The organism is Halobaculum magnesiiphilum, from assembly GCF_019823105.1.
In the GTDB taxonomy this organism is placed as follows: Archaea; Halobacteriota; Halobacteria; order Halobacteriales; family Haloferacaceae; genus Halobaculum; species Halobaculum magnesiiphilum.
On the sequence record NZ_CP081959.1, the window covers coordinates 54,929 to 168,087 of the forward strand.

General features: G+C 56.9%; 113 protein-coding genes, 6 pseudogenes and 1 CRISPR repeat array (2 of these 120 running past the window's edge). Of the genes and pseudogenes, 44 read left to right on the forward strand and 75 right to left on the reverse strand.

Translation table 11 applies throughout. The features are described from left to right. Nucleotides 1-517, forward strand: the 3' portion of a protein-coding gene (locus K6T50_RS15530; RefSeq protein WP_225935444.1) for a low temperature requirement protein A. It extends 611 nt beyond the left edge of the window; the window shows 517 of its 1,128 coding nt (coding positions 612-1,128); the start codon falls outside the window, past its left edge; the stop codon is at nt 515-517. Between the two features lie 319 nt (nt 518-836). Here K6T50_RS15530 and K6T50_RS15535 read toward each other — a convergent pair whose 3' ends face one another. Beyond that, nucleotides 837-1,469 (reverse strand): hydrolase, encoded by a 633-nt coding sequence (locus K6T50_RS15535; RefSeq protein ID WP_222609080.1) that lies wholly within the window; start codon nt 1,467-1,469, stop codon nt 837-839. 190 nt (nt 1,470-1,659) lie between these two features. Between K6T50_RS15535 and K6T50_RS15540 the strand changes: the two genes are divergently transcribed. Together K6T50_RS15540 and K6T50_RS15545 are read left to right on the forward strand one after the other, a co-directional pair. After that, a complete protein-coding gene (locus K6T50_RS15540; RefSeq protein ID WP_222609081.1) occupies nt 1,660-2,082 on the forward strand; it encodes a DoxX family protein in 423 nt (140 codons plus the stop codon). A 119-nt stretch (nt 2,083-2,201) separates the two neighbouring features. Continuing rightward, nucleotides 2,202-2,810: an alpha/beta hydrolase gene (locus tag K6T50_RS15545; RefSeq protein ID WP_222609082.1), complete on the forward strand. Its 609-nt coding sequence runs from the start codon at nt 2,202-2,204 to the stop codon at nt 2,808-2,810. 76 nt (nt 2,811-2,886) lie between these two features. On the opposite strand, the gene K6T50_RS15550 is transcribed toward K6T50_RS15545, so the two are convergent. Next, on the reverse strand, nt 2,887-3,936 hold the full coding sequence (locus K6T50_RS15550) for an enolase-like domain-containing protein (RefSeq protein ID WP_222609083.1): 1,050 nt from the start codon (nt 3,934-3,936) through the stop codon (nt 2,887-2,889). Nucleotides 3,937-4,178: 242 nt separating this feature from the next. Between K6T50_RS15550 and K6T50_RS15555 the strand changes: the two genes are divergently transcribed. After that, nucleotides 4,179-4,664 carry a dihydrofolate reductase gene (locus tag K6T50_RS15555; RefSeq protein ID WP_222609084.1) on the forward strand — a complete coding sequence of 162 codons (486 nt, stop codon included), beginning with the start codon at nt 4,179-4,181 and terminating at the stop codon, nt 4,662-4,664. A gap of 58 nt (nt 4,665-4,722) precedes the next feature. Here the strand turns inward: K6T50_RS15555 and K6T50_RS15560 are convergent, their stop codons facing one another. After that, the gene (locus K6T50_RS15560; RefSeq protein WP_222609085.1) at nt 4,723-5,064 is read right to left on the reverse strand and encodes a DsrE family protein; all 342 of its coding nucleotides are present in this window, start codon (nt 5,062-5,064) and stop codon (nt 4,723-4,725) included. A 49-nt stretch (nt 5,065-5,113) separates the two neighbouring features. Further along, nucleotides 5,114-5,782, reverse strand: a complete 669-nt coding sequence (locus K6T50_RS15565; protein ID WP_222609086.1) for a CDGSH iron-sulfur domain-containing protein — start codon at nt 5,780-5,782, stop codon at nt 5,114-5,116. A 276-nt stretch (nt 5,783-6,058) separates the two neighbouring features. Between K6T50_RS15565 and K6T50_RS15570 the strand changes: the two genes are divergently transcribed. Together K6T50_RS15570 and metG are read left to right on the forward strand one after the other, a co-directional pair. Next, complete coding sequence (locus K6T50_RS15570) at nt 6,059-7,006, forward strand: ring-cleaving dioxygenase (RefSeq protein ID WP_222609087.1); 948 nt, start codon at nt 6,059-6,061, stop codon at nt 7,004-7,006. A 153-nt stretch (nt 7,007-7,159) separates the two neighbouring features. After that, a pseudogene (gene metG, locus K6T50_RS15575) lies at nt 7,160-8,824 on the forward strand (methionine--tRNA ligase); the annotation flags it as partial. 111 nt (nt 8,825-8,935) lie between these two features. Here metG and K6T50_RS15580 read toward each other — a convergent pair. Then, the gene (locus K6T50_RS15580) at nt 8,936-10,051 is read right to left on the reverse strand and encodes a low temperature requirement protein A (RefSeq protein WP_222609089.1); all 1,116 of its coding nucleotides are present in this window, start codon (nt 10,049-10,051) and stop codon (nt 8,936-8,938) included. 156 nt (nt 10,052-10,207) lie between these two features. Further along, entirely contained in the window at nt 10,208-10,552 is a 345-nt protein-coding gene (locus K6T50_RS15585) for a winged helix-turn-helix transcriptional regulator (protein ID WP_222609154.1), read from the reverse strand. A gap of 75 nt (nt 10,553-10,627) precedes the next feature. On the opposite strand from K6T50_RS15585, the gene K6T50_RS15590 reads away from it, so the two are divergent. From K6T50_RS15590 to K6T50_RS15600, 3 genes are read left to right on the forward strand one after another with little or no spacing between them, the layout of a single operon-like run. Continuing rightward, nucleotides 10,628-11,263, forward strand: a complete 636-nt coding sequence (locus tag K6T50_RS15590) for a VOC family protein (RefSeq protein WP_222609090.1) — start codon at nt 10,628-10,630, stop codon at nt 11,261-11,263. Between the two features lie 58 nt (nt 11,264-11,321). Continuing rightward, complete coding sequence (locus tag K6T50_RS15595; protein ID WP_222609091.1) at nt 11,322-12,269, forward strand: ring-cleaving dioxygenase; 948 nt, start codon at nt 11,322-11,324, stop codon at nt 12,267-12,269. Further along, nucleotides 12,262-12,921 (forward strand): alpha/beta hydrolase, encoded by a 660-nt coding sequence (locus K6T50_RS15600; protein WP_222609092.1) that lies wholly within the window; start codon nt 12,262-12,264, stop codon nt 12,919-12,921. Before K6T50_RS15595 ends, K6T50_RS15600 begins: the two co-directional genes overlap by 8 nt. A 19-nt stretch (nt 12,922-12,940) precedes the next feature. Here K6T50_RS15600 and K6T50_RS15605 read toward each other — a convergent pair whose 3' ends face one another. After that, nucleotides 12,941-13,654: an SDR family oxidoreductase gene (locus tag K6T50_RS15605; protein WP_222609093.1), complete on the reverse strand. Its 714-nt coding sequence runs from the start codon at nt 13,652-13,654 to the stop codon at nt 12,941-12,943. Between the two features lie 83 nt (nt 13,655-13,737). Here K6T50_RS15605 and K6T50_RS15610 point away from each other — a divergent pair, with 83 nt between their 5' ends. Then, entirely contained in the window at nt 13,738-14,160 is a 423-nt protein-coding gene (locus K6T50_RS15610) for a CoA-binding protein (RefSeq protein WP_222609094.1), read from the forward strand. Between the two features lie 471 nt (nt 14,161-14,631). Next, a pseudogene (locus K6T50_RS15615) lies at nt 14,632-15,753 on the forward strand (transposase); the annotation flags it as partial. Between the two features lie 184 nt (nt 15,754-15,937). On the opposite strand, the gene K6T50_RS15620 reads toward K6T50_RS15615, so the two are convergent. After that, entirely contained in the window at nt 15,938-16,570 is a 633-nt protein-coding gene (locus tag K6T50_RS15620; RefSeq protein ID WP_222609096.1) for a zinc ribbon domain-containing protein, read from the reverse strand. A 272-nt stretch (nt 16,571-16,842) separates the two neighbouring features. Here K6T50_RS15620 and K6T50_RS15625 point away from each other — a divergent pair, with 272 nt between their 5' ends. Then, on the forward strand, nt 16,843-17,352 hold the full coding sequence (locus K6T50_RS15625; RefSeq protein ID WP_222609097.1) for a metal-dependent hydrolase: 510 nt from the start codon (nt 16,843-16,845) through the stop codon (nt 17,350-17,352). A gap of 97 nt (nt 17,353-17,449) precedes the next feature. On the opposite strand, the gene K6T50_RS15630 is transcribed toward K6T50_RS15625, so the two are convergent. The 4 genes from K6T50_RS15630 to K6T50_RS15645 form a co-directional block, all read right to left on the reverse strand. Beyond that, a complete protein-coding gene (locus K6T50_RS15630; protein WP_222609098.1) occupies nt 17,450-18,301 on the reverse strand; it encodes a hypothetical protein in 852 nt (283 codons plus the stop codon). Nucleotides 18,302-18,391: 90 nt separating this feature from the next. Beyond that, nucleotides 18,392-19,339 (reverse strand): ImmA/IrrE family metallo-endopeptidase, encoded by a 948-nt coding sequence (locus K6T50_RS15635; protein ID WP_222609099.1) that lies wholly within the window; start codon nt 19,337-19,339, stop codon nt 18,392-18,394. Between the two features lie 87 nt (nt 19,340-19,426). After that, nucleotides 19,427-19,774: a DUF8013 domain-containing protein gene (locus K6T50_RS15640; RefSeq protein WP_222609100.1), complete on the reverse strand. Its 348-nt coding sequence runs from the start codon at nt 19,772-19,774 to the stop codon at nt 19,427-19,429. Nucleotides 19,775-19,958: 184 nt separating this feature from the next. Then, nucleotides 19,959-21,278 (reverse strand): DNA/RNA nuclease SfsA, encoded by a 1,320-nt coding sequence (locus K6T50_RS15645; protein WP_222609101.1) that lies wholly within the window; start codon nt 21,276-21,278, stop codon nt 19,959-19,961. Between the two features lie 34 nt (nt 21,279-21,312). Between K6T50_RS15645 and K6T50_RS15650 the strand changes: the two genes are divergently transcribed. Further along, the gene (locus K6T50_RS15650) at nt 21,313-22,269 is read left to right on the forward strand and encodes a hypothetical protein (RefSeq protein WP_222609102.1); all 957 of its coding nucleotides are present in this window, start codon (nt 21,313-21,315) and stop codon (nt 22,267-22,269) included. A 35-nt stretch (nt 22,270-22,304) separates the two neighbouring features. On the opposite strand, the gene K6T50_RS15655 is transcribed toward K6T50_RS15650, so the two are convergent. From K6T50_RS15655 to K6T50_RS15705, 11 genes are all read right to left on the reverse strand, one after another. After that, nucleotides 22,305-22,907, reverse strand: coding sequence for a hypothetical protein (locus K6T50_RS15655; RefSeq protein ID WP_222609103.1), 603 nt, complete (start codon nt 22,905-22,907; stop codon nt 22,305-22,307). 57 nt (nt 22,908-22,964) lie between these two features. Then, nucleotides 22,965-23,957 carry a transposase gene (locus K6T50_RS15660; RefSeq protein ID WP_222606535.1) on the reverse strand — a complete coding sequence of 331 codons (993 nt, stop codon included), beginning with the start codon at nt 23,955-23,957 and terminating at the stop codon, nt 22,965-22,967. Continuing rightward, a complete protein-coding gene (locus tag K6T50_RS15665) occupies nt 23,954-24,535 on the reverse strand; it encodes a hypothetical protein (protein WP_222609104.1) in 582 nt (193 codons plus the stop codon). Before K6T50_RS15665 ends, K6T50_RS15660 begins: the two co-directional genes overlap by 4 nt. A gap of 325 nt (nt 24,536-24,860) precedes the next feature. Beyond that, nucleotides 24,861-25,331: a homing endonuclease associated repeat-containing protein gene (locus K6T50_RS19300; RefSeq protein ID WP_225935453.1), complete on the reverse strand. Its 471-nt coding sequence runs from the start codon at nt 25,329-25,331 to the stop codon at nt 24,861-24,863. Continuing rightward, nucleotides 25,332-26,081 (reverse strand): homing endonuclease associated repeat-containing protein, encoded by a 750-nt coding sequence (locus tag K6T50_RS15675; RefSeq protein ID WP_222609106.1) that lies wholly within the window; start codon nt 26,079-26,081, stop codon nt 25,332-25,334. It lies immediately after the preceding gene. Between the two features lie 187 nt (nt 26,082-26,268). After that, nucleotides 26,269-26,490: a DUF8129 domain-containing protein gene (locus K6T50_RS15680; RefSeq protein ID WP_222609107.1), complete on the reverse strand. Its 222-nt coding sequence runs from the start codon at nt 26,488-26,490 to the stop codon at nt 26,269-26,271. A gap of 66 nt (nt 26,491-26,556) precedes the next feature. Continuing rightward, nucleotides 26,557-27,714, reverse strand: coding sequence for a hypothetical protein (locus tag K6T50_RS15685; protein WP_222609108.1), 1,158 nt, complete (start codon nt 27,712-27,714; stop codon nt 26,557-26,559). A gap of 66 nt (nt 27,715-27,780) precedes the next feature. Next, entirely contained in the window at nt 27,781-28,941 is a 1,161-nt protein-coding gene (locus K6T50_RS15690; RefSeq protein ID WP_222609109.1) for a homing endonuclease associated repeat-containing protein, read from the reverse strand. A gap of 290 nt (nt 28,942-29,231) precedes the next feature. Next, complete coding sequence (locus tag K6T50_RS15695) at nt 29,232-30,287, reverse strand: ABC transporter ATP-binding protein (RefSeq protein WP_222609110.1); 1,056 nt, start codon at nt 30,285-30,287, stop codon at nt 29,232-29,234. Further along, the gene (locus tag K6T50_RS15700; protein WP_425601410.1) at nt 30,284-31,060 is read right to left on the reverse strand and encodes an ABC transporter permease; all 777 of its coding nucleotides are present in this window, start codon (nt 31,058-31,060) and stop codon (nt 30,284-30,286) included. Before K6T50_RS15700 ends, K6T50_RS15695 begins: the two co-directional genes overlap by 4 nt. Nucleotides 31,061-31,099: 39 nt before the next feature. Further along, nucleotides 31,100-32,113: an extracellular solute-binding protein gene (locus K6T50_RS15705; RefSeq protein WP_222609112.1), complete on the reverse strand. Its 1,014-nt coding sequence runs from the start codon at nt 32,111-32,113 to the stop codon at nt 31,100-31,102. Between the two features lie 63 nt (nt 32,114-32,176). On the opposite strand from K6T50_RS15705, the gene K6T50_RS15710 reads away from it, so the two are divergent. Next, entirely contained in the window at nt 32,177-32,602 is a 426-nt protein-coding gene (locus tag K6T50_RS15710) for a Tfx family DNA-binding protein (RefSeq protein ID WP_222609113.1), read from the forward strand. Between the two features lie 272 nt (nt 32,603-32,874). Here K6T50_RS15710 and K6T50_RS15715 read toward each other — a convergent pair whose 3' ends face one another. Further along, nucleotides 32,875-33,543: a DUF6166 domain-containing protein gene (locus tag K6T50_RS15715; protein ID WP_225935454.1), complete on the reverse strand. Its 669-nt coding sequence runs from the start codon at nt 33,541-33,543 to the stop codon at nt 32,875-32,877. 135 nt (nt 33,544-33,678) lie between these two features. Between K6T50_RS15715 and K6T50_RS15720 the strand changes: the two genes are divergently transcribed. Further along, nucleotides 33,679-35,043, forward strand: a complete 1,365-nt coding sequence (locus K6T50_RS15720) for a restriction endonuclease (RefSeq protein WP_222609115.1) — start codon at nt 33,679-33,681, stop codon at nt 35,041-35,043. 13 nt (nt 35,044-35,056) lie between these two features. Here the strand turns inward: K6T50_RS15720 and K6T50_RS15725 are convergent, their stop codons facing one another. After that, entirely contained in the window at nt 35,057-35,629 is a 573-nt protein-coding gene (locus K6T50_RS15725) for a hypothetical protein (RefSeq protein ID WP_222609116.1), read from the reverse strand. Nucleotides 35,630-35,865: 236 nt separating this feature from the next. Between K6T50_RS15725 and K6T50_RS15730 the strand changes: the two genes are divergently transcribed. Continuing rightward, the gene (locus K6T50_RS15730; RefSeq protein WP_225935445.1) at nt 35,866-36,375 is read left to right on the forward strand and encodes a hypothetical protein; all 510 of its coding nucleotides are present in this window, start codon (nt 35,866-35,868) and stop codon (nt 36,373-36,375) included. Nucleotides 36,376-36,382: 7 nt separating this feature from the next. On the opposite strand, the gene K6T50_RS15735 is transcribed toward K6T50_RS15730, so the two are convergent. The 4 genes from K6T50_RS15735 to K6T50_RS15750 form a co-directional block, all read right to left on the reverse strand. After that, entirely contained in the window at nt 36,383-36,778 is a 396-nt protein-coding gene (locus K6T50_RS15735; protein ID WP_222609117.1) for a DUF7567 family protein, read from the reverse strand. A 72-nt stretch (nt 36,779-36,850) separates the two neighbouring features. After that, a complete protein-coding gene (locus K6T50_RS15740) occupies nt 36,851-37,216 on the reverse strand; it encodes a DUF7568 family protein (RefSeq protein WP_222609118.1) in 366 nt (121 codons plus the stop codon). A 3-nt stretch (nt 37,217-37,219) separates the two neighbouring features. Next, nucleotides 37,220-37,711, reverse strand: coding sequence for a DUF7995 family protein (locus K6T50_RS15745; RefSeq protein ID WP_222609155.1), 492 nt, complete (start codon nt 37,709-37,711; stop codon nt 37,220-37,222). 104 nt (nt 37,712-37,815) lie between these two features. After that, entirely contained in the window at nt 37,816-38,232 is a 417-nt protein-coding gene (locus K6T50_RS15750; RefSeq protein ID WP_222609119.1) for a DUF8025 family protein, read from the reverse strand. Between the two features lie 169 nt (nt 38,233-38,401). Between K6T50_RS15750 and K6T50_RS15755 the strand changes: the two genes are divergently transcribed. The 3 genes from K6T50_RS15755 (at nt 38,402) to K6T50_RS15765 (ending at nt 44,259) form a co-directional block, all read left to right on the forward strand. Further along, entirely contained in the window at nt 38,402-39,523 is a 1,122-nt protein-coding gene (locus K6T50_RS15755; protein WP_225935446.1) for a sacsin N-terminal ATP-binding-like domain-containing protein, read from the forward strand. Next, nucleotides 39,436-40,319 (forward strand): IS1595 family transposase gene (locus tag K6T50_RS15760; RefSeq protein WP_136361201.1). Its coding sequence is split into 2 segments (ribosomal slippage): nt 39,436-39,898 and nt 39,898-40,319, totalling 885 coding nucleotides; the frame shifts between segments, so codons are not numbered across the junction. Before K6T50_RS15755 ends, K6T50_RS15760 begins: the two co-directional genes overlap by 88 nt. A 148-nt stretch (nt 40,320-40,467) precedes the next feature. Continuing rightward, the gene (locus K6T50_RS15765) at nt 40,468-44,259 is read left to right on the forward strand and encodes a protein NO VEIN domain-containing protein (protein ID WP_225935447.1); all 3,792 of its coding nucleotides are present in this window, start codon (nt 40,468-40,470) and stop codon (nt 44,257-44,259) included. A 146-nt stretch (nt 44,260-44,405) separates the two neighbouring features. Here K6T50_RS15765 and K6T50_RS15770 read toward each other — a convergent pair whose 3' ends face one another. Further along, nucleotides 44,406-45,068 carry a DUF6735 family protein gene (locus tag K6T50_RS15770; protein ID WP_222609120.1) on the reverse strand — a complete coding sequence of 221 codons (663 nt, stop codon included), beginning with the start codon at nt 45,066-45,068 and terminating at the stop codon, nt 44,406-44,408. 182 nt (nt 45,069-45,250) lie between these two features. Here K6T50_RS15770 and K6T50_RS15775 point away from each other — a divergent pair, with 182 nt between their 5' ends. Beyond that, nucleotides 45,251-45,568: a hypothetical protein gene (locus tag K6T50_RS15775; protein WP_222609121.1), complete on the forward strand. Its 318-nt coding sequence runs from the start codon at nt 45,251-45,253 to the stop codon at nt 45,566-45,568. Between the two features lie 6 nt (nt 45,569-45,574). Here K6T50_RS15775 and K6T50_RS15780 read toward each other — a convergent pair whose 3' ends face one another. Continuing rightward, nucleotides 45,575-46,414, reverse strand: a complete 840-nt coding sequence (locus K6T50_RS15780) for a hypothetical protein (RefSeq protein ID WP_222609122.1) — start codon at nt 46,412-46,414, stop codon at nt 45,575-45,577. A 106-nt stretch (nt 46,415-46,520) separates the two neighbouring features. Between K6T50_RS15780 and K6T50_RS15785 the strand changes: the two genes are divergently transcribed. Then, nucleotides 46,521-47,288 (forward strand): DUF1889 family protein, encoded by a 768-nt coding sequence (locus K6T50_RS15785; RefSeq protein WP_222609123.1) that lies wholly within the window; start codon nt 46,521-46,523, stop codon nt 47,286-47,288. Between the two features lie 138 nt (nt 47,289-47,426). On the opposite strand, the gene K6T50_RS15790 is transcribed toward K6T50_RS15785, so the two are convergent. From K6T50_RS15790 to K6T50_RS15815, 6 genes are all read right to left on the reverse strand, one after another. Beyond that, nucleotides 47,427-47,807: a hypothetical protein gene (locus K6T50_RS15790; RefSeq protein WP_222609124.1), complete on the reverse strand. Its 381-nt coding sequence runs from the start codon at nt 47,805-47,807 to the stop codon at nt 47,427-47,429. 91 nt (nt 47,808-47,898) lie between these two features. Continuing rightward, the gene (locus K6T50_RS15795) at nt 47,899-48,087 is read right to left on the reverse strand and encodes a DUF8012 family protein (protein ID WP_222609125.1); all 189 of its coding nucleotides are present in this window, start codon (nt 48,085-48,087) and stop codon (nt 47,899-47,901) included. A 132-nt stretch (nt 48,088-48,219) separates the two neighbouring features. Beyond that, entirely contained in the window at nt 48,220-49,101 is an 882-nt protein-coding gene (locus K6T50_RS15800; protein ID WP_222609126.1) for a biosurfactant protein 1, read from the reverse strand. Between the two features lie 115 nt (nt 49,102-49,216). Beyond that, nucleotides 49,217-50,077, reverse strand: a complete 861-nt coding sequence (locus tag K6T50_RS15805; protein WP_225935448.1) for a VOC family protein — start codon at nt 50,075-50,077, stop codon at nt 49,217-49,219. A 10-nt stretch (nt 50,078-50,087) separates the two neighbouring features. Then, entirely contained in the window at nt 50,088-50,507 is a 420-nt protein-coding gene (locus K6T50_RS15810; protein ID WP_222609128.1) for a DoxX family protein, read from the reverse strand. Then, nucleotides 50,507-51,187: an SDR family NAD(P)-dependent oxidoreductase gene (locus K6T50_RS15815; protein WP_240009746.1), complete on the reverse strand. Its 681-nt coding sequence runs from the start codon at nt 51,185-51,187 to the stop codon at nt 50,507-50,509. Before K6T50_RS15815 ends, K6T50_RS15810 begins: the two co-directional genes overlap by 1 nt. Nucleotides 51,188-51,270: 83 nt before the next feature. On the opposite strand from K6T50_RS15815, the gene K6T50_RS15820 reads away from it, so the two are divergent. Further along, nucleotides 51,271-51,624 carry a winged helix-turn-helix transcriptional regulator gene (locus K6T50_RS15820; protein ID WP_222609130.1) on the forward strand — a complete coding sequence of 118 codons (354 nt, stop codon included), beginning with the start codon at nt 51,271-51,273 and terminating at the stop codon, nt 51,622-51,624. Nucleotides 51,625-51,725: 101 nt separating this feature from the next. Here the strand turns inward: K6T50_RS15820 and K6T50_RS15825 are convergent, their stop codons facing one another. The 11 genes from K6T50_RS15825 to K6T50_RS15870 all read right to left on the reverse strand — a co-directional run bounded on the left by K6T50_RS15825 (nt 51,726) and on the right by K6T50_RS15870 (nt 61,637). Then, on the reverse strand, nt 51,726-52,334 hold the full coding sequence (locus tag K6T50_RS15825; protein WP_425601415.1) for a trimeric intracellular cation channel family protein: 609 nt from the start codon (nt 52,332-52,334) through the stop codon (nt 51,726-51,728). Nucleotides 52,335-52,550: 216 nt separating this feature from the next. After that, nucleotides 52,551-53,477 carry a transcription initiation factor IIB gene (locus tag K6T50_RS15830; RefSeq protein ID WP_222609132.1) on the reverse strand — a complete coding sequence of 309 codons (927 nt, stop codon included), beginning with the start codon at nt 53,475-53,477 and terminating at the stop codon, nt 52,551-52,553. Between the two features lie 279 nt (nt 53,478-53,756). Beyond that, nucleotides 53,757-55,103 (reverse strand): twin-arginine translocation signal domain-containing protein, encoded by a 1,347-nt coding sequence (locus K6T50_RS15835; protein ID WP_222609133.1) that lies wholly within the window; start codon nt 55,101-55,103, stop codon nt 53,757-53,759. Nucleotides 55,104-55,676: 573 nt separating this feature from the next. Beyond that, nucleotides 55,677-56,810, reverse strand: a complete 1,134-nt coding sequence (locus tag K6T50_RS15840; protein ID WP_222609134.1) for a homing endonuclease associated repeat-containing protein — start codon at nt 56,808-56,810, stop codon at nt 55,677-55,679. A gap of 213 nt (nt 56,811-57,023) precedes the next feature. Continuing rightward, nucleotides 57,024-57,950, reverse strand: a complete 927-nt coding sequence (locus tag K6T50_RS15845; RefSeq protein ID WP_222609135.1) for an SOSS complex subunit B family protein — start codon at nt 57,948-57,950, stop codon at nt 57,024-57,026. 87 nt (nt 57,951-58,037) lie between these two features. Next, on the reverse strand, nt 58,038-58,208 hold the full coding sequence (locus K6T50_RS15850) for a hypothetical protein (RefSeq protein ID WP_222609136.1): 171 nt from the start codon (nt 58,206-58,208) through the stop codon (nt 58,038-58,040). Between the two features lie 33 nt (nt 58,209-58,241). Then, on the reverse strand, nt 58,242-58,640 hold the full coding sequence (locus K6T50_RS15855) for a type II toxin-antitoxin system death-on-curing family toxin (protein WP_222609137.1): 399 nt from the start codon (nt 58,638-58,640) through the stop codon (nt 58,242-58,244). Nucleotides 58,641-58,780: 140 nt separating this feature from the next. Beyond that, complete coding sequence (locus K6T50_RS15860) at nt 58,781-59,077, reverse strand: DUF8158 family protein (protein ID WP_425601411.1); 297 nt, start codon at nt 59,075-59,077, stop codon at nt 58,781-58,783. A 6-nt stretch (nt 59,078-59,083) separates the two neighbouring features. Beyond that, nucleotides 59,084-59,437 carry a DUF8105 family protein gene (locus K6T50_RS15865; protein WP_222609138.1) on the reverse strand — a complete coding sequence of 118 codons (354 nt, stop codon included), beginning with the start codon at nt 59,435-59,437 and terminating at the stop codon, nt 59,084-59,086. 190 nt (nt 59,438-59,627) lie between these two features. After that, the gene (locus K6T50_RS19305) at nt 59,628-59,798 is read right to left on the reverse strand and encodes a DUF7558 family protein (protein ID WP_425601412.1); all 171 of its coding nucleotides are present in this window, start codon (nt 59,796-59,798) and stop codon (nt 59,628-59,630) included. A 912-nt stretch (nt 59,799-60,710) separates the two neighbouring features. Next, the gene (locus K6T50_RS15870) at nt 60,711-61,637 is read right to left on the reverse strand and encodes a hypothetical protein (protein ID WP_222609139.1); all 927 of its coding nucleotides are present in this window, start codon (nt 61,635-61,637) and stop codon (nt 60,711-60,713) included. A 54-nt stretch (nt 61,638-61,691) separates the two neighbouring features. Here K6T50_RS15870 and K6T50_RS15875 point away from each other — a divergent pair, with 54 nt between their 5' ends. Both K6T50_RS15875 and K6T50_RS15880 read left to right on the forward strand, forming a co-directional pair. Then, a complete protein-coding gene (locus K6T50_RS15875; protein WP_222609140.1) occupies nt 61,692-62,651 on the forward strand; it encodes a hypothetical protein in 960 nt (319 codons plus the stop codon). 1,593 nt (nt 62,652-64,244) lie between these two features. Then, nucleotides 64,245-64,523: a MarR family transcriptional regulator gene (locus K6T50_RS15880; RefSeq protein WP_225935455.1), complete on the forward strand. Its 279-nt coding sequence runs from the start codon at nt 64,245-64,247 to the stop codon at nt 64,521-64,523. A 171-nt stretch (nt 64,524-64,694) separates the two neighbouring features. On the opposite strand, the gene K6T50_RS15885 is transcribed toward K6T50_RS15880, so the two are convergent. Continuing rightward, nucleotides 64,695-65,060 (reverse strand): HVO_A0114 family putative DNA-binding protein, encoded by a 366-nt coding sequence (locus tag K6T50_RS15885; protein WP_225935449.1) that lies wholly within the window; start codon nt 65,058-65,060, stop codon nt 64,695-64,697. A gap of 186 nt (nt 65,061-65,246) precedes the next feature. Between K6T50_RS15885 and K6T50_RS15890 the strand changes: the two genes are divergently transcribed. Next, the gene (locus K6T50_RS15890) at nt 65,247-65,597 is read left to right on the forward strand and encodes a DUF7718 family protein (RefSeq protein ID WP_222609141.1); all 351 of its coding nucleotides are present in this window, start codon (nt 65,247-65,249) and stop codon (nt 65,595-65,597) included. A 125-nt stretch (nt 65,598-65,722) separates the two neighbouring features. After that, nucleotides 65,723-67,192: a CRISPR direct-repeat array (repeat unit 30 nt; unit sequence GTTTCAGACGAACCCTTGTGGGGTTGAAGT). 93 nt (nt 67,193-67,285) lie between these two features. Here the strand turns inward: K6T50_RS15890 and K6T50_RS15895 are convergent. From K6T50_RS15895 to K6T50_RS15910, 4 genes are all read right to left on the reverse strand, one after another. After that, nucleotides 67,286-69,493: a type B DNA-directed DNA polymerase gene (locus K6T50_RS15895; RefSeq protein ID WP_222609142.1), complete on the reverse strand. Its 2,208-nt coding sequence runs from the start codon at nt 69,491-69,493 to the stop codon at nt 67,286-67,288. A gap of 2 nt (nt 69,494-69,495) precedes the next feature. Continuing rightward, entirely contained in the window at nt 69,496-69,801 is a 306-nt protein-coding gene (locus K6T50_RS15900) for a DUF8156 family protein (RefSeq protein ID WP_222609157.1), read from the reverse strand. 2 nt (nt 69,802-69,803) lie between these two features. Further along, entirely contained in the window at nt 69,804-70,556 is a 753-nt protein-coding gene (locus K6T50_RS15905; RefSeq protein ID WP_222609143.1) for a P-loop NTPase family protein, read from the reverse strand. A gap of 338 nt (nt 70,557-70,894) precedes the next feature. Next, complete coding sequence (locus tag K6T50_RS15910; protein WP_222609144.1) at nt 70,895-71,311, reverse strand: hypothetical protein; 417 nt, start codon at nt 71,309-71,311, stop codon at nt 70,895-70,897. Nucleotides 71,312-72,396: 1,085 nt separating this feature from the next. On the opposite strand from K6T50_RS15910, the gene K6T50_RS19310 reads away from it, so the two are divergent. The 5 genes from K6T50_RS19310 (at nt 72,397) to K6T50_RS15930 (ending at nt 76,394) form a co-directional block, all read left to right on the forward strand. Then, nucleotides 72,397-72,552: a DUF7563 family protein gene (locus K6T50_RS19310; RefSeq protein WP_425601413.1), complete on the forward strand. Its 156-nt coding sequence runs from the start codon at nt 72,397-72,399 to the stop codon at nt 72,550-72,552. Nucleotides 72,553-72,965: 413 nt separating this feature from the next. Then, a complete protein-coding gene (locus K6T50_RS15915) occupies nt 72,966-73,400 on the forward strand; it encodes a hypothetical protein (protein WP_222609145.1) in 435 nt (144 codons plus the stop codon). Nucleotides 73,401-74,159: 759 nt separating this feature from the next. After that, the gene (locus K6T50_RS15920; protein ID WP_321170126.1) at nt 74,160-75,416 is read left to right on the forward strand and encodes a lamin tail domain-containing protein; all 1,257 of its coding nucleotides are present in this window, start codon (nt 74,160-74,162) and stop codon (nt 75,414-75,416) included. After that, a complete protein-coding gene (locus K6T50_RS15925; protein ID WP_222609147.1) occupies nt 75,416-75,721 on the forward strand; it encodes a DUF3006 domain-containing protein in 306 nt (101 codons plus the stop codon). Before K6T50_RS15920 ends, K6T50_RS15925 begins: the two co-directional genes overlap by 1 nt. A 127-nt stretch (nt 75,722-75,848) precedes the next feature. Further along, on the forward strand, nt 75,849-76,394 hold the full coding sequence (locus K6T50_RS15930) for a transcription initiation factor IIB family protein (protein WP_225935450.1): 546 nt from the start codon (nt 75,849-75,851) through the stop codon (nt 76,392-76,394). Between the two features lie 31 nt (nt 76,395-76,425). On the opposite strand, the gene K6T50_RS15935 is transcribed toward K6T50_RS15930, so the two are convergent. The 3 genes and pseudogenes from K6T50_RS15935 to K6T50_RS15945 all read right to left on the reverse strand — a co-directional run bounded on the left by K6T50_RS15935 (nt 76,426) and on the right by K6T50_RS15945 (nt 77,887). Further along, nucleotides 76,426-76,782 carry a hypothetical protein gene (locus tag K6T50_RS15935; protein WP_222609148.1) on the reverse strand — a complete coding sequence of 119 codons (357 nt, stop codon included), beginning with the start codon at nt 76,780-76,782 and terminating at the stop codon, nt 76,426-76,428. 133 nt (nt 76,783-76,915) lie between these two features. Further along, nucleotides 76,916-77,485 (reverse strand): annotated as a pseudogene (locus K6T50_RS15940) (IS6 family transposase); the annotation flags it as partial. Between the two features lie 30 nt (nt 77,486-77,515). Next, complete coding sequence (locus K6T50_RS15945) at nt 77,516-77,887, reverse strand: MarR family transcriptional regulator (RefSeq protein ID WP_222609159.1); 372 nt, start codon at nt 77,885-77,887, stop codon at nt 77,516-77,518. Nucleotides 77,888-78,090: 203 nt separating this feature from the next. Between K6T50_RS15945 and K6T50_RS15950 the strand changes: the two genes are divergently transcribed. After that, nucleotides 78,091-78,822 carry a nucleotidyltransferase family protein gene (locus tag K6T50_RS15950; RefSeq protein WP_222609149.1) on the forward strand — a complete coding sequence of 244 codons (732 nt, stop codon included), beginning with the start codon at nt 78,091-78,093 and terminating at the stop codon, nt 78,820-78,822. 21 nt (nt 78,823-78,843) lie between these two features. Here the strand turns inward: K6T50_RS15950 and K6T50_RS15955 are convergent, their stop codons facing one another. Both K6T50_RS15955 and rdfA read right to left on the reverse strand, forming a co-directional pair. Next, complete coding sequence (locus K6T50_RS15955) at nt 78,844-80,781, reverse strand: archaea-specific SMC-related protein (RefSeq protein WP_222609150.1); 1,938 nt, start codon at nt 80,779-80,781, stop codon at nt 78,844-78,846. A 52-nt stretch (nt 80,782-80,833) separates the two neighbouring features. Further along, nucleotides 80,834-81,448 carry a rod-determining factor RdfA gene (gene rdfA, locus K6T50_RS15960; protein WP_222608957.1) on the reverse strand — a complete coding sequence of 205 codons (615 nt, stop codon included), beginning with the start codon at nt 81,446-81,448 and terminating at the stop codon, nt 80,834-80,836. An 89-nt stretch (nt 81,449-81,537) separates the two neighbouring features. Here rdfA and K6T50_RS15965 point away from each other — a divergent pair, with 89 nt between their 5' ends. The 9 genes from K6T50_RS15965 (at nt 81,538) to K6T50_RS16005 (ending at nt 92,114) form a co-directional block, all read left to right on the forward strand. Beyond that, on the forward strand, nt 81,538-81,996 hold the full coding sequence (locus tag K6T50_RS15965) for an SRPBCC family protein (RefSeq protein ID WP_222608958.1): 459 nt from the start codon (nt 81,538-81,540) through the stop codon (nt 81,994-81,996). Nucleotides 81,997-82,091: 95 nt separating this feature from the next. Beyond that, on the forward strand, nt 82,092-83,378 hold the full coding sequence (locus tag K6T50_RS15970) for a benzoate/H(+) symporter BenE family transporter (protein ID WP_222608959.1): 1,287 nt from the start codon (nt 82,092-82,094) through the stop codon (nt 83,376-83,378). A 62-nt stretch (nt 83,379-83,440) separates the two neighbouring features. Further along, nucleotides 83,441-84,319, forward strand: coding sequence for a DUF6282 family protein (locus K6T50_RS15975; RefSeq protein ID WP_222608960.1), 879 nt, complete (start codon nt 83,441-83,443; stop codon nt 84,317-84,319). A gap of 87 nt (nt 84,320-84,406) precedes the next feature. Continuing rightward, complete coding sequence (locus K6T50_RS15980; RefSeq protein WP_222608961.1) at nt 84,407-84,796, forward strand: PaaI family thioesterase; 390 nt, start codon at nt 84,407-84,409, stop codon at nt 84,794-84,796. Nucleotides 84,797-84,857: 61 nt separating this feature from the next. Then, the gene (locus tag K6T50_RS15985) at nt 84,858-86,438 is read left to right on the forward strand and encodes a class I adenylate-forming enzyme family protein (protein ID WP_222608962.1); all 1,581 of its coding nucleotides are present in this window, start codon (nt 84,858-84,860) and stop codon (nt 86,436-86,438) included. Between the two features lie 15 nt (nt 86,439-86,453). Then, the gene (locus K6T50_RS15990) at nt 86,454-87,338 is read left to right on the forward strand and encodes an FAD binding domain-containing protein (protein ID WP_222608963.1); all 885 of its coding nucleotides are present in this window, start codon (nt 86,454-86,456) and stop codon (nt 87,336-87,338) included. After that, on the forward strand, nt 87,335-87,952 hold the full coding sequence (locus K6T50_RS15995) for a (2Fe-2S)-binding protein (RefSeq protein WP_222608964.1): 618 nt from the start codon (nt 87,335-87,337) through the stop codon (nt 87,950-87,952). Before K6T50_RS15990 ends, K6T50_RS15995 begins: the two co-directional genes overlap by 4 nt. Next, entirely contained in the window at nt 87,945-90,398 is a 2,454-nt protein-coding gene (locus K6T50_RS16000; RefSeq protein ID WP_222608965.1) for a xanthine dehydrogenase family protein molybdopterin-binding subunit, read from the forward strand. The genes K6T50_RS15995 and K6T50_RS16000 overlap by 8 nt, the downstream gene beginning before the upstream one ends. Nucleotides 90,399-90,527: 129 nt before the next feature. Next, nucleotides 90,528-92,114: an AMP-binding protein gene (locus tag K6T50_RS16005; RefSeq protein WP_222608966.1), complete on the forward strand. Its 1,587-nt coding sequence runs from the start codon at nt 90,528-90,530 to the stop codon at nt 92,112-92,114. A gap of 47 nt (nt 92,115-92,161) precedes the next feature. Here K6T50_RS16005 and K6T50_RS16010 read toward each other — a convergent pair whose 3' ends face one another. Then, the gene (locus tag K6T50_RS16010) at nt 92,162-93,283 is read right to left on the reverse strand and encodes an XdhC family protein (protein WP_222608967.1); all 1,122 of its coding nucleotides are present in this window, start codon (nt 93,281-93,283) and stop codon (nt 92,162-92,164) included. 238 nt (nt 93,284-93,521) lie between these two features. Between K6T50_RS16010 and K6T50_RS19315 the strand changes: the two are divergent. Beyond that, nucleotides 93,522-93,914: pseudogene (locus tag K6T50_RS19315) on the forward strand (CARDB domain-containing protein); the annotation flags it as partial. Nucleotides 93,915-94,019: 105 nt separating this feature from the next. Here K6T50_RS19315 and K6T50_RS16015 read toward each other — a convergent pair. The 3 genes from K6T50_RS16015 to K6T50_RS16025 form a co-directional block, all read right to left on the reverse strand. Further along, entirely contained in the window at nt 94,020-94,580 is a 561-nt protein-coding gene (locus K6T50_RS16015; protein ID WP_222608968.1) for a site-specific integrase, read from the reverse strand. 1,063 nt (nt 94,581-95,643) lie between these two features. Further along, the gene (locus K6T50_RS16020) at nt 95,644-96,051 is read right to left on the reverse strand and encodes a DUF8160 family protein (RefSeq protein WP_222608969.1); all 408 of its coding nucleotides are present in this window, start codon (nt 96,049-96,051) and stop codon (nt 95,644-95,646) included. Continuing rightward, nucleotides 96,048-96,866 carry a ParA family protein gene (locus K6T50_RS16025; RefSeq protein WP_222608970.1) on the reverse strand — a complete coding sequence of 273 codons (819 nt, stop codon included), beginning with the start codon at nt 96,864-96,866 and terminating at the stop codon, nt 96,048-96,050. The genes K6T50_RS16020 and K6T50_RS16025 overlap by 4 nt, the downstream gene beginning before the upstream one ends. Nucleotides 96,867-97,396: 530 nt before the next feature. On the opposite strand from K6T50_RS16025, the gene K6T50_RS16030 reads away from it, so the two are divergent. Then, nucleotides 97,397-98,044: a helix-turn-helix domain-containing protein gene (locus tag K6T50_RS16030; RefSeq protein ID WP_222608971.1), complete on the forward strand. Its 648-nt coding sequence runs from the start codon at nt 97,397-97,399 to the stop codon at nt 98,042-98,044. Nucleotides 98,045-98,107: 63 nt separating this feature from the next. Here K6T50_RS16030 and K6T50_RS16035 read toward each other — a convergent pair whose 3' ends face one another. The 7 genes from K6T50_RS16035 to K6T50_RS16065 all read right to left on the reverse strand — a co-directional run bounded on the left by K6T50_RS16035 (nt 98,108) and on the right by K6T50_RS16065 (nt 104,557). Then, a complete protein-coding gene (locus K6T50_RS16035; RefSeq protein ID WP_222609160.1) occupies nt 98,108-98,797 on the reverse strand; it encodes an SOS response-associated peptidase in 690 nt (229 codons plus the stop codon). 203 nt (nt 98,798-99,000) lie between these two features. Next, complete coding sequence (locus K6T50_RS16040) at nt 99,001-99,441, reverse strand: toxin-antitoxin system TumE family protein (RefSeq protein ID WP_222608972.1); 441 nt, start codon at nt 99,439-99,441, stop codon at nt 99,001-99,003. A 1-nt stretch (nt 99,442) separates the two neighbouring features. Beyond that, complete coding sequence (locus K6T50_RS16045; protein ID WP_222608973.1) at nt 99,443-99,970, reverse strand: DUF7342 family protein; 528 nt, start codon at nt 99,968-99,970, stop codon at nt 99,443-99,445. A 231-nt stretch (nt 99,971-100,201) separates the two neighbouring features. Next, on the reverse strand, nt 100,202-101,440 hold the full coding sequence (locus K6T50_RS16050) for an RNA-guided endonuclease InsQ/TnpB family protein (RefSeq protein ID WP_222608974.1): 1,239 nt from the start codon (nt 101,438-101,440) through the stop codon (nt 100,202-100,204). Then, nucleotides 101,437-101,826: an IS200/IS605 family transposase gene (gene tnpA, locus K6T50_RS16055; protein ID WP_222608975.1), complete on the reverse strand. Its 390-nt coding sequence runs from the start codon at nt 101,824-101,826 to the stop codon at nt 101,437-101,439. Before tnpA ends, K6T50_RS16050 begins: the two co-directional genes overlap by 4 nt. A gap of 382 nt (nt 101,827-102,208) precedes the next feature. After that, nucleotides 102,209-103,603 carry a Cdc6/Cdc18 family protein gene (locus K6T50_RS16060; protein ID WP_222608976.1) on the reverse strand — a complete coding sequence of 465 codons (1,395 nt, stop codon included), beginning with the start codon at nt 103,601-103,603 and terminating at the stop codon, nt 102,209-102,211. 627 nt (nt 103,604-104,230) lie between these two features. Next, a complete protein-coding gene (locus K6T50_RS16065; protein ID WP_222608977.1) occupies nt 104,231-104,557 on the reverse strand; it encodes a DUF6788 family protein in 327 nt (108 codons plus the stop codon). Nucleotides 104,558-104,693: 136 nt separating this feature from the next. Between K6T50_RS16065 and K6T50_RS16070 the strand changes: the two are divergent. Beyond that, a pseudogene (locus K6T50_RS16070) lies at nt 104,694-105,126 on the forward strand (MarR family transcriptional regulator); the annotation flags it as partial. A gap of 139 nt (nt 105,127-105,265) precedes the next feature. Here the strand turns inward: K6T50_RS16070 and gdhB are convergent. The 5 genes and pseudogenes from gdhB to K6T50_RS16090 all read right to left on the reverse strand — a co-directional run bounded on the left by gdhB (nt 105,266) and on the right by K6T50_RS16090 (nt 110,881). Further along, the gene (gdhB, locus tag K6T50_RS16075) at nt 105,266-106,567 is read right to left on the reverse strand and encodes a glutamate dehydrogenase GdhB (RefSeq protein WP_225935451.1); all 1,302 of its coding nucleotides are present in this window, start codon (nt 106,565-106,567) and stop codon (nt 105,266-105,268) included. A 2-nt stretch (nt 106,568-106,569) separates the two neighbouring features. After that, nucleotides 106,570-106,713 carry a rubrerythrin-like domain-containing protein gene (locus K6T50_RS16080; RefSeq protein ID WP_222608979.1) on the reverse strand — a complete coding sequence of 48 codons (144 nt, stop codon included), beginning with the start codon at nt 106,711-106,713 and terminating at the stop codon, nt 106,570-106,572. 113 nt (nt 106,714-106,826) lie between these two features. Continuing rightward, the gene (locus K6T50_RS16085; protein ID WP_222608980.1) at nt 106,827-109,709 is read right to left on the reverse strand and encodes a bacterio-opsin activator domain-containing protein; all 2,883 of its coding nucleotides are present in this window, start codon (nt 109,707-109,709) and stop codon (nt 106,827-106,829) included. A 215-nt stretch (nt 109,710-109,924) separates the two neighbouring features. Beyond that, nucleotides 109,925-110,024, reverse strand: a pseudogene (locus K6T50_RS19320) (IS6 family transposase); the annotation flags it as partial. A gap of 56 nt (nt 110,025-110,080) precedes the next feature. Then, entirely contained in the window at nt 110,081-110,881 is an 801-nt protein-coding gene (locus K6T50_RS16090; RefSeq protein ID WP_222608981.1) for a DUF8170 family protein, read from the reverse strand. Between the two features lie 115 nt (nt 110,882-110,996). Here K6T50_RS16090 and K6T50_RS16095 point away from each other — a divergent pair, with 115 nt between their 5' ends. Then, nucleotides 110,997-111,485: a helix-turn-helix domain-containing protein gene (locus tag K6T50_RS16095; protein WP_222608982.1), complete on the forward strand. Its 489-nt coding sequence runs from the start codon at nt 110,997-110,999 to the stop codon at nt 111,483-111,485. Between the two features lie 44 nt (nt 111,486-111,529). Here the strand turns inward: K6T50_RS16095 and K6T50_RS16100 are convergent, their stop codons facing one another. Further along, on the reverse strand, nt 111,530-113,159 hold the end of the coding sequence (locus tag K6T50_RS16100; protein WP_222608983.1) for a hybrid sensor histidine kinase/response regulator. 2,051 nt of this gene lie beyond the right edge of the window; the window shows 1,630 of its 3,681 coding nt (coding positions 2,052-3,681); the start codon falls outside the window, past its right edge; the stop codon is at nt 111,530-111,532.

Consider the following 113,159-nt stretch of genomic DNA (forward strand, 5'->3'; position numbering starts at 1 on the left):
ACTTGGAGATGACCTCCTTGTACTCCCTCCAGAATCGATTATTGCTGCTTTCCTCGGCATCGTACTTGCCGCAGCGCTCGCGTGGCTGTATTTCGATTACGTCACACTCGGAATGGAAGCAAACCTCGTTGCAGCAGATCAGAGCGAGCGTGCTAAAATGGCACGAGATACCTACAGCTATCTACATTTCCCGATCGTGGTCGGTATCATCTTCGTCGCCTTCGGTCTCAAGAAGGTCGTTGCTGACCCACAGGTATCGCTCGAAGTGATTCCTGCAGTCGCATTGTGTGGCGGTGGTGCTATCTATCTATTAGGAGACGTGGCCTGCCGGTTGCGTGACGTGGGTACTGTCAGTAAACCGCGACTTGTCGTAGCGCTCGTCGCGTGCGCGATTATCCCTGTAATACTACAGGTTCCTTCCATTGTAGCCTTAGCTGGAGTCTTGGTTCTGTTCGTCGCACTCGCTGTCTTTGAGACGATCTACTCTGCGAATCGACGCTCAATACGTGGAATGTAACATTCTCGCACTCGCTAGCGTCAGTGGATAGATGGTTGCTTTCGAACTTCGTGACGATCATGAAGGTGCTTCGACTAACTAACAGCTCGAAGTTGTCCGGACGAATACCCCGGCGCTTGTCGGATAGGTGCTCGATGACGCAGAAATTCGCGTGTAAACAGATGTGATGGTCATCGCTGTTGAGCGTGACAGTGATGTTATTACGGAGATTCCACCGATATTCACCGTTCAATCAGACGACTAACTTATTGTTGTGTCTCTGATAGGGAAATCAGCCGGTTTACGCAGTCCTTTGGCTGATCGGTGAGTTATCGCGATCCTATTCTTCCAAGAAATCACCGTATTGGACAGTCATCCCGAAGTCACCACCGTGGTCGATGAAGATCTGATGAGCATCTCTGGCCCCGTCGGCGGCCCAGTCACGTTGAAGTTCGGAGAGGACTTGCGCCCAGGTGACCGTCGTTGCGCCCGCGTTCTCCATTCGTCGAAGGGCATGTTCATGATCGGCGTCCGTCCGCCCCCCACAGACGTCAGCCACTACGTACACGTCGTAGCCTGCTTCCAATGCTGACAGGGCGGCGAAGCAGACACAGACCTCCGTCCAGAGACCGGCCATGACCAGCCGATCACGATCTGTCGCTTCGACGGCCTCGACGTACGCCTCATTTTCCCACGAATTCGTGTTGGTGCGGTCGACCACCTCTCCGTCTGGGAGGACGTCTCGAATTTCCTCGAACAGTGGCCCATTGTGCTCTCTCCCGATCGTAGTAAGAACAGTCGGGATATCGTAGGCATCTGCCGTCTTTGCAAGACCAGCAGCATTGTTCTTGAGGTTCGTGATATCAATAGAATTCACGCCGAGGACCATCTCAGGCTGGTGGTCGATGAACGTTATCGCACAGTTCTCCCGTGTGAGTAACTGCTCGCTTGGGGTGGCAGCTGCGTCTGGCATGGTTGCCTCTCAGACTATGACACACAGTACCAAAAAATCGTGCTAACACAGATGCCACCTGATTTCATGTCTGTCATCGGGAATATAAGTAGTTCTAAACCAAACCAAGTAACGTAGTGATACCAGCTATGAGCACTCCGACATCTGTATTGGATCACAACCACTCGAGGAAGCACGAGGTGGGTCTCTGATGGCATTTGATGCTGGGATCGGTGCCGTCGTGTTCCTCGTTGCCCGCCTCCTCTTTGGTGGGCTCCTCGCGTTCCAAGGACTCAATCACTTCATGAACGTCGATGAGATGGCTGGATACGCTCAGTCCAAGGGCGTCCCAGCAGCCCGGATGAGCGTCCTGTTCGCCGGTGGAATGCTCTTCTTCGGCGGTCTCGGTATCGCGCTTGGAGTGTTCCCAGCAGTAGCTGCGGGAGCAGTAGCCCTCTTCCTTCTCATCTCAACGCCAATGATGCACAACTTCTGGGCAGTGCCTGAAGACCAGCAACAGGCCGAGATGACGAACTTTATCAAGAACATCGAGCTTCTCGGCGCGACATTGGTCTTTCTCGTCCTCGGTACGGAGCCCTGGGCATACGCCTTGGGCATCGGGCTTCCCGTATAACGCTCGTCGAAGAAAGACGCATCTACAAAGCGAAGCTGGCAGAACCGCTTTCCACGATCGAAACAGACGACGTGATGGAGGCAGACTGACGTGACTGGCCACACCAAGACCAACCCCTCGTGACAGCTGGAGCACCGCTCGACGCCGCTGAAGCTGCGCTTGTGCTCGTTCACGGACGCGGAGCAACCGCACAGAGTATCGTCCAGATGGCCGATGAGTTCCATCAGCACGGAGTCGCCTATCTTGCACCTCAAGCAGCTCGAAACACCTGGTATCCGAACGCGTTCACCGCTCCTGTTGAGTCGAACGAACCAGGTCGAACGTCGGGATTACAGGCCATCAGAGACTCTGTGAGTAAAGCCAACGAGGCAGAGATACCGACCGACCGAGTCATGGTTCTCGGCTTCTCTCAGGGCGCCTGTCTCGCCAGTGAGTTCGTTGCACGAAACCCTACGTTATACGGCGGACTCGCCGTACTGAGTGGTGGTCTCATCGGCAAATCCGTGGATCCGGACGACTACGATGGCGACCTCGAGAACACGCCCGTGTTCTTGGGCTGTAGCGATGTTGACCCGCACATTCCTGAAGAACGCGTCCACAAATCAGCGATGGTTTTCGAGCAGCTCAATGGCGACGTGACCAAGCGGCTCTACGAAGGAATGGGTCACGGTATTAATCAAGATGAAGTCGACTACGTCTCGGAGATGGTGACTGATATCGTGGCGTGATTCGAGCCCCCGGTGGCCACCGAAATCGTATTTCGAATCGGAACTGCCCGCCCCGGTCTCTCCTTCGGTCGCTATTTCAGTTCCACTCGAGTCCCTGTGGAGCCGTCGGTGGCGAAAGCGGACTCGACGGCAGGCCACCACTCGGGTCTGGGTCGTTGTACGCTTTCGGAGCGACGTCGTTCGGCGAGTCCGGGTAGAACAGCGATGCGACCGCGTGAATGTGTTCGCGGCCGATATCGAGTTCGAACTGGCCGCCGCCGAACATCCGAATCTCGTGGTCACGACAGTAGTCGATCGTCTCGAAGAGTGACTGCACCGACCCGAACCGCGAGGGCTTGATGTTGAGCCACTCGGGTTCCCACGGGAGGTCTTCAACTGTCTCCACGCTACGGATGGGGTAGTCCCACGTCACGCGCCCTTCCTGCCCCTCGAACAGCGGCCGTGTCTCATCGTTCAGTTCCGGATCTTCGATGAGCGCGTCCGGGAAGCCCTCAACGACCCGTTCGTAGAGGGCGGGGTCAGCTGGCTGATCGACGGTCGTCCCGTGGTACTGGCCTTTCAGATCGAGCGTCAGAACGGCATCAGTTTCGGCCAAGCGGTCGACGACGTCGTCGGTCCAGTCCGAGGTGGGATCAAGCTTGAACTCCAGGTCGGGATTCCGGTCCAGCCAGTCCAGGATTCGGTCGCCGGTCGGCGGGTCCTCCAGACGCGTACTCACGACGAACCGAACCGGATCGTATTCACGGTCGAGTTGGTCTGCGAGGTCCGTATCGGCTTGTTTCAGTGCGAGATCCAGTGCGGCACTCTCGAACGCCCACTGCCGATAGTTCCGGAAGATCGATTGATTTGGCTCGTTTCCGAGGAAGAAATCGATCTCGGAGAGCTCTTCGGAGAACTCCTCGAGCGTGTATTCTCCCGCGAGAGAGAATTCCTCGGAGGCTCCGTGAAGCGTGTCGTGAGCATCGTTGTCGTACGTAACGTCCTCACCCTGCCCGGTCTCATCGTTGCCGTGCAACGAGACGACAGTCGTCGCTCGGACGAAGCCACTCGACGTATCCCGCTCGTGTTGTTCGAGGTCATATCCCTCGATTTCGAGGTCGAGATCGGCGACGTGATCGTAGAGCATCGTCAGGTCACGCTACAACTCCGACTCATTAAAAGGTGTAACAGACAGTCGGCGAACCTGGTAACACGTCTGTCCACTGGCGTTCTCACCTTCGGTGCAATGTTTCTGAAGCTGTATGTGTTAGCATCACAGATTTCGATGTGGCATGGTGACAGCGACATCGCCATCGTCGAGAATACCCCGGTGTACTACCACGGATAACAGTAGTAAGTCGGATCCGGGGCTACTCCAATGTGAGATCCATGGAATTCGTGTCAGTAGCTGCTCTCGCTGAGAATCGCGTCATCGGGAAAGACGGCGAAGTTCCGTGGCATATCCCTGAAGATCGACGGCAGTACCGGTCTCGCATCGCAGACGATCCCGTTATCCTCGGGCGGGTGACGTACGAATCGATGCTCGAGGACCTCCCAGGGTCGATCCAGATCGTCATGAGTCGCTCCGACCGAGAGTACGATCTCCCGACCGCATTTCACGCTGATGGCGTTACAGCTGCTGGTGAGATTGCAGACTCTCATGACGCGGATCGGGCCTATGTCATCGGCGGCGCTGGCATCTACCACCTCTTCCAACCGCACCTCGACAGGATGATTCTGAGTCGGATCCCCGGCGAATATGACGGAGATGCATTGTATCCAGAATGGGATCCAGACGGGTGGTCTCTTGACTCCGACACCGAGTACGACGAGTTCGTACTAGAGGAATGGGTTCGTCGAGACACGGGGAAGTGATACACCCCTGAAGACACCACTGGCACGTCTGGATAGTGGGGAGACTGACAGACGAAGTTCACGGTACCTTGATGTATCGATACCCTTCATCTTGTAATCTGGTCAGCGCCCCGACCGAGGTTGGGGCCGTGTCGACGACATCGAGGATATCGTCGACGGTCAATCCGGCTGCTTCCATCGATTTCTCACACGCAATGAATCGAACATCACCCTCAGAGAGGGAACGGATCTCCTCGGCATAGGTTGAGTCCGATTGAACGAGCCCGATTCCCGATGCATTCGCGACCACCGCAACAGCGTCGATGTCGACGGAATCATCCTCGAAGATACCGCCCGAATACCGGATCGCTGCGTCCTGAATGTCGTCCGCGCCGTCGCTCACGTGGAAAACGGTCTTCATACTCTATCGATGGGAGACTACTGGGTAAAACCTTCCATCAAGACCGTCTCTACGTAGACTGGTCCTCGCTCGAAAAGCCAATCTCGCTGTGTGTACCATCACAGAACGGTTTGTTCCCCGACCCTCCACACCGACAGAGCGTAGTTGAGGAAGCCCGATCTGTCGCCGTCTTATCTGCCTGCCAGATTTGGAACTGACCTTGAATTCGGATAGGCCCATCGGGCATCGGACGGACAGTTAACACGCCATCAGCGTCTTCCGCTTGGGTTTCCGATTCGGGGGCTGTCTCTGTTCCCGCTGCCTCGAAGTCCACCTCAACGTGACTGTTGTCACAGAGCGGTTTGTTTTCGGACGCCCCGCATCGGCACAGTGCAACGCGCGTGTCCGTGAGCAACGTCGTGTCGTCGTCGGTTACAATTTCGATATCTCCTCGGAGGTACAGCGGCCCGTCGGGAGCGACAATGATCACGTTCTCGTCCGGGATCGGCTCGTCGGGTCCGCCATCTGTCCGCTCGAACTGTAGTGCGCCAGTCGGGCAGTCCACGATGACGTCTGAGAGGTCGTCAACGTCGGCGTTGTCAGGTTCGATCCATGGTCGCTTGTCGGGATCGAACACGCCAGGAAGCCCGCGTACACACTCTCTGGCGTGTATGCAGCGGTTCACGTCGTAGCTCACCTCAATCTCGTCGCCGGAATAGTAGTGGATGTCTTCTTCCATAGTGTGGCCCTTGCTACATCCGCCCTGATGTAGTGTGCCAGAGGATGTCAATGTTGATGTAGAGCATCCCTGGTCATGGTGTCTGAGTCGAGGTTGAGCTGTGGCATAGAGTTCGCCCGGAAGCGTGATGCTCGTCCGGGCTGAGCCGAAATGCATCGTTCGTCACCACTTCTAACAGGCGTATCAATGGTTAAGGCACTCTGCGTGTTACTCCATCACATAGTGCTCCCGTGTCGAGCGGGCTTGCCAAACAATCGCTAAAGCACACCCCATACCATGCCCACGAACAAACCAGGCATTCACCACGTAACTGCAATTGGAGGTGACCCACAGCAGAATATCGATTTCTACACGCAGGTGCTCGGCCTGCGATTAGTTAAGAAGACCGTCAATCACGACGATCCCAGCACCTATCATCTGTACTTTGGAGACGATGCAGGACATCCCGGAACCAACTTCACCTTCTTCCCTTGGCCAAACGGTCGCTCTGGGCAAATTGGCACCGGTCAGGCCCAGACGACAGCCTTCCTGATTCCTCAGGACGCTATCGGCTACTGGACGAATCGTTTCGACGAACACGATGTCGCATTCGACGCTCCGACAACCCGTTTCGATGAGACGGTGATTTCTTTCCGCGATCCAGATGGTCTCGAGCTTGAGCTCGTCGCCCACCCAGAGACACCTGACGGAGACCCGTGGCAGGATGATCCAGTTCCGACCGACAACGCAATTCGCGGCTTTCACGGCGTCACGCTTGCTCTGGAGGGGTACGAACAGACGGCTTCACTACTGGAGGAGGAGATGGGATTCGCGTTTGATCGTGACGACGATGGTCGCCGATTCCGTTACCGATCTGATGGCGACGTTGGCTTCGCCATCGACCTGCTCTGTCAGCCAACGCGAGATCGTGGCCGAACTGGCGTTGGAACCGTACATCACGTCGCATTCCGCGTCGAAAGCGAGGCTCAACAACAGCAGTGGCGAGAAGCCCTGATTGATCGTGGACTCAATGTCACTCCCGTCATTGATCGAGTATATTTTCAGTCAGTCTACTTCCGGGAACCTGGCGGTGTACTCTTCGAGATCGCGACAGAAGGACCTGGCTTCACGGTTGACGAGGAGCATGATGAGCTGGGAACCACCCTGACACTACCTCCGTGGCTCGAAGACGAGCGCCAAGCAATCGAGAGTCGTCTTCCGGAACTCAACGCTTCAGATCAATAGAAACGACTGAGGAGAAGCCAAGGTTACCTTCTCTCGATTGAATGGCTCTCGTGGAACTGGGGAATCTCTCATCACACTACTGCAAGTCTATCGCGGAGAGTCGCTCCCGATGATTAATACGGAAACCCCGCCAAGAACAACTCAATAGAACCAATGGGTCACAAACGCTTCCCTACCGAGACACCTGCGGTCGTGACCTGCGGGCTTCCGTATGCGAACGGGAAGTTACACCTGGGCCATCTTCGCACCTATGTCGGCGGTGACGTCCTGACCCGCGGACTCCGAACGCTTGGCCAGCGGACGGCGTTCGTATCGGGATCCGACATGCACGGCACACCAATCGCCGTGAACGCGCGGCAGGACGGCGTTTCTCCCGAATCATTTGCGCTTAAATGGCACGAGACGTATCAGACTACCTTCCCACGATTTCACATCGAGTTCGATAACTACGGTCATACCCACGACGAAGCGAATACAGCACTCACACAGGAGATCGTGAATACCCTCGATGAGCGTGGGTACATCTACGAGTCGGAACTCGATGTCGCATGGGATGCCGAACTCGATCAGCCGCTGCCTGATCGGTACATCGAAGGCACGTGTCCGTACTGTGGGGCGACCGCACGCGGCGACGAATGCGAAAATTGTGGCCGCCATCTCGAACCCGGCGAGCTCGAACAGCCACACAGTATCCTGACCGACAATCCGGCAACGTACCGAACCCGACGCCACAAGTTCTTCCGACTGTCTGAGTTTGAAGACTACCTCCGCGAATTCATCGATCGACTTGAGGGAACGAGTAACGCCAAAAATCAGCCTCGCGAGTGGATCGAGAACGAACTCAGAGATTGGAACATCACTCGTGATCTGGACTGGGGGATCGACTATCCTGGTGACGGCGGCGACGATCTCGTCCTCTATGTCTGGGTTGACGCCCCCGTCGAGTACATCGCCAGCACCAAGCAGTATTCCGACCGCGTCGGGACAGCCACCTTCGACTGGGAACAAGCGTGGAAGCAGGGCGATGGTGAACTCATCCACGTTATCGGCCGCGACATCATCCAGCACCATACCGTCTTCTGGCCGGCGATGCTACATGGCGTGGACTACACCGAGCCACGAGCAGTGGTGGCAAGTGGCTTCATGACGCTCGATGGGGACGCGTTCTCGACCAGCCGGCAGCACGCAGTCTGGGTCGATGACTATCTCGATGCCGGGCTCGATCCCGATCTGTACCGCTACTATATCACGACAGGCACTGGCTTTCAGCACGACCTCGACTTCTCGTGGGAACACTTCCAGGAACGAGTCAACGATGAGCTGATCGGGACGATCGGCAACTTCTGCTACCGGACGCTTCTATTTGCTGCTCGGAACTACGAAGGGGCACCTGACGGAACGATAGGGGCTGACGTCCGTGACCGAATCGGCGAGGCCTGCACGGCATTTCAGGACGGTATCAACGCGTATTCGACGCGCGAAGCAGCGAACGCAGGTGTCGGGCTCGCCCGGTTCGGCAATCAATATCTCCAACGTCACGAACCGTGGACGCTCACTGACAGCGACCCCGAGCGAGCGATGCAGGTCATCCGTGAGTGCATTCAACTCGTCAAGGCCATCGCAATTCTTCTTGAGCCAGTGATGCCAGGGAAGTCGGCCCAGCTCTGGGAACAGTTAGGTGAGACCAGTTCCGTTCAAACGGCAACGCTCGACACCGTGGTCGAACCACCCGCCGCTGCATTTGGCGAGCCAAGCGAACTGTTCGAGCCAATCAGTAACGAGCAGATCGACGACCTCAACGAACAGCTCCGAAATCAGCGGACGGAGGAGTGAATTGATATCGTCGTGCTATGACGTCAATGCCTGCCGAAACTGACTAGGAGAGCGAGGTTCGCACAGTGATTCGTTCTCTGTATCCCCGATATCGGTTCAGCCAGTGCGAATCCTGTTCCGATGTTCATCCCGCAGCGTCTCGTACGCTGCCAGACCGACGAACAGCACCGTGATGCCTCCGAGGGCGACGATGGCGGGAACCCGTATCGCAACGGGGATCAACACGAGGGCGACGGCCGTTCCAACGAGCCGTTCACGGCTAATGTGCCCGTGGTCACGATATCGGAAGGCGTTGTGTCCGAGTAAATAGAGAGCACCGCCCCCAAAGAGAGCGACAGTCGCAATCGTCCCCAGCGACTCATCGACGTGTGCAATCGTCTGCTCGATACCGAGCGCGATGAAGATGATGCTTCCGACGATCAGCAGATGAATGTAGCTGTACGAATCGCGTGCCATTCGCGTTTGTTCATGGCCGCTGGCCGCAGCGAGGGTCCGCTCTGCGGCGAGGACGACGTAGTCGAAATAGAGCCACCAGAGCGCGATGACGAGGACGATACCAAGCAGAGCCGCGAGGACGACATCGGTACCGAGGGGTATGCCTTCCGCGCCGACGCCGATCGCCACGAGCGACTCACCCAATGCAATAATCAGGACGAGCCAATGCCGTTCGACGAAGTGGCCCACGTTGACGTGAAACCCCTCGACACCACGAACGAACACAATCCCGTAGTCGATCGCGAGTGCTGCAATCCAGAGAACGCCTACAAGAAGACCATCGAAGAAGCCAGCGACAACGAGGAGCGCCGGCCCGCCGAGGAATCCGGGTGCAGCCCGAAGGACTGCATCGCGCGTTTCGGGCGGAGTTGCGACTGCATAGAGGACGACATGGAGAGCGCGAACGACGAAGTAGGCGACACCGAAGAGGACACCATCGTCACCGAATGCACCGGGTACGGCAAGTGCGACGAGCAACATCGCACTCATCGCGGTGAGAATCACGAGCCGAGCGGGGAGTCTCTCTTCAGCAGGAACGGCGCCAGTGAGCCACGAATAGGTGACCCACGCCCACCACAGCGCCGCGAGTAACGCCGCCCCACGAAGCATGCCGGGCCAAGTGAGATGGTCGACGAGAAACCCTGTAACCTGCGTGAATGCGAACACGAACACCAGATCGAAAAACAGCTCCAGCGGGGTGACGTCCTGCTCCTGCATAGCAGCCGCATCGCCCGAATCGCCCGCTATCGATTCCCTTCCACTCATTCATCCACGTCTGCGTTACATGGGGGCTTCAAAACTCGGCATTGAAGTCAGATATCTAGATGAGAGTCACTACTCGCCGGGATGACCACTTGACAGTTCAGGAGAGGTCTATTCGTCTCCCCATTCCCGTGTCCACTCTTCGAGTTCGTCGAATACCGGGCAGAGAGATTCACCCTTTGCTGTGAGGCTATAGTAAGTTGCGACGGGGGCATCTTCTTCGAGGCGTCGACTGACGTAGCCCATCTCTTGAAGATCATCTACGACACGTGAGAGAGTCCGGCTGGACGCTCCGGTCGAGCGCTTGAGTTCGTTAAACCGCTTCTCGCTTTCCTGGAGGTCATAGAGGACGACCAGTCTCCACTGCGATCCGAGCTGACTGATGGAGTCGATGACGTTGCACACCTCTTCGCCGTGCAGTTGCTCGTTTTCTGAATCTGTTTGGGGACCTGGCATCGTTGTCACCTGGTGTTACTCTTGTCCGCGAGCACTTTAGTGGTTCGGGAACGAACCAAGTAACACAGCGTAACCATGAATGACAATCAATCCACAACCACGGAGCCGCCTGTGACCGCTACCCCGCCCGAGAGTGCATTCCATGCGACCGGCATGGACCACGTCTCGATCATCGGAAGCAATATTGAGGACACGGTTGCGTTCTACCGAGACGTGCTCGGCATGTCGCTCGTCCTCAAACAGCCAAATCTCGACGCGCCGAATGTTACTCACCTGTTCTTCGATACGGGTGACGGCCGGATGCTCACGTTCTTCGTCGAAGAAGGTCGAGAGTCGAATACGGGCCAGTTACGCACACCGATTGGTGGTGTCCACCATCTCGCGTTCCGGTACGATCCCGAACGACTCGAAGAGATTCGTGCCGGACTCGAGGAGCACGGCCACCACTACAACGAGTTCGACCGAGGGATCTTCCACTCACTGTATACAACCGACCACAACGGGCTCGTCATCGAACTCGCAACGGACAAGTTCGAAATTCCCGATGACCGACGTGGTGAAACGCTTGCACTCGCCCAGCAGAAGCGCGTCGAGGATGGTGCGGAGTACGCCAAAGCGGAACACCTAGAAGCCGCCCTCGAGGAACTCGGTCTTCCCGTCGAACGGAAGACGCTCCCGGAAGCACAGTCCGGTGCAGGCGGACTCGGCTAACCCCACTAGGACCGAAAGCTGATTCGCGTCGACAAGGTATTTCAGTTACTCACAACACATGCTCTCAGATACGCCCGGAATTCACCACATCACAGGCATCGTTCGCGACGCCCAGCAGAACGTCGACTTCTACACGGGCGTCCTCGGCCTGCGTCTCGTCAAGCAGACAGTTAACTTCAACGAGAAGTTCACCCGCCACCTCTTCTACGGCGACGAAACCGGCTCACCGGGCACGAGTCTGACGTTCTTTCCTTATCCCGCGGAGGATGACGGCCGAATCGGGAAACCACAGATCACCACCGCCGCGCTGGTGATTCCGCCGAATTCGGTGTCCTACTGGCGGGACCAGCTCGCTGCACACGACATCGCTGTTGAGGGTCCGTCCGAACGGTTCGGCGAGACGGTGCTTCGGTTTTCCGACCCGGACGGCACACAACTCGAACTCGTCACCGGCGAGTCGCCCGTAGAGCCGTGGGCAGACGGACCGATTCCACCGCAACACGCGATTCGCGGCATCCATAGCGTGACGCTGCTCTCGACGAACGTCTACGTCACCGCGAGCGTACTCGACACGCTGGGATTCGAGCTCATCGATCAAGAAGGCGACCGCGTCCGGTATCGTGCACCGGGCGACCGGGCGACCATCGTGGACCTGCTCGACCGAGACAGCGACTTCGGCCGGGAGGGTGCAGGGTCGATCCACCACGTCGCCGTGCGCGTCCCCGAGAAGGAACAGCTCTACGAGTGGCACGACCTCTTCCGGGAGCGCGGCTACGACGTGTCGCGCGTGAAAGACCGCCACTTCTTCTACTCGTTGTACGTCCGTGAGCCCGGCGGTATCCTCTTCGAACTCGCGACGGAACAACCAGGACTCACGGTCGACAGTGACCGCGACACATTCGGACAGTCGCTGTTCCTCCCGCCGTGGCTCGAGGAAGACCGCGAGATGATCGAGGGACAGCTCCAACCGCTCGACGTCTCATCCACGCCAGAGTTAGATGAGTGACCCATTCACGGTCGAGTCGAGAAATGATCCACACGGAGGCCAGCCCCTCGAAACGGCGGGAGCGCCGCGGGAAGCGGCGGACGCAGTTGTGGTTCTGCTTCACGGCCGGAGTTCGACGGCGAAGCACATCCTTCGACTCGTCGACGAGTTCCACCATCACGGCGTGATGTATCTCGCTCCGCAGGCCGCCCGGCGGACGTGGTATCCGCGGTCGGGGTACCTACCGTTCGAAGCCAACGAACCGTGGTTCTCGTCAGCGCTTGATCGCGTGGCGGGCACGCTCGACGTGGCCGCCGCCGCGGACGTCCCTCCCGAGCGCACGCTCCTGCTTGGGTTTTCACAGGGCGGGTGTCTCGCGAGCGAGTTGGTCGCACGGAACTCCCGTCGCTACGGCGGACTCGTCGTGCTATCGGGAAGCCTGCTCGGCCCGGAAACGAGCCAGGAGTACGAGGGCTCCATCGATGGCACGTCGGTCTTTCTGGGGTGCAGTACCGACGATCCCTACGTCGCGGCTGATCGTATTCACGAGACAGCACGTGTGTTCGAACAGCTCGATGGTGACGTAACGAGCCGACTCTACGATGGTCTGGGGCACGCCATCAACGACGACGAAATGCAGATGATCAATACCCTCGTCGAACAACTCGTCTGAGTAGCAGGCTCGTGGCTGTTCAAACCTCTCCGTACACGGGGACAGCGGCACCGCTTGTAACGCTCGCAGCGTCACTACAGAGGAATACGATCATCTGAGCGATCTCGGCTGGGGTCGGCCACCCCTCGTGGTCGGCATCTGGCAACATTTCTCGATTTGCTGGTGTATCGATGATGCTTGGCATGATCGCGTTCGCCCGGACGTTACCAAGATTTTCTTCCGCGATCGTTTCGGTCAGGAGTCGGACCCCGGCTTTCGCTGCCCGATACGGGCCATCCCCTTCACCACCTTCTAACGAAGCACGGGCACTGACACTCACGAGATTTCCGTTGGACTCGCGCAGATGGCGAAGACCGTGCTTCGCTGCAAGAAACATCGTCTTGAGATTCACGTTCATGAGGGATTCGAACGCTTCCACCTCGGTCTCGTCGAGTGACGTTCCGCCCTGCCACGCGCCAATCAGTGTACAGAGTGCATCGAGATGTCCATGATCAGCTATTACCGCATCGAACATTTGCTCGACAGCGTCTTCGTCGGTGAAGTCAGCGTCGTAAAAATGAACGTTGTCCGCATCGAGTAGTGCCGCGGCATCGCCGTCTTCCGGCGGATGGCGAGCGCTCATACAAACAGTTGCACCAGCGTTACGGAAGCGTTTGACGGTTGCTGTGCCGAGCGTGCCACTCGCACCGGCTACGAGAACGATCTGGTCACTAAAATCGAAGGAGGTCGACATCAGTTCGGGATACGAGACTGTGCCGAATAAAGTGGAGTGGTCTCCAGCGATACGCTGATTTTCTGGAAGCCTGTGATTCACGTATGCCAATCGAAGATAACGACGAACTCCGACGAATTCTTGACTACGACCGAGTTGCTGTCATCGGTGCATCGACGTCCTACGAAAAAGCCGCACACATCGTGCCAGCCTACCTCCAGCGTCACGGCTACGAAATCATCCCTGTCAATCCGACGGCAGACGAGATATTCGGCGAGCGGGCCTACGATTCTCTGGCCGACGTTCCAGGTCCGATCGACATCGTCGAAATCTTTCGGCCGAGCGAAGAAGTCCCGGACATCGTGGAGCAGGCAGTGGCTCGTGACGACGTGAAGGCACTCTGGATGCAGCTTGGAATTCGAAACGACGAGGCGGTACAAGCTGCAGAAACGGCTGGATTAGATGTCGTTCAAGACCACTGCATGAAGGTCGAACATGGCCAACTCATTCGGCACCCGATGGACTGAATCCGGAGAGGTCTGCACCTTTTGGATGGGGGGAGTGTTTCACAATAGTTGAGACCGGCACTCTCATTACGTAGGTTTTCCACACTCCCGGTTTACAGTAGGTCGAGTTCTTGGTCAAATCTGGATTCTGCATTCTGGCGTTGCTATGGCCCATGTAGTCGTAACTTCCCGGTATTTTCGGAGAGGTGTTGTTCGTCTGACCAAATCCGTCCAGAGAGTGATCGAAAAGACGGCTTGATCAGGTAGGGCAAGAACCGACTCGGTTCCTGAGAACGGACAATACACAAGTCCGGAGAATTCTATTCTGTTCAAGAACGCTCCGCGTCCTGGGGACGCCAAGAAGAGCGTACGCCGTTCGAGTCTATGCGGACAACCGCTCGCTCGGGAACCCACTTCGATTCTCATCTTAGCAGGCGTGGAACGATGCTGGATCTGCTGAATTACAAGGTAGCGCCGCCACGGTCTGGTGTGTTCGACTACGACACAATCCATCGCACCGCCCGACTCGCCAGAAACCACGCCTTCGCTTCCTTCAAATCAGGACGGGCGGAGAATGCGAGCTACGAGGATTGCTGTTTTCTCGAGTTACAGAGTTACATGGGGATGGTGGGGTGTGGATCCACACAGGGAGCGAGACGCTTCCAGACGCGCCGGGGGAGACATTACGGCCCGCACGGCGACACCCACCTTCGCGCCGTCAAACAATTCACTCGAGAGACACTCGTTGACAGCTTCGACGACGCCACCGAACGCATTCTCTCAGCGACTTCCTCACAGACATCGTTTCCGCGGCCGGTGACCGTCGCCATCGACATCACCACCCTCCCGTACTACGGCGCGGTCAACCAAATGCCGATGGTGAGCGGCACCGAAGACCCGACCAAGAACGCCTACAAATTCGCCACTATCGCACTCGTCGGCCGAAATATTCCACTGGTACTCGGTGTCGAGCCTGTCCGGGAGTCCTCGAATTGGGATGAAAACCCACCGAATCGGATGCATCGCATCGTCCGCACTCTGGTGAGACGCGCTCAGCGCCACGTCGAAATCGACACCGTGCTCTGCGACCGCGAGTTCGACTCAAAAGCAGTCTATCAGACCCTCTCGAACCTCGGCGTCAAGTATCTAGTTCCGAAGCATCGCTTCGTCGATGAGTACGACGCCATAGAGCAGATAGAGGAAAGTGGGAGCGAGGTAGCGGTGGAGTCCGCCACGATTCACGCCGACCAGGGGAGTCACGCGATGCGGTTTCTATATGTCCCGTCAACGAAAGGGGAGGGGACATCTGTATTCGCGACGAACCACCGCATCGAGCCCGAAGACGCCGAGTTATTCTGCCGCAGGTATAGTGCCCGTTGGCAGATCGAAAACGCCTACAAATCCATCAAACACGACTTCCTCGCCAAGACCTGCTCAAAAGACTATGTTGTTCGGCTGTTCTACTTCGTCTTCGCGGTATTGCTCTACAATATCTGGAGACTCACCAACTTGCTCCTCCAGGGGAGCGTCGAGGCTGCTGTGGGTCAGAAACCTGTGGTGACCGCGGGTGAGTGCGTCGAACTCGTCTCGTCGGCGTTGATCCCGCCTGACTAACCCACCAAAACGGGCCGGGCAAACTTGGGAAGAGTGGCAACACTACCTGATTGACCCGATTTTCTCGACCTTCAATGGACCCGCCTTTCAGGAGGCTCAGCGATTGGTGGTTCTTGGGAAGAGAACACGCCGTTACCCAAGATTCACCGACCCGACACACTTCGAGCAGAATCCATCATCCGAACTACTGCAGTTGAGGTTCTTCTAAATCTCCCTCTAAGAAGAGAACCCACGATTCGAAGAATGATATGTCGTTGCTCTCTTCTTGCCGTTTTCGAATATCTGTAAGTGTCTCTTCGTCTGGTTCGATCTCGACCGATACCGAGACATCGAGTTTTCCGTCTTCTGGAACGGAAATCCCTGATGAAATCATTCGCTCAATCAACCCAGCGGCTAACTGTGGCGTGAGGCTCTTCACGAGCATCGGGAAGAGATCCAACAAACCAAGCGCGTGTACCTGCTCAACATCAGTCAGGTCGCCATCATTGAGATATCTGATGAGATGGGCTACTGGTTTCCCAAACACATCTCGATCGTCGATAGTATCGAGCTGGGCTAACAGCCGGAAATCGAGAAGTGAGGAACGCGCTCGATCGATGATTTCCTGACGCTCTGGATCATCTGGATGAGGCTGCCGATTCTCATTTAACACCTCGATCAGATATTGATACTCATCGCCCGAGAGGAATCCGTCGCTCAGCGAGTCGTAATGGGAGTCTCGCAGCTCATCCGGACAGTTCGGAAGGGGGTTTCCACAATCTCCACAGAAATGGTGATCCTGGCCGACCTCTGAACCGCAATGTGAACAGTATGCCATGGTGCCGCAAACGAGGGCGACGGTAATAATTGGAAGAGACAGGGCGTATATCGACTATACTGACCAGCTATTTGTCGAGAACGTTACCGAGCTAGTTTGCGGTGGCGAATTCTTCCGAGCGGCTCGTAAGATCTCGTGCGTCAGTTCGTTCCTCCCCGCGTGCTCTGATCTCAAGCCATCTCCAACCTTAATCCTAATATTAATCTTAACCTCTGCGACCAGCATGCGATTGGGAAATATCAAAGTCGACAACCAACAAACCGAGATACTGAATGTATCGAACCGGACACTACGGAGCTGCTCTCTTAGGATATGCACCGATAGGATTTCTCCTCCTTCTCTTTGGACTCCGCGAACTCGCACTTCTCGGTGGCGCCGGTGCTGTCGTCCTCGCGATGGTCCCCGATCTCGATCAGCGGGTACCCGGTGTCACACATCGTGGACCAACGCATACAGTGTGGTTCGGTCTCTTTATTGGGGGAGTGCTTGGAATCGGTGCTGGACTGATGGGGAGTTCACGAGGCGTGATTGCAGCAACTAGCCTCGCAGTGCTTGGCTTTCTCGTCGGTGCTGTCAGTGTCCTCTCCCACATCGCAGCAGACGCGCTTACTCCCGCTGGCGTTCGCCCGTTCACTCCTGTCCGGAACCGCCGGTACTCCTACAACGTCGCGACGGCGAAGAACCCGATCGCCAATTACGCTCTTCTGGGAGCGGGAGTGCTCGTTAGTGGAGCTGCATTGGTTGTCGGCTCCACGCTTCGCGACTACCTGGGCCGACTCTAACGTCCTCAACCCGTCTGTACAGCATACCATTGGAAAAGACGAGTTCGAGAGGACACAACCTCGAATTCAGCTGTGAGTTACAGCTCCGAATCAGCTACTACGAGGAGTTTCTCTGGGTTGGCCGCCGTTTCGATCTCGTAGAAGGGAGCTGTCCATCTGGACGTGGAACACGCCCCTGTTTGATTTCGTGGTCAACTCGGCGCATGTGTTTACACCCGCCGTCTGGTGTCCGCTGATCCCAGTCGGGACAGGTACACGACTCGCCGACCACATCTACTTCGTACCGATTCCCTGACGCCGATCGGACTTCGTATCGGCCGCCTTTTTCCAGCAGCGAGATCGCCATTTCCTCGTCGACGGCGCGTCTGGTTCGTGGCTCAAGGTCGTCACGTTGGGTCGAGTGCTCCGTGACGACCATCCGGTCGCGAACGTCGCCGGTGCGGCCGCCGTCTGGGGTAACTGTAGCTGTGGAACCCTGGAGCCGATTCGCAAGCAGATCTTCGACCAGATGCCCGTTCGGCCACAGATAATGGACTTCGCGACGCTCGCGGTGGTCGTAGGAGCCGCAGGCGGCTGCGCTCCCGGTCCAGATACGCCATGCTCCGATTGCCGATAGCACGTCGACGATGATCCGGGGAACTGCCTCGTACTCGTCGGGGTAGAATACCCGGAAGCGGGTACACTCATCCTGCGGCGGAACCGTCTCCCACCAATCGACGTCGTCGCCCCAGCTCTCGCACATCGCCGTGTCCTCCCCGTATCCGACGGTCACGCCGTCGATCGGCGTCCAGTCTGCTGGGAGGTGATCCGCCTCGCCTTCGAGCACTCGGAGGCCGGCGTATCGGAGGTACTCGTGGGCTTGGTTGTCTGTCGTACGAGCGACCTGGTCGTGCTGCTCGGCAACGTGCTCGGCTTCCTCGAGGACCGTCGTGAGATAGGGTTCAGTCATCGTTCGACGGAGGTCTGAATGCGCCTCCGCCCCTCTGCGGGCGCAGAAAAACTTAACCAACAGAGCGGGAGGAATCCATCACTCTGTTGGTTAATCAGGTAGGGACGAGGATTCGCTCTCAAGAACGTCGATGAGTTCTTCTGCCGTTCGACTAATCCGGCCGAGGCGCTCGCGTACGACCTCGGAATCGTCCGACTCCCACGCAGCGAGGTAGAACGCCGACCCGCTGGTGTCCAACCCACAGTAGCGCCCGACGACGTACGCGACGGCTTCGGCCTCGACTTCGCGTTTCGCCCGCTCGGTGTCGTCGTCGACGTCGAAGTGGAGCAGAGCGTGGGCGTACTCGTGAATTAGCGTCCGCGCGAGGTCCGCCTCGTTCTCCCGATCACGCACCTCGACGAGCGGCTGAACGTCGACGAGGCTCAGCTGCTCGCAGATGCCCTTCGCCTCGCCGTGGGTCCACTCCTCGGCTGGAACGATCCGCACCGTCACGCCGAGGTCGTCAGCGGCGGCAGTCAACTGCTCGACGAGGTCGCCGGCGTCCCCGGTCGCTTCCGTGTCGAGATCAGGAAGCGGCTCGCCCTCGGTCTGGGAGACATCGAACACTGGCGCGGGCTTGAACCCGACGAGACCCTCGGACCATTCCTCGGGCGGCGTCTCGTCGTACTCACAGTCGCTGTCCTCGTGGTAGCTCGGCGAGCTCTCGCACTCCGGGCACTGCTTGGTGATGATCGGCGCCCAGATCCAGATGGCCGATTCGCCCTCTGTGACGTACCGGTCGAACTCCTCCTGCCACGTCCGGTAGCCAGCCACGCGGGTTGCCTCGGGACACTGCCGCTTGATGAGGAGCGTGTTCCGGTAGGAGTAGTCGTGGAATCGACTCTGGACGTCAAGCCACTCCTGGAACTCCGCGCTGGCTTGCGCGTCGTCGACGCCGGCGACGAGCTCGTCGATCCACTGTTCGATGGTACTGTTCATCTCGTCTGATCGCGTGTCGGTCTGGTCGAAGGAGACCGACGAGTCTCTGGTCGTAGCCATTGGGTTCACCGAATCGAGTTCACGGCGACTGCGTCTGTTTAGACCGCGCCGCACCCCTCAGGGGCGTTCAAAAAACCGCTCTGTCGGTCAGCGGAGCTCGTGGCGTTCGTTCGCAAAGCCAACCGAGACGAGGTACTCGAGGAACTCGTCGAACCGCTCGACGTCACTGGGGGTGTCGGTCGCAAGGTGACGTGCCCACTCGATGGCCCATTGGAAGGCGGGATCTGTGCCGCCCTTGCCGTGAATGTACCACCATCGGGCCGCTTTCAACACGACCAGCGGATTCGTCGGCGGCTGCTCACCGGCGAGCCCACGGGTGATGGATTCGATTTCGTCGGGCACGTCGGCGGAATCGACCTCTGCTGATTGCGTGTTGTCGATATCGACCGGGATCTCGTCGATCGAGACGTTGTCGGGACTCTGTTGTTGACTCATTGAAAGCCACCTCTGAGAGCCTTCGAAGGAGCCCTCGCCCTCTCTGGGGGCACGAAAAACAGGTCGCGAAGTCACGCCGGCGGGAGGTAGACGCTCTGTTCGCCGGCGTTAGATTCTGAAATAGCTACATTGAAGTCAAAGACTTAGATATCAGTTGGGTTGTCGTATATAGATGCGCTTCCTCTCAGCTTTCGTCTCGAGTCAAGAAAATAGAGTCAGGATCAGGAACAGCAGGTATTTTCGAATTGCCGTACCCAACGTAATAAGGATATTCTGGCGATGATCCATATCCGTCATTTTCAATAGAGACACTCTTCGCCTCGGAGACTATTTTGACATCCCCTGTGTTATCCACTCCAATTACACCACATCGGGTGTCAACCGGAGCAGGAAAATCATTCAGTAGACTGCGTGCTTGCCCAGTAATGGAGTTTGGAACAGCGAGATAGATATGTGTTAAACATTTGGTCTCTGTATATTTGATTAACTGGCTCTTGAGACGGTCTGTCTCTTTCAGTCCAGAACTTGTCTTCGCCTCGATGCCAATCACCTTTCCGCCCGATCGGAGAACGTCTGTCGCTGTTTCTCCACCTTCGAACGAAATTAGGTCGATATTGATAGAATTGTTCCCTGACTCCGGGTTGGGTAATGCTGCCTCGGGAATACCCCCGAATTCACGCCAAAGAAAATGATGTAGCCACACCTCACTCTTATTTGGTGAGATCGTCTGTTTCCGGGAGTTCAAATCAGCTTCTCGTAGAACAACTGGATTCGGATCTGGCTGAGATGTGTGGAGATTAGAGAGTTCCTCGTTGATTTTGATACGGCCCATCATTCCTGTTTGTTCAATATTCAGTGGGACGAGAATGGTACCCACTTGATTAATATGTGGAAACCATTCAACCGCGTCACTAAGGGCTGAAACCACTCGTTGAATTGTTGTATCAGATGATTCGTACTCCTCATAATAGTGATCGGGCCAACCAAGATCCGGTAATTTAGTTGTCCAGTCCTCAAATTTCCGATCATCTGCGAGATCGATTTCAAGAAGAGATGGATTCTCCTCTTCAATAGCGGAGAGAATTCGATTGAGATCTACATCTCGATTTATCAGTTGACGTGCAGCGAATGCCGCCTCATAACACTTCCCGTGATCTAAGAGGTAGTGGTGATCGGTGTCCTCAACCAAACTGAGAAATTCATCTACCTCATAAGAGGCAAAGAAAACACGGTCAAGACTATCGCTCTCAATATACTTGTGTATCTGCTTGATCGTAGTCGTATTAATTCCTGTACTAGTCGCTCCCTTAACTTCGATCCCCCAGCGTTCACCGTCAGGAGTTTCAGCATATAAATCGATTCGACCATCTTCTAGTTTGACTTCGGGCCAAACCTCACACCCTTGAGTCTCCTCAAGCCACAGCCACAACCGATTTTGGAGTTCAACCTCGACAAAACTCGGCATAGTCTTGATGACAACCCCTCTCCAATGTAATTTTTCCACTACTTCTAAATCATCTCTGATTCGAAAATGAGGTATGACGAACGACCCTATTAGCTCGATTCGGATGACGACAAGGGAACGCAACGCCGGCGATGCTCTCTATATTGATCCTGCTGAATCTGCGATCGAAGAAGGATATTCCGTGTCACATTCTCGGTTCGCTAAATCGGAAAACGACCAGTATATTGCTTCTCTAGTTCGACGCGATAGGAATTCAACGCAAACCGAATTAGTGGTATTATTTAGAGACGAATCGTATGTTGCCGAGCTACCAATACCGATAGGAGACGGGGTGAGAAACGTATCTGTCAGTAACAACGGTCGGGTGTATTTATACGCAGATTATGAAGAAACCTCGACCCACACAACAGATCAGTTACCTACCCCTGATCAAGAGGAGTCTCCCTCAAATCTCCTGATGGCTTGGGAGCCGAATATGGAGTCCCCTGATTATATCGATGCATTTGTTAGTGAATTGCAATGGATAGCGGTGAGTGGCGATGGTGCCTATGTGAGCGCATTAACTGGACTCCCCGACCGTTCTGCCCATCTCTATACTGGGGATGGTCAGTACATCGGGAAAGCCGAAATGCCGGGACCTGCCATTCATTGCCGATTTGAGAAACAAAACGGTCATCACTACATTATCGGCTATGGGCCGAATCTTGAAGAACCGAGACAGTATCCTGTTGATGGTGAAAAATTCACTAATTCTACCCATCAAGTGCATAATCCGGTTGTTGTCCCAAATGAAGAATCGAGTGGTCACATCATTGCTGAAGAGTCAATTCCGGATGATACTCAGAGACTCAGGCTGCCGGGTAATAGTTTAAAAAGCACCTGTGGCGAATCAATAGCCCCAATAGATGCATATCGAATCTACGATGATGTTTCCAGCGCTGTAGATAGCGGGGTGACACTTTGCTCTTCGTGTGAAAGTGGTACAGCAGAGCCCGAAAAACACGAGCAAACATCCTATATGAACCGATAAGAGTGCCAGCCAAATCCACAGGAGAAATTTCTCGGTTAGGTCAGCCTCGTCCTTCCAAGAGAGTGCTGAGACAATAGCTCTGAATATTCTGCGTAATCGTTCAAATGGCGCTCCTTAGTACCATCTGGATAAATTCGGGTTACTTTGACTTCGTATCTCAATCTGTCGTGGTGGTACTCGTCAAAGCTCGGCTCACGATCAAAGTTTCTATAGTGTTCTCCGATTGTGCTTCTCGGCTTCTGCTGTCCTCTCGGGTTGAACAGGACCAAGTCCACCGATTCACACTGATCCCAATTCGTATTGTCGAGGAATTCCTGTCGATGGCGTGAATAATATCTAAAACTCGACGAATAGTTGTCCGGGCCGACTAGTTCTGCCTGATACCCTCTTGACGAGGTGATGTCCGATCTACCAATACGGAACTCCTCTATCGGAACATCGAGATCAAACTCGGACAATATCTCCTCAGTCCTTCTCCTCACCTCCCGATCTGCATGAGGGGCCAGAATAACTCTATTGACTATATCCCTCCAATCTCCATTTATCCATAGTGGATGCTCATAATTAGGTAGGGCTTCTTCAGGTAGCTCGCGGTTGTCAAGCAGTAGTAATGGGTTGCCTCCAAGATTATAGACCATCCTGAATTCTTGCTCATCTTCAAATTGTCTATGCTTGAGGGTGTCATAGAAGAGTTCTCACACCGTGATGATCGTACTTCCTGGATTGTCTCCGCGTTCGTAGTTGGTGATAGCGACGACGAGGCGAAGGCACAGGGCAAGAAACACCTGCGCCCGTGCGTGGACGCGGCCTCGGGCGTGCGTTCGCCCGAGGCCGCAGTCCTTCACTGAGTCGTTGGTTCGTTCGACTCCAGTACGGCGGTTGTACGTCTCATCCAACGTGGACTGCTTCAGCTGAACGTCCTCGCTGTGTTGTTCGATCCGGTCTTCGACCCTGTATTCGATGTCTTTTGGGTCGTCGGTGTTTCGTGCGTTGTACGGAGCGACTGGCACGACCCCTGCGGCCAGCAGGTGGTCGTGCCAGTCGAGCGTGTCGTAGGCGCTGTCACCGACCATCCAGATCGGCTTGGCGACGGCGAGCGCGTCACGTGTGACGCGTATCGCCGTCTCCTCTGGTGCTTGCTTACTCTCTGTGAACTCGGCTGCGATCGGGATCTTTTGCCCGGTCGAGACGATCGTGCAACCGTAGCCGTAGTAGTACTCGTCGTCGGTTGGATCGTAGCACTTCGATGCATCTTGATCGGCGGGCATCGTCCTCACGTCAGTTGAATCGATACAGTAGGTCAAATCGAGCAGGCCGCGGCGGGCGGCCTGCTCGACGAGGTGGTCGAACACCTCCTCACCGACGTGTTCGAGGTCGGTGAGAAAGCGATCGACCGTGTCTCTCGACGGCGGTCGATCGAAGCCACAGCTCAGCCAGACGACTGTGTTTCGAAGCTCTCGTTCAACGGGACGAATGCCGTAGATGTCCTTGTAGTAGCAGTGGAGAAAGCCACGCATCATCTCTGGTGGTTCGTGGTCTCGTGTTCGCCCCGTCTTCGCCGGGGCGAACACATCGAATTCTTCGAGAAACTCGAAGGAAAGGTGCTCAAACAACGCTAGCGTCTCGGTCTCCACGACATTGAAGAACGAGTCTACCGAAGGATCATCTTGCAGGGTCGCTGAACTCATTCCACCTCAGCGTTCACCCTGCTCTTTGGTGTGTTACTCGTTCTATGACACCCTCTATGCTTAGTAAAATACAGCGACTGTGGGATCTGTGGATTGGCCTCTCTCCACCAATCAAGATATCTCACTGCACCCATATTCAACTCCAATTCCGGTCTGAAGCTCCGCAATAGTTGTCCGACAGTCGTCTCGATTGCAACTCCGTCTTCCAGATTAGCATACTCCTTCCAGATTTTCTTTGACTCATCGGTGCCAGTATTCCAGCTGTTCACGTAGTAATAATGTCGAGCGTTTCGCCTGAATTGTCTCATCCCAGTCGGGAAGTCCATTTCTTCTCCACTCTGGAGAATCATATCAGAGGTCTCGTTCGATTGAAGAAGCTCACTGATCCTCGTTCGAACTGTACCCCGTCCTTCGTACTTTTCGTAGTGTTCGGCTTTCCCAAATCTGAGTCCCTTAACGAACACATCTCGGAGATATTTTAGAGGGCGAAACCGACGTACGACCATCCTATCGGTAGGACATAGCCACGGAGCATCGGGGAAGGCTGGTGGCGAATCTCTGTCCTCAACGGAATCCATATTTCATTCTCATCTCACAATTGGGCTTATCTCTGATGCGTTATTTTCGGCCGAGACTATGTTTCGGCGTTCGCAAACAATTCAAAGGGCTCACGCCCGTATTTGAGAACAACCCCGGTAATTCTAACTGAACTTCATCAACTCTTACTGAGATCTCCGGATACAGGGTTCAAACACGGCTATTTAAAGATTGGAACATCAGAGGTTCATTTATCCGCGGCAGTTCCATCTATTAATCTGCAAGTTAGGCTTCCCTTGTTCAACACGCAGATTATATCCCTTGCTACGAATCCCGTCCAAGGCTTAAACCGGAGAACGGTGTTCGTCAGTACTCTACTACTGGCTGAACCGGCATTCGTTCAAGACGGCGATGACATGGGATACAGAGTGTCAGGAGGTTACTTGGAACATTTGAGTCCTCAACTGACTGAGTCGGATCATTATAGAACTGTCGCCGTGGAATCCGGTGGTGAACCGGGAGATCACGTCCGAACTGGTCTCGGTGTGTATCGCGGTCCATACCGCAGCGCAGGCAGGACTCGTTGTCACGGGTGATGATCTCCTCACGAATCTGTGGCCAGTTCGAGCCAAACGGAACTGTCTCAGTATCTGACTGACGGTAGTTTTCTAGATAGTCCGGGTCGGCCGCTTGAAGGGCTGTTCGCCACGTTCCGAATTCACGCTGATACGGATCGATGGTGAAATTCCCGTGTTCGTTCATTTCCGTCGTTGTCGGTGGATGGCCCAGCTCATTCGCAACAGCCCGCAGTTCGGCTAATAACTCCTCCCGTGGGATTCACCACCGCTCATTCGGCTCGAAGCCGTCAGCTCGGAGAGCTTCATTCCACGAACCGAATCGCTCCTGATAGACTGCTGCACTCCATTTCCCTTGGTTCCGCATCTCATCCTTCCGAGGGACATGGCTTAGATCTTCGGCGAGACTGTTGAGTTCGGATATCAGATCCTCCTCGCTCACATCCCATACGGAGTGGACTTCCAACCTCGCCTGCCGAAGAGCACGATTCCATGTTCCAAACGCTCGCTTGTACGAATTCGTGGTGTAGGGGCCACTCCGGTCCATTTCATCTGTTGTGGGCGGTCGACCCAGTTTCTCAGCGAACCCCTGTAAGGCAGTAATGAGTGTCTCTTCGGAGAGGTTCATTTCGACGTTCGGCTCAAAACCGGCCGCCCGTAGTGCTGAATTCCACCCTCCAAATCGCTTGCAGTATGTCTTCACCGAATACTCTCCATGAGTACCGTATTCGCGCTCTGACGGAGTTCCACCTACGATGTCGGCAACTGATTTGAGATCAGTAAGAAGGTCCTCTTCGGGCGTCACTGGTCGTCCGTTTGGATCGTTCGTTCCGGTTTGAAGTCCGGCAGCCTCGAGTGCGCTATTCCACGACCCGAACCGATTTCCGTACGTCTTCGAAGCATGAGGTCCTGAATCGTCCATCTCACTCTGCGACGGGGGCCGACCGAGTTTCTCAGCGAACTTCTGGAGCCGATTGAGGAGTTCATCGTCTGAGTACAGCTTCGTGCCCATGATCTCTGAGGGGGTTGAGTCACTCAGTTTGGATCTGGCTCAGTATTTGAATGTCCGCTCTGGTGTCTGTGATCCGTCATCGATGTTGGCTGCCCCGCACCCTCTCAGGGGCCCGAAAAACGGAGGCAAAGCCTGTTAACCAACAATAGGGGGAATTCACGCGGAGTGCGTTGGTTAAGAACAGAGCTTACTCTTCATCCTCACGTAGCTCTTCAGCCTTCCACTTGAGTCGGCGCAGAATCTGCGTTCGATTCTGGTGGGCGTTCTCGTAGGCAACACACTCTTGTAGAGTCTCCATATCGGGAATCGTCGCGATACCGGCCTTGACCAATCGGTAATTCGGTGCTTCAAGACGCTTCTCAGGTGGGAATTCGTCGTCACTCCCGTCGCTAATCGTGGACTGTTCCATCTCTGTAGGCCTCCACCTCTTGAGGGTGAGAAAAACAGAACAGACGACTACATCACCGACGTGGCGTCAGACCATCGCCTCTAGGAACCGCTCACGCAGCACGTTCTCGCGCTCTTCGAACTGCTCGACTTTCTCCTGCAGGTCCTCGCTGACGCGCTCGATGCTCGCCAGCGCTCGTTCGCCGGCCAGCGAGGCCTGTGACCCGTCGTCACCGTCCGCCTCTAACTGCTGCTCGTAGGCCTGCTCGACGCGCTCGATCGTGCCTTCCGGATTGAACAGGATGTCGTTGGCGATGCGGACGTACTGATCGAGGGATGCCCCCTCTTTCCCCTGGAAGAAGTGGGTGAGGGCGTACGTCGCGCCGGAATGCAGCGTCCACATATCGATCTCGAAGGGGGACGCCGCATTGGCTTCTGCATCGCCGGCGGCACGCTCGGCCAGGTAGTCCGGGAACCCCAGCAGGGTGTAGAACTCCGTGACGGTGAACGGGAGTTCGGAGAAGTCGAGGTCGATGTCCTGGGCGTCCCGGATGAACTCGAAGAGGTCATCGGCGACGAGTTCGACCTGTGCGAGGAGTTCCTCCCACCAGGTCCGGAAGTTCCGGACGTCGCCGACGTGTTTGATGACCTCCTTGTCGGTGAGCGATCGCATCGTGTTCGAGCAGTAGCCATCCTGAGCGAACCCCTCCACGTAGACGGCGTGCTCGCCGAAGAAGTCGTAGCCCGACGTGACGCCCATCGTAATCGGGTCCGACCGACCGGGAAGGCGCACCTCGAGGCCGTCGAACATGATGTCCATATGGACTTCGCCGCCGCCCCGGTAGCGCCGAATCTCGCCGAACATCACCTCGCCCAGCGGCGTCCCGTCGATGGTCTCCTCGCGGAGGACCTCCTCTAGCGGCCCGTAGACGTCGACCGGGTTGATGATCGAGTACGAGTCAGTCGGGATATGGAATAGCGACTCCGTCTCGGTGTCCCCATCCGCTTCTGCTTGCAATCGCGACGGCTCGACGATTGCGTTGAACCGCTCGGTTTCGACCCACTCGTCGGTGTACGGGTTGCGATATGCGACTGCTGTATCGACCGCCTGTGGGAGGTTTCGAATCGCCTCACTGAAGCTGATTGGTTCGGGACCTCCGTATTGCTCGGCGTACCACTCGGGTAGTTCAGTCTCGGTTCGCCCATCGAGGCCTGCGAAGACCGTAGCTTCCTCTGGGTCTTTCATAGCATCCTCCGAAGGCGCGAAGCGTTCTGATCTGCGCCTCCACCCATCGAGGCGCAAAAAACGACGCTACGACTGTCGGCACTCGTGAGCTTGGATTCGCTCTGGCAGCCCGGCTTTTCCACAGAGCGGACACTCGACGAGTGGTGTCGGCGGAAGATTCTGCCACGCAGCAAGGGCTCCTCGGAGATGGGCTTTCGTCTCTGCCGACTCGGCGCTTTCGAGGCCACTGTTGAGGTGCCTCCGGAGTCGTTCTCTGTTCGTGAGATCGCCTGGATCGGGCGTCAGGATAGGCTCGTCTGTCCGTTGCATTTGAATCACGAGGGGTTGCCCCTCATCCTCTCGTAGGGGGAGAGCAACACCCTCCAGCCCTCCTCGCTTTGGTGGCTGGGTGGCGTCGATAATCGTATCCAATCGCTGCGGGGCGACGGCTTCCCAGATGAGATGATGCTTCGAACAGACCGTCACGAGATTCGAGACTCGATTCGCCTGTTCGTGGTCAAACTGCCCATCGGGGGTGACAAAGAACTTCCGCGGGACCAAATGATGGACAGAGATGTCCTTCCCAACTTGCTCTTGATGATCCGCTTGGGTAATCCCACACCACGGCGTTTGGCACTGGAAGTCATCACGTTCCAGTGCTTGCCGCCGTTTCTCCGGCCAATTTGGCCCGTACGGAATCTCTGAGCGTTCTTGATAGGACCGTGGTTGTGAGAAGCCAGCTTCGTTGAGTGCCTCTTTCCACCCGCCAAACCGGTGGTCATACGTCCATCTATGATACTCCCCAATCCGATCCATCTCCCCGCTCGATGGCGGGCGACCGAGCTGCTCCGCAAGGCGGTCTATCTCATCCAACAGGTCCTGATCGGTGAGTCGGAATTTCCGGTTTGGAGCGTAGCCAGCCTCACGAAGCGCCTCGTTCCAACTCCCGAATTTGTTCTGACAAACGCGCTGAGAATACTCTCCGTGCTCGCTCATCTCTTTCGCTGTCGGCGGTTTTCCTAATTTATCTGCGACACGCTGAATGTCGTCGAGAATTATGTCCGCGTCTGTTACGATCTGGTCGCGACGATGGACCGCGGTTACGTGGCCACCCAACTCGTTGGAGGTCGCAAAAGACTCGCCACAGTGGTCACAAATATGGTCGGTCAAAGCTCCGTCACCTCCCTCCGCCGTTCCCCCGTAATGCGTTATAAACTCTCGACCCGCTGAGTGACTGTAGAAGATCACGAACCGCCTCGGCAAAGGTCAGAGGGTCTGCATCCCCGTGTCGCTCTCGGTACCACTCGGGTAGTTCGGTGTCGGTACGTCCATCGACGCCAGCGAAGATGGTTCTGGACTCTGGATCTTTCATTGCAGTCACCTCACTTCAGGAGTCCTCGTCGACGTGCGACTGCATCGTCTCGCGCCCTGCGCCCCTCTTCCGGGCGGAAAAACAACACTACGTTAACCAACATTTGGCTTCGAGAGAGAATGTTGGTTAAACAAGAGTCTGGTCTGAGATTTTGGAGCTAACGAAACTACTTGCGTTCTGGAATCAGGTGGAGTGACTCTTGCGGAATTAGTACTTGGACTTCTGAGCCGTTCTCGAGCGCCAGCCGCTCGAACGTCGGCGGGCGAACATTTGCTATGAGTGTGAGCGTTCCTGCTACAATCTCGATTTCAATCCGGTACTCACTTCCCTCGTTCAACCACCGAGCTACCGTGCCCGTGACTGTGTTCGCCGTCCCGTCACCGTCAGCAAGAGGTGGTGTTTCGACCTCTATCCGTGATGGATGAATACAAACCGTGACGGTCGATGTGGAGACATCTGGCGCAGATGTCTGGAACTGAACGTCCCCGACCTGAACCATAACTCCGTCTTTGCTTCGGTCGGCCACTGTCCCCTCGAAGAGGTTCTCGTTCCCAGTAAAGCGGGCGACGAATTGGTTTGTTGGCCGCGTGAGTACCGCCGATGAAGAGTCCACTTGTTCGAGGGCTCCGTCTCGAACGATGGCGATTCGATCACCGAGTGCCGTCGCCGTCCGCTGGTCGTGCGTGACATAAAGAACCGGAATCTCGATCGACTTGAACAGGCTGTGTAGCTCGTCCCGGAGCCGCTTCCGGATCGGTGCGTCGAGGCTCGACAACGGTTCGTCGAGGAGTAGGATGTCCGGGTCGGTCGCTAGCGTTCGTGCGAGCGCGACCCGTTGTCGTTCCCCACCAGAGAGCTTCGGGGGCTTTCTATCAAGGACTCCCTCTAGTTCGAGAAGGGTCGCGAGTTCGTCAGCGCGATCGCTGGCTGTAGCTGCGTATTCGATGTTTTCCCGGGCGGTCATGTGGGGGAAGAGCGCTCCATCCTGGAAGACCATCCCCACGTGTCGATCTTGGAGCGGTAAGCCGACCAGTTCTCGCCCATCAAGCTGAATCGACCCCGAATCGGGGCTGGTGATCCCGGCGATTAGCGAGAGGAGCGTCGTCTTTCCGCTGCCAGACGGTCCCAAGACTGCGAGTACTTCTTCCTCGACTGTCAGGTCCACCGGACCGAAGTCGAACTGACCGTAGGCTTTGCGAAGTCGAGAGAGTTCGAGTGTCATTCCCATGGGTTCGAGGCAACGGTATTGAGAATCAACAGGGCCGCGGCAGCGATCAGTACTAACAGTATCGCCACCGGATAGGCGTTATCTAAGCCGAGTTCAATAAACGCCACCCAGATCTGAACCGGCATTGTCCGTGGATAGTACGCCAGCATCATCGTCGCGCCGAACTCACCGATCGCTCGTGCGAAGGCAAGCGTTATGCCAGCGAGAATTCCTGGGCCAGCAAGGGGCAGCGTCACATTACGGGCGGTCGTCCATCGGCTCTTTCCGAGCGAGCGAGAGGCGTATTCGAGCGTCTGGTCGACGCTCTCGAACGCCGCTTTCGCGGTGACGACCACGAACGGCGACGCGACGAATGTCTGGGCTAGTACTACTCCAGCGAGCGACCGTGTGAGCGGGAACCCGGCAGCAATCGCGGCTTCACCGAGCGGCGAGTTGGGGCCGAAGACAGTGAGCAACACGATTCCGCCAACCGTCGGGGGGAGCACCAACGGGAGGACCACGACTGCGAGAACTATCTTCGTTATAGCCCCGTCGGTACGTGCGAGCCAGTACGCGAGCGGCAAGCCGAACGAGGTGGCGATAACTGTGCTAATCGACGCCGACAGAAGCGATGTCGTCGCCGAATCCACGACGGTCGGACTGTTCATCCGAGCAAGAATCTCTCCGGCCGGTACCGAGAGAAACAGCGACACCAGAGGCACAACGTAATACAGGAGTAGCACACCCCCGAGGACGAGCGCAACGCTGAGCCAGTCGAACCCGAACATGCTCGTGCCCGATCGATTCGAGTGCGAACCTGTCGCCATTCAAATCAGGACAGTGATGTCCGAGACCGTCGACGATAGCTCTTTGTGGGATTCGCCGAGTCGAGATTGAGTCCCGCCGGATTGGTCGGTTGCCTGTCTGACACTCTGGGGCACGTCGCCCGTATAGGCAGGGAATTGATCGCGCAAGAGGAATCCGTGTTCTTTGAGATAACTCCCGGTCGTATGAATGTCGAAGACGGAAACGGCAGCGTCGCTCATGTGTCGAATGGTCGAGCCGTAACTGATGAGCCCACCCTGTATTTCTTGGCCGCTTGGTAGTGTGTACGAGGCCGTTGAGTACCAATCTTCGGCATACTGTGGTTTACTCAGATTGATCTGGTCCGGCAACTCGATGTACTCGTAATCGCGTTCCAAAGCCATATTGCGGTAAGTGATTGCGGCGTCGATGGAACCGGTCTCGAATTGACTGATTAACGATGTTTCGGGATAGATCTGATCCCGTTGGAGGATCTGTTCTCTGAGACTCGATGCGTCGTCGTAGTAGCGTGAAGCGAGTTCGAGCATGAAGAGTGTACGATATCCAAGCGGGTCTTGGTCGGGGTCGGTTCGGCCGATGTTCACGTTCCCGTTGACCATTGGTTCGTACCAACTCTCGGTTCCGGCGTCGGCCAGACGTACCCCGTTGTCTGTGTCCGGATTGTACGCGATGACGATTGAGTTGCTGGTAAACACGGAGTGCCACGACGGTGAAAGTGGCTCTTCAAAGAGCGCCACGTCGGCGACTGAGACGATATCGGGATCGCGTTGCCCTTCATCGATCATCCGAGCGACGGTTGCAGAGCCGTGCGCCTCAATTTCAACTGGGACATCCACAGCAGGCTTGAGTCCGTTGGCTAGTGCGTTCTGGAGGCTGCCAGCTGCAAGGATGGCAACCGTCGTTGATTGGGTCCGATCTCGACTACGCTCACCTGTACAGCCCGAAAATCCAGTGACAGCCGCCGTCCCGGTAGTCAAGAAAAACCGTCGTCGCGTAGTCAGAGATCCATCATTCATCCATACGAGATAGAGAATAGTTTGAGAGAAAAGCTTATCTCAAACACATCTGTTTGACTCTCCATGACCACTGCTGCATCAACGACATTAACCGAACGGCAGATAGAGGTACTCGAACTCCGAGAGCAGGGGCAGACCCAACAAGAGGTGGCGGACCGATTGGGAACGACCGATTCGAATATCAGTGCTATCGAACGAGCGGCAGAACAGAACATCAAGAAGGCCCGTCGGACATTGGAACTCGTCCGGACGATCCGGTCGCCGATCCAGTTTTCCGTCTCCCCAGGGACGAGTTTTGATGAGCTGGTTGCCAGCGTTTATTCACACGCAGACGAAGCTGGAGTCAAAATTGCACACTGCCGTCCAGAACTCTATACACATCTCTATGGAGTTCTCGAAGAATGTACGGACCAGAATGAACTGAAGACGAACATCGATGTGGGAATTACCAACGAGGGCGAGGTAAGGGTTTTTACTGAGGACTTCTGAGCGGGGTTTGGCCGTTGAATATCGTCGAACTGTCTCCCCACAAACCGGCGGCGCTCCTCGAACAATTTTGTCAAGAGCCCGGAATGCAGATGTCTTGTCCCAGACGAATCAGAACGAATGTTCCCGGCTAGGGCGACGAGGCGGACGAACTAAATCTATACAATCGAGCCCTTCTCAACAATACTGTTCCAGTCCGCGCCCGATTTTCTCGAGCGCCTCGACACCACGTTCGAGGAGCTGGTGGGTGGCTCGCGCCAGTCGAAGCGTCTCCATCAGTGCTCCCCCTCCGGGGGTTCGATGAGGTCGTTGCTCTCTTCGGCGAGTTCTTGGATTACCCGTTCCACGTCGGCCTCCTCAACAACCGTCCCATGTGCGAGCGGGGCAGGATATGCCCGGTCACCCTGGCTGCAGAGTACGACCAGCCACTCGTCGCTTCCATCCCCGAGCACGATGTAGTGGTCGCAATCAGCGCGCTGGAAGACCCGCCGGTCCGGGCGAGAGACGGCTCGCCAGTTCTCGGGGAGCGTCGGTGACAGCTGTCCGCCGTCGGCGAGGGCGACGACGTCGTCGGTAAGGGTCGCCATCGCGGCGTCGATCTCCTCGCCGGGGAGGTGCCAGCACGCCGCGGCACCGTCGCACTCCAGCTGTGAGACCACCTGATTCCGGAACGCGATGTAGTGCTCACGGGCGAACTGCTCATCGTCGTAGTAGTCGAGGAGGAGCGCGCACGCGAGCTGGGCGGGCCCGCTACCACTATACCCCCACTCGAACCCGCTTGGACTGTGGTTGACGAGGTCGAGACTGCGCTCGAGGGAGAGTCGCCGATGCTCCGAGAGGTTCAGGACGACGGCTTGGCCGTCGACGCGGAAGCCGACGTATTCGACTGCGTCTCGGTGAGCCTGACCTGGCGATGCGACTGGAACCGATTCCGAACTAGCCATAGGTACATTCCCGTTCATCGTTGCTCGCGGGCGGTTCGGTGACCCCCGCACCCCTCTCAGGGGTTCAACAAACAGGACGGCGTAGCGTTCGGCAACGTATTTGGCAGTTGCAACGTACTGTCCACATAATTGAGGATGGCTGTACTGGACGATCTTTCGGGGTTCGAGTTCGAGGACGTGATGGAGGACGTGTTCCGCAACCTCGGCTACGAGAACGTCCGCCAGGCCGACCGCACGGCTGACGAGGGTCGCGACGTCATCATGGAGGAGGTCGTCGACAGCACCCGGCGTGCGATCATCGTCGAGTGCAAGCACACGGGGACGGTCGGGCGGCCGGTCGTCCAGAAGCTCCACTCGGCGATCGCGACGTTCGATTTCGACGGCCCCAAACGCGGAATGGTCGTCACGACCGGCCGGTTTACGAACCCTGCTCAGGAGTACGCAAACCGCCTCCAGCAAAACGACGACCCACACCCAATCGAGTTGCTCGACGGCGAGGACCTCCGGGAGATCGCCGACGAGATCGGCCTCGACCTCTACAACGGGCGCATCGAGATTCTCTGCGACGAGACGCTCCGCCCGTACGACCCGGCCGCCGACGTCGACGCGGCCGTCGCGGAGGCATTCCGCGACATCGAGAACATCGAAGCCGCCGACCTTCCAGAACCGCATTCGTCGGTGTCGTTCCGCCCGGTGGTCGCGGTCACCGCGGACACGAACGCTGTCTTCGAGACGTCGGTAGGCGTCATTCACCGGATCAACGACCGGACGCGATTCGTTGCCCACGCCGAGCGCGGGCAGCCGCAGGTCGTCGACGAGGACGTAGCGACGCTGGTCACCGAGAACCTCCACGCGACGGTCGACCTCGACACCGAGCAGCTCGGAGAGGTGTTCGACGACGTCGAGGAGCGCCGGTTCGGGCAGACCCAAACGGAGTACAAGGAGTGGGCCGTCGAGCGCCTCCAGCAGCACCACACGACGACGGTAACCTACACCGGCGACAACAACGTCACGTACAACAAGACTTGCGAGCCGAATCGTTCGGACATCTCCGTGCAGTCGATCGAACCAGTGTACCTCCCCGAGGTTCGACACACCACCGAGCTCCAGAAGTACACCTACCCCCACGAGTATTACGCGGCAGGCCCGTCACGAGTGACCGCCGAGGACGGCATCCATCGGTGCGTTCACTGTGACACGAGTGGCATCGATGAGACGTATACCTACTGTCCGAACTGCGGGGCCATCGCCTGCTCCAGCCACACCAAAACGGAGCGGCTGGAAGGTGAGCCGATCTGTACGGGCTGTGCGGTGACGGAACGGTTCGCGCTGAAGACGAAGTACTTCTACGACGAACAGAATCTCGAGGCATTCCGCGAGGAGTACGCCGCGATGCCGCTTCACGAGAAGGCGATGGAGAACAAGTGGCTGGCCGGGGGGAGCGTTGTCGCGACGCTGCTGGTCGTCGTCGGACTACTCGTCATCGGCGGCATCATCTGAGCGAGCTAAGTGATCACGCCGGCTCAGCGACCAGTTCTTCGATCGCCTGCTCAAGCGGGCCGTGGAACTGCCAGCTGGCCCGCTCGAAGGCTTCGTCGGTCGGGCCATCCCAGCGCGGGAATGTGGAATGACCGCTCACCTTAACGGTCCACTCGGAGGGCTCCTCGAATGGGTTCCGGGTCGGGAGCTCGACGACGTAGAGGTACTCTTCGTCACCGTGGATGCCGTCAGCCGGGTTCTCGACACCGTGTCCGAGCAGGAACATCGGCTGGTCAAGATGCTCCATATTGGACGGGTCAAGGAGATCCGCTGGCTGTGCTGCGTCGATTGTTCGGTCTGGGTCACCATCCAGATACAGGTCGACTGTCGAGAGCTTGTCGAGGAACACGAACGACGCTGCCGTGTACCCCGGTCCTCGTTCGGCACGGGTCGCGTCGAGAAGTTTCTTCAATTGCGCAAGATCGCGAAGCACACTCTCCGGGTAGCCGTCCGAATGTCGATACACTTGGGCGGGGCGGTCTTGATCGGTTGGTTCGGCGTCCTGGTCCACTCGTTGGACGAATCTGAGTTGACTCCGTGTCGACATCGATCATCGCCGGCACGTGTGCGCCGGCACCCATCATCGGCGCAACAATAGACTCTGTATGTCCGCGATCTGTAGCACCTCGCCTTCTGCATCAACCCAAATTATAAATACCACGTTTGATTACTCTATCAGTAATCACTATGTCCGACAGCACAGACCAAGACACGATTACAGACCGAGATTTAGCCGTTCTTCTCCGTGATGGTCACCCCGGACTTGATGCCAATCTCTCCCGTATGGCACTCGAACAGGCTGTTAGTAACTGGGAGAACAATCCTGAGAAAGAGAAAAAGCTGGAATTCCTTCGTGAATCACCGATGGGGATTGATTTTGTAATCCCCGAAATACACTGGGATGCGGAGGAAGAGGAGTTCTATGTCGGAACAAACCGTGGTCCTGGGGTCCTCGGTGAAGTTGCCTCTGGGGGTGGATTTCACGTCGCAGCTGAATTCTCCCGTGAATATGTGGAGGCGTATCGGGAACAGTATCAGGAACTGCTGGATAACTCCACCCTCACGAAAAAGCAGTTTTTGACCTACTTGATGCGTGAAGCAAACAAGAACGAGTACGTAATCGCTGATGCGCTTGACGTGAAGACCGGGACTGTACGTAGTCACGCTGGTCGAGCCCGTGAAAAAGTACAAAAAGCGCAAGCGACAGCCCAAATCCCTGAGCTATTCGAGTTTGAGGGGTACGACGAATTGCAGGAAAACATGGAATCACTGCTTGAACCGAAAACGGCCTAACTGGTGGTTATGCGAGGTGTGACACCTTCTCTGGTTCCTCGACGTCGTCGAACTCCCCGCGCTCGACAGGCTCCCAATCCTCACTCGGCCCCGGACTCCACCAGTCGACCTTGTAGGCGCCCGGTGCACCGAGGATCTTCACGCGGGCCGACCCATCAGGCAGGTCGCGACGTAGCTTCTCGTCGACGTGGAGGTTCCAGGTCGTGGTAGAATCGAAGCAGGCGAGCACGGCCTCCTCGTAGCCGCGTGTCTCGCGGGATTCCTGGAGTTCGACCTGGGTGTTGCAGTTCTTGCAGAACACCCCCTCGAACGGGATGTGGGTGAAGACCTCCTGCCCGCAGACGGGACACCAGAGGAACTCGAACAGTGCCTCGCTGTGTCGGTCAAGTACTTCGAGACTCATTGGTTGACTCACCCGGTCGTACCGGGCCACCACCTCGTGCCGGCCGAAAAACAGCGCCCAGCGCTCACTCACTCACCGTTCGGCACCGTAGACGATGTGTGAGGGGGCTTCGTATCCACAGTCGGGGCAGTCGTACCATCGCTGGATTTTCGCCCCGTCTGCTGCCTTCTCGCCGACGCGAACGTCGTTGTTCGGACACTCCGGGCAGCTGAGGTCCGGGACCGGCCGCTCCCGGAGTTCGTCACGGAACGGCGTCGCGTCCTTCGTCTCGTACCCCCGCGACCACACCGGGTAGCCGTCGACGAGAATCACCCCGCGCCACTTGTACCGGTAGGAGTCCGGCGCTCGATGCAGGACGGCTTGCGCACCGGTCTCGGTGTTCCGATACGCGAGCGTCGGCGAGCGGCTCTCGCGTCGCCAGTTGGTGATGCGAGGCATTGGTTAGAAGTGGACGTCAGCGGGTACGATCCAGAGCTCTTCACTCTCCTCGAGGAGTCGATCCAGCTGTCCACGGTGGCGAATGCCGGTTGCGTGTTCGGTGTACAGGAAGATCGTCGGGCCGTCGTACGCACCGACCTTTTGGAAGGCGTGTCGGGCGAGGTCCTCGTCGCGCATGATCTCCTCGTCGGAGAGCTCGTCGATGGCCTCCTTCACCCGGTCGAGATTACGCTCGAATTCCTCCTTCGTCGCCTCCCAGCCACGCTCGAGCAGGTCCTGGCCGTCATCGGAGTCGATCGGGGCTGCAGTCGGCAACTCACCCCATCGTGCCTTCCCCGCAACGGACGTGTCCTCCTCGTCGAAGGTCACATAGTAATCGAAGACGGCGCCGGCGTGTGGGTCCGCGCCGACCAGGCGGTCGAACACTGACTTTCCGGTGGCCAGGGCGTCGTCGTGCGTCGATGCCTCTACCAGAGCGTAAATCACCATGTGCATCTCGAACACCTCGAAACACCGACGCACCGGGTGTGGTTGCTCGCTCCAGCTGCGCCGGCACCCATCGCCGGCGCTCGAAAAACGCTCCTCGTGACGGCGGATTCTCAGGCGTCGTCCGCTCGTTCGACAGTGATGGTCAGGTCGCCCGACGCGTAGTCTGCCTCGAAGTCGACCAGGAACGCGTCCGCCTCGTAGGCGGCGTGGTAGGCGCGGTGCCGTTCGAGTGAGCCAGTCGCCTTGAAGTGGAAGAACGCGGCCGCCGTGTAGGGCTTGCTCTGTGTTTCGACCTGCGACTCGACGGATGCGGGGAGCGCGATCTGGGGCGTCGCCGTGTCGATACTCGCAGCGAACTCTTTCGCTTCCTCGACAGTTGCTTGCGAATGCGCCGGTGTCTCGCCGGTGAGCACGTTCACCGGGGTTTCCGTCTCATCGGTGAACAGGACGTCTTCGAACGTGTGTGTTCCGAGGATCGCCTCGGAATCCAACTCGCAGTCGTGAACCGGGTCGTCGTCTGAGGTCATCGAATCACGAGCCTATGGCGGGGCTCACCCATTCCGACCCCTGAAAAACAGCTCCTGTGAATGGTGCCTGAAAACGGTTCTTCTGCAATCTGCACTCAAATGATGCCTCTTGATTGCCGGTTCGCTAGTGCCTCAACGTTATGCGTGTGACGTGTTTGAATGGGGGATAATGGCAGAACAACGGGCTATCACTAATCTGCAGGATATACGAGAAACGAAGCTGGGAACGTATGCGAATGAACCGCCGTTGGTGAGTAAGGACTTCAAACTGGAGGCGGCGGACAGTGCAGACTATAGTCGACGGTTTGTGTTCGAACTCTTGCAGAATGCGGATGACGAGATGCCGGAAGACAGCGACAAGCCACGAAAGGTTCGATTCGAACTGCGCGGAGACAGTCTGCTTGTTGCCAACACTGGGCGGCCATTCGATGCTGCGGATCTGGATGCAATTACGACGCTCACCCAGACAACGAAAGGTGACGAAGGTGATGAAGCCACTATCGGGCACAAGGGGAGGGGTTTTACGTCGATTCTGGATATCACATCGAACCCGGCGATTTTTTCGCAGAATGGTGGCGGGCTGCTTGCTGCCGAGTTCGACCGGGAAAAGACACGTGACGTAATCGAGAAGAAACTGCGTAAGGAGGGCGTCGAGACCGACGGAGAGATTGACAACGTCCCGCTGATGTCGATTCCGTTCCCAAGTGAACCCGGTACTCGCGTGTCGGAACTACTCAAAACGGGATATTCGACGGTGTTTCGACTACCGCTCAAAGACGAGAATCAAGAACGGATCTTCGAGACGATTGAGTCGACGTTCAAGGAGCAGGTCACGCGAGAGACTGTTGCGTTGCTTCCGAAAACGGATCGTGTCGAGTTCGCCGTCGGTAACCGTCAACGTGTCTGGGAGAAGACTCGGCGGGACTGGCGAGGAAAGACTGCAGCATCCGTTATCGGGATCGAACGACGTGGTGATCTTGATCCGGACACTCCTGAAGAGATCTCGGAAGAACTCATCTCATTCGCCCGCGAGTACGATGTTCCGGATCGGTCGTTTGCAGGAATCGACTCGGCTATTCTCGACGATATCGGTAAATTACGGTTGAGTGTCGCGTTCAGACTCGAGGATGACGACAATACATCTCCGCTCATCTCGACAAGTCGTAACATCAATTTGGATGGCGGATCAATGACCAGTCAACGATGGATGAGGAGTCCGCTCAAGTCTTCCTACCATCACGTGAGCGATGTTTTGAACGTCTCCGTCTCGCCCGCTTCGGCGAGACGGTGACGTGTGTCCATTGCGAGAGCGACAACGTTGTGAAGCGAGGGACGACCGGTAAAGACGCCCAACAGCACTGGTGCAAGGAGTGTGAGACGTATTTCAACGACCTCACGAACACGATTTTCGGTCAGCATCGCTTCGAACTCGAAGAGATGTTCTACATCATCAAGGAGATGCGATCTGAGCCGACCGCTCAGATCGCTCGTGACCTTGGCCGAGACTACGAAGCTGTTCTCAACTTTGTCCACAAAGTCCAAGACGTGAGTGGGGAGATCGATGAATTTGAACTGTACGAGGTCTGTGAAGCTGACGAAGTCTACGTGACAGCCGGCGAGAAGGGGATCGAAGACGAAGATGAGAGTCCGCGCGAGCGCGGACTCAAAAAAAGGGACGAGGACGATTCGAATCAGACAAACCGCCAGTGCTGACACTCGTCCGTCGCTCCGACGGACGAGTTCGGTTTCTCGTCTGCAAGAATCTCCAAGGTACCGACGAAGACATCGCTGAGTATGGCGACGGCAGCGTCATCCTCTGTACTGACGATTACTCGATTTACGATGGTATCGAGAACAAGGAGGGGGTGGACGGCCATCTGGCCGTCACCCACTCCGACACCTATGTCATCGGCGATGCCCACACAAACACCTGCGAGAACCGCCACAGTTTCCTTCGCCAGTGGCTGGCGAAGTTCAGGGGTGTCTCGAAGCATCATCTTCAGAAGTATCTCAACTTCCTTGCACTGAAGCTCAACTCACCCGAAGATTGGTTCGAGAAACTCCTATGTTACAATGTATCGGGATGAGCGTACATCTCTTAGACCGTTGTTTGTCGGCGACGACGCGAATGAGCGCCCGTTCGTCCACGTTTTCTTGCCGACCGAGGAGCGAAGCCCTATTCCCGCGCTGCTGAATGGGACATTCCAGGTGAGCACCTCTCGAAGAAGTCTAAATATGCCGACAAACCCGGAAACTGGTGCCGTCATGGGGTTGAATGGCTGGCTGTTCCAGCGGGTGGCCGACCTCCTCGCCGCCGACGTCCTATCCTTCGTAAAAGAGACCGATACGGCGCTCGACGAGTTCCTCCGGACGATCGACTTTACGGCAGTAAACGCCGACGAGACGACGCGGACAAACCCGGTGAACCGTTGCTTTGTGGAGGCACTTCAGGATGCCTTCGAAGGAGTGGCCTTTGTTCCTCGGTTAGAACAAGTGGCGTCTGGCGCTTCGACGTCCGACGCTGATCGGCGGCCACTTTCTGAAATTGTTCTTCCATACACGCATCCGGACGCAGCACGAGTCGGTCCTCTTACGGCGATGGTGTACGGGCAGGACCGTTTTGAGCTGGTGAACGATGAGGCTGAAATAGGAGGCTGGTTCCCCGCAACACCACTGCTCGAACACGATGTCGCTGCGATCCTTGAAGAGCTGGGGGCAACTCGACTCAGGCCTCATCACACCCCCGCTGTTCTCGGTGCCGCTCCGGACGAAAATGCCATTCTTCAGTATCGAGACGCGCCTGAGCAACTTACAGTCGACCCTATCGTGTTCGCGCTGGCGGAAACGTGGCTAACGCTTACTGATAGTACGGATAAGCGACGGCTCGCTGAGGCTGCTCGGGCGGAAGCGGTGTTCCCGGTCGGCGATCCTTTGGTTGGAACGCACGGCGAGTACTACAAACACGAGCCGACGCCGGAGTCGGTCGAATGCTTCTTCCCACCACAACAGAGTGTCCCGACGGATGCACTCTCGGGAATTCGTCTGTTCCCGAATGAACTCTATTACACGGAGGGCTCTCAACAGGCCGATTCGGATGCTCGGACTGAGCTCCTTGACGGTGGGGAGTACGAGAACGTTCTGGATGCACTTTGGGACATCAACGACTTCGGGTTCCAGGATATTGCCGAAAAGGGTGTATTCCCACTCCTCCCGGGGCCATCATCCGGCGACGTCGACGACAGCCCACTACGTGACCCCGAGGTACTCGAGTTCGTCCAGCGATTGGCGACGAGCAGCACGACTGGGAAACCGCCAGCCTCCCCAAAGGAGCCGCTACCGTACACGTACCGCAGCAACGACCCTTACTACGACTTATGTATGCTTCCGGTCCCAACGGCGGATGGTGAGTGGGCGCGTGCCTATGAGGTATACTTCGGTGCGAGCTGGCAGCGTAACAAGCCCACTGCGGGCCGAGTAGAGCAACTCCTCCAGACGGCAGGGGTATCGCCACCGGTGCTGGCACCGCCGAGGGAATTCGGGCTAGACGATTCTGACGACTGGTCGAAGTGGCGTGAGTTCTTCCAGTGGATCGGGGTCTGCGAGCATATTCGTATCACACCGTTCTTCCATCCCACCCAGTCACACCGCTACAGCGCCACGGAACACATCGATCCTGGGTCTAATTCCACGCTTGATCCGGAGAGCCAGTTCAGTCCAAGTACGCTCTCCGAAGGCGACCTCGATACGTACCTGACGAAGCTGGAGTCTGCTGCATACGAGGCGGTGAGCGAAGATGACGGGGAGCGACCGTACATCTGGCAAGTCAACGGACTAGAGTACGATCACGCACTACTCGAGGCAGGGAAGGATCCGGAGTTCGGCAAACTGCTGATGGGGCACCTGTACACATGGTGGGGGAAGATCTCGGAGCACGCGGACGCAACCGTAGCGCTCTATTCCAACAACCGACTCCGGTATCAGACGACCTACCTGTTCGATCAGGATGAGATTGAAGGTGTCCTACCGAATCTCTGGCTCTGGCAGCTCCAGCGTGCCCCCTGGTTGCCGAGTACGCTCGGGCAAGTGCCCCCTGAGGACGCATGGTTACTCAACGACAGGGACTTACAGCGATACTCGGTTGACATCGGCGACAGTCGACATCCGCTCTTACCGACGCTTCGCCGAGAGGTGTATGGGGAACTAGCTGAGAATGCTCCTGATTTACTCGATGCACTATCGATTCGGCGGCGTGTTGAGACGCGGACGCTCACGCCATGTGACGCCAGAACGGTTGCAGAACGAATCAGATCAGTCTTCACGGAAATGGAGAACGAGACTGATCCTAGCGCATATTATCTCTCTGAAATCGAAGCGGCGTATAGCAATCTGAGCGAGGACTTGCCGCCACTTGACAACCAAGGTCAGATCCAGTCTTCAGGGTGGGAGCCGACTGAAACCGGCCTCGATTCAGTGCCTGTCCCCTGTATGGCCGGTGATGAGATACAGTTCCACGAGGCTTCAGCGACATACTTTACGCGGAGTCACGAGGAAGCATTACGGTTTGAGGGACTGGCGATTCCTATCTTCGCGTTAACTCGCGAGGATACGCCGGCGATCGGTAAGCACTTCGGGATGATCGACTTGGTCGAGGCCGTTAAGGAGACGCCGCAGATCGACGAGGAACGCATTGCGGTGACAGAGCGATTCCGAGAGGAATGGCTGGACGTGGCGGCGCCATACGTACTTTGTCGGTTAAAAGCGACGCGGAGCAGCCAACAGGAGGACGCAGGTGGACTGTCCCGGTTCGTCGACCAAATAGTCCTTGTCGGCTCTCTGAAGGTCAGTTATGAGCTTCGGGATAGTCCGAAAGCGGATCCTTTGACGCGGCCGGCGGAGTACTTCATCGAGCGGGACGATCACGGGAATCGGACGCGAGTGTACGTCGTTGCGGACAGCTCCGATCCGGTTCGAGACGCCCCGGTGGAATCGATATCGAAAGCATTCGCAGAGTATCACGGCCTGGGGAGCTGGGAGTCGCTGTACGTACTCCTGCAACAAGCGCCCGACAGAGGAGCGATGCAATCGCAACTGAAGGCGGCTGGCGCGCCAGCTAGCCGGAGAGAGCTTGAGGCCAGGCGGGCAGCGTACGAGGGACGAGCAGAACAACGTCAAATTGAAACAGTCGCCAGCGCCGGATTCGACGGTGAGCAGATCACGACGGGTAGAAATGAGTCGACCACTACTGGGTCTACGAACTCGGACGAACCTTCATCCGAGTCCTCGGACTCTGGTACCACGGTTCGGGATGGGTCACGAGTACCGTCAGCTCAACAGCTGACCGGAATTGGCGACAGTTCCACGCTCTCGGTTGGGAACACGGATACGGGTGGCAGTTCACACTCGGAAGCATCTGGGAACACTAGTGGTGGAGGTTCCAAAGCATCCTCGTCGCGACAGACCAAGGTGACGGCGAACTATATCGACAAAGTCGATGAGTTTGGGATGGAGGCAACGTACCACGCTGAACTTCAGCGTCTTCGCGAAGAGGGCTGTCCAGAGCCAGAAAAGTACGTCCACGACGTACACACGCGTGACCTCTACCTCGAAGCGAGGAATGACGACATCGCCGGCCCAGTTCTGGAATCATTGGAGGAGCGGGGCGTGATATCCAAGCCATATCCAGGATTCGATTTCTTGGTGGTAGCTCGAGACACCAGCGAGCCAGAACGGTGTATCGAGCTAAAATCGTCTGGATCGAACACGCGGCGGCCGTCGATCAGCTGGAACGAGTGGAAGTCGGCACGAAACGAAAACCTCCGAGAAGCATACTATCTATACGTCGCAGTGGAGCTTGAATCCGGAAAGAGCGGCGATGCGAGACTGATTCAGGTCCCGAACCCGTTCTCAACGCTCGATTCGCGCGAGCGAACCGTTCGGTCACAGAGTAGGGAGGTTCAAGTGAAGCTTTCCGAGTTCCATCCGGAAGAACAAGAGGTTGTTGAGCGTGCAATTCACTGGGAGGAGTGACGCTCAGATACACTATATAAGGTAGAATTACACCATCTCGCCCCGCTTTTGTATAGGACAAGTCCCCCCAGCGCTAAGGTAGCGGTCGAGAGTAGCAATCACCTGTAAACAGGTGAGGAGAGCTGTTCTGCCCTCTAGCAAATTTTCTACGACTTGCCGAGATTGGCTTTTTCGAAGGGAGATTCACCAGTCGGAATGAGCAGCTCCTGTCGGTCTCCGACCCGCTCAGCGAGCTTCCGCTTCAGGTACTGTCTCGCCGTCGACGGCGTGAAGACACCCTTGTCGATCATGTCGCCGACGACGTCTTTGAGGGCCGCGAACTGGCCCTGCAGGTGGCCATCGCCGACCGGCTCGCCGTCGTACCAGCGCACCGTCGCGAGCGCGCCATTCCCGACCGTCTCACCCTGTTCGACTGTCTTCGACTCGTACTGCAGGCCGAACCACAGCGTCCGATAGGCGGTCACTTCGAACGTCGTCGACACTACGAAGAACGCCTCGTGGTGGAGGTAGTCGAGATGGTCAGCGACGATCTCGTCGAGGGTGAGCCCGGTGGCGCGGGGCTTCGGTTCGACGACCGTCGACGGTCGATCCTCGCCGGCGAGGTAGCCGTCGACCGCATCTGCCTCGAGGCCATCGGCCAGTTCCGCCAGCAGCTGTTTCGCCCACTTGGAGTCGGTGTCGTCGCCACCGAACGGCGTCTCAGCCGAGATTCGGTGCTTGAGCTTCAGGTTCGCTGCACCCCAATGGCTGTAGTGGAGCGTGTACTGTCCGTCTGTGCGTTCGTACGCAACGAGTGCGCGGTGTCCCATCGAGCAATCACCTCACGGGGCGACCGCGACTGGATCGCCCCGCACCCCTCTCGGGGGACGAACAACGCCACCAGTAGTTCCTATCGAGGCTTCTTTATTCGGGATGAATAGTGAAATCGGGGCGGCTAAATCGGTAAGTAGAATTGCTTAGTTATTTGAACGAAGTCAGTGTAAATGCGTGTATGGATATTGACGCCAGCGAGTTCAAGAAGAACATAGAGAAGGCGTTAGAGGAGCAGTCAGGGCTCCGGATGAACGAGCAGAATGAGATCCCGTTCGAGCAATTGTTCACAGAGGAGTTCATGCAGCTGTACACAGAATTCGACTCTTTCGAAGCGTTGCTTGAGGCAAGTCAATGGGATGTTGAGGACGAGGACGATTTCGAGGCCATCCCGGAGGATGAGTTCGATACCTATGTCGACGAGCACACGGATTTCCCATCGTGGGAAGTTATGTCTCAGACTGCGGCTCAGCGGTTCCTTGAACGTCAATTCAACTGAAGTGGGTTACTGACTGACCTGCCGCCCGAGCTTGGTGATCTCCGCCTCACTGTACCCGCCGTCACTCGAATTGATGTAGGCTTGTGTCTCGACGTATCCCTTCTCTCGGAGCAACCAGAGGTTATGATCCACGACGTCTGACGACCGGCCCACTGCCTCAATCAATTCGTCACGATCAACCCGGGGATAGGTAGGATCCGATCGGTATGACTGGAGTAACACGTCCAGGATTTCATCCTGAACCGCGTCATCCAACAAGAGTTCCTCACCCAACTCTTTTGCTCGCCACAGCGTCGTCGGTGTAATCGTCAGTGACCGCTTCCCTGGCCGCCGCTTGAAGAACCCATCATCCTTTGAGAACCGCCACACCTTATCGATCACGTCCTCATCAACGTCCTCGAATTCATCGTTGAGATAGCTGCGTAGCCGTTCACCTTGTGGACTCGGCCAGAACGTAAACGGCCGGTCTGTAAACCTACGATATGACTCACGGATCAATTCATTCTGGACCCGCCGCTCGGTCGCCGATAACCCCTCTGTCGCACCTACGTCATGCTCCGTCGATGCCCCATCTCCATCCCCATTCACCACATCGTCACTGGTATCGGACCGATCAGTCCCGTCCACGTACTCGCCAGCGTCCTCCGGCTCGACTCTATTGTTCGACGTGTTGTGGACTTGGATCGCTAGAATACCCAGAGTGCCTAACATACCGATCACACCAGCAATCTCCACGAGCGAAAAAGGTGTATAGACGGTTCCGATCCCTGCGAGAATCAAGGCAGCAAGCCAGGCAAGGATGAGCTTCCCGATGAACCGCTCAGTCACGTACTGCCCAACCGACATCCTATCACTGCAAGTATTCACAGACCAGTATTATAAGTCGTAGGAGAGCAGCCTCAATCAGACATACCCACCTGATTTTTCAAGAGTTGCTGAGAAGCACCGAATTATGAGTCAAAACGACAGGACATCTTGGTTCATCGATTCCGAGGGGCCAAATGAGGAGGCTGTCGAACTGGCCTTCGCGTGGGTGCAACAGCTCGGTGAGCAGCATGAAGAGAAACGAGATGCTGTCTTGGCAGTAAACACGAAAAAGCAGCTGGACGGTGTCGTATCTACTGTGATCGGTGACCAGGCAGCAAAGGCGTTGAATAAAAAGAAGCCGGTCGGCGTCGGTGAAGCAGAGATCCAGCTGATGACGAAACGGATTGATCCATCGGGGTGGCAAAGCGGTCCTGTCCTTGCTATCTACCCAGACAAAGACCTGCTGGACAAGATTGACGGAATGTATGGTGTGACCGATGTGCTCGTCGTGCCTTGGTCGAAGGACACCGTCCAGTTCTGGATCGATACCTGGGGCGCGTCAGCACTCCAATCAGATGCGAGTGGCGATGCACCAGAAATCGAGAATCCGATCGCCAAGGAAGCTGTCGACACGCTCGATGCATTGGTCAACACCTCGACTGGTATCACGCATTCGTCAGATCGTGCTACCTGTATCGAGATCTTCAAAACCCTCCATAGCAACGGCATCAGCTTCGATCCTGAAGCAATCAGAGCCTGGTTAGTCGCTGAAAAAGGCTGGGACCCGGATTATGCCGATGACGTAAAAGAGGTCGCCGAAGGCGTCCAAACGGGGAAACGCTTCCAGTACGACTCTGGCCGTCTTAGCAACGACATTATGAACCAGTGGAAAGACGCCGCAAATGTTAATTAATCCAATATAATTGCCGGAGATCGTTTTCACTCCGTTTGCTCACGTCCCTGTAGTGACCGCTCTGATGCATCTATGCTCTGTACTGACCAGCTGTTTCAGCTCTCACTCTAAATAAAGAAACAGTATCGGAAACTACTGCTACTCGTCGATCGGGTCGGGGGAACTGAGGTCTGCGTGGAGGACTTCGCCATCGCGAACGACGTACCGCTTCGCCAGCACAGGGAAGCGGCACTTGGTGAACCCCGCTGTCTGGATATCGAACTCTTCGTCGGCTTCGAGGTGGTCGGCGAGTCCTCGCAGGAATTCGTGGGTCACGATACCGCCCTCGTAGTCCGGGAGACCGTTCTCCAGCGCCTCGTACACCTCGAAGTCATCGTACCCCCAGATGGTGAGCTCTCCGCCTTCGGTCACCTCCCAGTCGAGCGTCCCGAAGCAGTAGCTCTCACAGAGTTCACGGACTGCCTGTGGATCCGATACGATCGCGCCGGTCGACGTCGTCGCAGCTTGTAGTGTCGCCATGTCTGGACTTCACGGGGTCGCCCCCGCACCCCTGTCGGGGGCGATAAACCGACGCGAGAGCTGCCTCCCCGGGCGTGGCCGACGACTCCAGTTAGGAATCTGCGTGGGCGTCCGCCCCGGCTCCGTCGCCCGGCCGCGTGAGAAGGCTCACCTCCTCTAGGAGGTCTCTCGCGGTCTCGACTCGCTCTCGATCCGCGTCGTCCAATCGGTCGACGTCGAGTCGGTTGAGATTGCTGAGTATACGATGCATCCGGTACCCTTGTTTGAACTGTTGGTCCATCGGAAGCGCCTCACCGCTCGCCGGCGCGGAAAGACCCACCATCGAGACTGGCGTCGGGCTTGCAGGAGACCCCATTCTTAACCAACGAACCTCGACCTTACTCGCAGATTGTTGGTTAACCGACGCCTGGCCCTACTCGAGAATGGGGCCGTAGCGAACCGAGCCACACACCCGGCACTCCCAGATCGGTTGCCCCGTCCACGCCGCATCCGGGACCGACTCGTGGGTCTTGAACCGATGGTCGATCGCCCGTCCACAGGTTTGACAGTCGAGTTCCTGCGTCGTCGGTACCGACGACGCCTGGCGATCAGCCGCAGCTTCACCAGTAGATTCGGTCAGCGCCATCGCTGGAACCAGCCATACCGCATCGTCGGCGTCGTCGAGGACAGCGTCGAGACGCGACGCGTTGCGGATGCCGTCCCCACGCTGGTCGTAGAGCCGCGTCGGGGCCTGCTCCTGACGTTCCGACGATCCCTGCCCGAGGCATCCAGCGCGGTCACGGGCGGCACTGAGAAGCCGCTCTCCCCCCGCTGACGACTCCTGTACCGCGTCGGGGAGTGAGGGCCATTGTTCGACCAGCTGGCGCGCCGGTGCTTCGTCGAGATCGTAGATGAGGGTGTAGTCGTCGACGGCCGGCTCCGCCTCGTTGGCGGACAGGAGGTTCGCTGCGGCGCCGCCCTTCGCCACGGCGCCGTAGAACGTGGTCGACTCGACGACCAGGTGGACGATGCCGACGAGGGTCTGTTCTGGAGCGTCGTTCGCGTTGACTGAGGAAGTGCCGTCAACGTGGTTGGTGAGGCAAAATCGGCACTTCGTCTGCGTCGCCGGAATGGATACCCCACAGGACCGGCATTCGATCTCCGTAGTTGCCTGGTTGGGATATCCTCTACTGCTCGATGCTACTCGCTGTTGCTGGGCTTCTTCCCCTCCGCAGTCGTCAAGTGTATCGTCTGGGATGTGGGTGGCTTCGCCGGTCGGTCGGAGTTCCTTGAAATCAGAGTAGTGACCTTCCATAGTTCGATCTGCCGAGAATTTGGCTCGTCTTCCGGTTTAAATTATAGCACCGCTCCAAGCGGCCTGTTCGTGCTACAGAGTGGTTCTCGATCGTCGAATACTGCCTGCGTCTACGCTACTGGTTCGATGAGTTCGCTCGAATGCGGATCTCGATCTCATCAGGATCGTGAACAACGACCCCCTCATCCGTTTCGGTGGATGGAATATCACCGGTTACGAGCCGCTCCCGAACTGCTTCGAGTGAGTCGTCGTCTGGCACGAGCACTTCGAACCATGATAGTCCACGTCCGCTGACCGGTCCCGTTCTGTGGTGCCACGTGTTCGCCCCGAGATGGTGGTGGTAGCCGCCAGCCCCGACGAAGAGGGCGGCTGGCACTTCTGTTTGGATCTCGAACCCGAGTGTGTCCACGTAGAAATCGCGGAACGCCTCCAGCGAGGACACTTCGAGGTGAACGTGCCCCACGTCCGTTCCGGCAGGAAATCCTGACGCTTCTGCGGCTGCGGTTTCCAACGGGCCGAGATCGAGAGGATACGTACCCATACGGATGCGCCCGTTGTCAGCGCGGGGCCAGTCCTCACGGGGGTAATCGCGGTAGATCTCGATGCCGTTGCCTTCTGGGTCGGTCAGGTACAGCGCCTCACTGACGCCGTGGTCGGACGCGCCACCGAGCTGCCAGTGTTCCTGAATGCGGGCTAACGCGTCGCCTAATGCCGCACGCGAGGGGACTCTGAATGCGTTGTGAAAGAGACCCGCTGCCGATTGGTGTCGTCCGAGTGCGTCTGCATCACCCTCTAAGACGAGGAGCGGCGTGTCATCGATACCCAGTACTGACTCGGTGTCGGTTCGGCGAAGCACGCTGAGGCCGACGACATCCTGGTAGAACCCGGTTAGCTCTTCGAGGTCGTTGACGCGAAGCGCGGTCCGCCCGATGTGTGCCTCCTGGGGGAGTACGTCTGGATTTGTTTGCGTGGTCATGGGAGACATCTTAGAGACCGATGTTGAGCGCGTACGGCCAGGCGGTGCTACTGAATGCTGCGAGAACGAGCGCTGCGCCGAAGAGCGTGGCGTTCTTGAGGAAGTTCGTCATCTCAGACTGCCGCTGTTCGGGGTCATCGACCGTCCAGAAGTCGTGCATGACTGGCGTCACGCCCAGGAAGAATAGCGCGATCGCTGCCGCACCAACGAGTGGGTAGACTCCGAGCGCGATGGCAAGTCCGCCAGCGATGAGCATGAGGCCAGACAGGGTGACGGCGAGCCGCGGGGCGGGAACGCCCTTTGCTTCGGCGTAGCCACTCATTCCGTCGAGCCCCGTGAAGTGACCGAGCCCCATGAACCCGAGCAGGACGCCGAAGACGACGCGGCCCACCAAGAAGGCGAGCCCACCAGCTGCAGTCTCCAGCGCCATCAGTCCTCGACCCCCGGCTGCCCACCGGTCAGCTGGACGATCTGCCCCGTAACACCCGCGTTCGAAAGCAGGTGAACAACTTCGTCGACGACGGCCTCCGGTGCCGTCCACTCCGAGAAATCGGCGTCGGGCATCGCTTCGCGGTTCCCCGGGACATCGATGAGGAACGGAGCCACGGCGTTGACGCGGGCCTCGAGTTCGACATCGAGCGACTCAGTCAGCGTTCGAACCGCGCCCTTGCCGACGTCGTACGCGAGCGTCCCGCCGACGGGGGTTATGGCGCGGTCAGAGCTGAACAGAACGACTCCGCTGTGCTCGTCGAGGTGCTCCGCGAAGGCCTTAACGGTCAGGAACGCCGTCGTCGCGTGGCGATTCAACGCGGCCTGGAACGCATCGGCGTCGGTATCGCTGACGCCGCCCATCGAGAACCCACCAGCGAGGCCAACGATGTGATCGACCGATCCGTGGTCATCGACAACCGTCTCGGCGAAGGCGTCGACCGCCGCCTGATCGGTTAGATCGACCTGGTAGTACGATACTGCATCGGCGTGTTCAGCGCGGGTCGCTACTTCATCTCTCGCCGTTTCGGTGACGTAGGTACCGACGACGTCGGCGCCGCTCTCGATCAGCGAATCCGTCACGTACGGACCCATGTTACCGGTTGCGCCGGTCACGAGCACCGTCGAGTGTTGTAGTTCCATTACATTACCTAGTTTGCTCCCAAACCTATATATAGCTCAGGCAACAATAGTGTAACCAAGTAATGGCGACCCAACCACCCGAGGCTGACACGGACGAAGACACCGAGGTCGAACGGCGGAATGCGGACGTCTGCAACGTCGTCGGAGCGGTCGAGGAGATGGGAGCGAAGTGGAAGCTCATCGTCCTGAACGACCTGCGCGACGGTGAAAAGCGATTCAACGAACTCAAACGCTCGACGGGCGCCAGCTCCTACACGCTCTCGCGGGTGCTCGACGACTTAGCGGAGGAGGGGTTCATCGAGAACCGGAAGGAGTTCGAGTCGCCGGTGGCGAGTTACTACACGCTGACGGAGAAGGGAGATGCCCTCTGTCCCGTGTTCGAGTCGCTTGACGCTTGGGGTGAGGACTGGCTCTGAATGCTGTCAGACCGACGGTAGTCCGTCGGTGATGATCGGCCGCTCTGGGAACGCCGATAACCTCCGCTCTCTCTGTCTTCATCTCCGTGGCCCCTGAGGCGCTACTCTCGTGTTAGTCCCAGTACCTGTGCAGTCGGAAGTGACCAGCCGTAGATAAGTGCCGCAATTCGTGTGCCTACAACCATCGCTGCGCACACCGCTGCAGCGGTTCCGTTCGCCCCTCCGACAGCGACGATCATCCAGTATGCACTCCCACCCAGTACCGCACAGCTGGCGTAGAAATCGTCGAGCAGGATAAATGGCGAGCGATCCAGCAGGATATCGGCCACAGCACCACCCCCGGCCGCGTTGATAGTCGCAATCGCGACGACGCCGAAGGCGGGGATGCCGGCCTGCGTTGCGACGATAGCACCTGTCGTTGTGAACGCGGCGAGCCCGATCGCATCCGAGAACTGTGTCACCGGATGCGTGTCGGCTGACTCGAGGGTGGCACTCACTCCAACCGCTAGTCCGACACCGAGCAATCCGAGGGCGATCTCGGTGGGTGTACTGAGCGCGAGCGGAATCCGATTGACGAGGAGGTCCCGGGTCATCCCGCCTGCAAATGCCGTAGCGAGGCCGACCACCGCGACACCGAATAGATCGAACTCCTCGCGGATTGCCTTGGTCGCCCCGACAAGGGCGAACGCGACGAGCCCAACCGTGTTCATTACGGCGAAGGGATCAACGAACAGGGCCTCGACGATCTCCTGCGTCACTGGTTCCAGACAGGATAACGAGTCTGATGAGTGCTTCGTCTCCACCAACCATTTCGGGTTAGCTACTCCGTCACGCGCTACACGAGGGGCATCAGATGTAGGATATTCTCCAACCCATCTACTTTCAGCAATCCCTCTAGACGTGACAAAGTCTCCACCGACGATGATTCAGGTAGAAAACTCGCCCAGCACGTTTTGGTGTGTTCGGATGGTCGGTGCGGTGACGTTCGCCACGTCCGCGGCCTCGGATTGCGTCAACCATCGCCCCTCTTCGCGACCAGCCTTGTAGAGGCAGGCCGCGGCGAACCCAGCCGGATGGACGCCCGTCGTGACGCCGCGCTCCTCGGCCTGCTCTGCGAGCGTTCGGGCCCGCTGTCGGATCTCGTCCGGACACTCGAGGTCCGAAGCGAGACGCGGCACGAACATGCTGGGGGAGACGGGCTCGGCGGGGAGGCCCAGCTCTTCGTTCAGCGTCTTGTACGCGTTCGTGACCCGTGATTCCGCGACGCGAGCCATCTCGCTGACGTCATCCACCAACCGCGAGAGGCCGTTGCACCGACATGCCCCGTAGATGCTGGCCGCGGCGATGGCCTCGATGGACCTGCCTCGAAGCAGATCCTCGTTCTGGGCGCTCCGGAAGAGCTGACACGCCTGGTCACGGACCGAATCGGAGAGTTCGAGCGCACTCGCCAACCGACGCACTTCGCCCAATCCGTGGGCGAGATTCCGTTCCGCTTTCGACCGCCAGCGCCCCCGGGTCTGCTCACGGCGCATCCGCGCGAGTCGCCGTCGCTTCTGCCCCGAGAGTTCGTTCCCCTTCGCGTCGGTACCGCGACCGATCTCCGTCGACAGGCCGCGATCGTGGCGAGCCGCCGTGAGTGGAGCACCCGTTCGCTCACGCCTCTCGTCGTCGTACGCCCGCCACTCCGGCCCGTGATCGATGCGCTGCTCGTCGATGACCAGCCCACAGTCCTCGCAGACCGTTTCGACCGCGTTCGTCGTGACTCGGCCGTCGCACTCGGGACACTGGTTCGCACTCGATTCCGTTCGGACGTCTTCGTCGAAGCCAGTTTCGTAGATGTCTCTAGTTGCCATCGTTCTCACCGTGTTTCGGGAACCCGCCAGTTCAGCGCGCCCCTCACCCATTGAGGGGTAAATAGACTCTCTGCCGGTTTGAACCGTCTATACCAGGAGTTACAGTGGTTGAATTACGTCGTTGAAGTACACTGAGTACTGGATGACGAACCCTATGATTGCCGAGGTCGACGTCTATAGGACCACTATTCGTCCTATAACGTCCGGAAATCGAATTAGGGGTGTCTGCAATATCATTTTCCGGTTGACTGTCCAATACAGTCGCAGTGACTGGTCCCTTCAGACGGCCGCAAGTTCGTCGTAGACTTGGCCGAAGTTATCGTATTGACCTGCTTCGTCTTGCCAGACCTCGTTGATTACTGAGTCGTCTTCTACTTCGTAGACTGCGAAGCCGCCATCAAAGAATCCACTGTAGTCATCATTTTGATCAGCGGTATCGAAGATGTAGTTTCCATCTCTTCTTCGTACATCCTCTATGACGCTTGCAAGATTCCATACATCTTCAAAGTCTGCATCGTTACTGTTGTATTCGAGCAGTGTGCGGCTCAACTGCTCTGTCATCCCCGTCGTCATCGAATAATTGTGTTCAAGGTCTACCTGTTTGTTTCTAGGAGTAGGACCAGAAGCTATATTTCTGACCGTGTTTGCAGCAATCTCTTTTGCTTCCATGAAATCTGATGCTTGGCCGCTCATACGTCGATCAGTATGGAATAGTAGCGGGTGGTAGCGACTTTCTCCGCTTGGTCCTTCTCCCTGTATAACGCTCCATTCTTCGATTGGTGCGTGCATCTGTCGGGAGTCTTCTCCGTTACCTTCATCGGTATCAAAGTTGAAGTTCCTGAGAGTATCATCGTCTGGAGAATATAGAAGACCTGTCGGGTCGTTTATATCCTCTCTAGTACGGCTACCCATCGTTGTAGCCCAGGCAAGTACATCGAAGTCATGATGTCTCTTGTAGGCTTCTCTTATTACCGCTGCAGTTTCCTCTACTGTATCTGGTGTTCTGTTTGCTTGTTCCCATGTGATTGCTACGGCAAGATTATGTCCGTAGTCAAGTGAGTCTGCGACTGTTTCCGCATTCAACCATCCTTCTGCATCGTACTGTGTCGGTGCGTCCAAATCATGTTGGGCGAAGAAACCTCCAGTCTTCGCGTCTGTAAATAAATCTTCGTCGACATAGGCCTGTACCATCTGCTCCATAGGGTTTTCCGGGTTGTCATTAGCCATTAGGTCGAATGTGGCATCTCGGAACAGTTTCAAGCCTTCAAAGTCGATAGATTGGTTGTCTACATCTCTGCTTGTAGAATATTCGAATGCAGGATGATTCTGGACGACTCCTCCTACGCTTTCCTCAGCGTACTGTCCCAGTCGGCTACGGATCTCATTATTCCGGCCAGGAACCATGTCCCAGCGATAATTGGCCGGTCTGTCGACTTCTGAGTCGTCTGCGGTTTCCTCTGCAGTCGTCGTTTCGTCGGCCTGTGACGCTGTCTCTGTGGCGGTGTCAGTTGCTGTGCCGGTTGGTGAACCTGTTTTAGTCCCATCTTCTGCGTTGTTCGAACAGCCTGCCAGCGTCGCTGTCACCCCGACAGCGAGCCCGGTCCGAAGGAAGGTCCGCCGTCTCATCAGTTATAGCACAATTAGAATTCACCTCCAATAGAACTACTGAAACAGACAGTCACTCCCAAGATGCCTGCGATAGGCCGCTGATTAGATTACGTTGCAGAGAGCGTTAGTTCACGGTCCAGTGGTTTGCAACAGTCCAGGTATTCATCCAGTGGTTCATTCCTATCGACTCAGGTGTGGATATCTCCACTCTCGCTCTTCGCGTCCTCACGGATGTTCTGGAGAACTTGCTGTTTATCCCTTGATTCCGGATCAGAGGTTTTGACCTTCATACCTATCAGTAATACCAGCTCTATTATTTTGTGCATCGGTGCTGTTGAATCCGCTCTGGCAGTCCGACTTTTCCACAGACGGGACACTCTCGCAGCGGTGTCGGCGGCAGGTCGTTCCAAGCGTCTAGTGCGGCATCGAGCTGTGCTTCCACGATTGGTGAGTCGGTCGTGCGGTGGGCTTCGCGGAGGTGAATGCGAAGCCGTTCACGGGCCGTGAGTGTCGTGTCATCGGTCATAGTAGGACGGGAAGGTGGTGCCCCCGCTACCCATCGCTGGGGGCGATAAGCACCACCGGACGCGGTTAGCGAATATCCGGCTGGAGCGGGGCGAACTCCTCCCACATCGTATGGTGGCGCTGACAGAGCGTGACCAGGTTCTCAAGCCGATTCGCCCGTTCGTAGTCGAGGACGCCGTCGGCATCGATGAATACGCCAAGCGGCGTAATGTGGTGGACGTTCAGGTCACGGTCCCAGCGTTCCTGGTGGGTCTCGCGGCCGATCGGACAGCCCGGCATCTGGCACTCGAAGCCGTCCCGTTCCAGCGCACGCTTGCGCTGTCTGTACCAGTTCGGTCCGTACGAAATGTCTCCGTAGCCGCCCTTCCAAAGTGGATGCTCTGGGCCGCTTGGCCGGCCGGGATACTCGAACCCGGCCGCTTCGATGGCGTCTTGCCAGGTCCCATACCGGCGGGCATAGGATCCAACTGAGTAGCGACCAGAGTCACGCATCTCGATAGTTGATGGGACGTGGCCTAGCTCATCGACTAAGCGCTCGATCTCCCGATGGAGCTGTTCTTCACTGACACTCCATTGTTTGTGGGGTTCGAACCCTGCACGGCGCAACGCACGATTCCAGCGGCCGAAGCATCGCTGGGCGACTTTCACCGACCACGCTCCGTGCTGTTCCATTTCTTGGGCCTTCGGTGGTCGTCCGAGTTCTGCGGCGAGGTTCTGAATCTCCTCGATGACATCCTCCTTTGTGGCGGTCCGCTGTGTGGTCGTCTCTAAGTTGGCTTCTCTGAGGCCCTCGTTCCACGACCCGAAATGAGTCTGGACTGCGTTGGCCGAGACACGCCCCAATTCTCGCCACTCATTTCGTGAGGGTGAATGGCCGATCTGGCTGGCGACTCGTTGTAGCTCCTCAATGATCTCTGCGTCGCTATATCCGTTTGTTCGAGGTTCAAGTCCGGCAGCTTCCAATCCCTCGTCCCAGCTCCCAAACGTTGAGCGCACTGCGCCTTTTGTGAATTCAGTATCTTCTTCGATCTCCGATTGCTTTGGAACTCGCCCCTTCTCTTCGGCTAGTCGCTGCAGTTCGTCGATGATCGTTTCAGTAGGTATCGATACCTGATGAGAACGCATATGGCCGGCAATCTCGACGTTCGTTTCGAACGATTCCCCGCAGATGTCGCACGTGTAGTCTCCTTCGACTTTCATGCGTAGCTCCGAGCGTGGGCACGCCCGCACCCCTCGTGGGGTGGGACAAACACGCCCGGTCGCGCACCGTTTCCCCCGGTTTCAGGGATAAATCTCAGACCGACACCTGAGGTCGTGGCTGCGCGCGCAGCGAAGCGAGCACGGAGCGGAGGGTGGGGCGGTGGGGCTTGGGTCGGTCCGGCACACAATAAAAAAGAAGGCTGCGCCGACTGGTTACTCGTCCCACCAGCGGCCGCGCTCCGGGAAATGAAGGGTCGACCAGCCAGTGACGGCTAGTGAGACGCGTCCTTCGTACCAATTTCTCGCCGCTCCGTGGATGCGCACCTGTTCGCCTTCCCTGATCCAGGGGGCATTCGACTTCTCCCAGATCGTCACTTTCGTTTTCCCACTGTCGTCCGCGATGAGTCCAACTTGAGCGATGGCTGGCGAATCACTATCCCAGAGCACTTCGATCCGACCTTCGATGCTCACCTCTTTGCGATCGACGTCCTCGAGAGCGTCGATGGGCACGGTGCCCCCCGGGGCCGTCTGCAACTCCTCGAACACCCGCACGACCGCACTCGTCATGTCCGTGCCGTCGACGACCGCTTCGGCCAGGCGTCGACTGATCGCCGCACGCGACCAGCCATCCAACCGCGTCGCGAGTCGGTCTGCCTCCGTGTTCACCGTCGCCAGTTGATCCTGGGAGAGCTCCGCTCGGGGATCCTCTCGTTCGGGGTCGGCCATCGGGTCCACGCTTGCGGCCCGCTTCTGGAACTCCCGCCGGCGCTTCGTGCTCCCTTGCGCGGCGACCTCCCGCGTGCGCTGCTCGCGACCGTCCTGCGTTCCCAGCTCGGCCTGGGCACTGATGCGCTCCAGTTCGGCTTCCCGCGCCCGAATGCGCTCCTCCTGTTCGAGGGTGACACCGTGAATCCGGTCTTCGCTCGTGTCCGCGATCCCGTCCGGATGGTTCGCATCCACCTTCGCCTGCGTCTCCTGCTCGACCGCGGCCTCGAACTCCGGCGTCTCGTCGACGACCGGGAAGCCATCTTCATCGACCGCCTGACCGCCCGCTTTCTCGAATGCCTGTTCATCGACCGTAACGACCTTGCGACTCGCTCTCGCTCGCGCCTTCGCGAGCGCACTACCGGGCGCGAGCAAGAGCGCGCCTGCATGACGAATGAGTTAGTTTCCGATCACTGATCGCCAGTCACGGACGATGCCGCATTTGAAAGGACGGAAAGGTAGTTACTCGTCTTCGAGGGCTGCGTAGATCTCCGCGTGACGGCGTCCATCGAGCTTCCCCATCGAGAGAGCGATCGCGTGACGTTCGGCGTCGCTCTCGGCCGCCTGATACCGCTCGTACAGCTGGCGGACCTCGTCGTCGACCGCCGTCGAGGAATCGGTGCTAGACGCCATTGCTCTGCTGAAGATACTCAGTGTGACCCTTTATCAGTTGCGACGGGCGCATGCGCGGAAGTAGATGACCGCAGTGTCCGTGTCGACCGCAGCTTCGTCGGTCGCAAACCGGTGCAAGAGCGCGCGAATTTCATCACCGTAGTCAAATGTGTACCCGTTCATCATATAGAAGACGACGACTGTTCGGAGCGCTGTTCGCTTGTTCCCGTCGACGAATGGATGCTCCGCCACGAGAAGCCGCATCAGATGGACTGCTTTGTGGTGAATTGTCTCGGGTACTTCGCCGAAGTACCCCTCCGAGATGTACTGCAGCGCGGATGCAATCGCGTCTTCTGACCGAACGCCTGGCTCTGTAGTGTCGCCTTCTGCCACGATTTGTTCGTGGAGATCTAGAATGAGTTCGGCAGAAGGATACGCGAGATCGTCGGTCACGTTTCCGACGTTCACACGTCACCCGTTAATCGTTTCTCTACCGTCGGGATCAGACCACGATATAGATAGCGTGGAGTGTCCCAGTCATCGGGTATCTCCGTCAGTGGTGTCGACGGTCATCGCGTCGCCGTCGTCGATGTCTACCTCATTGATGAACCAATGGCGGCCGTCACGATCCGAACAGCGTCGACGTTACGCATCTCAAGGCCATTTGTGGCGGTCCGGAACGGTTCGTCGTCGATGAGGATGCGCTGGACGACTGTACGGACCGACTCAATTTCGTAAGTATCGATGATAGCAGCCATCGCCGTATCGGACTGTGCGTCTTCGTGATCGGCTCGCGGGTTTTGCGCCCGTTCGACCACATCGTCGACCGATGCGTGCTCGGGATTCCCGGTTTCCTCACGAACGTCATAGAGGGGCTCAGCATCCGGCATTGCGAGTCACTCTGTACTATCGCTATCCGTATCAGCCGTGCTTGCCTCAGTTCGCCGTTGCCGCCGGGTCTCTGCGAGGAGTTCCTCGAGCGTCGCTACCTGATCGATCCCCGCGAGTTCATCGGTGATCTCGTCGATGAGTGCGGCTCGCTCAACGGTTGCCTCGTCGCCCGCGATTGTGTCGATGGATTCAACGAGGATCTGTCGCGTCTCGTGCCACCCACAGTCCCAACAATCTCGGGTAACCTCGATGCGCTCGTCCTCCTCCGCTGCAAGGACTGCGTCGGACAGCGACATCGAAAGCGGCCGTTCCGGTCCGACCTCGAGGGTGACAGGGCACCCGCACGCGGGGCAGTCCATGGTCATCCTGAGGAGCGGCCATCTGTTGAAGTTAGCGGAGCGACAGGAAAACCACACAATACAGCATTACTGAGAACGCGGGATGGGGCAGCTACGAGCAACTGCTGATCTACGCCGTGGCACCGTTCCACTCGTGTTCACGACCGCTCGGCGCGTCAGTCGGAGGCGTTGTACGTCTTGAAGTCACCGATCAAGAACGTTGCCGGCCTACAAGGACTACACCGCGAACAGAGCTGTGGTGGCGTTCGAGATGGCACATTTCCACGCGAAACTCAGTGAGTACTGCGAGCGCGGCGACGACGAATCCATAACTGTCGCAGACGAAGTTATCGCACTTGTCGAGACCCGACCCTACCGGCATCTATTTCTCTTATATGTGTGATGGCGAACATATGCTGAATGCCACTGCTGCGAGCACCACTGCTCAGGTGGGGATCTTTCTTTCTCAGGCCGCTCTTCTCCTTCTCGTCATTGGAGGCATCTCTTCCGCAGACCGTTTAGCTCCTGTGTCAATTGCGATTTTGCTAGCAGGCGGGTCGTTTCTCCTTGGAATTCAGGTTGGCCGAGGCGATCTCAACTGAGATACTCCCTTCTCTTGGATGTAGGTCTGCCGACTGTAGAGGTAGACCAAACCAGTAGTTAGACCAAGAGAACCGAGTCCAGCGACTACCTCTGACCACTCCAGAAGGCAAGAACGAACGAAATTGATGATGTCAACCATGGATTAAGACCTCGTACCGATGGGATGAAAGTTTGCAGTCGGGGCGAGTCACTCCTATGGGGGGTGGTCGGACAAGTTCGGATCTGAGTCCTATGTACGGAAACATCTCGAACAAATCGATAGAGGCGGGTGTGTCTTTCACTCGAAAATCGAACGGAAGAGGTTTCACTTCAACAGACACTTCTTAGCCTCACAGTCAGCTCAGATCTCCGGTAGAATGCGCTGCAACCTCTACTGGTGCTCGATTGTCGTTAAATCAGCCTGACTCTGCGAGACTCCCAGTACTAGAATTGTGCTAAATTTTGTGAGTGGCTTCCACACACCCCATTTTGCGAGTGTTTAGTGCCTTCATAGGACCTAAACCTTCGAAATACTGGAGATTAGAATTTCAGAACCAACTGTTCTGATCAATCACTACCACACCCCACTTTGCGAGTGTTTAGGACAGATAGACGCATTGAGACGGTAGAATATTGGAAGATTTCAAATCTGAGGTACGTTGTGGCCAGAAATAATCAAACGAACAGCTCGGGGACGAACCCATATCGTCGACTACAGGTTCGGATCCTCGTGGGGAGATGAGACAGTGAAGAGGTCGATATCTCTCGAGAATTGCTTGACCACGTCCTGGATTACTGCCTCCAGATCAACATCAGCGGTCACAACGTCGTACGTATCCTGAGCGAACGTCCGGTACTCGTGAACGACTTCTTCGGCTTTGGATGGAACCTCTTTCAAGCTCAGATCTGCGAAATCACGGAGTATAGAGAGTGTCTGCGTAGCCATCGAGGTTAGATACGTTACGAACTCATCAGGGGTTCGGAGTGCCGCTGGCAGAATCCCTCGAATCACGTAATGGATCTCACTAAGCATCAGCCGATGAAGACCTTTCAGTGCCACATCTACCGATCCCGAGAACCGACTGTGACGAAGTGAATACAGGAACTTATTGTTTAGAAATCGCGTTCCTTTCCACGCAATTCGATAGTTGAGTGGCGTGGTGAACAAAATCGCCTCCGCAACGACCAAACCAAGGGCGCGGTAGAAGTCGTGGAACCGCTCTGCAGCGATATCCTGGATTGACCCGATGGAGGTGTGCGCCTGATCCAGTTTGTCCGCACTTGTGAGGAGATTATGGCCGGCAATGATCAGTGCTACACCGGAATTTAGCTGCCCGCCAGTCATTGCGATACGGGCCAACTTGCTGTGGCCCAACCCTGTCTGAAGGCTATCTTCTACGACTTCGAGCGTCTTCCGCGTCCGTTGGAGATCTCGGTCGACATCACTGAAGAACGCCCTGACATCGGCAGTCTCGTCAACGACCGGCAGTTCGGCTTCGTTGAGTTGATCATGGATCGACGCCAGTTCATCGGCAAGCTTGACTGATTGAACCCGTCGCTCGCCGCGAGCATGTGCTCGCAGTCCAGACTGGATTTTGGACTGAACATCAGTCAGTCGCTCCGGGTTTGGCTCTGCCACTAACGACCAGTTACTCCGGAATAATTTAAACATTGTAGATAGAATGAAACTGTAGTGGGAGATTCGGAGCGCTCTACTGATGGGTACGATCTTGAGGACCTTCGTGAACAAATCGGCCGGCGAGAGATATTGCTCGGTGCTGTCGTCTTGGGCGGCGGATCAATGCTCCTCAACCCATCGGGTTCCAGCCAATCAGAAGACTCGAACCACCTAGCACAGGCCGAAACTAGGCTTTCAGAGGTAGCTGAACGGATCAACGATGCAGATGTGGTCAATCCACTGCAAACCTCCACCCTCCACGACGAAATTACTCGGGCGGTAGAATCGGTGACTGATATTCTCAACCGGTATGGCTCAGGTGGGCCACAAACTGAGCAGCGGGTCTCCGCTCTTCGTACTGCGATAGAATATTACAACACGCTTGCAGCGGCGTTTAAAACCGGGGCGGCTCTCTCGGGACGGGTGGCTAAATCTGAACTCGCTGTTCTCTATCACAACCAGTCTTTAGAGTACGAACCCGCTGCTGCATTCGACCTTGAGTCGTTCGAGGAGTCCATTATACGACTTACTCAGGCAGAAATAGATCCTGACGCGGTCACCTCAAAGACTGGTCAACTAGTGCCAAATCAGCAGGAAGTGATTGAATCACTCCATGGCCAGCGCGATCTATTCGATCAGCATCTTACTGCTCAGCAAGCCTATTTTGATACGGCGAAGACAATCGAAGCGGGGATCCATGCCCACGAACAGTCTCAGTACGACGCAGCTCGGTCGCAACTTATTGACGCCCGTGACTCGCTATCGGGGGGGATACCGCAAATGGAAGCCTCCTACCAGGTATCCAATACCGGTCTTTCAATCAGTCAGTTTGCGACAGTCTTGGAACTTCGCCGTGATGGCGTCTCGAAATTGCTCAGTGTCTGTGAGGAGTCAATCTCTGAAAAAGAAAAGCGAGCAGGAGCCAACTCGGGTCTCGATTACTTGTATCAGGCACGTGCTGTCGTGACTAGCTGACCCGTGTTTGATGCCTCCCTCGTGATATTCAATAGAGGCCTATCTGGGAGGCTCTGAATGTTGCGTGGGGCCGCTCTTCAGAACATTTCGGTAGCGGTGTGTGGGTTACAGATTTTCACTCTGATCTCCCCCCTCTACTCAGCACGGGGGTTCGACTTTCACTCCCACGAGGGGGGTGTCACTCCTGCCACTCCCACGGGGGGTGCGTAGCCACTTTCACTCCCACTATGGGATCAGACAAGCAGCCACGTCTGTCACCGAACCACTCCCTGTTCGGAAACTTCGGATAAGTGACCCACAGGGGGGCCCTTCGGACAAATCTCATAGAATACCTCGACCTACGGACACGATCCCAATGTGCGGCCTGTCGTAGAAATGGAATCAGAGTTCAGATCAGTCAAAGTACGAGGGAGGGGGTGTTCGGACAAGTTTGACAAGTCCGGGGGAGACATCGTAACGCACGAGAAAGTTGAGAATCACTACAGCAATATTCGAGTACCTCCGTGCCGATGTGAGGGGACCCCCCTGCAGAGTGTAAATGGGGTGTACAAGCGTCCAGAGAGCCAATATCTCAGTCTAAAAATTTTGAGCGTCGGGAGTACTCGCCGCCATGATTGGTGACAATTGCGCAAACGTCCGTCGCTCCGATAATTCTTTTCGAGGAGAGATCGTTCGAGAGAGTTCGTTGACGCCGTTACGAACGCGACGGTGGTGTGGGCGTATTCAACCGCATCGGTGGTTCAAATTGATCCTCGATGTGCTCTCTACCGAGGTCCAATATGAGATTGAACAAATCGTTGTAGGTTCAGCTCAGGCCCTCCTTGGGACATCTCGAACAATTCGATAGAGGCGGGTGGCACGGTGGAATTCGCCAACTAGATGCCGTGAAGTGGCCGGAAACATTCCGATAGAGGTGTGTGGGCTACAATCGGAACATCTCGATAGAGGTCCTAGTTGCACTCCGATGGGGCCCCCTCACTCCGAAGGTATCCCCCACACTCCGAAGGGGTGTTTGTTACTAAAGATACTCCGAAGGTACCCCCCACACTCCGAAGGGGGGCCCACACTCCGACGGGAGGTGAGGCGATAATCAAGCTGTACGTCTGGGGAATTCACCGCTAATGGACAGCATGGAGTACCCGGACAGACAAGCTCCACAATTCAGACGGGAGAAATCCTTAGGTCGAGTGCGGGTAATTAATCCTCGGTTCAAACGTGAAGTATAGGGACTCACATTCGCGTTCTTCCCGGTTCTCCAGTGTGTACGTGGCCATCCAATCCTGTTCACGACCAGACCCCCGTGCAGAGTGAACACTCTGAGTGACCCCCCATCAGAGTGGACCGAGTGGGGAGAGTGACACACCCCCAATCAGAGTGGAGGCAGCCTTGGCTATTTCGTGACTGTGTGTTTCAGGCCGGCGGGTGCTGATCTGGAACTGCCTCTCCTTCGTCTAATTCGTCTCAGTGTATGCCAATTCAACGGTCGGCACTTCCCTTCGTTAGGTCCTCTCGCGAATTGACCTCGCAAATACATTACAGATTTTATTACATATGCCCATTAGCATCGATTAATTCGATGAGGAGCCTGCGGACATCCTCGACCTCCAAGAGGGGACGCAACCGTATCGCATCCTCCAGTTCCTCGCCGAGAACAGCGAACAGGCGTTCACGCAGACGGAGGTTCACGATGCGACAATCATCAAGCGCGGGAGCGTTGGAGCTGCGTTGTCGCGCTTGGAGGACCGCGGCCTCGTCCGCCACCGCGGGCGGTACTGGGCTATCGCAGAAGATGACAGGCTCGCCTCGTTCGCGGTGCAGATGAACGCTAGGTCTGCCTCGACGACGGACGACTACTACGGAGATGAGGAATGAGCGAGGGCTACGAGCAAGGCGCAGTCGTGGAAGGCCCTGATACCGCGACTACCGACCGTACGTCTGCTTGGGTGATGACTCACAGTCGTTCCACGACGAGGAATCACTGAACGCGGCAAGGATGGCGACTCTGGTAGATCAAAACGCGGTCAGTGAGACCAACTGCAGAAGTCAGACAACAGGCTCGACGACGATGTGTTGCTGAGTGAGTCGCGGCTGCTTCGCGTTGCCGTTCTTCTCATATTGGATTACCCCATGTTCTGCAAGCACGCCGAGATCGCGGCTGACCTGTGCCTTGTCTCGTCCCACCTCGCGGGCGAGTGCTCGAACTGACTCGACCTCGGAGTCGCGGAGAGCCTCAATCAACTCACGACGCCTGGGTGTCAGCACTTCATCTGCAGCTTCCCAGCTGATGACCTGAACTCCGGTCATGCCACCACGTGCAAGGGATCTGGCCATCTCAGCGCGCAGCTCAGTACCGTCGTTCTGTTCAGGATCACGGGGAGCTTTCGCGTCACTGGAATCTACGTTGGACATATTCTATCTCCGTTACCGTTGTGTAGTAACCACAACTATATAAATCTTGCCAGCACCGTTCTCGAAGGGGATTGAGGGGTATCTTGACACCACAACAGTCAAAATCGGAATAATTAAGGCAATCAAACACGTTGTATATATTGAGGGCAGTCTTTGGTCGGCAAATAGCAAACTCTAGACATAACTATGCAATCTGAATTTGACTACCTGTATCCAGCAGGCACGCATCGAGGAATCGAATTCCAGATCGGCGCGCGCGCCGATCCGAGCATCAACAACATCCACTCCTTCGCTGTCATTCTCTTCTTCGCGCAGGCAGATGGCACCCGAGTCGAGGTTGCGAAGGTCGACAATTCCGAACACGAGGAAGGGACGATTCACGTGGACAGGTACTACCGTGAAGTCGGAACCGATGACAAGGACTTCGACGTTGACATCGGAGGGATGTGGGACGCCGATGAGTACCTAGAACAGAACTGGCGGAGGTTCGCAAAGACGTATCTCGAGAATCACGGCGAAGGACCGAGAAGAGAGTAGAACCATCTACTTGACCTGAGGTTCGATCGGTCTATTCCTGGGTTCAGCGGCGGAGATGGCTGTCCTCAGTGTACCCAGTGGGTTGAAGTACGGATGAAACGCCGTGGTGCCGCCGTCTGCGGATGGTTTCAGACGAACCCTTGTGGGGTTGAAGTCGGCGCTTGAAGGCGTGTCTGACGCCGACACGGACGGTTTCAGACGAACCCTTGTGGGGTTGAAGTCGGGCGGGGGTGAAACCAATTACACAAGCATCCAAGGTTTCAGACGAACCCTTGTGGGGTTGAAGTTCGCGGTGGGACTGTCCGCACCGGCCCGGAGACCAGGTTTCAGACGAACCCTTGTGGGGTTGAAGTCGACCGCATCCGGTGCACGTTCTGGTAATCGAAACGTTTCAGACGAACCCTTGTGGGGTTGAAGTCATCAGCGCCGTGTTCGTCCCCCCGGACTGGAGTAAGTTTCAGACGAACCCTTGTGGGGTTGAAGTTCGCATAGAAAAACCCATATGGAGTAGCCCCTTCGTTTCAGACGAACCCTTGTGGGGTTGAAGTCGGTAGGTCTCGGTTGTCCCGGATTCCACGGTGTAGGTGTTTCAGACGAACCCTTGTGGGGTTGAAGTAACCGGTGTGACGACGGCGCGCGTCGCCCACAGTGGTTTCAGACGAACCCTTGTGGGGTTGAAGTCCACCCTGCGCGAGGCAGCGACGGCCCCCGAGGTCGTTTCAGACGAACCCTTGTGGGGTTGAAGTTTCCGCGCGACCTCACCCTCGTCAACGAGGTACTCGTTTCAGACGAACCCTTGTGGGGTTGAAGTCATGCTCTCGACGGCGGCCGCGTCGGTCAGCTCCGCGTTTCAGACGAACCCTTGTGGGGTTGAAGTACATCCGCGTTCCCGACCCTGAGAACATCCGGACGGTTTCAGACGAACCCTTGTGGGGTTGAAGTGTCGATGTCCAAAGTTTGCTTAGGAATAGACCATCTAGTTTCAGACGAACCCTTGTGGGGTTGAAGTATGCGCGCCGGGCGACTGATTATGGACCTCCTAGTTTCAGACGAACCCTTGTGGGGTTGAAGTAGTTCAAATGGCAGATAGATTAGTGATGAAAGCCTTGTTTCAGACGAACCCTTGTGGGGTTGAAGTTCGCGAGCGTCGGCGGCCAAGCGCGAGGGGCGCGGGTTTCAGACGAACCCTTGTGGGGTTGAAGTACAGTCCGGGAGAACCCAGGCGGGACGCGCGTTCGTGTTTCAGACGAACCCTTGTGGGGTTGAAGTGTCGGTGATGTTGCTCACAAGGCCCCACTTCCCCGTTTCAGACGAACCCTTGTGGGGTTGAAGTAAGGCAACGGAACCGGCCGCAACCAGCGCCGGCTTGGTTTCAGACGAACCCTTGTGGGGTTGAAGTATCGGCCGATAGATCTCCACGCGCTAACAAGCCTGGTTTCAGACGAACCCTTGTGGGATTGAAGCACCTGCCCGCGGAAGTTCGACGGGATTGACTACAAGTTTCAGACGAACCCTTGTGGGGTTGAAGCCGGCAGTGGCCGCAGATCCCGCCGTCGCGGCCGTCCGTTTCAGACGAACCTATGTGGGGTTGAAGCGTACCGGCAGGCCGCTTGGTCGACGACCGCAACCCAGGTTTCAGACGAATTCTTGTAAAATGGGTGCCTCACAAGTTGCAGATATAACTGGTTTCACCCAAACTCCCCCAGCGACGGCTCCACAACGCCCGACACCTCCCGATGAATCCGCTCGCGATCCCACCCAATTGGCGAGACCACACTCTCGGCAGCCCGAATCGCCTCGCGACGATACCACTCGACATCATACCGCTCTAGCGACTCATACCCCAGCCGAACCCGTCCCAGCCCAGTCGCTTCATCATCCACCACCAGATACTCGACGCGCTGGCCGGGTTCGAGCGCACAGTCCTTCCATTTCGCGCGCTTCAACGCCGCCACGGTCACGGTCTCGTACCGGTACTGCTCAGCGCGCTTCGACACCCGCTGGGTCACCAGCAACTCCGACGGGTCCACCTCACCCTCTTCCAGCCGCCTGAGCCACCGTCGCAGCTCTCCAACGACGGCCTCCACGTCATGGGTCCGATCTAACGTCCGGATCAATGTCGCCTGCAACCGCACGATCCACGCCGGGGTATCATCCTGGCGGCACTCGATCCCCCGGGTCTTCACCGCTTCACCCACACCTTCCTCTGTATATGACTCCCCACGTCGCCGGCCGAAGTACCGAGTGAGCGCCCCTCCATCCCTACCGCGACGGGGACAGAAGGCGACCCACTCGAAGGCGCCCTCGTACTCCAACTCGATACCCACCTCCGAACTCACTTCCTGGGCAATCGTACCAAGCGCCCGTCGGTCGGTTTTAGCAACCTCTGGCGCCGGTGTCACCCAGATCGAATCGACGATTCCGTGCAGCACGCGCCACCCGCCCGCTTCCAGTGCAGCTTTCGCATCTAACAGGATCTCCCGAGCAAACGCGTTGATTGCCTCGTGGCACTCGATCCGGCCGTACTTCGCGTTCGAGAAGCCCTGATAGCCAAAGCAGCTGACGAGGATCCACTTGATCGCCGCCGAGCGTGACTCCAACGCCGCGATCTCCTCTGGATCGTCCGACTCCCGAATCTGCTGCTTGATCGCGTCCCGCCCATCAATAAGCGGTCCTAACACAGCGGGGAGGTACCCATCTCGCTCGCAAATCGAATACCCCAGGTTTGGAACCGAGTCGTTGTCACAGCAGCCACACCGCACCGTCTCGGGTGAGATGTTGTACTCGCGAATGATGTTCGGATACAGCGAGGAGAAGTCGAGCTCGTGGACGTCCTCGTGGACTCCAACCTCTGGCGCCAATGTCGTACCGCCGCGATCGGCAGTATCGAGCGTCGCCGCCGAGCGGAAGAATTCCGGGCGCCACGCTTGCCACGGCACCAATACGCCCCGCGAACGCGCTTCCCGGATCTGCATCGCCGTCAGCACCCGCCCGATCGACGCCCAGCCCAACTCCTGTAAGGGCAGTCCAGCCCGCTCAACAAGATCGAGACAGCCCTCGAGGCCTGCCTCGTGCAAGAAAAACGAGTTTGAGCGGTCGAGCAGTACTCTCCCCGGCACTGAATATCGTGCTGGCGAGTGGCCGACGTTCCCGTAGCTTGTGTACGTCGAGGCCGATGCCAGCTGTGTATAGCCCGGTTCGCGCCCCAGTTCGAACGGCTGGAGCCCGTACCCCCCTGCCGCCTCGAACAGCAGGGGGACGACCTCAGCGGTATCGACGATCAGCACGTCCGGGTCGACGCTCGCGACGCGCTCGCCAACCGCCTCGACCACCTCCCGCGGCGTCGATCCCACTGACTCACCGTCGATGGAGAGTTTGGGCAGCGCTTCTACCCCGGACTCGTGGGCCGGAAACCCCAGTTCAAGGGTCCGAAGCTCGCGCACATCCGTGTCGGGCGCTGGATCCGTCCCGGTTTCGAGCGTATACCGAAACTGCCGCGTCACATCGACGTTGTAGCAGGTGTAGGTGTCCGCCGCGCCGAACTGCTGGACTCGCCGGGCGACCGAACGGACGTCATCGATCTCGCGACACTCTATCTTGAGTACCGGCCGGGCATCAGAACGGAACGTCTGGCGCCACACGTCGACCGAGAGCGACTCGACGGCTGCCTGACCCCTGAGGAACGTCCGGAGGTCCTCGAGGGGCTCAGTGAGCGCCCCACGCGCCGGCAGCTGCACTCGTGGCGTCTGGCCCCCGTGCTCACCGTACAACTCCGAAACCGGCGCACCGACGTACATCGTCGGCCGGTAGTCGTCGACGCGTGTGCGTTCGACACCGTCGGCCGTGAGGCGCCACTCGACGACCGTGGTACCGTCGTAGTCGATCGCGAGCACCATCGCTATCGCTCACGCTCGACCGGCGTCTCGGCGGCCTCGGGGCCGTCCTCGAGACGCGCCTCCAACTCCGCAACACGCTCTTCGAGTTCGTCGATTCGATCCTCCTGTTCGAGGTCAATACTCACCAGGACGGGCGCGAGCTGGTCGGGGTGGTTCAGGTGGCTTGCAGCGTCGGCGTGCTCGCGAGCGTAGGTGAACAGCCGGTCGAGCAGCGGCTGGTGGCGCCAGCGCAGCGCTCGCCGGAAGTCGCCCCACTCGTCTTCCATCCGCCCGAGTACATCGCGAAACGTCGGGTTCGTGCGCCCCACGCTCACCACCCCTCCGGGGTGACTGGGGATGTCGTCGACGTTGACGAGGCGCTCGGCGACTCACCAGCGGTGTCGACCGGGGCGTCGACGGCGCGAGCGCGGTGCTGGATGATCTCCCGCCAGAAAGCGAGCGTCGTCTGGAGCCACCCGTCGCCGGTGTGGTAGACGAGCGTCTCCGCGTCGGACTCGGTGTCGTCGCTGGTGAACCGTGGTCCAAAGGGCGTCGCCTGGCAGGTGAGTGTCTCCGCTGCAGCGGCCTCGATCGGCGCCGACAACTCGTCGTCGCGAGCGCGAGTGAGCACGACCGGAAGATCCCGCTCTCGAGCAATCCCGGCGAGCGTCGCCAAGCGCTGTACCAGCAACTCCTGTGCCTGCTCCCGTGGGATGTCGTCCTCGCGATACAACAGATCCATCGCGGGAACGACCACGAGCGCCGGATCGGTGCGCTCGAGGGCTGCGTTCGACACGACCCGCGGCAGCCGATCGAGCAGCGAGGCGTGCTGGTAGGCCGTAAAGCCGCGAGCGGTGGTGATCCGCTCCAAGTACTGGGGGTGCGGGGCAAGCGTCGCGAGCGTCGATGTCTGGACGTGCCCGCCGGCGTCGACCCAGAAGGCGTGATCACCCGAAGAGAGGAGCTGGTCGAGAACGAGCGCGCACAACGGCTCGGCGCCGAGCTCGGCGTCGACCTCTAAGAGCGTCACGCCCGCTTCGAGCGTGGGCAGTTCGACACCATCGTGCGGCTGGTCGCGATGCATGCTAAAACGCACGGAGTGCGTGCATAAGGGGCTCAGCCATGCATGGAGAGTGGAAGTGAAAGTGAACGGCTCAGCGAGTCTGAAACGGTGGCTGGAGGTCTGATTGCGTCCGGTTTCTGCGGTTGCACTTGTTAGGGTGTTTATCCCTGATGGCGTCGGTGGCGACCGGAAGTGATCAGTATCGAGTCGGTTGCTCTGGGACCGTCGTGAGGATCGGTGCAACCGCGATGAGGTGAGTCCGCGGGTCCACGACTCACCTGAAGGCCGTGACCGCCGACTCAATCGCGGTGGGCCTAGTCTGCTTGCAACTGAACCCCGCGTAGGTTCAGCAACTCGACCTATCGATCCCGCATCGTTCGCCGTAACTTGTGTACATCCCTTCGCAGGTCGCTGACTTCCCCCGCAAACTCTCGAAGGTGATGCACCCGAACGTTCCCTGGAACTTCGCCGAGAGCCTTTTCCAATTCCTCTTCTGCTCGTGCAAATTCTTCTCCCCTCTGTGTGAGACAGTAAAGTCGTTCAGGAAGCCTTGCGTTCGACTCATACCATGTAACATCTACAACATGACCTTCTACGAGCTCCTCCAGCCGATAGCGGGCCCAATCTTTCTTTTCACCGACAAATTCAGCAATCTCACGTCTACTGACACGATCTTCCGTCTGAAGGTATACACCCTCTTCGGAATCTGGTGTCAATTCTTTGATTGCCATGATCACCTTGTCGGTGCCGTCGGGATAGTCGTCAAGGTCAATCATGCATGCAGATTTCACTATGTTCTACATGGTGTTTTTGGTATGGTTTGAACTATGAAGAACACCATGAAAACACCCCGGTTCCGTATTGAAATAGTTCTATATGAGGTTACGGAGGGGGATAATCAGGCAATCGCCGAGTGGCTCTTTTCACATGGGTGGGAGCGGTATCCTCTCCACTCCCCTTCACATCATAGTCGCTACAGAGAACGGTGAGGTTCAGACGCCACCGCAGAGGGGGCTTGATTGTGAGGAGTATATGATCTCCTGAAACTGGCGAGACCCGACATCACCTTGAGACCCTTCGCATCAGCTGGGGTAAATAGCCTGTGGGTATTGGGAATCGAAGATACCTGGTCCAAACGCGGCCCAATCGTCTCAGTGCCAGAAAAATAACTCATTCGGCGTCCGCCTCTGGACAGACAGCTTCTCAGGCGCCATCTGTGCCATCCGGTTTACAGGGCGTCGAATTCAGCCCAGTAGAGCCGTCCTGGGCCACGTGGCGACCTCTCTCTCACGTCACAGATCAGAGCTATGGGTGTGGTGTGCGGAACGCTCGGCTGTGAACGCTTCTGTGAAGCGTATCGACGAGGTCTCCGCTCCGATCATGCCCACCGAATTTGACGCGACTGCTGCTCGCGCCTTGGTTCTCTAGGCAGTCGGTGGTGAATCGAAAGACCAGGCGTAAGGACCATCGCAGAGAGGACAAATACACCTCTTGATCACGCCCGACCCGTCGGTGAATATTTCTGAAATGGTCGGCCGACTGTGTGACATCGTCCGTGATGCGAGGGGGAGTACGACCCAGTTCACCGAGGAAGCAAAATCACAGATCCAGTACAGCACGGAGTCGCTCGATCACAACGGCGAGTATGACATGGCTGGGGTACCTGCTCCAAGTGAGGAGAATATCCCAACGGCGGTCGGGAATCCTCGCGCTTCAGCGCGGGGAGGATGTCAATCGGTTTGTTGAAACTCCGCTGTACTCTCAGAATTAAGTCGCAAGGAAACCTGTTCCTGAACTTATCGTGTGGTGTAGCTTCTAGGAAGACAGAAAAGCTATAACAAGACCGCCAAGTCAGCAAGTTATGCCGACCTGTGGAAACTGCGAGAGTTTTGTCACGCAGCGGTACGTCGATGTCTTCGCACCCAGTGGTTTGGAGTCGGTTCGTGTCTGTCCAAGTTGCGAAGATCTTGTTCGAGACGGCAACGGTGTCAGAGAAGCCCGAAGCTCGAGGCAGTGAGGAGTCCTGCCTGAAATCATAGTCTTAGGACGGTATCGGGTTCCCAATGTAGCCTCTTGGTAATGGAGGCCCAGTCTTTGCGGAGCAGTTGCCTGACGTAAGGACTGTCCACCTACTTCGGTAGAGCTGACCCGTACGCTAAACACATTCTCCCCTCGCTACCACTCCCGAAGCGCCGGAGGTCGCGTGTAGACCTCACTGCTCTGTCGCGAGACAGATACTCAATCGAGTCGAGGGTGGAGAGGAACTGCTTCCCACAACTGTGGAACTCGTCGCTTCGGCGACCCCCCGATTTACCCCCTCCGTAACGCTATACGAATCTTATTCAATACGCTACCGGGGTCTGTACAGTGTGTTCTCCTCACTGAAAATTTGAGGTATAGACCTATGTAAGGACCTGTGAAAATCAGGCCGTGATCGACCTCGAAGACTATCCCGACGGAACTGCTGAGGTGCTGGTCGGAATCGCGAATACAACCGAGGGCCGACAGGTCCGAAGGCATACCTCCGGAAGGGCTCCTCGCTCGTTCTTCGCGAGCAGGCGGCAGGTCGCCGACTGGCTCGGCGAAGACAAAGAGTGGGTGCGCTATCGCCTCGATATGTTAGTCGAGAAGGGTGACTTGGACACACGCTACTGGGACAAAGAAAACGCCCGAGGACCGCCGACGAGGGTGTACGGCCCGAATCAGGAGACTTGGAAGTGGCTAGCAGCTGAGAAAGAGATTGATCATATCTTCGAGGAACGACCGACGAAAATCCGTGAATACCACGCCCGTGAAATCTTGTGGGAGGTGCAGCGGCTCCGGGCGGAAGTTGAGGAACTACGCGAAGAAGTCGAAGGTCAATAGAGACTAAGTCGTGTTCTGGAAGCGCTCTCACCGCAATCGCATTCATCAACGAATACTGGCTCACACTGACCGAAGCGGTTCAGGCAGGAAATCGCCCACACTCGCGTCGAACCGATCCTCTTGACCGATAGAGCCTACGACGCCGTCGGCGTTGAGCTGGTACCTCTCGATACCGTCAACGACGTGGCAAATAGCGAGTGAGCGGTGAAAATAATACAACATCGGACCTATCCACTAATGTGACGGCGCTCGTGCCATCAGCTGGACAGACCGGGACCGTAGCCGTAGTTGTGCTATTCGTGCTCGTAGGTGCCGGGTTGACTGGCAGGATCTCTCATGAGAATTTTACGCTTCTGTTCGTGAGCATTTCCTTCTTAGCAGGCGGGTATATGTTGGGCATGTCCCTTGATGGTCCAAAGAGATCTTGAACAGTTGCGGCTGCCCTGACGAATATGGCCGAAATGAGAGCTCCCTGAGTCGGTGCCTGAAAACCCCGGAGCACGCGACAGGATATTCGAGGTAGTCATCACCCCACCGGACACACTTAGTGCCGGCACACTCTACTGATAGCGAATGCATCGGAGTTGGCACACAGCCCTGGTCGTCGCGGTCGTCGTCGTTCTCGCGGGCTGTACTGGGGGAACACCGGGCGTCACGGATGACGGTGGGTCACCGGTACCGTCCACGTCTGACACACCCACAGCTGAGCAGACACAACAGCCGACGCCCGAAGGCTCGATGGAGATCCATTTCATCAACGTGGGTCAGTCCGCGAGCACGCTCATCATCGGGCCCACAGGTGAGACGATGCTTATCGACACGGGCGACTTCCGTACTGACGGAGATCACGTCCTTTCGTATCTCAAAGAGCACGATATCGAGCGAATCGACCACCTCGTCGTCACCCACAATGACGCGGACCACATCGGGGGAAACGCCGCGGTGATCGAGTATCTCGAAACTGAGGGTGAGGGGGTCGGCGCCGTGTACGACCCCGGGATCGCCGCGAGTACGCAGACGTACGAGGCGTATCTCGATGCGGTCGAAGAGTACGACGTCACGTTGTACGAGGTCCGCGAAGGTGACGATCTTCCGTTCGAGGGCATTGAGACCCGCGTGCTCGGGCCACCCGATCCCTACCTGGATGTCGATAGCCGCAACGAGAACGGGATCGTGCTCCACCTCGCGTTCGGTGAGACCAGCTTCCTCCACACAGGGGACGCCGAGGAGCGCCAGGAGGAGTACCTCGTCAACGAGTACGGCGAGTCGCTTAACGCGACCGTGTACAAGACCGGCCACCACGGGAGCGACAGCAGTTCCAGCAACGAACTCCTGGATCTCGTTTCGCCTGAAGTGGCCGTCATCTCCAGCGCCTACGATTCCCAATATGGCCACCCGCACGAGGTCGTCCTTGAACGATTTGCTGAGCGGTCGATCCCGACCTACTGGACTGCGACCCACGGTACTGTCGTGATGGAAACCAACGGCTCAGCGGTCACGGTCAAAACGCAAGCCCAAGCACCGACGGATCCGCTCGCGATTCGTGATGGTGATCCGGTCGAACCGGGCACGAGCACACCCCTCGAGCAGCGCGCTGTGATCACTGCTGTGGGCGGCAGCGTCCAGACGGTCACGCCGACCGCAACGTCGACACCGGCTATCACCGACGGGGGAGCCGATCCGGGCGCGCTCGAACTCGTTGAGGTGCACGCGGACGCCGAGGGTTCGGATCGCGAGAACCTGAACGACGAGTACCTCGTCTTCGAGAACACCGGCGACACCGAACTCGATCTCTCCGGGTGGACAATCGAGGACGCTGCCGACCACGTCTACACGGTTCCAGAGGGAACGATGCTCAAGCCCGGCGCGCAGATCACCGTGCACACAGGGAGTGGCTCGGATACAGCAACTGACCTGTACTGGGGTGCATCTGCACCAGTCTGGAACAATGGCGGGGATACAGTAACTGTCCGGACGGAGGATGAGACGATCGTGCTGCAGGAGGAGTACAACTGATGACTGATGATACCGCCGACGTCCCCGACGGGGAACACACAGCAGTGGTTGATCGCTTCGAAGGCGAGCTCGCCGTCCTGGAGGTGACGACACCAGATGGGCTCCGTCAACTCGTCGTCGACGAGGGTGAGCTACCCGAGGATGGCCGTCACCAGGATGCCGTCCTCGAGGTGACCGTTGAGTCGCAGGAGTTGGTGGACGCCACATACAACGAGCGTGAGACAGAATCGCGGGCAGAATCGGCTCAGGACCGATTCGACCAGCTCTCGAACCGTCTTGGATCTGATAATTCTGACGACCACTAGGAGAGGCCAAGACACGACGATCCCACAACGGTAATATTAGGGCAGATCGGATGCGGATCTAACTATCGCAGAGTACGACGCTGCAGACACGAAGGCGGCCTCGAACCGTGGGGAAAGCGCCGCCGCGATCGCGACCGCAGTCCGAGAGCTCCAACTCCCCGACCGGATCGGCGACGCAGCGAGTGACATGCTCGTCGTCGCCAACGAGCACGATCTGCTCCGTGGGCGTGGTGTTCGACCCTTCGCTGCCGCCGCGCTCCGGATCGAGAGCGTCGCGGCCGGGCTCCCGCGGCCGTTGTGTCGGATCTCGACTGTTCTCGATGTCGACGAACTCGCTGCTCGAGAAGCGGTCAAGCAACTGCAGGGCACGGGTGAGGTGCCGCTCGTACTCACAGATGTTGAGATCGTCCTCATTCAGCTTTGTTTCGAAGCAGATCCACCCGACTCAGTGGCAACGGAGGCGTTCGCCTGTCTTGAAGCACTCGAGGATTCGGGCAAAACGATCAATCGCTCGCGAGCAGGAATCGCTGCTGCGTGTCTCGTCTACGCGTACGGGCTCGTCGATCTCGCGTCATCGCCAACGCAGGAGGAAATCGCTGCAATGGCGGGGACAACGCCCATGACAACGTACACACGTCGCAACGAGTTGGAAGCTGTCCTCGAGGCGGAGTGACGTTGACCTGAGATGGCGCGTGCAGCACCCCTTACGACTCGTCGAGTGACCCGATCGCTTGGTTCCTATCGGGTGCATCGACGTCGGGCTCGGAGCGCCACTGCCAGTAGGCATACTCGTACCCATCTTGTGGTTCCTTGATCGAGATGTACGCACGATCGGGAACGCCCTCGTAGTCGGAGGGGTCAGCTGAGTACCCCGCAGCTTCGACGCGACGACGAAATTCCTCCTGGTAATCACCGTCGAGTCCGGTGGTCGTTTTGTGGTCTGCGAGCTCGGCCGACCAGGCCGCGATATCGCGGAGAAGGTCTGCCGGCTGCCGTTTGAGTGGGTCGACGACGTACGCGGGCGCATCCTCGGGCGGTGCCGGTGGTGACTCCCCGGGCATAATTACCCCACGATTCTAATTATGGGGTATTATGAGTATCGGCCGGCCTGATGAGTTCGTGCCCCGAAAATCCGGAACCGGCTACTAGTGGTAAGGTTCGGATGATAGATACAGAGCGCGTATTCGGTAGTGTTCAGATAAGCTGGTTCCATGCGAAGGCGAACGCTTGAAGCCAATGTTCGACGGTATCTGCTTCGGCATGGCTGAAACAGTTTGAGAACTGGTTTGTTCGACGTTTTAGTTCTCGAAAGACACATTCGACGCTGTTCCGAGTACCGTGTTTCTCGTATCTGTACTCGAGGCTGTGACAGTGGAGAGCTGCTTGCAGCCACGGTGCAGAATCGACGAGAAAGAGCGCATCATCGACGAGATGTTTCTCGCGAAGTTCGGCGAGAAACATCTCGATAATCGCTTGATTTCTCGTCGGAGAGAGCTTAACGTGCAGCAAGCGGTTCGTGTCGGGATCGACAGCTGCGTACAGCCAGAACCGTTCGTCGTTGAGTTGGATCACGGTCTCGTCAACCGCGACGTGATCCGGGTTCGCACCGTCGAGGGGCTGTAGATCTGCGTTCTGCACCCAGTTGTGAACAGTTGATCGACAGCGCTTGACACCCAATGTATCGAGAATCAAAACTGTATCCGAAAGTGATAGTACAGCCAGATGGAGTCGGATACCGGGCTTCATCGCGGGCTCGGGTGTCGCCACGCTCGAAAATCAGGGTCTCTTCGTCGGTCACTGGTCGTCCTCGACGCTCGGGTGGGGTTCCTCGGGTGCGTGCTCGCGCCACGCTTCCTTGTCTTCTTCGCCGAATTGTTCATTGAACAGCGCTGTCACTCGCTCGTAGCCACTATATCCTTCGAGGCGTTCGGCGTCATCGGTCACCGCCCAGTACGTCGCCTTGTGCTCAACGAGGTCACGGCCCTTCAATCGCGACAGAGCGGTGCTAACCGCGCCCTCGTCGACGCCAATCTGGGAGGCGATTTCGTGGGCCTTGAACGCACGTTCCTCGTTGGCGACGAGGAACCCCAGTACCTGATCTGGGACAGAAAGATCCACGAGCTCGTCCTCGCTTGTGTTCTCGAAGGTGTCTCGGTCGATGGATATCGTTGAATGTGGATACGGTATGTACTGTAAAGAGTGTTAGGAGTGAAAGCTACGAAAATAGTGGAGTTTAATTCTCTGTTGACCATGGAGCGGTTCGAGGATCGCATGTATTGAGAAGACCAGCCTCAACTTCTGTAGAGCAGGTTGGACTCCATAGATTCTACATTTTGAGGCACTCGCAACGATAATCGGGGGGAAGGTTTGTGGCAATTACACTCAGACGATCACTTCATCTCATTCTCATTTCAATATTGAATAACTTCTTCTACCCAGAGAAAGAAGACACCAATCCAGTAGCCCAAAGGGGCCCTTTACACAATGTACAAACAATCAGTATGACACGCAAGAAGTTTCAGGCAGATCTCTCGATTGCGGGAGTTGTCCTCGCTGCTGGGTCAAGTCAACGGTTCGAAAAAGGAAATAAGCTACTATGGCATCTTCACGAAGAACCGATAGTGGCTCATGCGACCCGGACGCTGGTTAACAGTGACATAGATACCATCGTCGTAGTTACTGGACACGACGCTGCGCGCGTAACGACCGCAGTTTGTGATTTACCCGTTAGCGTTGCATACAACCGGGAACACGATGCTGGGCAGTCGACATCTGTCGCCGCCGGAATTGATGCGATCCCAGAAGATATCGATGCTGTTGTCTTCGTGCTGGCAGACATGCCGTTCATCGATACTGAAACTGTTGATACACTCGTTCAATTCTATCGAACTAAAGACGTAACAGCGGTCGCGGCTGGGTACGGAGGTCAACGGGGCCACCCCGTCTTATTCGACGTGAATCACTTCAGGAGGCTTGCTTCCGTCGAGGGTGATATCGGCGGCCGCCAGGTCTTCGAGGAGGCCGCACACTCAATTATCGTTGATGTGGATGATCCTGGCGTAATACGCGATATTGACGAAATGGACGATATCAATAGATGATTTGTCCAAGTTTGAGATCAATCAGATCGTGGTGACTCGATTATACCCGTCGTTAACTGCAGCGGCGTCCCCCGGCAATAGGGCGACAACGAGGTAATCCGTATACTCCTTGAAGTACTCCACGACAGCCGCGATGCGGTCGGCATCAATGGCCTCTAACGAATCAAGGAGCATGAACGGAACCAGTTCATGAACATCATGAACAAGGTAACCCGCGAGCGCAAAAACGAGGCCGGTCACTTCTCGTTCACTCTCGGAGAGGTGAGACACGGTGTCTTCGTAAGCTGTTCCCTCAGCTGTTGTTCGGACAACGTGTAGATCAAATTGCGTTTCTGACGTCCCACGCCGGGTCTCGCCTTCACCCAGCGAGCGCCGTTCAATCCAGATGCGTTCGATGTTCTCGTATCCGAGTCGATCAATGAGCTGTTCCATATGGTCATTGAAGCCCGTTACAGCCTGGCGCTCTAAGTCCTCGATTCGGGTGCGGAGTTCTGCAAGCCGCTGGTTCACCGTCTCCCGCTCAGCTTCGAGTTCCGGAATCTCTGCGACAGCCTCCTCCACCTCCTCAATACGGTCATCTATCTCAGACAACTCTGATTTGAGTCGTTCGATGGTGACCTCGAGCTCGGTCTCGCGTCTATTGAGTTCGAGAACCCTCTCATTGTCATCAGGCTCCAGAGACTCAACGGCGCGCTCGGCCTCTTGGACGCGATCCCGAAGGGTAGCCCGCTCGTCTTGGAGTTCATCGATCGTCGTCCGGTTTTGGCTGAGTCGCTCCTCGATCTGCTGGAGTTGCTGATCGATCTGTTCACGCCGCTGCTGATGTTTTTCCATCCGTCGCTTCCGGTCTTGTAGCTCATCTAACTCCGCGGAAATCTCACGACGCTCTTCCATCTTTTCCCGACGTAGGGCGCGCAGGTCAGACAACCGCTCCTCGATCTCCTCGCGATCGACAACGGACCCGCAGGTCCAACACTGTAACCCTGGTTCCTCAAGAAGCTGATCTGTGGGATCCTCCGTTTCGGCGACGAGGGCATCCCGGAGGTCCGAATCCGCGTCATCGAGTAGCTCATTGTTGAACTGTACGATGTTCTGAATACGATCTACGAGCGATCCAAGTGACCGTCGACGTTCTTGCAGCTCGCCCGTTTTACGACCGATTTCACTGATCTCTTCGAACGAGGTTGGAAATTCCTCTCGCTCCTCTCGAAGTTCGGATCGTTCGTTCTCTAGCGCTTCAAGCTGTTCCCGTTCGTCCTCGATACGGTCGGAAATATTCGACAACCGTTCGCGTGCTTCTTCAAGCTCAGTTAAAGCCTCTTGATGTTCCTCCTGGCGTTTTTGCATCTCGTCAACGGCAGTGTCAGCCTCGGTAATCTCTTCTCGGACGTCCTCCAATGCAGACCGCTTATCCGTCAAGGTGGACTGGATTTCCCGACGCTCTGACTGGAGTGACGTGAGCTCAGACTTGCGTCCTTTGAGTTCTTCGATCCGCTCGTCGATCTCCGCCCGCCGGGATTCTGTGTTCTCGATCTCCTGTTCGATACTTTTTGTATCAACTGGGTCCATGATAACCTCCCGGAGATCATCCCCCCGCGCGACACTCCGCCGGGCTTCATTCGACTCAAGCAAGAACGCAAAGCGGTCCGCAAGCGTCGGATCATCCAAGTACGGGTCGCCCCCGAAAGTTGTGGTGCCGTCTTTACGTTCAAGAGTTCGAGTATACGTCTCAGGGCCTATCTCGAGTTCGACGATGCCCCTCTTGGCGTCTCCCTTGAGCGATACATCCGTACTTCCTAATGCAGCCATGATCGCTCGGAGGAACGAGGTTCGATTCGTCGCATTCCGGCCTTCAAGAACATTGACACCCGGGACGAGGGAGACTGTAGTCTCCTGTATCCCGCCAATCTGCTCAACGTGGAGGGTCGAGCCGACTTCGACCGGTGCGTCCGATTCCATATTACAGGTTAACAGTGACGCGTCTAAAACTCTAGCCTTTGTGAACCGTCGGTCAGCGTCGGCAGTCACAGCCACCTCGCTCAATGAGGTCGATTGAGTCATGTAGTGTGCCGCACGATTCACACGTAACTCGAACGTTGACCAGAACCTCGAATTCGCCGATGTCCAGCTTGTTACCGTCACGAAGTCTTTTGATCGAATCTTCGACCACTGCCTCCGTGCGATGTTGAATCGACCCAACCCGGTCGAGCTCATGCTCTTTTGAAAGGACATTCTTCTCTTTTTCCGCGTCGAGACAGTTTCGCAGATGCCGATATATCGTTTGATGGGAGCAGAACTTATCCATCGCTTTTTCAACGTTCACTCCCTCACGCTCAAGCGAAGACTTTGCTTCTAGCTGGACCGCTTCCAGCCGATTCTTGTCCGTGAGTAGACTGTGTAGATTCTCGACTCGCCCCTCAACAAGATCCACGTCAGCGGCCCTAAGTTCTGCGCGAAGAATTCGTTGATTGAACCGGTCCGCGAGGGAGCGTACGCTCGTTCCAGATTCTCCTCTATCTCCAACCCACCGTTCGACTAGTTCCGAATGGATGCCGTCGAACCCGTATTCCGTCGCAACAGTTCCCACCTTGCAGCGACAAGGGGGTGCGTCCGCTGAATCTTCCATACATTGTGTTACAAACGTACTTGTGTAACTCTTTCTGTTCACTCCCGAAGAGTTAAATAGAGAATCCAGGTATGTGCTACCGTAGCACCATGAAGATCAACGGCGAACAGACGGTCGGTCAGCAACGCGAACAGCTATGGGATACGATCCTTGAATCAGAGACACTTGAGGCGACGATCCCCGGCGCAAAAGAATTGAGCCGCGATGGCGACCACTACGACGGCACTCTGGAACGGGGGTTGGCTGGTATTTCACTTACTCTCAGTGCGGATGTGGACGTTACAGAGAAGGAACAGCCTGCGTGGCTAGAGTGCGATATCGAAGGGGTGGATAACCGTATCAATAGTCGTGTCAACGGGACTGCAGAGGTTGAGTTTGAAGAGGGAGACGATGGGACGACAGTGATTGTCTACGACACGGAGTTTGAGTTTTCGGGCAAACTCGCCTCGCTTGGGTCTCGTATCATCAAACGAAAGGTGAACAGCGATCTAAACACGTTCTTTTCGAATCTTGAAGAGTACGTAGACGAAGAAGAACAACCTGTGTGACTCAACATGTCTGACTGTTGCTCAAAATTCATCCTGATCAATCCCGATCTAAGAGAAACATTTATTATAATCACTTCGGCACTGTATGACGCACCATGTCACAATGGTCGTTAGCAAGTACCTTAGAGAGTGGTCCAGGATTCCGGGAAGGGATCGCTGAATTCGGTTCCCATCTCGATTTGAGCAAATTTGGGGCGGGGCTCACCGCGGCGGTGTTTGGCTGTACGGGGCCAGCACTCATCATCCTCAACGCCGCGAATGAGGGAGGGTTGACTAACGCACAGGCAGTGTCATGGCTGTTTGGCATCTACGTCCTCGGCGGACTGCTGACGCTTGGGATGGCGTTGTACTACAAACAGCCAATCGTCGGTGCGTGGACAATCCCTGGTGCGGTGATGGTCGGCATCGTCCTCGCTGACTTTAATTTCGCACAGGCAGCGGGTGCGTATCTCGTATCCGGTATTCTGGTGTTCTTGATAGGGATATCCGGTAAGTTCCGCGATCTCGTTGAATTCATCCCTCAACCGATCATCATGGGGATGATCGCCGGCGTGCTAATCGAGTTCACCATAGGGATTATTACCGCCGTACAGAACGCACCATTGATCGCCGGTGTGGGGCTCATCGGCTTCCTCCTCTTTCATCGATTTGTTCCGAAGATACCCGGGATCGTCGGAGCAATCGGTCTTGGAATTGGAGCCGCAATCTGGCAGGGTTCAACTGCATTGACGAGCATCTCTATCTCGATCGCTCAGCCGATACTCGTTACTCCAGTGATCTCACTGGAGTCGATCATAACGATCGCGATCCCGTTGACCGTGATGGTGATCGGTGCCGAGAACATGCAGGCTATCGGCGTCCTGCAGGTCGAGGATTACGATCCACCGATCAACTCAATGCTTGTGTTTAGCGGGATCGGAGGGATGCTCGCGAGCTTTGTTGGTGGGCACAACGCGAACATCGCCGGGCCGATGACAGCTATTACGAGCAGCGAAGAAGCGGGAGAAGACCGTGAGGGTCGATATGTCGCATCAGTTATTGCTGGCGTGCTGTTTGGCGCGTTCGGCTTCGTCGCTGCAGCGGCAACATCGATCGTCAACGCTGTTCCGGGTACACTCATCTCGCTTCTGGCGGGTGTAGCTATGATCGGGGTGCTGATTAGCGCGTTCGAGGGGTCATGGGTGAGCACCAGTCGGTACCAGTACGGGACGTTCTTCGCGCTCATCATCGGAATGTCCGGTCTCTCGCTGTTCGACATCGGGGCCCCCTTCTGGTCGCTGATTGGTGGAGTACTGGTGTCGCTCATATTAGAAACGGAGGATTGGCGTGAACTCTTCGGTGAGGACTCGGTTCCGGACTCCTCGCCGACTGTCGATGACTGAACGATTTCGGCTGCGGCAACCTCACCAGTAGGTATAAGCCCAGTCGACGTTCAGTTTGGGGTATGATATCGAGCAACTCCGAGGTCGTCGAACGACTCGTCTCGGGAGCAGTCGACACCCACATGCACACCGCGCCGGGCGCGTTCCCCAGGCACGATACTGATTTTTCTGCTGCTCGATCGGCCGAGGACCACGGAATGCGGGCGATCGTCACCAAGAACCATCACTTTGAGACTGCCTCACGTGCTCAGATAGTCCGCGAAGAGCTTGGATTCGAGATGTTAGGAGGGATCACGCTCAACGAGTGGGTCGGCGGGCTAAACCACCACGCGGTTGACGGTGCTGCGAACTTCGACGCTGATATCGTGTGGATGCCTACGATCACAGCGGCCAACCATCTCGAGAACGCTGCCGTCCAGATGTTCGAGACCGAAGAGGAGGAAAAGGGGGGCATTTCCGTTCTCAATGATAGCGGCGAGCTTACCGACGAGACGCTAACAGTGCTTGATCGCATCGCCGCCCATGAGATGGTCATCGGTCTCTCGCATCTCAGCCCCACAGAGTCGATCGCGCTCGTAGAGGAGGCCGTCGATCGAGGTGTCGAGGAGTTCCTCGTCCAGCACCCACACGCCAACTTCCTGAACTACACCCATGATCAAATGCGGACTATCACAGATCTCGGGGCTACCCTTGAGTTCCATTATATCTGCACAACGGAAATGATGGGGAACGCGGCCACAGTCCAAGACTACGTCGACGCGGTCGACATCGTTGGGCCTGAAAACGCTGTGATGGCGACAGATGGTGGGGCGACCGCCAATCCACCGGCAATTGAGCAGTTCAAGTCCTTTGTCGCAGCTATGTTGGATGCCGGCGTTTCTGAAGCTTCAATTGAGACGATGATAGTCGATAATCCGAGGCGAATATTCGATTTGGACTGATCAGAGTGAACTATGCCATGACCGACACCCATTTGTAAGACGCCGGGAACCGGTTTTATGCGTATGTCGGAGAATGTAGACCAGCAGATGGAGGAGTACTTTGAGACGATGCCGTTCCTCAATCGGATTGGCATCGAAGAAGCGACGGTGAAAGATGGGGTGGCCGAATTCCGAGTCCCCTATGAGGAAGGGATCACGAATCATACTGTTGTTCACGGCGGCGTCATGGCTACACTTGTCGACGCCACCGTGGCAGGCGCGATCCATAGCGACGCAGAAGCCACCCTCGACGAGATGGAGCCACTAACGATCAATATGGACGTCAACTATCACGCCCCTGTAACAGAGGGCGAGATCGTCGCTCGTGCGGAACTCGTCCAGCGAGGAGGGACAATCGCAGTCGGTGAGGCTGAGATCCACAATGAAGGTGAACTTGCCGTGTCGGGTCGCGCGACCTACTTCCAGAAGTGGGAATAGGGTTCACTCTGAGCAACCAGCAGAACACTTTTACCGAAAGTTGCCAAGATATTCATTAATCATGAACATGGGAGAGGCTTTCGAACGGACGGCAGAGCGAACGCCGGACGCAGTCGGACTTGTTGATCCGGAATCGGACGTCCGATACACCTATCGAGAATGGTTTGAAGAGAGCGTCGAACTAGCAGCAGCGCTGCAAAAACACAGTATCGGAACTGGTGATCGTGTCGCCGCAGCGATGCGGAACCGAGCCGAACTGGCCACGTTATACACAGCGACTCAACTGATCGGTGCAGTGTTTGTTCCGTACAACTTCCGCGTCTCGCCGGAGGAACTATCGTACCTACTCGAGAGTGCGGCGCCGGATGTACTTGTTGTCGCTGATGAGGTTACGGAGACCGTCAAATCGATGACTCACGAGTTTGACGCAGACCTCATCACAGTCGACTCGGATGTGCCCGGTGCGATGACTTACAGGTCACTTCGTGACACGGGCCGTAACTCTAAGTTCGAACCGACGTATGTGGACGCGACCAAACCGAGCCTAATTCTTCACACTGGTGGCACGACTGGAGACCCAAAAGGCGTCCCAAGAAGCCATGAGAACACACATGCGGCCGCGACAGCTCATGCGATTCAGAATTCCTGGTCGCTCGGTGAGTCGACGCTCGGCCTAATGTCGTTGTCGCACACTATGGGTATCCACACCCTTGCAACGACGATCCTCCTCGGTGGTAAGTGGATCTGTCAATGCCGGTTCTCAGCTGGTGAGACTGCCGATCTGATCGAAACAGAAGAGATCACGAGTCTCTATCTGGTTCCAACAGTGTTCCACGACCTCCTGCAGTCGGACATCGCGTCGGAGTCAGATCTTTCCTCGGTCGCGCACGTGACATACGCTGGATCCAACATGGGTCCAGCAACCGTTCGCGAAATTCAGGCCCAGTTCGATCCTGAGACCTTTGTTAACCACTACGGCAGCACGGAGGTGTACACGCACGCTATCTGTGACTTGGTGTCCAAGAAGCCGAATTGCGTGGGATATGCCGGGATCAACACTACGGTTCGTGTCGTCGAACCAAGTGACTACGGTGGTCCGAATCCGACCGCGACCGTCGGCCGCGAGTCGCTCGGCGAGATTATTGTTGACGCGACCTCTCCGGAGGCGTTCGACGGATACCTCACAGAAAATAGAGATGACGATGTTCTCGTCGACGGCTGGTTCTTCACGGGGGATTTGGGATACCGGGATGAAGACGGTGACTTGTTCTTCGTTGGCCGTGTCGACGACATGATCATCAGCGGCGGCGAAAACATCTACCCAATCGAAGTCGAAACGGTCTTGGAAGGACATGAGGCTGTCGCGGAGGCCGCAGTCGTCGGACGACCCAGTGAACGGTGGAACCAGGCGGTCACCGCATTTGTTACCCTCGCTAACGATCCCGAGGTGGTCAATTACGAGGAGATTGTCAATGCCCTTGACGAACACTGTCGGAACAGCGCCGACCTGGCCAACTTCAAACGGCCGCGAAAGTACTTCTTCATCGATTCGTTCACCAAGAGTAACGTCGGGAAAATACTGCGGAAAGAGTTACAACAACGGGAGCTAGATGTTGACGTGCATCACGTAGTCGATGTTTGACGTGACGGACGCCACATGTATCCACGCAAGTTCGAACACGTTTCGGTGCGGACCGTCGAAGAAGCTCTCGACGCGCTCGAAACGTACGACGATGCGGAACTGCTCGCGGGGGGGCAAAGTCTCGTGCCACTCCAGAAAACGAGGTTTGCCTCGCCGGACTACCTCATCGACATCACGGACATCGAAGAACTTCGGTATGTCGAGGAGGATGAAAACGAAGTACGAATCGGTGCGCTAGCGAAACACACCGATATCCAGCAAGCCAATCCGATTCAGGACCACGTTCGGCTGTTCAGCGAGTGTATCGGAGAGATCGCCGACTGGCCCGTTAGGAACCAGGGCACGTTCGGCGGAACGCTCGCCGAAGCAGATCCCTCCGGAGATTACCTTCCAGTTATGAAGGTGTTGAACCCTACGATTGAGTTGACCGGACCGGAGGGTAACCGGGAGGTCCCCTTCGAGGAATTCTACTTCGGGATGTTCACCGTCGACATGGATGACGAGGAGATCCTGACCGGCGCACGGTTACCGAAACTCCAATCGCTCGTTCCAGATGCTGTAGCTGTTGGGAGTGCGTACGAAAAACACGCCGAGCGATCGGGAGATTACGCCCTTGTGGGTGTCGCGATAGTTGTGGGAGTTGACACAGACGGACTCGTGACAGAGGCAAGGGTAAGCGTTGGCGCTGTCGGACCCCTTGTCCGCGTGACCGACGCAGAGTCGGTCGTCAAAGGAACGACGCTTGACGAGGACGCGCTCAACGCAGCAGCGACGGCTGTAGAGAAGACAGTTCAACCGGATGAGGAGGGCTCCGAAGGGGAGTACAAGGAAGCAATGGCAGGAGAGTTCGCGAAGCGTGCGCTGAGCAGTGCTTACGATCGAGCAACGGAGGAGCTATGACCGACGACACACCAACAACGACTGTATCGGTGACAATCAACGGGGAAGAGTACGTCCGGGAGACGGAAGATCGGCGACTTCTCGTTCATTTCCTACGTGAAGAGGTGGGACTGACAGGAACGCATCAGGGCTGCGTTGTCGGCAAGTGCGGTGCGTGTACCGTTTTACATAACGGTGTTCCCAAGAAGTCCTGTATGCTGTACGCCGCCGCGGTCGATGAAGACGAAATCACGACCGTCGAGGGACTTGCAAAACGCGCAGAAATGAACGGGGTCGCCATGAAAACCCGTGAAGGAACGACGTTCCACCCGCTCCAAATGGGATTTAAGCAGAACCATGGCCTCCAGTGCGGATTCTGCACACCCGGGTTCCTTATGACAGCCACAGCTCTGCTTCGAGAGAATCCAGATCCAACCCGAGAGGAAATAAAGTCCGCTATCTCAGGGAATATCTGTCGGTGCACGGGCTACACCTCGATCGTCGACAGTATCGAGTGGGCTGCGGCCCGACTTCGCGAGGATGAACCAGCGGTAGCCGACGGAGGGATCGACTCAACCCCCTGTGAAGGGTGTAACTGTGAAATCGCAGACGATGTCGAGGGAAACGATGAGTAACGCCCTCGACCGCCAAGAGGAATCGGAGGCGGATGCTGACTCGACCGCGGTCGGAGAACCCATGGGTCGTCGTGAAGATGACCGCCTCCTACGCGGCGAAGGAAAGTATATGGACGACTTTGAGCCGACTTCGAATCTCCATCACGTGGCCTTCCTCCGGTCTCCGGTTGCTCACGGCGAGATCGACGATATCGATACCACGGCCGCAGAACGCCGTGAAGATGTGACGTGTGTCCTTACGGGCGCAGACATCGCAGAGCAGATGGATCCCTTCGCAGTCGGTGTCCAGAATCCGCCCGAGTACTACCCGCTAGCTGTTGATAAGGTCAGATACGACGGCGAGCCTGTGGCAATGGTTGTAGCGACGACCAAGTACGGTGCGACCGACGCGCTGGAAGATATTGTCGTCGACTATACGCGACTGGATCCGGTTACCGACGAACTCGAAGCACTGGACGACGATTCTCCTCAGATCCATCCCAGTGGAAATTGCGCCAACTACCGCGAATTGGAGTACGGTCCTGTTGACGAAGCCTTCGAACGTGCGGACCACGTTGTCGAACGAGAGTTCGAATTCCCCCGATATACGAGTGCGCCAATGGAGACGTACGGAGTCATTGCCGAGTACGACACAGCTCGTGACGGCGCGACTGTGTGGTCAAACTTCCAAGGCCCATTCACAATGCATCCTGTTGTTGCGGGCGCATTGGGGATGTCAGAGGCGGATCTACAGTTCAAGGTACCATCCGACAGTGGAGGAAGTTTCGGTGTCAAGGCGCATATTTACCCCTACATCGCGGCAGCAGTGATAGCCTCACGCGAGGCCGGTGCACCAGTCAAGTGGATCGAAAGTCGAAGAGAGCACCTTCAGGCAAGCGCGTGTCACACGGATCGGACTCAACGTATGCGTGGCGCGGTATCCGAGGAGGGCGATATCCTAGGCGTCTGGGTCGACCTCTACGACAACTTTGGAGCATACGTTCGTGCTCCAGAGCCAGGTAACACGTTCCGTCCGCTCGGGAATTACGTGAATGCGTACGACTTCGACGCTTTCGGTGGGGAATTCCGCGCGGTTCAGACGAACAAATGCCCAGCTGGGCTAAATCGGGGTTACGGCTGTCACCAGTACTACTTCGGTCTTGAAAGACTCATAGACTGCATGGCTGATGTCGTCGGCATGGACCCGACTGCGTTCCGCGAACGGAACTTTATCGACGAAGATGAGTTCCCATATCGGACACCGACAGGCGGAGAGTATGACAGCGGACGCTACAGCAAAGCACTCCAACGGGCGAAAGAACTCTTCGAGTACGAGGACTATCTCGGCCGGCGTGACCGGGCACGAGCGAACAACCGGTACATAGGAATCGGTTGTGCGGCGATCATCGACCCGTCGGCCTCTAATATGGGATACGTTTCGGTGGCCCTCCCGCCGGAAGAGCGTGAGAAGGGGCACCCCAAGTCGGGTGCCGTCAGTGCTGTCACGATGATGGTGCAACCCGACGCGAGTATAGTGGTCGAACTCGATTCCGCTCCGAGCGGACAGGGACACGAGACGACCGCCTCCCAAATCGCGGCTGATGAACTAGGAGTCGACCCGGAAGCAATCACCGTCGTTTCGGGCATGGACACAAGCGAGAAAGCGTGGAGCGTCTCATCGGGAAGTTACTCCTCACGATTCGCCACGGTCGGTCACAGCGCTGTCAAGAACGCGAGCGAGCAAATCGCCGAACAGATGCGACGTATCGCGGCCGTAATATTGGATGTCGATCCCGTGATGATATCATTAGAAGACGGTCGTGCACACGGGCCCGACGGTGGCGCGATATCTATCAGAGAGATCGCGGGGACGGCTCACTGGAATCCATCGAAACTCCCGGACAATATCGAACCCGGCCTCCGAACCCAGCACACGTTCAGCATGGACGACTCAAGGCCGATTGACGAAGATGATCGGATCAACTCTTCAGGTTCATACGGATATGGGGTGCAACTCGTTGCAGTCGAGGTGAACAAGACAACCGGCGAAATAGACATCCTCGATTACGTCGCAGTTCACGACTGCGGAACGATCGTTAATCCCAAGATCGTAGATGGCCAAGTGGAAGGAGGGATCTTCCACGGGTTAGCAGGGAGTCTCTATGAGGAGCTTAGATATGACGACAGTGGGACACTCCAAACGGACACATTCATGGATTACGCCGTCCCGACCGCAAAGGAGGCGCCGGACGTAACGACTGACCACATCGAAACCCCGTCCCCGAAGACACCGATGGGATCGAAGGGAACCGGGGAGGCGGGAACTGAGGGTGCGCCCGCAGCCATCGCGAACGCCGTCAACGACGCGCTCGATCCGCTTGGCGTGGAAATCACATCGCTCCCGCTCAAACCACCTCGCGTGTGGTCGCTCATCGAAGAAGCAGAGGGCGAGAAGAGCAGCGACTGACCGAGGAAGACGATTCAGTGGGTTATCTAATTTGGAACAAGCGTATGTCTGTAACACAAGTTGTATTTCAGCGGAATGTTTTTAATGGACTCCCTCGTGTGAATCATCAACGTCGTGCGAGAGTCAAGCATGCACATGGGAAGAGTCTTTCAGCGATCAGTCGAACGGAATCCAAATCGAACCGCTGTCGTCGATCCCGATGAGGGTGTCGAGTACGACTACAACGATTGGAACGAGCGTGTCGATCAACTAGTAGAGGGATTGGAAGACCTCGGCGTCGGTCCTGGCGATCGCGTGGCCGTGGTTATGCAACCACGTGTTCAAGCGGGAACGATCTACTGGGCGGTGCAGAAGATCGGTGCAGTGTTCGTACCTTTCAATATTCGGGCGGCTGCCGACGAGTTGACGTTCCTAGTGGATAATACAGATCCGGATGTGATCATCTACTCCGAGATCGGCCGTGAGGCGATCGACGGAGCACACGAATCGTTTGATTCGGATATCAACCTCGTCTACATTGACGAGGATATTCCAACGTACGCTTCGCCCTACGAGTCCGTGCTGGCTGAAGATGCGGAGCCGCATGAACCGGCTTCGGTCGAACCGGATACGACGAGCATCATTCTACACACGAGCGGTACAACAGGCCAGCCAAAGGGTGTTCCGCGAACGCACACGAACACGTACACTGCGGCGAAGGCACATGCGATTCAGTCACAGTGGGTCGACGGGGAGCGGACGCTTGGGCTTATGCCGATATACCATACCATGGGGATTCGGTCACTCGTCACAACCATGATCCTCAGCGGCACGTGGGTAGCTCAACGTTCGTTCTCACCTGAACAAACCGCTGATCTGATCGAGTCAGAGGAGTTGACGAGTCTTTATCTGGTCCCAACAGTGTTCCACGACCTGGTAAAATCCGAGGCCATCGAGGGTACGGACACATCCAGCGTCGAGCGGTTGGGATACGCCGGCACTCCGATGACCAAATCCGTTGAGGCCCAAGTGAGGAACACGTTTGAACCAAGCGTCTTCGTCAATCACTATGGTAGTACAGAGGTGTACACCTATAGTGTCTGTTCGTGGATCGACGAAAAATCAGGATCAGCTGGCCGCGCAGGGATCAACACGCGAGTACGCGTTGTAGACGCAAAGCGCGACGAGGCAGTCGATCCGGAACGTACCGTTGACCCGGGAACGCTCGGCGAGATTATCGTCGATGCAACCTCTCCGGAGGCGTTCGACGGATACCTTGATCGCCCAGATGCAACCGAGCAGGCGTTTGTGGATGACTGGTACTTCACCGGGGACCTTGGTTATCGAGATGAGGATGGCGATCTGTTCGTCGTCGGTCGAGTTGATGATATGATCATCAGCGGTGGCGAGAACATCTATCCAGTGGAAGTTGAGAACGTGCTCGATGGACACGAGGAGATCGACGAGGTAGCAGTGGTCGGCCTCGAGGACGAACGTTGGAACCAGGTAGTCACTGCCTTTGTGACCGTTCCCGGATCCCAGCCAACAGGTCTTTCGGAACTGGCCGAACGGCTCGATGACTACTGTCGCGAAAGTTCTGACCTAGCCGACTTCAAGCGACCGCGTAAATATGTCTTCGTCGATGAGATCGTTAAGAGTAATGTAGGAAAGGTGCTACGACGAAAACTTGGAATCGATGACCTCGATGTAACCGTCTACGCGAACGTCAACGTATAATCGCGCATCTCGTGTATGATCGGTCGTAGTGGCGGGATTTAGCTGTGTTACCGTGGATGGATGGGACCGTCCTGCTTCGAGAGGGGTCTCCCACTGCCACCATTGTGGGCTGCAAGTAGCTCTCCAACGATGCTGAATGCGATCGCCATTGGCTCGTCCCCACCAAGGTCCAATCCCACAGGGGCAGCGATCCGATTACTGTCCACGTCGATAGGTAGCTCGTCGGTTAGTTGACGAAACCTCTTTTCTGGACCCATTACACCGATATAGTCGACTTCAGTCTCTAATAGTGACTCTAGTGCGAGTCGATCGTCTACGAAATTATGCGACATGACGATCGCATAGGTGTGGTCCGGCCGAGTGACATGATCGCCTACATCCGACGGTCGCGTCGCCGTAACCTCACTTGCGGAGGGAAACCGCCCTGGGTCCGCGTTACCGCCGCGAGCAGTGTGTAAGTGGACATCAAACCCCGCGCTGTTTGCCAAGTTGACGACCGGTCCCGCGTCTGGCTGGCCACCGAAGAGAAGTAGTCTGGGTGCCGGTTCGAAGCGGTCGATAAGTATGCGAACTGGATCACCATCTATTGAGATTTGAACAGTTCGAGTTTCCGGTGCAGAGAAGTCTTCTCCAGACGATCTGACGGCATCAACAATGTGTGAAGGGAGTCCGCGAACACTGGGAATGACTGATTCATTCTCCCCCATGACTGCTCGGTCACCAGCGACCGTACTGGACACCGAGGACTCGAGAGTCGTGATAACGGTCATGGAACGCCCCGATTGAAGTTCGTCTACGACTGGTTGATAACTCTCGTCTATCGGTTCAACCAACAGTTCAACAACGCCGTTGCAGCCAAGACCGAGCCCCCAAGCGTCGGGATCATCGCTGCTCGTAAGGTCGTACGTTTGGATGTGTGGCTCACCCTGATCAAGTACCGTGGCCGATAGTTCCACGACAGAATCCTCAAGACATCCAGCCGTCACTGCTCCCGCTACTGAACCCTTTGGTTCGACGACCATTTTGGCACCCGGACGACGATACCCGGATCCTTCAACCGATATGACGGTCGCAAGTGCAGCCTCCCGATTCGTCGAAACGATCTCCGCGATTGCGTCATGTATGTCTGAACTAGTCGCACTCCACGGACTATCTGGTGATGTGGGCATACACTGTCATCAGTGTCTTGCTCCAGCGACAATTCTCTGTCGGTGTTTTTCCATTTCTCATATGAATTAACTGACTAGTAACACTGACCAGTATAACTCTCAGAGCTGACTGATTCTACATGGCGCGTGCAGGGCCGGAATCAGCGTGCCTGACCGAGAGTCTAAAATATTGTAATCTGAATGTTCTTAGGTTCTGATAGAGTGGATATTTACAATCCTCACGTCCTCATACCGAACTATGCCTGAAGAGCGGTCCCGTCGGTTTATATTATCGATATCGGCTACGCTCGGTGGGAGTATCCTCGCAGGCTGTAGGCAGCCGTCTACCGACAACAGCGATGAGACACGTATACAGTCGACTCAGGACACAACGACAACAGGCGCAGAATCAGATACTGCAGCCGATCAAGCTGCGATCATCGAAGCGACGCTCGACCAAACGGATCTCGTTCAGGGAGAGTCGATTTCAGTAACTATTGACATCGAGGGTACGGGAGATGAGGAGCTCACTCGTACCCTTCCGTTGTCTGTCAATGGCCAGCAATTGGAATCGCAGAAGGTAACGCTCACCCCCGGTGAGACAACTCAAATCAAATTAACAACTACACCACCTGACACGGGGACTCAAACTGTCACGGTCGGTGACCAAGAAGTTGGGACAGTCGTCGTTCGAGCAGTAAAACCTGACACTGTCCGAGATGTCGGAGCGCATTACTATCCGTGGTACGGAGCGCGATTACACAGTTGGAACGATGGAGAGTGGAGTCTCGAGTCGCCGAGCCCATGCTGGGAGCCGTGGCTCGCCGCCCTCTGTAATCCCGCTCTCAGACGGCAGCCGCTTCAACAGCGTCCGCGCGCCGGTGGTCGACAGCGCCGGCGGCGTCAACTCGTGCTCCCGGAGGAGCGACCACACGGTGTCCTTTGCGGTCTCCGCCACGACGCCGTCGGCCTCGCGGACCGCGTTGTACAGGCTCGGCAAGTGGGCGGTCGGGAAGACAGGCCAGTCGTCGGTCGGCGGATCCTGCCGGCGGCGGTGCGCTCGCAGGCGCTCTACTCCAGGGTTCAACAGCGGCGACCGCTGCCATTCCTGGCTCTTGCCGTAGACCCGGAGGACGCCCTCATCGAGATCGATGTCGCGCCACCGCAACCCGCTCCGGCGCGTGTTCTGGGGGTCGCGGAATAACTCCGAACCTCGCGCCCCGGAGTAGGCGAGCGTCGCAACGATCGCGCGGTCGCGGGTCGCCCGATCTGCGTCGAGCCAACCATGGTCGATCGCGTCCTCTGTCCGCAAGTCCATCCACCGGACGTCGACTCGCGCGTCGTTACACTCTAGAACTGCTGGTCGTCGTCCCCACTTACACCGACCGACGGGTCGGAGAGGCGTCTTCGGCCACCTCCGACGCGGCGGGGTTTGACTCGAAGGCGTCGCGATCGACGAGGAACGTTCAGAACGAGCGGACGAGCGCGTAGTACTGGTGGGCCGTTCGCCCGGTGATCCCCGCGTCCGGGTCCTCCTCGCGAGCCCACGACCGCCTGGCGAGGTGGTCGGCGTACTTTCGAGCCGCCGCTGGCCGATATCTCGGACGTCCTCGGCGCCGCGGCGTTGCGCTCGCTCGACGAAGTCGCCGACGACAAGATGGACCTCCCCCCGGTCTCGTCCGGAATCGCCTTCGCCACGTGGCCGACTAATGCGTCGAGATCACCCTCCAGACTCGTGGATGCCCGGACTCGACCCGTGAACCCCTGATTCCGTCTTCGGTAGCCATTCGGCTCACGCAAGGGCTCGGGGGTACTAGAAACCACTTGCGCTTAGAAGGTTAAGCAAAAGTGGACTGGGCAATAATGAGATCCATCTCCTCAACACATTTTGAGCCTGATTTGGGGAGATACGGCGTTGATCTGAACAGTATAAACTATATACCGCTATACTAAATTCTCGGGGCGGTACACCCCACAACCTCGGAGGATGGATTCGATGCGTGCCTTCTGTTCTTGCGAAGAGCCTATGAAACAGGAGCAATCTTGCGGTTCTATAATTGTATCACTCAGAAAACTTTTCTGAGCAACATACTTCATGGCCGTCTCCTAATCGGCAGACGAAAGCCTATCCGTACTCACATGTCGTGAAAATAAGGCACGCATCAGATCCCAAACTCCGAAACTCTGTGTCTTCAGCACCAGACATTGATATAGCGCTTATTAGTTTATGGCTCGCTCAGGTTGAGTCTCTGATTTCCGCCGTGGAGCACTCATGTATACGACCTATCGACAAGATTCAGGGGTTTAGAATCTCCTAGCGCCAAATTCCAACACTATATGAACCCATATTTCAGAAATCACGTGACTCAATTTGAGCTGAGTTATTTGTCGCCAAGTTGCGATAGCCGAGCCTGAATTTCCTCAGCATCCGCATCAGAGAGCGCCTCAACACCGAACTGGACGAGTAACGGGTAGAAGTGGCGGTTCTTCTTGAATTCGTCCTGGCCCGCTTTTCGGAGCTTTAGCTGGGACTCGAGGTAAGTATCCTCCATCTCGACGAGGACCTCGTCCGGGATGTAGATCGTCCGCCCATTCCACTCGTCCTTGATGTTTGTCTTCGTTTCGTTCGTTTCGTTCGTTTCGTTCGTTTTATTCGTTGTTGTCGATTCTGTCGTTTCGGTTGTTTCGGTCGATGAACTGGTTTCCACTGTTTCACTGGAATCAGCCTCATCGTCCTCCGCTTCGTAGTTGCCCTCGATACCGGAAGCATCGCCCCAGCCGTCAGTCATGCTTCCACCTTCTCAGGCGCTGTCTTCTCGAATGTCTCATCGAACAGGTCCGCAATCTCATTGAACAGTTCGCGGGCATCCTCAACGCGCTGATTCTCTTTGCCGAAGCCGAAGACAGACACACCTTCGCCGATCGACTGGGAGAGATCGGTACGCTTCGGAATCTCGAAAATCGGGAGCGAATACGCCGATTTAATCTCCTCGATGGTGTCGCGATGTTCAGCGTTCTGCTCGACGCGGTTGCAGACGATTGCGAGCCGATTGATGTCTCCGTATGCCTGTTCGAGAGAGCTCAGCTGCTTTGCGAAAATCTGGAGACTGTTGGCATTGAGTTTCTCGGGAATGACGGGGATGACGACATTGCCTGTCGCGACGAGAGCGTTGTCGGTGAGAACGTTCAGGGAGGGCGGCGTGTCGACGATGATGTAGTCGTAGTCATCATTGAGTTCGTCGAGGGTCATCTCCAGTCGCTCTCGACTCTTCGGCGCCTCGAGCAACGTCTGGATGTTCTTGTTGTTCGCGAGCTTCTCGCTCGCGGGGAGAATATCAAACTCCTCGTGTTCGACGATGATATCGTTCACCGACTCCATCTGATCGAAATCCAGCACGTCGAATAGCGTTGTGCGGTCGGTGTCGTAATACAGGTCGTTGTAGCCGAGTGAGCAGGTGAGACCTCCATGATAGTCGATATCGACCAGGAGGACTTCGTGTCCCCGGTCGGAAAGTGCACCGCCAGTATGAATGACATCAGTCGTCTTCCCCGCGCCTCCTTTCTGATTCGCTACAGTGATTCGTGCGGTATTGGTGTCGGTCATTTCTTTCGTTTAGCTCGTTGAGTTCGTTTCGTTCGTTATTGTCGTTCTGTTCGTTTGGCTCGGTGAGGGTATTTCGCTCGGTGAATGGATTACTACGATGTTAAAACCAATTGTTCGTTACGCTCGTTGAAGCAAATACACTCGTTTTAATCAACACATTCGTTCTGTTCGTTACCTTCGTTTCTCTCACCCTGGTCATCGAATACAGCGCAACCAGGTCAGCCTAAACCCGTTCGTGCCTCGGAATGCGTTCGTTTTGTTCATTTTAATCATATCTCTCGTTTCATTCATCGAGTAAGGGCAACCAACCCATCCTCAACGAGTTCGTTCCACAGAATTCGTTCAACATTTTCGTTATTGCTCATTCTGATCGTTCAGTTCGTTTTGTTCGTCTAGTTCGTTTAGTTCGTTACACTCGTTACAAGTGTTCCGACAGGGCCACAGCCACCATCGAGACGTATAGATAGTTCGTGCTTCATAGTCAGTCAAGTGAGATTTTTAAGAGTTACCGGATTATTGGTAACCACCAGATGTATGAGGTGCTCGACGATACGGCGGCACAAACTATCCTCGCCATCGAGAGTGGAGACTCCATCCGTCGTGTTGCCCAAAACCTCCACACGCCCTACGAGACGGTGAGACAGGCCGTCAATCGGCTCGAAGACGCAGGCTACGTTACCTATGACAACGGTCTCAGTGTCGTCAACGAACACGTACGCGACGCAGCCCACGAGCTCGTTGCTGCCAGCGCCGGCGTCAGTCCACCCTCCATCGAGGAGGCATACGTCATCCCACAATTCGGCTACTGGCCATTCGCATTCACCCGGATCGACGCCGTCTACGTGTGGACCCAGGGCGGCTACCAAGTTGGGCGGAATCCGGATGACTATCCGCTGTTCCTCGCTGTTCGTGAGCAGGACATCGACGCTTGGGAGGCGTTCATTGAGTCCTTCGACCTCCCAACCGCAGTCGAGCGACAGCCCGGAGACGAACTGGACGGTCCGCTGCAGATCGTCCTCGAGCCACGCACATCACTCGATATCGAGCACGTCGAAGGGTACCCGGTGATCCCGAGAGCAGAGACAATCGAGTATATGCGTGAGAACTCTGCCCAGTTCCAGTCGGGGCTCGAGATGCTCGACCGAATGTACGAGGACCTCAAGCTCGACGTCACGTAATGAGAGTACTCGCTCATCGATTCGGCAGCTAAGTCGCCGATACAGTGACCGTGACGCCGTCACCTATCCAGAGTTGAACTCACCGAGGCCTGATTGCTCGTGGTCCAGCGGCTTGATGACCTGAGGATCGTCGTTGCCGGGGTTGTTGACCCGCGTCGAGATCTCGTAGGCGTCTAGATCCTCTTTCGGATATGGCTGGCACAGCTCCTTGCGTGTGTCCGGATCTGCGGTGAGCCAGTCGGACTCGACGTCTTGTGGGAGGACGACCGGCATCCGGTCATGGATTGAGTTCATCAGGTCGTTCGGTTCCGTTGTGAGAATCGTGACGCACGAAATCGTCTCGTTGTCGCCCTCCCAGACCTCCCAGAGCCCGGCCATCGCGAACGCGGGGTCGTCCTCCCGGTAAATCCGGTAGGGCTGTTTCGACCCGCCGTTCGGCGCTTTCCACTCGTAAAACCCCGACGAGAGAACCAGACAGGGGCGGGATTCCCACGCCTGTTCGAAGACGCGTTTCTCATCGGCAGTATCGGAGCGGGCGTTGATGATACCCTCCTCGGGCTGGTCCGCCCAGAACGGAATCAGCCCCCAGTGGTAGGCGTCTATCTCGTCGGAAGCCTCAGCCGTGATGATGTGTAGGTTGTCGCCAGGCGTGATATTGTATCGAGGTGAATACCCGCCGTCCGCGACAACCTGGGCATCGAAGCGAGCCTCGAGGTCGGCCTGGTCGATGAAGAGGGAGTTTCGACCACACATATCGAGGAGTTCGGAGGGAAGCATCATCAACGTAGTCGCGCAGGAATCTCGTCAGCGTCCACGTTCTTAACCAACAATCAGCCATCAATAATCGCGGAATGTTGGTTAACTAAGCAGCACCCCAATTCTGAAAACGAGATCGTTGTATTCGTTACGCGAAACGAACAAAACGAATTCACTGAACCGGTTGCGACGGTCGCCGATCACCACAGCGACTCAATGCGCTGCTCAATCGCCTCGAACGTTGTAGAATAGACATCGAGTGGGTGGAGCGAGAGAAGGTCAAGATTTGAGATTTCAGCCCCCGTTGGTGGTTCGTGAAAGTGGAGACGGGCGTTATGCGCGTTCGGGTGTCGATCCCAGCGACACTCCCAGAGGCTGTCGTCGTCTCGGTCTTCGAAATAATGGATCGAGAAATCACCAGTCGTGAACCACCGGACATCAACTCGAGCAGCGGCCACCACATCAGGATACCGTCCAGCGTCGAGCAGTGCTCGCAGCAACCGTGGTTCGTGCGAGTCTGGTTCGAACTTGGTCTCAGCAACGACTGGGTCCGACATCAACTGTCGCTCCAGAAGGCGCAGGATCTGTCGATCGGGCGGGCCAGTCGAGCCAGCCACCGAATCCTCGGGAGGTGGATTCATCTTACGCGGGGATCAGGTGGCCATCGTTCTGTGAGAGTTGCCGGGCGAGCTCGTACAGCCGGATATCTCGAACTACACCCTGCCACTCACTCACAGCGTTCATTCGGTCGTGGATCGTCTCGTGATCCCCACCATCGAACACGGAGACGGTAGCCGGATCAGTTGTCCCGAACTGTGACTCGTAGTCCGCCCGTCGCTCTTCGAGTGCTTCGACGCGGTCGATGATCTCGTCGATAGAAAGGTCAGCGGCGATCTGACTCGCCTCTTGCCATTCGAGATAGCCGTCGTTTCGGTCGTACTTAGCTGGACGACTCTCGCGATCGGCGCGAGCAATGCCCATCTCCGTGAGGCGATCAAGGTGCTTTTTCGCCGCGTTCGGAGAGCAATCGGCGAGCTCTGCGACCTCGGTGTATGCTGTCGGTGAGGTGAGCCCAAGCACCACGTCGTAGACGCGACCAAATGTGTCCGTCCCCTCCTGCCACCGAGGCTGCTCACGCGCTGAGTCAGGAGCTGGATCGAACTCGCTCATACTGGTACGCACGGACTCGCTATCAATATATCTTTGTGTGACTCATATATCTGTGAGCGCGATAGATGGGCGCTTCCCTGAAATTCGGAAGCGACACGCCACTGGTTATCGCTACTTCTGGGAATGGCGTCTATCAGACACCGGTGAACGCGATCTAAATTGACCTCCTCCCGCGCCTTCAGGCGCGGGAATCCCGCCACGGGATTTCAGGCCGAGTGCGGCCCTGTAGTTTCAAGACGCATACGTTCCAAGCGTCTCCTGCTGGGGTTCAGCATCAGCTTGGCTGTCTTGTGGGGCGGTCAAACGCCCCCCATCCTCAGCCGAGTCATCGTCGTTCTCGTGTTCTCTGGAACGACTCTCTCCGCTGAGGTAGCGATCCGCGATGTTCACCGCTCCGTTCACGTCCGCTTGGTACTCGCCTACCCAACACGCGTCGTTCGTACATTTGAACGTCGCCTGCTTCGGACGATACCCCACCTCACCGCACGCGTGGCACTCCTTCGACGTGTTGCGAGGGTTCACCGTCTCCACAAGGATGCCCTTCTCGGCGGCCTTGTACCGGATCTGTGCGTGGAGTTTCGCGAATCCCCAACCGTGGAGACGGCGATTCATGTACTCGCCGTAGTCCATCGACTCTCTGATGTACGTCAGGTCTTCCAGAACCAATACGGGGTTCTCGACGGACTCCGCGTACTCCACGACTTCGCGGGTGACGCGGTGGAATACGTCGTCGATCTGGTTCCACAGATCGTCACCGAACGAGTCAGCGAGCCGCTCGCTTCCGCGAGTTTGAAGTCGCCTCGTAGCGGTGAAGTAGGTCTTGCGAAGCCGACGAACGGTCTTCCCCTCCTCGGCCCACAGTTCGGGAGCGGTCGGAGAATCACAGTCGTCGCGGTGACACACCGTGACGAGCGACGCTTCTCCAATATCGACACCGATGGGCGTCCGGTCTTCGGCGGACGCCTCGGAACCAACTTCCACGTCACGGGTGGCGGTGACGTGGAGATACCACGCCCCGTCCCGCTCGAATAGCCGACTCTCGCCCATCTCCGCGTTGCCAGCGTTCAGCGCCTCCAACCAGTCCCGCTGCTCAGGATTTGGTTGTGCTGGCATCCAGAGGTGGTAGTCTTCGTGGTGCGGGATTTTGACGTACCACTCGATTGCGTTCCCGGGCTTGTGGTCGAGGCGTAGCCCTTCGTTGGTGAAGCGAACGGGGTGGTCGTCGTGAAGTTCGCCCGCGTTGTACGTCGTCGTGAGTTGCGGGACGTACTTCTTGAGCGCGTTCTTCGCGTACCCGCTCAGGTCGTAGTCAACCACTACGTCGTTCGCTTCGGTCTGCGTGGTACAGCGGGCGTCGAAGGCGTCGTGAAGCGCCTGCTGGTACGCCTTTCGCGTCTCTCGGAGTTTCCTCCGCTTGTGAGCGTTCGGCTCTACCAGTTTCAGCTCCAGCGTCTTCGTGAGTTCGGTCACGAATCTCCCTCCTCGTGTTGCTGGATGTAGTTCGTGATCGTCTCGCTGGAGACGTGGCCAGCTGTTCCTGCGTAGTAGCCTCTCGCCCACTTGATCTTCTCGCCGTCGTGGTCGGCGTGGCGATGGTTGTACTTCCGCGAACTGATGCCTTTGAACCAGTTGGCGAGAAGCGAGGGGGCGTGTTTCGGCGGGCTACTGACGACCAGGTGGATGTGGTCGGGTTGTACGGTCAGGTCGAGAACTTCGAGACCCTTGTCGTCGGCTATCTCGTGAAGGATGGTTCGCACACGGTCTGCGACCTCGTTGACGAGTACCGAGTTCCGGTACTTCGGCAACCACACTATGTGGTAGTTGAGGTTGTAGGTCGCGTGCCGTGTGGTCTTCATCCGTATCACACACTATGCTTCTGTTGTGTGTTAAAACTACTGTAGCAGGTGGGAAATCCGGCTGTAGTGTCGCCGGTGGATGTGTACGCTATTGTCCGCTTGATCCCCGCCTGAAGACGGGGGTATGCGCTCGTAACTCTATCAGGGAAAGGAAGCCAGGCAGCGATCGACCCAGTTGTATATCGAGGACATCACCTCCTCTGTTGGACCCATCCCCCTACTGTTCAGGTGTCTCAATAGTGTGGCAAAACCAAAACAACTCTAGTTTTGGATTTCATTTGAACATCGGTGTCCTCAGTGGTCCCAGCGGAGGGATCCAATCTTCTTGTGAGACCCCACATCGACGAGATTTCATTTGAACAGTGGTGTGTCTGACGCGTGGCTACCGCGACAACCGCTGTAGAACAGCCTGGCGCATCTCAGCATCAAATCGAAGCTCGCGGAGCCGGGATTCAGCCCCGACCGACCGGAGGATGAGGGAGGGATCGTCAAGGAGTTCGAGCCAGAGTGCATTCCCACTCGCGTAGCCGTCACCAGTTCGTTCCATCGAGAGGAGTTTCATGGTGTCGTACTCACGCAACAGGTCAGTGACGTATCGTTGTGTGTGTGCCTCTGCATCGATATCGTTCGCGAAGAGTTTGTAGACAGAGTGGACCTCGCCGGCTTTGAACTCGGTCACGTTGTCGTTCGTCACCTCGCTAAGCGCAGCAAGTGCCGTGAGCGCGATCTGGACCTGCGTCGGTGTGCCATCGATAAGATCCTGGATCCGAGAGACATCCGTATCATCGTTGGCGGCCCGGACGTGGTTCTCGGTTACTTGATCAGCACCGGTATCTCGAGCTATCTCGCCGGCTAGCCGCAGGAAGTCGATCGCTCGGCGGGCGTCGCCGTGGTCCTGAGCCGAGAACGCAGACGCGAGCGGGATCACGTCATCAGTGAGCACATCGTCGTGGAATGCATCACGTCGTTTCTCGAGGATATCACGAAGTTGGTTCGCGTCGTAGGACGGGAAGACCTCTTCCTCGGGGGCGAACGACGACTCGACGCGCGTATCAAGCCGATCGCCGTATTTGAGGTCATTCGAGATTCCGAAGATCGTCAATCCGGCATCGATGTTTTCCATTTCGCCTGCTCGCGAAAGTTCATACAACAGTTGGGAGTCATCGGCGTCCTGGTGGCGTGTGGCCGACCCCATCTCCTCTTGTGGTGAAAGTCGGTCGAGCTCGTCGAGGATAATGATAATGGCGTCGTACAGTTCGTCGACGATTCGCCACAGCCGATCATAGTAATCGCCGGTTGCGATCCCCTTCAGCGGGATCGAGATGTCGGTTGCCTGCGGATCGTTGAGCTGGTTCGCGATATCGATCACGGCTTGCGTCTCCGAGCGGCGCTGGCGGCAGTCAACAACCGCGCGGCCGACACGGACGTCGTTGTCAGCTGCCCGTCCCTGGACCTCGCGACTCACGTAGCGCGTGACGAGTGTTTTCCCGGAGCCGCTTTTCCCGAGGACAATGGTACCTTTCCCGGAGTTCCCCTGCTGGGCCGGCTTCATCCGTTGAGCGATCGCCTCGATTTGTCGGTTGCGGCCGACGATCTTCCCGGCATCGGGGATATGCTCGATCCGAAGGATCGACTCATCACGGAATATCGGGTCCTCCTCGTCGAGCACCGATAGCGGATCATCCCGTTCGGGCCGCTGTTGTGGCGTAGCAACGCCGTGCTCGTCGGCGTAGTCACCGAGGGTGTTGAACTCGCCCTCGGAGACGCTGTCCGTCATGAGACCGGTGTTCAAATGAAATCGACTTAGCTCTTGCCCTTACCACGAAGAGTCCCGTTAAACCAGTGGATGCTGTCGCTCAGTGGTTCGGGGATGTGACCACACCGACGTTCAAATGATACGGCCATTATACACCACTGTTCAAATGTAATCAGTCGACAAGCGTCCCGAGATGGCTCGTTGGGGTGAATTGCACGGTCCGCTGTGGCTGGTGTCTTGGGAGGACACACACACACCACTGTTCAAATGATATGGGTCGAATGGGTGGCGGGTAGTGTTTCGGTCGGGTCAGGGACGGTACTCGATGGTTTACGGAGTATCCGATAGAGCAGGACGGGTACTCACTCAGCGGTGACGACTCGCGTATATTATATAACTAGGTGAACCAGTAAAGTAGTAGTAAGTGAATAGTCGTTTCAGATGCTCTAGCGTCTTTCCTATAGAGTGTTGTTGTTATATTAACACTACTTTATATTCTAGGCGTGATTCACCGGCTATTCGGGGTCCTCCAGATGAGATTTCATTTGAACAGTGGTGTGTCTCCCCAGTATCGACCTCACCTTGGGAGGATCTTTCGGACAAGAATACTGGAAACGGTGGGGTGGGTGCCTCCCCACTCGGGTCGAGCTACTCGTCCGGGTGTACCGGTCCTTTGTACTTCGACGTCACTGAATCCCCATCCCGCCACTGCCAGTAGTAGTAGCGGTTGTCGTTGATTTCCTTGATCGTGATCGTTGCCTTCGCCGGCACGTCGTCAGGGAGGTCATCGCGGCGCTCCTCCACGTCCGCCACGTCCACCTCCTCCTCCTCGGGACGAGCTTCCCGCTCCATGTGTTCGGCCAACGCCTCGGCGTAGCTGGCAGCGTCCCGAAGATGCTCCGGTGTGGCTTTGTTGAGGGCGTCAACGATCTCCGTCGGAAGATTCGCCGGTGGGGTCGGGAGTTTGTCGGACATCGACTCCTCCGTGTTAACCAACATGGCCCGCGAATCCATAGTATTGTTGGTTAAGACGATGGAGGCAGCTCCCGCGCCGCGGACTGTAACACTACTCGAAACTTCTTCATATACAAATTTCGTACTTTGTTACACCCTGCTCCGGCCCATCGAACTCGAGGTCCTCGCCACGGTCGTCCGCGGCAACACGATCTCTGTACTCGCGACGAAGCTCGACCACAGCGAGAGTTGCCTCTCTCGTGCCGTCGCCGACCTCGTTGAGAAGGGGCTCGTCTACACGGAACGCGACGGCCGGCGAAAACGAGTCGTTACGTCGGATGCTCGCGCCGTCGAACGCTACCAGGACCTCGTTCGCCAGCACTCCGACATCCACTTCCCCAAGCTGCTGACCGGCAAGGCACTCGAGGTGCTGTACTACCTCGACCAGCCGCGACCTGTTTTCCGAGATCGCCGACCGGAGCGACAACTACCGTAACACGGTCAACCGCGTCCTCAAGCGGTTTCGCGACCGTGAGCTCGTGGGGACCGTCGACGGCCGCTATGAGTTCAACACCGACATCGATCACGTATGAGCGAAACCGACACTGGTGCGGCCGATGCAAGGCCGTTCGCGGAACAGCAGCGGCTGTTCAAGCTGCTGTCCCAGGATACGCGCCGGACCACGGTCTCGCAACCGCGACGTGATCCGGTTCGGGGTGGGACATCTGACTACGGCCACAACCCACGTGCTTCATGCGCCTCAGCGATGCGGGACAGCGCCACGATGTAGGCTGCATCACGCCACGTAACGTCGCGTTGCTCGAACTCCGATCGAACCGCATCCCAAGCGGCCTGCATCTCCGCCTCGAGTTCATCGTTCACCCGTTCGAGTGACCACGCTCGCCGATTGATGTCCTGCAGCCACTCGAAGTAGCTCACGGTGACACCGCCTGCGTTGGCGAGAATATCGGGAATCACGGCGACATCCCGGTCGGCGAGCATCGAATCAGCCGTGGACGTTGTCGGGCCGTTAGCACCCTCGACGACGAGATCGGCGGCGATCGCTTCCGCGTTCTCTTTGGTAATCACGTTCCCCAGGGCGGCCGGAATAAGGACGTCGACGTCGAGGGTGAGAAGCTCCTCGTTCGAAATCACGGTGTCGGCGTATGTGGTGACGGCTTCCGGCTCTTCGTCGTGGGACGGAACTGATGCCGTATCGATTCCATCTGGTTCGTACATCGCTCCATTCACGTCGCTGATCGCGACGATGGTCGCGCCCCACTCATCGAGGAGTCGGGCCGCATTCGCCCCGACGCTCCCGTACCCCTGAATTGCCACGGTGGTATCCTCGAGCTGGCAGTCGTAGTACTCGCAGACCAACTGCGAGATGATCGCAACGCTCCGTCCAGGAGCTTCTTCACGGCCTTCACTGCCGCCGACCACTGGCGGTTTTCCGGTGACGACGCCCGGTGTCGTTTCGCCTTCCTGCATCGAGTACGCGTCCATCAACCACGCCATCGTCTTCGGATCCGTCCCCATATCCGGGGCGGGGATATCTTGGTTGGGCCCGATAACGCCGCGAATCTCTTGTGTAAACCGACGGGTGAGCCGCTCCTTCTCTTCCGGACTCAGCTCCTTCGGGTTGACGGCGACACCACCCTTGGCTCCGCCGAACGGGAGGTCCATGACGGCACACTTCCAGGTCATCCACATGCCGAGGCCGACACACTCGTCTCTGGTCACGTCCGGGTGGTATCGCAACCCGCCCTTGTATGGCCCTCTGACGCTGTCGTGCTGCGCGCGGTAGCCTGTGAACACTTCGACCGTGCCGTCATCCCGTTCGATGGGGATCGTCACCTCGTGGACCTTTTTGGGATATTTGAGCCGTTCGACGATGTTCTGGTCGATATCGAGATAGCTGGCAGCATGGTAGAGCTGGCGGCGTGCGGTTTCGAGCGCCGATTCGGGTTCGGTCGAATCAGCTGCCTTGTCGTCTGAATCGTCGTGGGTGCTATCAGGTTTCGATGCCATGGTCATTCGAGTGGCATACGACGGTTTCGCATCGGGCCGCTACAGTCGGGGCACTGGCCAGGGCTATCCTCCGCGATGATGATATTGCCACACTCGAAGCACTCGTAGGGGGTTTCTTCGTCTGATCCAGAGTCGACATCTTTCATTGTGAGTTCACGAGTGTCGCCAGGTGGAGTGGCGCACTCTAGACAGGTGTAATAAGTGTATAAGGGAGTAATCGGCTGTTGATTACCAAACAACGCTTCAATCAAGGTGTTTGTTATTGAACTTTCACCGTGGAGGCCGCCACCGGGTGATTGTTTTCTTCGAAAAGTGCAGCAAACAGTTTCCGTTGGACCGTCCGGGCGTGTTGATAGAACGCGGGTGGGGAGATGCCGAGTGTCTCCGCTACGTCTTCGCCCGTGCTCTCACGGGGCGACTCGAAGAACCCACTGTAGTACGCCGTCTGGATCACCTCCAGTTGCCGCTCGGTTACTGAATCGAGGAACTTCGAGTAGAGATTGTGTTCAGCGGTCTGATCGAGCGTCTGCTTGGCGCGCAGCTCGACGCCAGCGAACGTCTCACGGACGAGCTGTGTGATTGTTCGGACGTCGATGCTGTCCGGGATATCGATGACGAGCGTCGTCGTGGTCGGATCAGCGGTCGCTTCGCGGAAGACGGCACCGTGATCAGCCATCTCCAAGGCCAGGAACGGTTGTGTGAGCCGGAGCCGGAGAACGCCCCCTTCCCCATCCGCACTGATCTGCTGCACGTCGTCGACACCGACCAGCTGCGAGGCGGCGTCTACCACATCAGTTACCGCCCGGTCTTCGACGGTCACGAACACGTAGCTGCCTTCCGTGGACTGCTGGACGCCCCCCTGATACGAGAGGGTGCACTCCGCGTCCTGTGCCAGTCGTGAGAGGACAAACTTCGGGTCGTCGATGGTAAATTCGACACGTGTCATCGACGTCGTGAGCAACGCATTCTTCCGTTCAATCGCACTGAGGGCGGACGCGATGGTTTCGCCGAGTTCCCCCAGGACAGCCATCGCTGTCTCGTCGAACGCATCCTGGGTCGGTGCGTACACTGTCAACACACCATGGGTAAGGTCGTTGTATACGAGCGGGATGCTCAACACGGACAGGTAGTCACGAGAGATGGCGTCTTTCCGCCACGCCTCATCACGGAGACCAGCAGCGACGTTCGTCACCATCGTCACATCGCCAGTGGCTGCGGTTTGTCCGGCTGGTTCTGCACCCGACTTCTGGACGGTGAACAATTGACTATCCAAGTACCCCTGTTCGGTCCCGGCCCAGGCACGAGGCTCCAGGGTGTCAGTCGTCGGGTCAATCGTCCCGATCCAAGCGAATCGGAACCGGTCGTCGGCAGTCAACAGCTCACAGACCGTGTGATCGATTTCCTCGCGCGTCTCCGCCTGGACGAGGGCTTGATCGATTTCTCGAATCGTCTCATTGATGCGATTCAGGGCGGTTAGTTGCTCGTTTTGTGCCTGGAGTGTTCGGTCTTGCTCGCGGAGTCGTGATTCCCGTGTGACGCGGTCGAGGGCTGCCTCGGCGGTTGCTGCGAGCAGGTCGGCCAATTCTCGCGTCACCTCGTCGAACGCTTCGACCTGGTTCGAGCCCGCGATAAACACACCGTGATTGCCGAGTGGGATGTAGGCCGCACTTCGGAGATCAGTTGCTGGATTTTCGAGCCGGTCTGCGTCGTGAACGTCGTCGAAGAACAGAGCCTCGTCTTCGACGAAACTGTAGCTCGGGAGCGTTTCCCCGTCGGCGTGCACGGTCGGGAGTGGCCCGTTCAGCTCGGTCATCGTCGCTGAGTGGGCTGCGGGCCGAAGGTTGTTCGCCTCACCGTCGAAGAGATAGACGGCACTCGCATCGATATCGAGCACACCAGGGGTGTCGTCGACGACGTGCTGGGCGATTTCCTGGTGGGTCTCGGCGTAGAGGAAATCGCGGGCCGTCTCGTGGAGCGTGGCGAGGGCTTCCTCGCGTTGTTTGCGTTTCGTGATATCACGACAGCTGAAGAGAAGGGTCCCGTCTTGAATTGAGACTTCGCGGACGTTGACGAGGAGCGTGTGCTTGCGCCCGGCTTTATCGGTCGCCGTCGTCTCGATGTTCTTGAGCACGCCGTCTTCTGCGAGCTCCTCCCGGTCGAAGAGGTCGTCGCCGAGAAGGTCGTCGATCGTCCCGAGGTCACGGATCTCATCGACTGTGTAGCCGAAGATGAAGTGGACGTTGGGACAGACGTAGGTGTACTCGCCGGCTTCGTCTGTGATGAGCACGGTATCGGTCATGTTGTTGAGCGTGACCCGGTGCAGTTCTTCGGACTCTCTGAGATTCCGCTCGAGTTCGACGCGCTCGGTGATATCGACGCCTTCGACAACGATCGAGACGAGATCGCCGCGCTCGTTTTCGACGGGGCGCACGGAGAGGTCGATAACGCGCGGGTCATCGACGTCTGGCGGCTGTGGGACGACCGCGTTGCCGAACGTCCCGTCTTGTGCTTTCTCCACGAGTTGGTGGACATCCGTGTTCGTTGTATCGGCCTGTGACCACCACGGAAGCGTCCAGAACGGTTCGCCGACGAGCGTATCGATGGCTTCATCCACCATCTTTCGTGCTGTCTCATTCACACGGGCAAGCGCACCATCCGGGTCGAGCACCCACGTCGCGGTTCGCGAATCGTTGAAGATCGCGTCGAACTGTCTGGCCCGGTCCCGTTGCGTGGCCGACCGCTGTGCGGCCCGGATTGCACGCTCGGTTCGTTCGATGAGTTCGTCGGTCATCTGTGCTGGCGGCTCTGTGAGCGCGATGTAATCTGTGACGCCGGCTTTGATAGCCTCGCTAGCGATGGCCTCGCTCCCGGCAGTAGTCCCGAGGAGGACTGGGAGCACAGACGTTTCCTCACGTATCTCTCGGAGGAGTTGGAGGCCGGCCGTCTCATCGAGGGTGTATCCGCAAATGAGGCAGTCCGTGGGACGCGTTCGGATGGTGTCGATGGCCTCTGGCTTGGTTCGAACGTGTTGTACGCTGGCATCAGTCCGCCTCTCGAGCGTCGTAGCGAATTGCGAGAGCCAGTCGTCTGTCCCGACGAGCAACACCGTCGACGAGTCCAGAACGGATGGTGAAGAGGCCATTATTCGAACACCGAGCGACAGCAATACTTCCTCTCGGTGCTGATTCGAGTCCGCCCACAGCCCCGGTGCCGGCTCGGATCGGAATGTAAGGCCATTGCTAGTTAACTATCTAACCGCCCAGAATAATAGACATTTGTTGTTTAACTCCTAGGATTAGATAGAGTCGCAGTGTTGAGATAAGCTGGTTTCATCCAAAGGCGAACGATTGAGCCTATTTATACGCTGTTTGCGTCGGTGTGACTGAAACAGTTTGAGAAATGGTTGGTTCGGCGTTTTAGTTCTCGAAAGACACATTTCGATGCTGTTCCGATTACCCGAGAGTAAATTACCGAGCCGACTCATTCTGATGACTGTGTAGCCGAACGAATAGTTCACCGTTCCCCGCTCTCTTCCCACTCTGGACGTGGTGTCGGGGACGGGAGTTCGTCAACGACAGTTCGGAGTTCGTCCTCTGTCGTCCACTTGAAGCACCGATCGTGGAGTTCGAATTTACGGAACTTGTTGAGATGGACCCAACTGTACGTTGCCGGATCTTCGCCCTCATCTGCCCGGTCGTCGATCACATCCCAAACCTCCTGTTCGCCGATGTCGAGTCCGCTCTCTTTGGCGCGATCAACGAGCGACTCGACTTTTGATTGGACTTCATCCGCCGGCAACTCGTCTGCGAACGCCATCTCGAGAGCGGCCTGAATGACGTGCTGTTTCGAATCAAGGTTCTCGTCAGTCACCCACGCGTAATCACGCGGGAACACGTACGACTTGTCGAAATACGGCGGGTCATCGATCTCGCCCAATTCAGGAGCTTCCCCACCACTCTCCTTCTCGAAGACGCCGACAATGTAGTCGCTGTATGTCGCGAGCAACGAAAACATGATATCAAACGTATTGAGCCGGTCAGTCGGGAGTTCGAGGAGATCTCCCATGATGAACGGATAGGCACCGAGCTGCTTCGTGAGTTCGTTTTGGACGGCGCGAAGCCGGCGGATATAGGGGTCGCGATAGCTCCCCAGGATGAAATACGACGTCCGCTGACTCCAGAGATACGGCAATTCGCGCTGTGTAAATCGCCAGATCTCCCGTTTCTCAGCTGGTTCAAGTTCGATGCCCCCGACGGCCTCGTGAATAACGGTCATAATCTCCCCAGCGTCCGGCGGAGGGCTTGGGTCGGTCATTTGCTGCTGATTCAAACTACACCACCTTATCGCTTCTGTACCACTTTGGTTTTTTCTAATTTCACCAACTTGGATGAACCTAACTGTTATAGCGCCATACCTCGTACCATCACGTATGAGCGAAACCGACACTGGCGCGGCCGATGCAGGGCCGTTCGCGGAACAGCAGCGGCTGTTCAAGCTGCTGTCCCAGGACACGCGCCATCTCATCATCCAGGAGCTGCTGGGCCACCCCACCCATCTGATGTCGCTCGCCGAACTCGAGTATATGACTGGGAAGAGCCAGGCGGCCATCAAAGACCAGCTGGAGACGCTGATCGATGCAGGGCTCCTTGCACGCTACACGTACGAACCAAGCGAGGGAACACGTGATCTCCCCTCCCAGTTCTACGGATTCACAGAGCGAGGCGTCGAGGTCCTCCACGACTACAAGTATCTCCGTGGCCTCCCGGTTGCACGGGCCTTCTACGAAAACACGCGGAAGACCGAGAAAATCGAGCGCCACGAATCGGCGCCCCGTCCGGAGCTTCCCGAAGCTGTCGCGGAAGCCCTCGAGTTCGACGAGCCCGATCTCGACGCCGTCGATAGTGGCACAACCCGATAGACCTCATCTCTCTGAGCCTAAGGTCGTCTCCGATAACAGGGCAATCATTCGGCAGTGAACTCAACGCCCGTAATCTCAAAGCGCGTACCCCCGTCCGAGCTTCTAGTAACGCCAATGCTCCAATTATGAGCCTTAACGACCTGTTGCACAATACTCAGTCCGAACCCGGAACCCTCAACATTTGTTGAATACCCCACCTCAAACACGGTCTCAACGTCATCTTCTGAAATTCCTGGTCCAGTATCCTCGATGTAGAAGCCGTCCGTCAGTTCGCCGACTGTTACGGCCACAGCACTGCCACCGTGTTCGACCGCGTTTCGAATGAGATTCTCAAATAGTTGTTTGAGTCGAGGCTCATCAGCCACTATCGTCCGTTCACTTTCGAGGGTAAGCGAGGCCTCGGCCGTTTCAACATTTTCCCAACACTCTGCAACTACGGCTGCGATATTCACTGGTTCCCTTTCAGTAACGTCCTCTCCTTCACGGGCCAGCGTGAGGAGATCCACGATGAGAGTTTCCATCCGGCCGTGCGCTCGCTCAATAGTCTCTAGATGTGGGCTCTCACAGTCCTCACGCGCTAGTTCCAGATGCCCCGAAGCGACGTTCAACGGATTCCGGAGATCGTGGGATACGATACTAGTGAACTCCTCCAGACGCTCGTTAGCCCGCTTTACCTCTTCCCGCTCCGTGATGTCCATGTACATCGCCATCGTACCAACGACATCACCGGATTCGTCTTTTCGCGGGACTGACCGCAACACTGTCTCCACGACTTCCCCCTCAGCAGTCACCAACTCACAGGGCTCTCTGGTGAATTCACCCTTCAAGGACCGTTCGTATCCCTCACCGTCAATCAGCGCTTCCCGAGAGTCTGGCGTGTAGAACTCCGGGAGTTCCGTTCCAATGACTGCCGCCGGTTCGTATCCGAGCGTGTCTGCAAACTGGTTGTTGCAGTCCGCGATAACTGGTCGACCGTTCTCCGTTCGGGTGACGACCGCCATCACGGGAGCTTCCTCAAATAGCGTCTGATACTGCTCTTCAAGCCGGGTTGTCAGCTCTTTTAGCTCCTCAGTTTTCTGCTCAAGTTCCCGTTGGTACTGCTTGGCCTCATTAACATCGAGGTGGATCCCGACAGCACGGATCGGGTCCCCGCCATCATCTCGCTCGACAATCTTGCCGAGATCCCGTATCCACTTCCACTCACCTTCAGCAGTTTGCATTCGGTGTTCGGTGTCGTAGAAATCCGTTTGCTGGTCGATATGCGCGTCAAGTGCAGCTTCGACATCGTCGATATCATCTGGATGAACGCGTGTCTCCCACGTTCGGAGGTGTTGGTCGAGTTCGTCGAGGGAGTAGCCGAGCATCTCGGCCCACTGTTCGTTGAACTCTACTTCGTCGGTCGTCATGTCCCAATCCCACACGCCGAGGTTCGCTCCTTCGACTGCAAATTCGAGACGTTCTTTGAGCGCCTCGATTTCTTGCATTTGCTGCTTTCGCTCGGTGATGTCGCGGCTGTTGACGACGAATCCCTCGATGGCAGGGTTGGCCAACTGATTGTTGCCGGCGGATTCGAACCAGCGCCACGACCCATCCTTGTGCTTGAATCGGTATTCGACAGTCCGTGAAATCTCAGGATCGGCGATCGATTCACTGAACGATTTCATCACATCGTTG

Excerpts from the sequence above, each read along its gene's own strand:
- K6T50_RS15850 (WP_222609136.1), bottom strand. The coding sequence starts at position 58,208 with ATGGCGTCTAGCACCGATTCCTCGACGGCGGTCGACGACGAGGTCCGC.
- K6T50_RS15800 (WP_222609126.1), bottom strand. The coding sequence starts at position 49,101 with ATGGAAGGTCACTACTCTGATTTCAAGGAACTCCGACCGACCGGCGAA.
- K6T50_RS15785 (WP_222609123.1), top strand. The coding sequence starts at position 46,521 with ATGAGTCAAAACGACAGGACATCTTGGTTCATCGATTCCGAGGGGCCA.
- K6T50_RS15995 (WP_222608964.1), top strand. The coding sequence starts at position 87,335 with ATGACCGACGACACACCAACAACGACTGTATCGGTGACAATCAACGGG.
- K6T50_RS15650 (WP_222609102.1), top strand. The coding sequence starts at position 21,313 with ATGACGAACGACCCTATTAGCTCGATTCGGATGACGACAAGGGAACGC.
- K6T50_RS15630 (WP_222609098.1), bottom strand. The coding sequence starts at position 18,301 with ATGACTGAACCCTATCTCACGACGGTCCTCGAGGAAGCCGAGCACGTT.
- K6T50_RS15720 (WP_222609115.1), top strand. The coding sequence starts at position 33,679 with ATGGCTGTACTGGACGATCTTTCGGGGTTCGAGTTCGAGGACGTGATG.
- K6T50_RS15675 (WP_222609106.1), bottom strand. The coding sequence starts at position 26,081 with ATGGGCACGAAGCTGTACTCAGACGATGAACTCCTCAATCGGCTCCAG.
- K6T50_RS15790 (WP_222609124.1), bottom strand. The coding sequence starts at position 47,807 with ATGGCGACACTACAAGCTGCGACGACGTCGACCGGCGCGATCGTATCG.
- K6T50_RS16000 (WP_222608965.1), top strand. The coding sequence starts at position 87,945 with ATGAGTAACGCCCTCGACCGCCAAGAGGAATCGGAGGCGGATGCTGAC.
- K6T50_RS15770 (WP_222609120.1), bottom strand. The coding sequence starts at position 45,068 with ATGGGACACCGCGCACTCGTTGCGTACGAACGCACAGACGGACAGTAC.
- K6T50_RS15835 (WP_222609133.1), bottom strand. The coding sequence starts at position 55,103 with ATGAGACGGCGGACCTTCCTTCGGACCGGGCTCGCTGTCGGGGTGACA.
- K6T50_RS15975 (WP_222608960.1), top strand. The coding sequence starts at position 83,441 with ATGATATCGAGCAACTCCGAGGTCGTCGAACGACTCGTCTCGGGAGCA.
- K6T50_RS15810 (WP_222609128.1), bottom strand. The coding sequence starts at position 50,507 with ATGGCGCTGGAGACTGCAGCTGGTGGGCTCGCCTTCTTGGTGGGCCGC.
- K6T50_RS16020 (WP_222608969.1), bottom strand. The coding sequence starts at position 96,051 with ATGACTGACGGCTGGGGCGATGCTTCCGGTATCGAGGGCAACTACGAA.
- K6T50_RS15955 (WP_222609150.1), bottom strand. The coding sequence starts at position 80,781 with ATGGAATCGGACGCACCGGTCGAAGTCGGCTCGACCCTCCACGTTGAG.
- K6T50_RS15555 (WP_222609084.1), top strand. The coding sequence starts at position 4,179 with ATGGAATTCGTGTCAGTAGCTGCTCTCGCTGAGAATCGCGTCATCGGG.
- tnpA (WP_222608975.1), bottom strand. The coding sequence starts at position 101,826 with ATGAAGACCACACGGCACGCGACCTACAACCTCAACTACCACATAGTG.
- K6T50_RS15625 (WP_222609097.1), top strand. The coding sequence starts at position 16,843 with ATGTATCGAACCGGACACTACGGAGCTGCTCTCTTAGGATATGCACCG.
- K6T50_RS15695 (WP_222609110.1), bottom strand. The coding sequence starts at position 30,287 with ATGACACTCGAACTCTCTCGACTTCGCAAAGCCTACGGTCAGTTCGAC.
- K6T50_RS15610 (WP_222609094.1), top strand. The coding sequence starts at position 13,738 with ATGCCAATCGAAGATAACGACGAACTCCGACGAATTCTTGACTACGAC.
- K6T50_RS15895 (WP_222609142.1), bottom strand. The coding sequence starts at position 69,493 with ATGGTGCTCGCGATCGACTACGACGGTACCACGGTCGTCGAGTGGCGC.
- K6T50_RS15700 (WP_425601410.1), bottom strand. The coding sequence starts at position 31,060 with ATGTTCGGGTTCGACTGGCTCAGCGTTGCGCTCGTCCTCGGGGGTGTG.
- K6T50_RS15660 (WP_222606535.1), bottom strand. The coding sequence starts at position 23,957 with ATGAGTTCAGCGACCCTGCAAGATGATCCTTCGGTAGACTCGTTCTTC.
- K6T50_RS16065 (WP_222608977.1), bottom strand. The coding sequence starts at position 104,557 with ATGTCCGACAAACTCCCGACCCCACCGGCGAATCTTCCGACGGAGATC.
- K6T50_RS16080 (WP_222608979.1), bottom strand. The coding sequence starts at position 106,713 with ATGAAAGATGTCGACTCTGGATCAGACGAAGAAACCCCCTACGAGTGC.
- K6T50_RS16090 (WP_222608981.1), bottom strand. The coding sequence starts at position 110,881 with ATGACCGACCCAAGCCCTCCGCCGGACGCTGGGGAGATTATGACCGTT.
- K6T50_RS15795 (WP_222609125.1), bottom strand. The coding sequence starts at position 48,087 with ATGGACCAACAGTTCAAACAAGGGTACCGGATGCATCGTATACTCAGC.
- K6T50_RS15585 (WP_222609154.1), bottom strand. The coding sequence starts at position 10,552 with ATGCCAGGTCCCCAAACAGATTCAGAAAACGAGCAACTGCACGGCGAA.
- rdfA (WP_222608957.1), bottom strand. The coding sequence starts at position 81,448 with ATGGAAGATTCAGCGGACGCACCCCCTTGTCGCTGCAAGGTGGGAACT.
- K6T50_RS15925 (WP_222609147.1), top strand. The coding sequence starts at position 75,416 with ATGACTGATGATACCGCCGACGTCCCCGACGGGGAACACACAGCAGTG.
- K6T50_RS15865 (WP_222609138.1), bottom strand. The coding sequence starts at position 59,437 with ATGGACTGCCCCGCGTGCGGGTGCCCTGTCACCCTCGAGGTCGGACCG.
- K6T50_RS15540 (WP_222609081.1), top strand. The coding sequence starts at position 1,660 with ATGGCATTTGATGCTGGGATCGGTGCCGTCGTGTTCCTCGTTGCCCGC.
- K6T50_RS15765 (WP_225935447.1), top strand. The coding sequence starts at position 40,468 with ATGCCGACAAACCCGGAAACTGGTGCCGTCATGGGGTTGAATGGCTGG.
- K6T50_RS16010 (WP_222608967.1), bottom strand. The coding sequence starts at position 93,283 with ATGCCCACATCACCAGATAGTCCGTGGAGTGCGACTAGTTCAGACATA.
- K6T50_RS16015 (WP_222608968.1), bottom strand. The coding sequence starts at position 94,580 with ATGGACTTGCGGACAGAGGACGCGATCGACCATGGTTGGCTCGACGCA.
- K6T50_RS16025 (WP_222608970.1), bottom strand. The coding sequence starts at position 96,866 with ATGACCGACACCAATACCGCACGAATCACTGTAGCGAATCAGAAAGGA.
- K6T50_RS15745 (WP_222609155.1), bottom strand. The coding sequence starts at position 37,711 with ATGCACATGGTGATTTACGCTCTGGTAGAGGCATCGACGCACGACGAC.
- K6T50_RS15590 (WP_222609090.1), top strand. The coding sequence starts at position 10,628 with ATGAATGACAATCAATCCACAACCACGGAGCCGCCTGTGACCGCTACC.
- K6T50_RS15885 (WP_225935449.1), bottom strand. The coding sequence starts at position 65,060 with ATGTCCAACGTAGATTCCAGTGACGCGAAAGCTCCCCGTGATCCTGAA.
- K6T50_RS15725 (WP_222609116.1), bottom strand. The coding sequence starts at position 35,629 with ATGTCGACACGGAGTCAACTCAGATTCGTCCAACGAGTGGACCAGGAC.
- K6T50_RS15665 (WP_222609104.1), bottom strand. The coding sequence starts at position 24,535 with ATGGATTCCGTTGAGGACAGAGATTCGCCACCAGCCTTCCCCGATGCT.
- K6T50_RS15550 (WP_222609083.1), bottom strand. The coding sequence starts at position 3,936 with ATGCTCTACGATCACGTCGCCGATCTCGACCTCGAAATCGAGGGATAT.
- K6T50_RS15740 (WP_222609118.1), bottom strand. The coding sequence starts at position 37,216 with ATGCCTCGCATCACCAACTGGCGACGCGAGAGCCGCTCGCCGACGCTC.
- K6T50_RS15830 (WP_222609132.1), bottom strand. The coding sequence starts at position 53,477 with ATGGCAACTAGAGACATCTACGAAACTGGCTTCGACGAAGACGTCCGA.
- K6T50_RS15750 (WP_222609119.1), bottom strand. The coding sequence starts at position 38,232 with ATGACCTCAGACGACGACCCGGTTCACGACTGCGAGTTGGATTCCGAG.
- K6T50_RS19310 (WP_425601413.1), top strand. The coding sequence starts at position 72,397 with ATGCCGACCTGTGGAAACTGCGAGAGTTTTGTCACGCAGCGGTACGTC.
- K6T50_RS15820 (WP_222609130.1), top strand. The coding sequence starts at position 51,271 with ATGGCGACCCAACCACCCGAGGCTGACACGGACGAAGACACCGAGGTC.
- gdhB (WP_225935451.1), bottom strand. The coding sequence starts at position 106,567 with ATGGCATCGAAACCTGATAGCACCCACGACGATTCAGACGACAAGGCA.
- K6T50_RS15535 (WP_222609080.1), bottom strand. The coding sequence starts at position 1,469 with ATGCCAGACGCAGCTGCCACCCCAAGCGAGCAGTTACTCACACGGGAG.
- K6T50_RS15935 (WP_222609148.1), bottom strand. The coding sequence starts at position 76,782 with ATGCCCGGGGAGTCACCACCGGCACCGCCCGAGGATGCGCCCGCGTAC.
- K6T50_RS15580 (WP_222609089.1), bottom strand. The coding sequence starts at position 10,051 with ATGCAGGAGCAGGACGTCACCCCGCTGGAGCTGTTTTTCGATCTGGTG.
- K6T50_RS15890 (WP_222609141.1), top strand. The coding sequence starts at position 65,247 with ATGCAATCTGAATTTGACTACCTGTATCCAGCAGGCACGCATCGAGGA.
- K6T50_RS15755 (WP_225935446.1), top strand. The coding sequence starts at position 38,402 with ATGGCAGAACAACGGGCTATCACTAATCTGCAGGATATACGAGAAACG.
- K6T50_RS16085 (WP_222608980.1), bottom strand. The coding sequence starts at position 109,709 with ATGGCCTCTTCACCATCCGTTCTGGACTCGTCGACGGTGTTGCTCGTC.
- K6T50_RS15985 (WP_222608962.1), top strand. The coding sequence starts at position 84,858 with ATGAACATGGGAGAGGCTTTCGAACGGACGGCAGAGCGAACGCCGGAC.
- K6T50_RS15825 (WP_425601415.1), bottom strand. The coding sequence starts at position 52,334 with ATGAACACGGTTGGGCTCGTCGCGTTCGCCCTTGTCGGGGCGACCAAG.
- K6T50_RS15735 (WP_222609117.1), bottom strand. The coding sequence starts at position 36,778 with ATGAGTCTCGAAGTACTTGACCGACACAGCGAGGCACTGTTCGAGTTC.
- K6T50_RS15565 (WP_222609086.1), bottom strand. The coding sequence starts at position 5,782 with ATGGAAGAAGACATCCACTACTATTCCGGCGACGAGATTGAGGTGAGC.
- K6T50_RS15710 (WP_222609113.1), top strand. The coding sequence starts at position 32,177 with ATGACCACTGCTGCATCAACGACATTAACCGAACGGCAGATAGAGGTA.
- K6T50_RS19305 (WP_425601412.1), bottom strand. The coding sequence starts at position 59,798 with ATGCCGGTAGGGTCGGGTCTCGACAAGTGCGATAACTTCGTCTGCGAC.
- K6T50_RS16040 (WP_222608972.1), bottom strand. The coding sequence starts at position 99,441 with ATGAATCCACCTCCCGAGGATTCGGTGGCTGGCTCGACTGGCCCGCCC.
- K6T50_RS15600 (WP_222609092.1), top strand. The coding sequence starts at position 12,262 with ATGAGTGACCCATTCACGGTCGAGTCGAGAAATGATCCACACGGAGGC.
- K6T50_RS16060 (WP_222608976.1), bottom strand. The coding sequence starts at position 103,603 with ATGACGGACAGCGTCTCCGAGGGCGAGTTCAACACCCTCGGTGACTAC.
- K6T50_RS15860 (WP_425601411.1), bottom strand. The coding sequence starts at position 59,077 with ATGCCGGATGCTGAGCCCCTCTATGACGTTCGTGAGGAAACCGGGAAT.
- K6T50_RS15990 (WP_222608963.1), top strand. The coding sequence starts at position 86,454 with ATGTATCCACGCAAGTTCGAACACGTTTCGGTGCGGACCGTCGAAGAA.
- K6T50_RS15620 (WP_222609096.1), bottom strand. The coding sequence starts at position 16,570 with ATGGCATACTGTTCACATTGCGGTTCAGAGGTCGGCCAGGATCACCAT.
- K6T50_RS16005 (WP_222608966.1), top strand. The coding sequence starts at position 90,528 with ATGCACATGGGAAGAGTCTTTCAGCGATCAGTCGAACGGAATCCAAAT.
- K6T50_RS15805 (WP_225935448.1), bottom strand. The coding sequence starts at position 50,077 with ATGACCACGCAAACAAATCCAGACGTACTCCCCCAGGAGGCACACATC.
- K6T50_RS15680 (WP_222609107.1), bottom strand. The coding sequence starts at position 26,490 with ATGGAACAGTCCACGATTAGCGACGGGAGTGACGACGAATTCCCACCT.
- K6T50_RS15970 (WP_222608959.1), top strand. The coding sequence starts at position 82,092 with ATGTCACAATGGTCGTTAGCAAGTACCTTAGAGAGTGGTCCAGGATTC.
- K6T50_RS16095 (WP_222608982.1), top strand. The coding sequence starts at position 110,997 with ATGAGCGAAACCGACACTGGCGCGGCCGATGCAGGGCCGTTCGCGGAA.
- K6T50_RS16045 (WP_222608973.1), bottom strand. The coding sequence starts at position 99,970 with ATGAGCGAGTTCGATCCAGCTCCTGACTCAGCGCGTGAGCAGCCTCGG.
- K6T50_RS15905 (WP_222609143.1), bottom strand. The coding sequence starts at position 70,556 with ATGCATCGCGACCAGCCGCACGATGGTGTCGAACTGCCCACGCTCGAA.
- K6T50_RS15705 (WP_222609112.1), bottom strand. The coding sequence starts at position 32,113 with ATGAATGATGGATCTCTGACTACGCGACGACGGTTTTTCTTGACTACC.
- K6T50_RS15980 (WP_222608961.1), top strand. The coding sequence starts at position 84,407 with ATGGAGGAGTACTTTGAGACGATGCCGTTCCTCAATCGGATTGGCATC.
- K6T50_RS15965 (WP_222608958.1), top strand. The coding sequence starts at position 81,538 with ATGAAGATCAACGGCGAACAGACGGTCGGTCAGCAACGCGAACAGCTA.
- K6T50_RS15780 (WP_222609122.1), bottom strand. The coding sequence starts at position 46,414 with ATGTCGGTTGGGCAGTACGTGACTGAGCGGTTCATCGGGAAGCTCATC.
- K6T50_RS15655 (WP_222609103.1), bottom strand. The coding sequence starts at position 22,907 with ATGGTCTATAATCTTGGAGGCAACCCATTACTACTGCTTGACAACCGC.
- K6T50_RS15685 (WP_222609108.1), bottom strand. The coding sequence starts at position 27,714 with ATGAAAGACCCAGAGGAAGCTACGGTCTTCGCAGGCCTCGATGGGCGA.
- K6T50_RS15910 (WP_222609144.1), bottom strand. The coding sequence starts at position 71,311 with ATGATTGACCTTGACGACTATCCCGACGGCACCGACAAGGTGATCATG.
- K6T50_RS15730 (WP_225935445.1), top strand. The coding sequence starts at position 35,866 with ATGGCACTCGAACAGGCTGTTAGTAACTGGGAGAACAATCCTGAGAAA.
- K6T50_RS15560 (WP_222609085.1), bottom strand. The coding sequence starts at position 5,064 with ATGAAGACCGTTTTCCACGTGAGCGACGGCGCGGACGACATTCAGGAC.
- K6T50_RS15570 (WP_222609087.1), top strand. The coding sequence starts at position 6,059 with ATGCCCACGAACAAACCAGGCATTCACCACGTAACTGCAATTGGAGGT.
- K6T50_RS15595 (WP_222609091.1), top strand. The coding sequence starts at position 11,322 with ATGCTCTCAGATACGCCCGGAATTCACCACATCACAGGCATCGTTCGC.
- K6T50_RS15605 (WP_222609093.1), bottom strand. The coding sequence starts at position 13,654 with ATGTCGACCTCCTTCGATTTTAGTGACCAGATCGTTCTCGTAGCCGGT.
- K6T50_RS15640 (WP_222609100.1), bottom strand. The coding sequence starts at position 19,774 with ATGAGTCAACAACAGAGTCCCGACAACGTCTCGATCGACGAGATCCCG.
- K6T50_RS15840 (WP_222609134.1), bottom strand. The coding sequence starts at position 56,810 with ATGAAAGTCGAAGGAGACTACACGTGCGACATCTGCGGGGAATCGTTC.
- K6T50_RS16030 (WP_222608971.1), top strand. The coding sequence starts at position 97,397 with ATGTATGAGGTGCTCGACGATACGGCGGCACAAACTATCCTCGCCATC.
- K6T50_RS15635 (WP_222609099.1), bottom strand. The coding sequence starts at position 19,339 with ATGGCTACGACCAGAGACTCGTCGGTCTCCTTCGACCAGACCGACACG.
- K6T50_RS15715 (WP_225935454.1), bottom strand. The coding sequence starts at position 33,543 with ATGGCTAGTTCGGAATCGGTTCCAGTCGCATCGCCAGGTCAGGCTCAC.
- K6T50_RS15775 (WP_222609121.1), top strand. The coding sequence starts at position 45,251 with ATGGATATTGACGCCAGCGAGTTCAAGAAGAACATAGAGAAGGCGTTA.
- K6T50_RS16035 (WP_222609160.1), bottom strand. The coding sequence starts at position 98,797 with ATGTGTGGTCGAAACTCCCTCTTCATCGACCAGGCCGACCTCGAGGCT.